This window comes from Bacillus sp. FJAT-49711 (assembly GCF_018343715.1).
In the GTDB taxonomy this organism is placed as follows: Bacteria; Bacillota; Bacilli; order Bacillales; family Bacillaceae_C; genus Lederbergia.
The window spans coordinates 730,721-846,063 of sequence record NZ_JAGYPL010000002.1; the positions used below are offsets into that span (position 1 = coordinate 730,721).

Annotated in this window: 97 protein-coding genes, 1 pseudogene and 1 riboswitch (2 of these 99 running past the window's edge); of the genes and pseudogenes, 80 read left to right on the forward strand and 18 right to left on the reverse strand. The window is 37.2% G+C overall.

What is annotated here, in order from left to right; all coding sequences use genetic code 11:
* From icmF to KHA96_RS11205, 4 genes are all read left to right on the forward strand, one after another.
* Window positions 1–227, forward strand: the final stretch of a protein-coding gene (icmF, locus tag KHA96_RS11190; protein WP_213129925.1) for a fused isobutyryl-CoA mutase/GTPase IcmF. The gene continues 3,019 nt to the left of window position 1, outside the view; the window shows 227 of its 3,246 coding nt (coding positions 3,020–3,246); its start codon lies beyond the left edge, outside the window; the stop codon is at window positions 225–227.
* Between the two features lie 127 nt (window positions 228–354).
* The gene (rpoE, locus tag KHA96_RS11195) at window positions 355–939 is read left to right on the forward strand and encodes a DNA-directed RNA polymerase subunit delta (RefSeq protein ID WP_349305759.1); all 585 of its coding nucleotides are present in this window, start codon (window positions 355–357) and stop codon (window positions 937–939) included.
* 397 nt (window positions 940–1,336) lie between these two features.
* Window positions 1,337–1,486 (forward strand): PH domain-containing protein, encoded by a 150-nt coding sequence (locus KHA96_RS23040; RefSeq protein ID WP_249315466.1) that lies wholly within the window; start codon window positions 1,337–1,339, stop codon window positions 1,484–1,486.
* 522 nt (window positions 1,487–2,008) lie between these two features.
* Window positions 2,009–3,517, forward strand: a complete 1,509-nt coding sequence (locus tag KHA96_RS11205; RefSeq protein WP_213129370.1) for a DUF1846 domain-containing protein — start codon at window positions 2,009–2,011, stop codon at window positions 3,515–3,517.
* A 93-nt stretch (window positions 3,518–3,610) separates the two neighbouring features.
* On the opposite strand, the gene tnpB is transcribed toward KHA96_RS11205, so the two are convergent.
* Window positions 3,611–3,817, reverse strand: a complete 207-nt coding sequence (gene tnpB / locus KHA96_RS23515) for an IS66 family insertion sequence element accessory protein TnpB (protein ID WP_481748229.1) — start codon at window positions 3,815–3,817, stop codon at window positions 3,611–3,613.
* On the opposite strand from tnpB, the gene KHA96_RS11215 reads away from it, so the two are divergent.
* Window positions 3,818–4,039: a hypothetical protein gene (locus KHA96_RS11215; RefSeq protein ID WP_213129372.1), complete on the forward strand. Its 222-nt coding sequence runs from the start codon at window positions 3,818–3,820 to the stop codon at window positions 4,037–4,039.
* A 47-nt stretch (window positions 4,040–4,086) separates the two neighbouring features.
* Window positions 4,087–5,685, forward strand: coding sequence for a CTP synthase (locus tag KHA96_RS11220; RefSeq protein ID WP_213129373.1), 1,599 nt, complete (start codon window positions 4,087–4,089; stop codon window positions 5,683–5,685).
* Window positions 5,686–5,771: 86 nt separating this feature from the next.
* Here the strand turns inward: KHA96_RS11220 and KHA96_RS11225 are convergent, their stop codons facing one another.
* Window positions 5,772–6,293 carry a DUF2529 domain-containing protein gene (locus KHA96_RS11225; RefSeq protein WP_213129374.1) on the reverse strand — a complete coding sequence of 174 codons (522 nt, stop codon included), beginning with the start codon at window positions 6,291–6,293 and terminating at the stop codon, window positions 5,772–5,774.
* Between the two features lie 246 nt (window positions 6,294–6,539).
* Between KHA96_RS11225 and KHA96_RS11230 the strand changes: the two genes are divergently transcribed.
* From KHA96_RS11230 to murA, 32 genes and pseudogenes are all read left to right on the forward strand, one after another.
* The gene (locus tag KHA96_RS11230; protein ID WP_213129375.1) at window positions 6,540–6,914 is read left to right on the forward strand and encodes a response regulator; all 375 of its coding nucleotides are present in this window, start codon (window positions 6,540–6,542) and stop codon (window positions 6,912–6,914) included.
* Between the two features lie 273 nt (window positions 6,915–7,187).
* Window positions 7,188–8,051 (forward strand): class II fructose-1,6-bisphosphate aldolase, encoded by an 864-nt coding sequence (fba, locus tag KHA96_RS11235; RefSeq protein WP_213129376.1) that lies wholly within the window; start codon window positions 7,188–7,190, stop codon window positions 8,049–8,051.
* Between the two features lie 254 nt (window positions 8,052–8,305).
* A complete protein-coding gene (locus KHA96_RS11240; protein ID WP_213129377.1) occupies window positions 8,306–9,592 on the forward strand; it encodes a UDP-N-acetylglucosamine 1-carboxyvinyltransferase in 1,287 nt (428 codons plus the stop codon).
* A gap of 961 nt (window positions 9,593–10,553) precedes the next feature.
* Window positions 10,554–11,840, forward strand: coding sequence for a transcription termination factor Rho (rho, locus tag KHA96_RS11245; protein WP_213129378.1), 1,287 nt, complete (start codon window positions 10,554–10,556; stop codon window positions 11,838–11,840).
* 147 nt (window positions 11,841–11,987) lie between these two features.
* A complete protein-coding gene (gene rpmE / locus KHA96_RS11250; RefSeq protein WP_213129379.1) occupies window positions 11,988–12,188 on the forward strand; it encodes a 50S ribosomal protein L31 in 201 nt (66 codons plus the stop codon).
* 315 nt (window positions 12,189–12,503) lie between these two features.
* On the forward strand, window positions 12,504–13,121 hold the full coding sequence (locus KHA96_RS11255; RefSeq protein ID WP_213129380.1) for a thymidine kinase: 618 nt from the start codon (window positions 12,504–12,506) through the stop codon (window positions 13,119–13,121).
* Between the two features lie 103 nt (window positions 13,122–13,224).
* Window positions 13,225–13,746: a sigma-70 family RNA polymerase sigma factor gene (locus tag KHA96_RS11260; protein ID WP_213129381.1), complete on the forward strand. Its 522-nt coding sequence runs from the start codon at window positions 13,225–13,227 to the stop codon at window positions 13,744–13,746.
* A complete protein-coding gene (locus KHA96_RS11265; protein WP_213129382.1) occupies window positions 13,739–15,058 on the forward strand; it encodes a DUF5643 domain-containing protein in 1,320 nt (439 codons plus the stop codon). The genes KHA96_RS11260 and KHA96_RS11265 overlap by 8 nt, the downstream gene beginning before the upstream one ends.
* Window positions 15,059–15,152: 94 nt before the next feature.
* A complete protein-coding gene (gene prfA / locus KHA96_RS11270; protein WP_213129383.1) occupies window positions 15,153–16,223 on the forward strand; it encodes a peptide chain release factor 1 in 1,071 nt (356 codons plus the stop codon).
* Window positions 16,224–16,225: 2 nt separating this feature from the next.
* A complete protein-coding gene (gene prmC / locus KHA96_RS11275; RefSeq protein WP_213129384.1) occupies window positions 16,226–17,092 on the forward strand; it encodes a peptide chain release factor N(5)-glutamine methyltransferase in 867 nt (288 codons plus the stop codon).
* A gap of 278 nt (window positions 17,093–17,370) precedes the next feature.
* Complete coding sequence (gene spoIIR / locus KHA96_RS11280) at window positions 17,371–18,219, forward strand: stage II sporulation protein R (protein ID WP_349305735.1); 849 nt, start codon at window positions 17,371–17,373, stop codon at window positions 18,217–18,219.
* A 153-nt stretch (window positions 18,220–18,372) separates the two neighbouring features.
* The gene (locus KHA96_RS11285) at window positions 18,373–19,428 is read left to right on the forward strand and encodes an L-threonylcarbamoyladenylate synthase (RefSeq protein WP_213129385.1); all 1,056 of its coding nucleotides are present in this window, start codon (window positions 18,373–18,375) and stop codon (window positions 19,426–19,428) included.
* A 106-nt stretch (window positions 19,429–19,534) separates the two neighbouring features.
* Window positions 19,535–20,056 carry a manganese efflux pump MntP gene (locus KHA96_RS11290; RefSeq protein ID WP_213129927.1) on the forward strand — a complete coding sequence of 174 codons (522 nt, stop codon included), beginning with the start codon at window positions 19,535–19,537 and terminating at the stop codon, window positions 20,054–20,056.
* Between the two features lie 427 nt (window positions 20,057–20,483).
* Window positions 20,484–20,918: a low molecular weight protein arginine phosphatase gene (locus KHA96_RS11295; RefSeq protein ID WP_213129386.1), complete on the forward strand. Its 435-nt coding sequence runs from the start codon at window positions 20,484–20,486 to the stop codon at window positions 20,916–20,918.
* A gap of 189 nt (window positions 20,919–21,107) precedes the next feature.
* Window positions 21,108–21,311: pseudogene (locus tag KHA96_RS23520) on the forward strand (HAMP domain-containing protein); the annotation flags it as partial.
* Window positions 21,312–21,326: 15 nt separating this feature from the next.
* The gene (locus tag KHA96_RS11300; protein ID WP_481748239.1) at window positions 21,327–22,253 is read left to right on the forward strand and encodes a methyl-accepting chemotaxis protein; all 927 of its coding nucleotides are present in this window, start codon (window positions 21,327–21,329) and stop codon (window positions 22,251–22,253) included.
* Window positions 22,254–22,286: 33 nt separating this feature from the next.
* Entirely contained in the window at window positions 22,287–22,727 is a 441-nt protein-coding gene (rpiB, locus tag KHA96_RS11305) for a ribose 5-phosphate isomerase B (RefSeq protein ID WP_213129388.1), read from the forward strand.
* A gap of 130 nt (window positions 22,728–22,857) precedes the next feature.
* Window positions 22,858–23,439 carry a TIGR01440 family protein gene (locus tag KHA96_RS11310; RefSeq protein WP_213129389.1) on the forward strand — a complete coding sequence of 194 codons (582 nt, stop codon included), beginning with the start codon at window positions 22,858–22,860 and terminating at the stop codon, window positions 23,437–23,439.
* 128 nt (window positions 23,440–23,567) lie between these two features.
* Complete coding sequence (gene glyA / locus KHA96_RS11315) at window positions 23,568–24,803, forward strand: serine hydroxymethyltransferase (RefSeq protein ID WP_213129390.1); 1,236 nt, start codon at window positions 23,568–23,570, stop codon at window positions 24,801–24,803.
* A 285-nt stretch (window positions 24,804–25,088) separates the two neighbouring features.
* Window positions 25,089–25,718, forward strand: a complete 630-nt coding sequence (upp, locus tag KHA96_RS11320) for a uracil phosphoribosyltransferase (protein WP_213129391.1) — start codon at window positions 25,089–25,091, stop codon at window positions 25,716–25,718.
* 446 nt (window positions 25,719–26,164) lie between these two features.
* Window positions 26,165–26,545: an ATP synthase subunit I gene (locus tag KHA96_RS11325; RefSeq protein ID WP_213129392.1), complete on the forward strand. Its 381-nt coding sequence runs from the start codon at window positions 26,165–26,167 to the stop codon at window positions 26,543–26,545.
* A gap of 11 nt (window positions 26,546–26,556) precedes the next feature.
* Window positions 26,557–27,267, forward strand: coding sequence for a F0F1 ATP synthase subunit A (gene atpB / locus KHA96_RS11330; RefSeq protein WP_213129393.1), 711 nt, complete (start codon window positions 26,557–26,559; stop codon window positions 27,265–27,267).
* Between the two features lie 65 nt (window positions 27,268–27,332).
* Entirely contained in the window at window positions 27,333–27,548 is a 216-nt protein-coding gene (gene atpE / locus KHA96_RS11335) for a F0F1 ATP synthase subunit C (RefSeq protein WP_213098439.1), read from the forward strand.
* Window positions 27,549–27,723: 175 nt separating this feature from the next.
* Entirely contained in the window at window positions 27,724–28,239 is a 516-nt protein-coding gene (atpF, locus tag KHA96_RS11340) for a F0F1 ATP synthase subunit B (protein WP_213129394.1), read from the forward strand.
* Window positions 28,240–28,241: 2 nt separating this feature from the next.
* Window positions 28,242–28,778 (forward strand): F0F1 ATP synthase subunit delta, encoded by a 537-nt coding sequence (locus KHA96_RS11345; RefSeq protein ID WP_213129395.1) that lies wholly within the window; start codon window positions 28,242–28,244, stop codon window positions 28,776–28,778.
* A 55-nt stretch (window positions 28,779–28,833) separates the two neighbouring features.
* Window positions 28,834–30,342 (forward strand): F0F1 ATP synthase subunit alpha, encoded by a 1,509-nt coding sequence (gene atpA, locus KHA96_RS11350; RefSeq protein WP_213129396.1) that lies wholly within the window; start codon window positions 28,834–28,836, stop codon window positions 30,340–30,342.
* A gap of 313 nt (window positions 30,343–30,655) precedes the next feature.
* The gene (locus tag KHA96_RS11355) at window positions 30,656–31,513 is read left to right on the forward strand and encodes a F0F1 ATP synthase subunit gamma (protein WP_213129397.1); all 858 of its coding nucleotides are present in this window, start codon (window positions 30,656–30,658) and stop codon (window positions 31,511–31,513) included.
* A gap of 217 nt (window positions 31,514–31,730) precedes the next feature.
* Window positions 31,731–33,152 (forward strand): F0F1 ATP synthase subunit beta, encoded by a 1,422-nt coding sequence (gene atpD / locus KHA96_RS11360; RefSeq protein ID WP_213129398.1) that lies wholly within the window; start codon window positions 31,731–31,733, stop codon window positions 33,150–33,152.
* Between the two features lie 22 nt (window positions 33,153–33,174).
* Window positions 33,175–33,576: a F0F1 ATP synthase subunit epsilon gene (locus tag KHA96_RS11365; RefSeq protein ID WP_213129399.1), complete on the forward strand. Its 402-nt coding sequence runs from the start codon at window positions 33,175–33,177 to the stop codon at window positions 33,574–33,576.
* A gap of 388 nt (window positions 33,577–33,964) precedes the next feature.
* A complete protein-coding gene (locus tag KHA96_RS11370) occupies window positions 33,965–34,198 on the forward strand; it encodes a DUF1146 family protein (protein ID WP_213129400.1) in 234 nt (77 codons plus the stop codon).
* 295 nt (window positions 34,199–34,493) lie between these two features.
* Window positions 34,494–35,228 carry a YwmB family TATA-box binding protein gene (locus KHA96_RS11375; RefSeq protein ID WP_213129401.1) on the forward strand — a complete coding sequence of 245 codons (735 nt, stop codon included), beginning with the start codon at window positions 34,494–34,496 and terminating at the stop codon, window positions 35,226–35,228.
* Window positions 35,229–35,260: 32 nt separating this feature from the next.
* Complete coding sequence (gene murA, locus KHA96_RS11380) at window positions 35,261–36,565, forward strand: UDP-N-acetylglucosamine 1-carboxyvinyltransferase (RefSeq protein ID WP_213129402.1); 1,305 nt, start codon at window positions 35,261–35,263, stop codon at window positions 36,563–36,565.
* Between the two features lie 224 nt (window positions 36,566–36,789).
* On the opposite strand, the gene KHA96_RS11385 is transcribed toward murA, so the two are convergent.
* Window positions 36,790–37,011, reverse strand: coding sequence for a hypothetical protein (locus KHA96_RS11385; protein ID WP_213129403.1), 222 nt, complete (start codon window positions 37,009–37,011; stop codon window positions 36,790–36,792).
* A gap of 197 nt (window positions 37,012–37,208) precedes the next feature.
* Here KHA96_RS11385 and spoIID point away from each other — a divergent pair, with 197 nt between their 5' ends.
* The 10 genes from spoIID (at window position 37,209) to fabZ (ending at window position 47,201) form a co-directional block, all read left to right on the forward strand.
* Window positions 37,209–38,228: a stage II sporulation protein D gene (gene spoIID, locus KHA96_RS11390; RefSeq protein WP_213129404.1), complete on the forward strand. Its 1,020-nt coding sequence runs from the start codon at window positions 37,209–37,211 to the stop codon at window positions 38,226–38,228.
* Between the two features lie 160 nt (window positions 38,229–38,388).
* Complete coding sequence (spoIIQ, locus tag KHA96_RS11395; RefSeq protein ID WP_213129405.1) at window positions 38,389–39,198, forward strand: stage II sporulation protein SpoIIQ; 810 nt, start codon at window positions 38,389–38,391, stop codon at window positions 39,196–39,198.
* A gap of 596 nt (window positions 39,199–39,794) precedes the next feature.
* Window positions 39,795–41,057: a group II intron reverse transcriptase/maturase gene (ltrA, locus tag KHA96_RS11400; protein WP_213127439.1), complete on the forward strand. Its 1,263-nt coding sequence runs from the start codon at window positions 39,795–39,797 to the stop codon at window positions 41,055–41,057.
* A gap of 593 nt (window positions 41,058–41,650) precedes the next feature.
* Complete coding sequence (locus KHA96_RS11405) at window positions 41,651–42,142, forward strand: hypothetical protein (RefSeq protein WP_213129406.1); 492 nt, start codon at window positions 41,651–41,653, stop codon at window positions 42,140–42,142.
* Between the two features lie 476 nt (window positions 42,143–42,618).
* On the forward strand, window positions 42,619–42,885 hold the full coding sequence (gene spoIIID / locus KHA96_RS11410; RefSeq protein WP_213129407.1) for a sporulation transcriptional regulator SpoIIID: 267 nt from the start codon (window positions 42,619–42,621) through the stop codon (window positions 42,883–42,885).
* 677 nt (window positions 42,886–43,562) lie between these two features.
* A complete protein-coding gene (gene mreB, locus KHA96_RS11415; protein WP_213129408.1) occupies window positions 43,563–44,564 on the forward strand; it encodes a rod shape-determining protein in 1,002 nt (333 codons plus the stop codon).
* Between the two features lie 37 nt (window positions 44,565–44,601).
* The gene (locus KHA96_RS11420) at window positions 44,602–45,375 is read left to right on the forward strand and encodes a flagellar hook-basal body protein (protein ID WP_213129409.1); all 774 of its coding nucleotides are present in this window, start codon (window positions 44,602–44,604) and stop codon (window positions 45,373–45,375) included.
* Between the two features lie 36 nt (window positions 45,376–45,411).
* The gene (locus KHA96_RS11425) at window positions 45,412–46,224 is read left to right on the forward strand and encodes a flagellar hook-basal body protein (RefSeq protein ID WP_213129410.1); all 813 of its coding nucleotides are present in this window, start codon (window positions 45,412–45,414) and stop codon (window positions 46,222–46,224) included.
* A 187-nt stretch (window positions 46,225–46,411) separates the two neighbouring features.
* Complete coding sequence (locus tag KHA96_RS11430; protein WP_213129411.1) at window positions 46,412–46,705, forward strand: DNA-directed RNA polymerase subunit beta; 294 nt, start codon at window positions 46,412–46,414, stop codon at window positions 46,703–46,705.
* A 73-nt stretch (window positions 46,706–46,778) separates the two neighbouring features.
* Window positions 46,779–47,201, forward strand: a complete 423-nt coding sequence (gene fabZ / locus KHA96_RS11435) for a 3-hydroxyacyl-ACP dehydratase FabZ (protein ID WP_213129412.1) — start codon at window positions 46,779–46,781, stop codon at window positions 47,199–47,201.
* A 508-nt stretch (window positions 47,202–47,709) separates the two neighbouring features.
* Here fabZ and KHA96_RS11440 read toward each other — a convergent pair.
* Window positions 47,710–48,972, reverse strand: coding sequence for a helix-turn-helix domain-containing protein (locus KHA96_RS11440; protein ID WP_349305736.1), 1,263 nt, complete (start codon window positions 48,970–48,972; stop codon window positions 47,710–47,712).
* Between the two features lie 110 nt (window positions 48,973–49,082).
* On the opposite strand from KHA96_RS11440, the gene KHA96_RS11445 reads away from it, so the two are divergent.
* Together KHA96_RS11445 and KHA96_RS11450 are read left to right on the forward strand one after the other, a co-directional pair.
* A complete protein-coding gene (locus tag KHA96_RS11445; protein WP_213129929.1) occupies window positions 49,083–50,387 on the forward strand; it encodes an MFS transporter in 1,305 nt (434 codons plus the stop codon).
* A gap of 219 nt (window positions 50,388–50,606) precedes the next feature.
* Window positions 50,607–50,909, forward strand: coding sequence for a hypothetical protein (locus KHA96_RS11450; RefSeq protein ID WP_213129413.1), 303 nt, complete (start codon window positions 50,607–50,609; stop codon window positions 50,907–50,909).
* A 21-nt stretch (window positions 50,910–50,930) separates the two neighbouring features.
* On the opposite strand, the gene KHA96_RS11455 is transcribed toward KHA96_RS11450, so the two are convergent.
* A complete protein-coding gene (locus KHA96_RS11455; RefSeq protein ID WP_213129414.1) occupies window positions 50,931–51,338 on the reverse strand; it encodes a YwpF family protein in 408 nt (135 codons plus the stop codon).
* 244 nt (window positions 51,339–51,582) lie between these two features.
* On the opposite strand from KHA96_RS11455, the gene KHA96_RS11460 reads away from it, so the two are divergent.
* Both KHA96_RS11460 and KHA96_RS11465 read left to right on the forward strand, forming a co-directional pair.
* On the forward strand, window positions 51,583–51,945 hold the full coding sequence (locus tag KHA96_RS11460) for a single-stranded DNA-binding protein (RefSeq protein ID WP_213129415.1): 363 nt from the start codon (window positions 51,583–51,585) through the stop codon (window positions 51,943–51,945).
* A 29-nt stretch (window positions 51,946–51,974) separates the two neighbouring features.
* Window positions 51,975–52,169 carry a hypothetical protein gene (locus KHA96_RS11465; protein ID WP_213129416.1) on the forward strand — a complete coding sequence of 65 codons (195 nt, stop codon included), beginning with the start codon at window positions 51,975–51,977 and terminating at the stop codon, window positions 52,167–52,169.
* An 89-nt stretch (window positions 52,170–52,258) separates the two neighbouring features.
* On the opposite strand, the gene KHA96_RS11470 is transcribed toward KHA96_RS11465, so the two are convergent.
* The 4 genes from KHA96_RS11470 to KHA96_RS11485 all read right to left on the reverse strand — a co-directional run bounded on the left by KHA96_RS11470 (window position 52,259) and on the right by KHA96_RS11485 (window position 58,409).
* Window positions 52,259–52,570 carry a hypothetical protein gene (locus KHA96_RS11470; protein ID WP_213129417.1) on the reverse strand — a complete coding sequence of 104 codons (312 nt, stop codon included), beginning with the start codon at window positions 52,568–52,570 and terminating at the stop codon, window positions 52,259–52,261.
* 59 nt (window positions 52,571–52,629) lie between these two features.
* Entirely contained in the window at window positions 52,630–55,449 is a 2,820-nt protein-coding gene (locus KHA96_RS11475) for a DEAD/DEAH box helicase (protein ID WP_213129418.1), read from the reverse strand.
* Window positions 55,450–55,452: 3 nt separating this feature from the next.
* Window positions 55,453–57,057, reverse strand: coding sequence for an SWIM zinc finger family protein (locus KHA96_RS11480; RefSeq protein WP_213129419.1), 1,605 nt, complete (start codon window positions 57,055–57,057; stop codon window positions 55,453–55,455).
* A 284-nt stretch (window positions 57,058–57,341) separates the two neighbouring features.
* Window positions 57,342–58,409 (reverse strand): C40 family peptidase, encoded by a 1,068-nt coding sequence (locus KHA96_RS11485; RefSeq protein ID WP_213129420.1) that lies wholly within the window; start codon window positions 58,407–58,409, stop codon window positions 57,342–57,344.
* Between the two features lie 352 nt (window positions 58,410–58,761).
* Here KHA96_RS11485 and KHA96_RS11490 point away from each other — a divergent pair, with 352 nt between their 5' ends.
* The 5 genes from KHA96_RS11490 to nagB all read left to right on the forward strand — a co-directional run bounded on the left by KHA96_RS11490 (window position 58,762) and on the right by nagB (window position 64,784).
* Window positions 58,762–59,229, forward strand: a complete 468-nt coding sequence (locus KHA96_RS11490) for a C40 family peptidase (protein ID WP_213129421.1) — start codon at window positions 58,762–58,764, stop codon at window positions 59,227–59,229.
* Window positions 59,230–59,836: 607 nt separating this feature from the next.
* Window positions 59,837–59,925, forward strand: a riboswitch (cyclic di-GMP riboswitch).
* Window positions 59,926–59,997: 72 nt separating this feature from the next.
* A complete protein-coding gene (locus tag KHA96_RS11495) occupies window positions 59,998–62,172 on the forward strand; it encodes an EAL domain-containing protein (RefSeq protein ID WP_213129422.1) in 2,175 nt (724 codons plus the stop codon).
* 246 nt (window positions 62,173–62,418) lie between these two features.
* Complete coding sequence (locus KHA96_RS11500) at window positions 62,419–62,790, forward strand: PilZ domain-containing protein (protein ID WP_213129423.1); 372 nt, start codon at window positions 62,419–62,421, stop codon at window positions 62,788–62,790.
* A 135-nt stretch (window positions 62,791–62,925) separates the two neighbouring features.
* Entirely contained in the window at window positions 62,926–64,074 is a 1,149-nt protein-coding gene (nagA, locus tag KHA96_RS11505; protein WP_213129930.1) for an N-acetylglucosamine-6-phosphate deacetylase, read from the forward strand.
* 2 nt (window positions 64,075–64,076) lie between these two features.
* Window positions 64,077–64,784 (forward strand): glucosamine-6-phosphate deaminase, encoded by a 708-nt coding sequence (gene nagB / locus KHA96_RS11510; RefSeq protein ID WP_213129424.1) that lies wholly within the window; start codon window positions 64,077–64,079, stop codon window positions 64,782–64,784.
* 166 nt (window positions 64,785–64,950) lie between these two features.
* On the opposite strand, the gene KHA96_RS11515 is transcribed toward nagB, so the two are convergent.
* Entirely contained in the window at window positions 64,951–65,082 is a 132-nt protein-coding gene (locus KHA96_RS11515; protein ID WP_213129425.1) for a YjcZ family sporulation protein, read from the reverse strand.
* A gap of 184 nt (window positions 65,083–65,266) precedes the next feature.
* Between KHA96_RS11515 and KHA96_RS11520 the strand changes: the two genes are divergently transcribed.
* Both KHA96_RS11520 and KHA96_RS11525 read left to right on the forward strand, forming a co-directional pair.
* Window positions 65,267–66,973, forward strand: coding sequence for a mechanosensitive ion channel (locus tag KHA96_RS11520; RefSeq protein WP_213129426.1), 1,707 nt, complete (start codon window positions 65,267–65,269; stop codon window positions 66,971–66,973).
* Between the two features lie 182 nt (window positions 66,974–67,155).
* Entirely contained in the window at window positions 67,156–68,184 is a 1,029-nt protein-coding gene (locus tag KHA96_RS11525) for a hypothetical protein (protein ID WP_213129427.1), read from the forward strand.
* 96 nt (window positions 68,185–68,280) lie between these two features.
* Here KHA96_RS11525 and KHA96_RS11530 read toward each other — a convergent pair whose 3' ends face one another.
* Both KHA96_RS11530 and KHA96_RS11535 read right to left on the reverse strand, forming a co-directional pair.
* Window positions 68,281–69,639, reverse strand: coding sequence for an efflux RND transporter periplasmic adaptor subunit (locus KHA96_RS11530; RefSeq protein ID WP_213129428.1), 1,359 nt, complete (start codon window positions 69,637–69,639; stop codon window positions 68,281–68,283).
* Between the two features lie 12 nt (window positions 69,640–69,651).
* Window positions 69,652–70,314 carry a hypothetical protein gene (locus KHA96_RS11535; protein ID WP_213129429.1) on the reverse strand — a complete coding sequence of 221 codons (663 nt, stop codon included), beginning with the start codon at window positions 70,312–70,314 and terminating at the stop codon, window positions 69,652–69,654.
* 315 nt (window positions 70,315–70,629) lie between these two features.
* Between KHA96_RS11535 and KHA96_RS11540 the strand changes: the two genes are divergently transcribed.
* The 4 genes from KHA96_RS11540 to KHA96_RS11555 all read left to right on the forward strand — a co-directional run bounded on the left by KHA96_RS11540 (window position 70,630) and on the right by KHA96_RS11555 (window position 77,954).
* Window positions 70,630–74,295 carry a S8 family serine peptidase gene (locus tag KHA96_RS11540; protein ID WP_213129430.1) on the forward strand — a complete coding sequence of 1,222 codons (3,666 nt, stop codon included), beginning with the start codon at window positions 70,630–70,632 and terminating at the stop codon, window positions 74,293–74,295.
* Window positions 74,296–74,564: 269 nt separating this feature from the next.
* The gene (locus KHA96_RS11545; protein ID WP_213129431.1) at window positions 74,565–75,296 is read left to right on the forward strand and encodes a WecB/TagA/CpsF family glycosyltransferase; all 732 of its coding nucleotides are present in this window, start codon (window positions 74,565–74,567) and stop codon (window positions 75,294–75,296) included.
* Between the two features lie 278 nt (window positions 75,297–75,574).
* Window positions 75,575–76,636: a glycosyltransferase family 4 protein gene (locus KHA96_RS11550; RefSeq protein ID WP_213129432.1), complete on the forward strand. Its 1,062-nt coding sequence runs from the start codon at window positions 75,575–75,577 to the stop codon at window positions 76,634–76,636.
* A 274-nt stretch (window positions 76,637–76,910) separates the two neighbouring features.
* On the forward strand, window positions 76,911–77,954 hold the full coding sequence (locus tag KHA96_RS11555; protein ID WP_213129433.1) for an N-acetylmuramoyl-L-alanine amidase family protein: 1,044 nt from the start codon (window positions 76,911–76,913) through the stop codon (window positions 77,952–77,954).
* Window positions 77,955–78,017: 63 nt separating this feature from the next.
* On the opposite strand, the gene KHA96_RS11560 is transcribed toward KHA96_RS11555, so the two are convergent.
* The 3 genes from KHA96_RS11560 to tagD form a co-directional block, all read right to left on the reverse strand.
* Window positions 78,018–79,052 carry an LCP family protein gene (locus KHA96_RS11560; protein WP_213129434.1) on the reverse strand — a complete coding sequence of 345 codons (1,035 nt, stop codon included), beginning with the start codon at window positions 79,050–79,052 and terminating at the stop codon, window positions 78,018–78,020.
* A gap of 160 nt (window positions 79,053–79,212) precedes the next feature.
* Entirely contained in the window at window positions 79,213–80,253 is a 1,041-nt protein-coding gene (locus KHA96_RS11565; protein WP_349305760.1) for a CDP-glycerol glycerophosphotransferase family protein, read from the reverse strand.
* 121 nt (window positions 80,254–80,374) lie between these two features.
* On the reverse strand, window positions 80,375–80,770 hold the full coding sequence (gene tagD, locus KHA96_RS11570) for a glycerol-3-phosphate cytidylyltransferase (protein ID WP_213129436.1): 396 nt from the start codon (window positions 80,768–80,770) through the stop codon (window positions 80,375–80,377).
* Between the two features lie 568 nt (window positions 80,771–81,338).
* Here tagD and KHA96_RS11575 point away from each other — a divergent pair.
* Genes KHA96_RS11575 through KHA96_RS11585 form a run of 3 tightly spaced genes read left to right on the forward strand, consistent with a single transcriptional unit; the run spans window position 81,339 to window position 84,260 of the window.
* On the forward strand, window positions 81,339–82,835 hold the full coding sequence (locus KHA96_RS11575) for a DUF6056 family protein (RefSeq protein ID WP_213129437.1): 1,497 nt from the start codon (window positions 81,339–81,341) through the stop codon (window positions 82,833–82,835).
* Window positions 82,836–82,887: 52 nt separating this feature from the next.
* Window positions 82,888–83,865 (forward strand): glycosyltransferase family 2 protein, encoded by a 978-nt coding sequence (locus KHA96_RS11580; RefSeq protein ID WP_213129438.1) that lies wholly within the window; start codon window positions 82,888–82,890, stop codon window positions 83,863–83,865.
* Window positions 83,862–84,260 (forward strand): GtrA family protein, encoded by a 399-nt coding sequence (locus KHA96_RS11585; protein WP_213129439.1) that lies wholly within the window; start codon window positions 83,862–83,864, stop codon window positions 84,258–84,260. Before KHA96_RS11580 ends, KHA96_RS11585 begins: the two co-directional genes overlap by 4 nt.
* A 153-nt stretch (window positions 84,261–84,413) precedes the next feature.
* Here KHA96_RS11585 and KHA96_RS11590 read toward each other — a convergent pair whose 3' ends face one another.
* Entirely contained in the window at window positions 84,414–86,543 is a 2,130-nt protein-coding gene (locus KHA96_RS11590) for an SH3 domain-containing protein (RefSeq protein ID WP_213129440.1), read from the reverse strand.
* 687 nt (window positions 86,544–87,230) lie between these two features.
* Here KHA96_RS11590 and KHA96_RS11595 point away from each other — a divergent pair.
* The 10 genes from KHA96_RS11595 (at window position 87,231) to KHA96_RS11640 (ending at window position 107,159) form a co-directional block, all read left to right on the forward strand.
* Window positions 87,231–90,545 (forward strand): CDP-glycerol glycerophosphotransferase family protein, encoded by a 3,315-nt coding sequence (locus KHA96_RS11595; protein WP_213129441.1) that lies wholly within the window; start codon window positions 87,231–87,233, stop codon window positions 90,543–90,545.
* Window positions 90,546–90,743: 198 nt separating this feature from the next.
* On the forward strand, window positions 90,744–92,795 hold the full coding sequence (locus KHA96_RS11600) for a tetratricopeptide repeat protein (protein ID WP_213129442.1): 2,052 nt from the start codon (window positions 90,744–90,746) through the stop codon (window positions 92,793–92,795).
* Window positions 92,796–92,929: 134 nt separating this feature from the next.
* Entirely contained in the window at window positions 92,930–94,135 is a 1,206-nt protein-coding gene (locus KHA96_RS11605; RefSeq protein WP_213129443.1) for a CDP-glycerol glycerophosphotransferase family protein, read from the forward strand.
* 130 nt (window positions 94,136–94,265) lie between these two features.
* Window positions 94,266–95,084 (forward strand): ABC transporter permease, encoded by an 819-nt coding sequence (locus KHA96_RS11610; protein ID WP_213129444.1) that lies wholly within the window; start codon window positions 94,266–94,268, stop codon window positions 95,082–95,084.
* A 15-nt stretch (window positions 95,085–95,099) separates the two neighbouring features.
* On the forward strand, window positions 95,100–95,903 hold the full coding sequence (gene tagH, locus KHA96_RS11615; protein WP_213129445.1) for a teichoic acids export ABC transporter ATP-binding subunit TagH: 804 nt from the start codon (window positions 95,100–95,102) through the stop codon (window positions 95,901–95,903).
* 253 nt (window positions 95,904–96,156) lie between these two features.
* On the forward strand, window positions 96,157–97,041 hold the full coding sequence (galU, locus tag KHA96_RS11620; protein ID WP_213129446.1) for a UTP--glucose-1-phosphate uridylyltransferase GalU: 885 nt from the start codon (window positions 96,157–96,159) through the stop codon (window positions 97,039–97,041).
* Between the two features lie 72 nt (window positions 97,042–97,113).
* Window positions 97,114–100,428, forward strand: a complete 3,315-nt coding sequence (locus KHA96_RS11625; RefSeq protein ID WP_213129447.1) for a CDP-glycerol glycerophosphotransferase family protein — start codon at window positions 97,114–97,116, stop codon at window positions 100,426–100,428.
* A 129-nt stretch (window positions 100,429–100,557) separates the two neighbouring features.
* Window positions 100,558–102,588, forward strand: coding sequence for an N-acetylmuramoyl-L-alanine amidase (locus KHA96_RS11630; protein WP_213129448.1), 2,031 nt, complete (start codon window positions 100,558–100,560; stop codon window positions 102,586–102,588).
* Between the two features lie 188 nt (window positions 102,589–102,776).
* Window positions 102,777–105,356: a M14 family metallocarboxypeptidase gene (locus KHA96_RS11635; protein WP_249315469.1), complete on the forward strand. Its 2,580-nt coding sequence runs from the start codon at window positions 102,777–102,779 to the stop codon at window positions 105,354–105,356.
* Between the two features lie 285 nt (window positions 105,357–105,641).
* The gene (locus KHA96_RS11640; RefSeq protein ID WP_213129449.1) at window positions 105,642–107,159 is read left to right on the forward strand and encodes a glycosyltransferase; all 1,518 of its coding nucleotides are present in this window, start codon (window positions 105,642–105,644) and stop codon (window positions 107,157–107,159) included.
* An 891-nt stretch (window positions 107,160–108,050) separates the two neighbouring features.
* On the opposite strand, the gene KHA96_RS11645 is transcribed toward KHA96_RS11640, so the two are convergent.
* Entirely contained in the window at window positions 108,051–111,164 is a 3,114-nt protein-coding gene (locus tag KHA96_RS11645; protein ID WP_213129450.1) for a S8 family serine peptidase, read from the reverse strand.
* Window positions 111,165–111,353: 189 nt separating this feature from the next.
* Here KHA96_RS11645 and KHA96_RS11650 point away from each other — a divergent pair, with 189 nt between their 5' ends.
* The 4 genes from KHA96_RS11650 to KHA96_RS11665 are packed head-to-tail and all read left to right on the forward strand — an operon-like array spanning window position 111,354 to window position 115,212.
* Window positions 111,354–112,040 (forward strand): IspD/TarI family cytidylyltransferase, encoded by a 687-nt coding sequence (locus tag KHA96_RS11650; protein ID WP_213129451.1) that lies wholly within the window; start codon window positions 111,354–111,356, stop codon window positions 112,038–112,040.
* A gap of 2 nt (window positions 112,041–112,042) precedes the next feature.
* Window positions 112,043–112,777, forward strand: coding sequence for an SDR family oxidoreductase (locus KHA96_RS11655; protein ID WP_213129452.1), 735 nt, complete (start codon window positions 112,043–112,045; stop codon window positions 112,775–112,777).
* A gap of 11 nt (window positions 112,778–112,788) precedes the next feature.
* The gene (locus KHA96_RS11660) at window positions 112,789–114,057 is read left to right on the forward strand and encodes a CDP-glycerol glycerophosphotransferase family protein (RefSeq protein ID WP_213129453.1); all 1,269 of its coding nucleotides are present in this window, start codon (window positions 112,789–112,791) and stop codon (window positions 114,055–114,057) included.
* Between the two features lie 21 nt (window positions 114,058–114,078).
* Window positions 114,079–115,212: a CDP-glycerol glycerophosphotransferase family protein gene (locus tag KHA96_RS11665; protein WP_213129454.1), complete on the forward strand. Its 1,134-nt coding sequence runs from the start codon at window positions 114,079–114,081 to the stop codon at window positions 115,210–115,212.
* An 82-nt stretch (window positions 115,213–115,294) separates the two neighbouring features.
* Here KHA96_RS11665 and KHA96_RS11670 read toward each other — a convergent pair whose 3' ends face one another.
* A protein-coding gene (locus tag KHA96_RS11670; RefSeq protein ID WP_213129455.1) for a hypothetical protein crosses the window boundary here: on the reverse strand, window positions 115,295–115,343 show its end. The gene runs 113 nt beyond the window's last position; 49 of the gene's 162 nt are visible here — the last part of the coding sequence; its start codon lies off the right edge, out of view — the gene reads right to left on this strand; its stop codon occupies window positions 115,295–115,297.

Consider the following 115,343-nt stretch of genomic DNA (forward strand, 5'->3'; position numbering starts at 1 on the left):
TCGCCCGTGCTTCAAAGGAAGAAAAAGAAACTCAAATTCAGAACTTAAAGTCCTTTCAGCTGGAAAATAAAAATAAGGTTGAAAATGCACTTGCAAGCTTAAAAGAGACAGCTATAAGTGGAGGAAATATTTTTTCAGAGCTAATAGAAACGACAAAAGTAGCAAGCCTTGGACAAATTACAAATGCCCTTTATGAGGTCGGTGGCAAGTACCGTAGAAATATGTAAAAAAGATTTTTGGAATAAAACATATAATTATTGGCGAAAACAGTGGCATAATAGAAAACAATTTGTTTATAATGGTGAGTATGGATTTTTGATTTATGGGTGAAGGGATGTGCGTTTTTTGAATTTAATGCAATTGTCCAAAGAAGAGCGTAAAGAAATGTCTTTTATTGAAATAGCACAACAAATTTTTGAGGAAAGAAAAGAAGCAATTTCTTTCAAAGATCTTGTAGATGAAATTGCAAACTACTTAGATTTGGCAGAGCAAGAGAAAACTTCGCGTATGCTGCAATTTTATACAGATTTGAATGTCGATGGCCGCTTTTTAACACTTGGTGAGAATCGTTGGGGTTTACGTGAGTGGTATCCAATTGATCAGATCGATGAAGAAGTAATTGCACCTGTAAAACCGAAGAAGAAGAAAAAAGCAAAAAAAGTTTTAGAAGATGAAGATTTAGAGCTTGAAGATGAAGATCTTGATCTTGACTTCGACGAAGAAGAAGAATTTGATGATGCAGATGAATTGGATGAAGATGAAGAAGAGGAAGAAAGTCTTGAAGCCCTTCGTGAAGAAGAGGAATTCGAAGAAGATGAATTAATTGAAGATGATTATGAAATTGAGGATGAAGAAGAGGACATCGATATAGAAGATGAAGATGTCGATCTTGAGGACGAAGATGAAGAGGAAGAAGAAGAGGAAGAGGAAGAAGAATAATCCTCTTGACTTCCCTTCAGTGAGTATGTAGAATTTTATTTGGGCTCCTTGAAAAAGGACTGAAAAATAATGATTTCACGCTCCCTTACTTTTGTAGTGGGGGCGTTTTTTATTTTTTGTTAGGAATCTACAAATTGAGGAATCATATGTGATGTCAAAATAACCCGTATAATAATTATACGGGGTGCGATTATCCAATGGTTTTTTGTTCAAAGGCAGATGCGTTTTTAGTTAATTTTATTTTGAGCGTAGTTCTCATTATTGCTTCTACGTTATTTTTTCCATTATTCTTCGAAATAGTTCGCAATGATTTAATAACTCGAAATAAATTCGTCGTTGTTGTTCTTATTGTGGTCGGTTTTCTTTTATGGACTAATTTTTCAATCAAGATTATTTATTGATAAAAGGTGGACCATATAGAAGACAAATTCCATACGAAAAAATAACTAAGATATCATCTGCAGCTGCAATTTTTACAGGACATAGAATAAATCATCAAAAGATGTGCTTGAAACTTTCAATAAAACAACATTTATGGGAAGTATAAAAATTTCACCAAGAGATATAAGATATTTTATTTTGGAACTAAAAAAACGATGCCTTAAAATTGAGGTACAAGTATAAAATTTTAAGCTGCCTTTTAACAAAGGGCATTTTTTATGGACTTCTTAACGTAATCAAATTAAGCCACGATTATACAACTATGTTTATGTGATCATAGTGGGGATAATTAGTCGTGTATCTTTGCTTTACCAACGCTGGCGTATTAATCGGCTAAAATGAATCCCGAGTATCGCCATCCTGGCTGGGTCATCGTTTTTTACATCTCATTACAACTGTTTTTTAAGAGCTTAAAAAAAAGTATATTAAAATGCAATCAAAATGATTTGACTATCTAAGGTGAAAATATGGCTTTGATAGCCAATATAGATGTAATGTAAGCAAAGAGGAAAATGAGTTTCCGATAAAGATACTAATAAAGAGTTCTTTCGTGCAAAGAGGGAACTATAGTGTATCATACATAAAATGAGGAATTTGTTATTCACATTCGAAAGCGAGCGGAAGAAAGATGAAAAAAGTTGGATTTGATTCGGAGAAATACTTGAAAGAACAATCTTCCTATATCCTTGAACGGGTACAACACTATGATAAGCTTTACTTGGAGTTCGGCGGCAAATTGATTGGCGACAAACATGCCAAGCGTGTTTTGCCGGGATTTGATGAAGATGCAAAGTTGAAATTGTTGGCAACACTGAAGGAAAAAGCGGAGATCATTATCTGTGTGTATGCAAGTGACATTGAACGGAACAAAATACGCGAAGATTATGGCATTACTTATGACCAAGATGTTTTGCGTTTGATCGATGAATATCGCGGATACGGCATATCTGTTAACAGTGTCTTGATTACACGTTACCAAGAGCAGCCGAATGCCAAAGTATTCATGGCGAAGCTGGAACGGAACGGTATCGATGTTTACACTCATCGCTCGATTGAAGGTTACCCGACGAATGTGGAAGCAATCCTCGGCGAGGAAGGATTTGCAAAGAACCCCTATATTGAAACGTCAAAGCCGATCATAGTGGTAACAGGGCCAGGTCCGGCAAGCGGAAAACTCGCGACTTGTTTAAACCAAATGTACCACGAACATGAACTAGGAAACAAAATAGGCTACGCAAAGTTTGAAACTTTTCCCGTTTGGAACCTACCATTGAAGCATCCGGTGAATATTGCTTATGAAGCAGCTACTGTGGATTTGAAAGACGTGAATATGATCGATAACTACCACTATGAAGCTTACGGAGAAGTGGCGGTCAATTACAATCGCGATATCGAAACGTTCCCAGTTATCAAACGGATTATTGAAAAAATCACGGGTAAAGAATCTGTTTATCAGTCGCCGACCGATATGGGTGTCAATCGCCTTAAGTCGGGTATTATAGATGATCAAGTCGTACGGGAAGCTGCGAAGCAAGAAATCATTCGGCGCAGTTTCGCTGTAGAAAACGACTATAAAAAAGGATTGGCAGATGAAGATACTCTTCGGCGTATGCAAGTAATTTTGGAAGAAATCAACTTGAAAAAAGAAGATCGGGTACCCGTATTGTCAGCACGCAATTATGCAAACACGGTGCAGGATAGGATCGGCAGCACGAATCTTCAGGCAGTGATTGCAATCGAACTGCCAAACGGCGAGATCATTACTGGTCGAACGACAAAACTAATGGATGCTTCGGCAGCGGCGATTCTGAATGGGTTGAAGTTATTGGCAAATGTAGCGGATGAAATTGATCTTTTAGCACCGATGATTTTGCAAACCATCCAGCGTTTAAAAACCGATGATCTAAACAGTAAGGTACCGACATTAAGTGCAAACGAATTGTTGATTGCATTAGCAATCAGTGCCGTCACCAATCCTACTGCACAGCTCGCTTATCAGCAACTGCCGAATTTAAAAACCGCGCAAGCTCATTCAACGGTCATTTTGAACACAGAAAACGAACAGACTCTGAAAAAACTTGGCATCGATATGACCAATGACCCAGTATACCCGACAGAGAATCTGTATTATAATTAATTAATAATTGAGAGAACAACAACTTGTCACTTCCTAATCGGATATCCCCAGAATTTAGGGAGTGGCAAGTTTTTGCTTATAACCCCTTTTAAATCAAGGAATGATTAACTTTTTACTATAGGGGTTTTGACAATACGTATAGAAATTAGGGGGGAAGGAAGAGTCGCTATATGGATCGAGCTCGAAAGAGTCTTGGATCAACGTAGCTAGACCATCAATTCCTTTGCGCATATCAGTTTTACCGCAAATGATATAGATTTTTTTGACATAATCCTGTGTCATGGGTGGATCAGCTCCCATATGATCGTTTGGATGATGAGCTCCTCAACGCCGTTTTGGAAGGTAATTTCGGCATTTGCTAATTTGATAGTACAAAGGCTGGAGGAATGGGCAGAAGCAATTGGAAGGCTGCCGTCTGGCTCAGGATGCAAGGCCACGGGGACAATCGTCATTGGGTTTTGTGGCATTAGAAAAGCATCGCCTTCTGTTGATACATTGATCATACTAAGAGGTGCGACGTAAAGATATGCATTGTTTCATTAGGGGCTTACTAAGGGAGGAAAATAGTGGTGTCTAAATATATTTTCGTAACCGGCGGAGTTGTATCATCATTAGGAAAAGGAATCACAGCTGCATCGCTCGGCAGGTTGCTAAAAAACCGCGGATTAACGGTTACTATTCAAAAATTCGATCCATATCTTAACGTCGATCCCGGTACGATGAGCCCTTATCAGCATGGGGAAGTCTTCGTAACGGATGATGGTGCAGAGACAGACCTAGATTTAGGCCATTATGAGCGCTTTATTGATATTAACTTAAATAAATATAGCAACGTAACGACTGGTAAAGTTTATTCAGAGGTTATCAAAAAAGAACGCCGCGGCGACTATCTTGGTGGAACAGTTCAGGTGATCCCTCATATTACGAATGAAATCAAAGAACGTATTTTTCGTGCTGCCGACAAAACGAAAGCGGATGTCGTTATTACAGAAATTGGCGGAACAGTAGGGGACATTGAATCTCTTCCATTTTTAGAAGCGATTCGTCAAATGAAAAATGATGTTGGCCGTAAAAATGTCATGTATATTCATTGTACTCTCGTACCTTATTTAAAAGCTGCTGGTGAAATGAAAACAAAACCGACACAACATAGTGTGAAAGAACTTCATAGTTTAGGCATCCAGCCTAATGTCATCGTGGTTCGTACAGAAATGCCGATTTCTCAAGAAATGAAAGATAAGATTGCTCTCTTCTGTGATATTGAAAAAAAAGCCGTTATTGAAGCGGGAGATGCTAGTACTCTATACTCCATTCCACTTTTATTACAAGAACAAAAATTAGACCAGCTTGTATGTGAGCATCTAAACCTTGAATGCCGTGAAGCGGATATGACAGAGTGGAAACAGCTTGTTGAAAAAGTACAGGGTCTTTCAAAAACAACGAAAATTGCACTTGTCGGAAAATATGTAGAGCTGCAAGACGCATATATTTCCGTTGTAGAAGCGCTGAAGCATGCAGGATATGCTTTTGATTCAGATATTGAAATCGAATGGTTAAATTCCGAACTCATTACCGAAGAAAATGCAGCAGCCGAGCTTGGCAATGTGGATGGCATACTCGTTCCAGGCGGCTTTGGAGATAGAGGAGTAGAAGGTAAAATAGCGGCGATTAAATATGCCCGTGAAAACAAAGTTCCTTTTCTTGGCATCTGCTTAGGAATGCAGCTTGCATCTGTTGAATATGCTCAAAATGTTCTTGGCTTAGAGACTGCAAATTCATCTGAAATCAATCCAGAAACTCCATATCCAATCATCGACCTTTTACCAAATCAAGAAGATGTCGAAGATCTTGGTGGTACATTGCGTTTAGGATTGTATCCTTGTCAGCTACAAGCAGGTACGAAGGCACATGCGGCATATAAGGAAGATTTGGTGGAAGAACGTCATCGCCACCGCTACGAATTTAATAATCAATATCGTGAACAGATGGAAGCAGAAGGATTTATTTTCTCAGGGACAAGCCCAGATGGCCGTTTAGTAGAAATCATCGAGCTCGCCGACCACCCTTGGTTCGTTGCCTGCCAATTCCATCCAGAATTCAAATCACGTCCAACACGCCCACAACCATTATTCTATGGGTTTGTGGAAGCATCATTGATTAAACAATAATTTATTGAAGGCCAGTTAATGTGAATGGCCAGTAAAATGTACAAAGGACGGATCCGCTCGGGATTCCGTCCTTTTTTTAAAAATACTTATTCATATTCTTCTAAAATATCCTCTATCGTAAACTTCAATGAAAAATAAATATACAGTGCCGCTAGTAAGGAGGGAAATCCGACTCGAGTTCCATCTTCTGTTGGAAGCAGTGGTTTGATCAAATATGTTTGAATGAAAACATCCGCCAAATCAGCTAAGCTTTTACCTTCTGCTTTATTATCACCAGCTATCACTACAAAGGGGATATTTTGCTCGACAAGATTTTCACCAAGCAACAGTGCTTCTTCATCATTGGCAAAGCGAGTAATCAGCAATACCCTATCTGCGTTCGTCAACATTTCAACGGATTCAAATCGGCAAGCACTTTTTAAAGGTTCTGCTCCTTCAAGTGCTTCTAATACGACACCTTCCATTTCCTTGAACCCTTTTATATAAATTCGACCTTCTCCAACTGGAGCCTGCGCCAAAGCCCTTGCACCATCTTCAATATTTAATTCTTCTTTTTCAAAAATTCTTTTGAATAAGCCCGTTAACTGGGTTGTAAACATTTTTTGCACTTTAAAACACTCCTCTAAAAAATTGAAAACACTCATTGTTAGTAAAAACATATTGCCATTTTCAACATATGTCAAATTAGGTCGCATTTTTTTAGCAGGACAAAAGAATAGTTGTGGAGAAAAAGTAAGTATGGTTTTTATATTTAATTCCAATAAGACAAAGGAGAATAATTATTACAAAATCCATCTTAATACCCTATTCATTTTGCAGATTGTTCGTTATAATGAAACAAAGAGGGGGATCAAATGAAGGAGAAAATTTTGATTGTCGATGACCAGTTTGGCATTCGCATATTATTGAATGAGATATTACAAAAAGAAGGCTATCAAGTTTTCCAAGCAGCAAATGGTTTACAAGCTCTTGCAATTGCAAAAAAGCACACCCTTGATCTTGTATTACTCGATATGAAAATACCTGGGATGGATGGATTAGAAATTCTTCAGCAATTAAAAAAAATAAGCCCTGACATACGTGTAATTATTATGACTGCATATGGAGAACTTGAAAAAATTGAAGCTGCAAAAAAATTAGGGGCATTGGCACATTTTTCAAAACCATTCGATATTGTCGAGCTCCGTCAAACAATTCGATCATACATACCGATAAAATTAGACACATAGATAAATCCATTTTAAATTCCTCTTATAAAAAACATTTTCATTATTGGTAAACATTTGTTGAATTTGATATGATGAAAATGAAAAATGTCCCTGTCCATAATTTAATTTTAAAGAATGTAAAAACTTTATTAGTTAATACATTGTTAAAACAAGATTAATGTCTAGCTGTAGCACCTATCACCAGTATGTCGATAGCAAGTGCTTCCGCTTTTCCTGCTGGACAGGATCAAACATGCACATCAGTGCGCAGTTTAACTCAGAGGAGGAAGAAGAATGCCTTTAGTTTCCATGACCGAAATGCTTAACAAAGCGAAAGAAGAAAAATATGCGGTCGGTCAATTTAACTTGAATAACCTTGAGTTTACTCAAGCCATTCTACAAGCGGCAGAGGAAGAAAAATCTCCTGTTATACTTGGTGTATCAGAAGGTGCAGCACGCTATATGGGCGGCTTCAAGTTTGTAGTAAAAATGGTCGAAACCTTAATGGAAGAATACGGTACAACTGTGCCTGTAGCTATCCATTTGGATCACGGATCCAGCTTTGAAGCTTGTGCAAAAGCAATTTATGCAGGCTTCACATCTGTTATGATTGACGGATCTCACTACCCGCTTGAAGAAAACATCGAATTGACGAAGAAAGTTGTCGAGCTTGCTCATATGTTTGGTGTTTCTGTAGAAGCGGAACTTGGTCGAATTGGCGGTCAAGAAGATGATCTATCTGTCGATGATGCAGATGCAGCTTACGCGATTCCAGAGGAATGTGATCGACTTGTTCGCGAAACTGGTGTAGATTGCTTTGCTCCAGCTCTAGGATCTGTTCATGGCCCTTATAAAGGAGAGCCAAATCTAGGATTCGATCGCATGGAAGAAGTTATGAACTTAACTGGAATACCACTTGTTCTTCATGGTGGGACAGGCATTCCTACAAAAGACATCCAACGTGCGATTTCACTTGGAACTGCAAAAATTAACGTGAACACTGAAAACCAAATTTCATCTGCTGCACGTGTACGTGAAGTATTGGCAGCTGATGCAGATATGTATGATCCACGTAAATATTTGGGACCTGCACGCGATGCCATTAAAGAAACAGTTAAAGGCAAAATGCGCGAATTTGGTTCATCTGAAAAAGCTTAACAAACATATAGAAACCGTCCAGTAAAATGGACGGTTTCTATACAATAAATATATATAGATGCGAACTAAATATCCGCCCCTCTATCATTTTCCGCACTTATAATAAAAATCCAATAAATTTCGATATTATTGTTAATATTTTACTTTATTTCTACATGTTTATGATAAATTCGTATATAATACATGTAATATAACGATTCGCCAAAATTTTCAATTGGTATATTTACCCAATAGAGCTGGAAAGGAAGACAAAAATGGAAAAGCTAAAAATAGCAGGTGGATATCCGTTAAAAGGGACAATTAAAGTTAGTGGTGCAAAAAATAGTGCCGTTGCTCTAATCCCTGCTACGATATTAGCTGAATCACCTGTGACGATTGAAGGCCTTCCCGACATTTCAGATGTTCATACACTACAAGGACTCCTTGAAGAAATAGGCGGTAATGTTACTTTTCAAAATGGAGAAATGACCGTTGATCCGAGTAAAATGATTTCCATGCCGCTTCCTAATGGAAAGGTGAAAAAACTAAGAGCCTCCTATTATTTAATGGGAGCGATGTTGGGACGTTTTAAAAAAGCGGTGATTGGTCTCCCGGGTGGATGCCATCTTGGCCCACGTCCGATAGACCAGCATATTAAGGGTTTTGAAGCTTTAGGAGCAAAAGTAACAAATGAACAAGGTGCCATCTATCTTCGTGCAGACGAGCTTCGGGGTTCAAGAATTTATTTGGACGTTGTAAGTGTTGGTGCGACAATTAATATAATGCTTGCCGCTGTTCGTGCAAAAGGGCGTACAATTATTGAAAATGCAGCAAAAGAACCAGAAATCATTGATGTTGCCACCCTTTTAACGAATATGGGAGCAAAAATAAAAGGGGCAGGAACCGATGTCATTCGTATTGACGGGGTTGATAGCTTAAACGGCTGCCGCCACACGATTATTCCTGATCGGATTGAAGCAGGTACATTCATGATTCTTGGCGCGGCGGTAGGAGAAGGAATCTTGATCGATAACGTCATTCCTCATCACCTAGAATCGCTCACTGCCAAACTTCGTGAAATGGGAGTTCCTGTAGAAACCGGGGACGATCAAATTTTTATAGGGAAAAATAAAGATTACAAACCAATAGATATTAAAACACTCGTTTATCCCGGATTTCCAACAGATTTGCAGCAGCCTTTTACAGTTCTATTAACAAAGGCTGGAGGCTCATCAATCGTAACAGACACGATCTATTCTGCGCGTTTTAAACATATAGATGAATTGCGAAGAATGAATGCCAATATTAAAGTGGAAGGCAGCTCGGCCATTGTAAATGGACCAGCAAATTTACAAGGGGCAAAAGTAAAAGCTTCTGATCTGCGAGCCGGCGCCGCATTAGTGATTGCCGGACTCTTGGCAGAAGGCATAACAGAAGTAGCAGGCCTTGAACATATTGATCGGGGATACAGTGATTTAGTCGAGAAACTAAATGGACTTGGAGCAACAATTTGGCGTGAAAAAATGACTGAGGAAGAAATGGAACAATTAAAGAGTTCTTAATAGAAAAGCGCAAGCGCCTGATCATCGACGTATGGATTTTGTAGTTCCTGACGAGATAAAGGAAACACGATGAACCTACAAGGCGAATCAGATGTTGACTTATCGTAGGAAGGGACATAGAAATCCACTAGTCGATAGGCGCTGAAGCTGGACAAAGAAAAGCGGAAGCGCCTGATCATCGACGTACAAACTTCAGGCCTTCGACTGAGATAAAGGAAACACGACGAGGTACGAGTCGATGTTGACTTATCGTAGGGAGAAGGACAGGAAGTTTGCTAGTCGATAGGCGCTGAAGCTGGACAAAGAAAAGCGCAAGCGCCTGTTCATCGACGTATGGATTTTGTAGTTCCTGACGAGATAAAGGAAACACGATGAGCCTACAAGGCGAATCGATGTTGACTTATCGTAGGAAGGGACATAGAAATCCACTAGTCGATAGGCGCTGGAGCTGGACAAAGAAAAGCGCAAGCGCCTGTTTATCGACGGACAAGCCACAGGATGGGTGCGTCGATGTTCCTTTCCGCCTTTGACAACTGAGATATAGGAAATACGATGAGTTTGATATAGGACGAATCTGGTTTCTTTATTTTAGGAAGAGGCAGGAAGTCTGCTAGTTATTAGGTGGCTTGCGCTAGATAAAAAAATCTAGACTCTCTTTGCAACTATTACCATTTCCATGTAAAATAGGCTTATGGATGAGGCCATCAATCCTCAACCTCTTCATACTCTTCGAATGTATTACTGTAAATATTGTTTTCCTCCTAATCAAAGTTTTTCAACGAGAGTTTTTTCTACCTGAGGCACATTAGATTCCTTTTTCCGGTGAATAACGATCTTGAACTTATTTTAATTATTATTTTATTTTCTTCATGTTATTATTTTAATATTTATTCTTAATTCAGGGTAGACGTGTGCCAGTTGTTCCTTTATTAAGATCAATCTAAAAAAGAGTGGTGTCGAAATGGCTGAGTTAACAATTTCATTATTGGAAGATATGAAACTTAAAGAACTATATGAACTGGCTCGTGAATATAAGGTTTCATATTACAGCAAACTAACAAAAAAAGAATTGATTTTTGCAATTCTTAAAGTCCGTGCAGAGCGGGAAGGGTATTTCTTCATGGAAGGCGTTCTAGAAATCATCCAATCCGAAGGTTTCGGTTTTTTAAGACCGATTAATTACACGGCAAGCTCTGAAGATATTTATATTTCCGCTTCCCAAATCCGTCGTTTTGATTTGCGCAATGGTGATAAAGTATCCGGAAAAGTAAGACCTCCGAAAGAAAATGAACGTTATTTTGGTTTACTGCACGTGGAGGCAGTCAATGGCGATGATCCAGAAACGGCAAAAGAGCGAGTACATTTTCCAGCATTAACGCCGCTATATCCAGATCGCCAAATCAAGCTGGAAACAACTCCAACGAATCTATCAACTAGAATTATGGATTTAATATCACCAGTTGGCTTTGGGCAACGTGGATTAATCGTCGCACCTCCTAAAGCAGGGAAGACGATGCTTTTAAAATCGATCGCAAATTCGATTACAACGAATAATCCAGAAGCTGAACTAATTGTTTTGCTGATTGACGAGCGTCCTGAAGAAGTAACAGATATCGAGCGGTCAGTCAATGCAGAGGTGGTTAGTTCTACGTTTGATGAAGTACCAGAAAATCATATAAAAGTAGCTGAGCTTGTGTTGGAACGTGCAATGCGTTTAGTAGAGCATAAGCGTGATGTCATCATCTTGATGGACAGTATTACAAGACTTGCCCGCGCATATAACTTAGTCATCCCTCCGAGCGGAAGAACATTGTCAGGCGGTATCGATCCTGCTGCTTTTCATCGTCCGAAGCGATTTTTCGGTGCAGCGAGAAATATTGAAGAAGGCGGCAGCTTGACGATTTTGGCGACGGCTCTTGTTGACACAGGTTCTCGTATGGATGATGTTATTTATGAAGAGTTTAAAGGAACAGGAAACCTTGAACTGCATCTAGATCGTTCACTTGCAGAAAGAAGAATTTTCCCAGCCATCGATATTCGCCGTTCCGGTACAAGAAAAGAAGAGTTGCTCATCCCGAAAGAGCAGCTTGAAAAACTGTGGAAGCTGCGTAAAGCCATGTCAGATTCTCCAGATTTTGCGGAGAAGTTTTTACGAAAACTGCGCCAATCAAAGACAAACGAAGATTTCTTCAATATGTTGGCTGCAGCGGAAGCAAAAGGAAACTCAAACGCAAGAACCGTTTTGTAAGCTTCATTTTTTTGTGCTGGAAATATTGCAATTTAAGCAAGCCCTTGTTATAATAAAAAATGTGTTTTTAAAGCAAAATATGCGAAAAGCATCACGATAGATAACTCTGTTTCAGCAAATGATTCAGGGCATAAGGAGATGAAAGTAATGAAAGCAGGAATTCATCCAGAATATAAAAAAGTAATGGTTAAATGTGCATGCGGAAATGAATTTGAAAGCGGCTCTGTAAAAGAAAACGTTCGCGTTGAAATTTGCTCAGAATGCCACCCATTCTACACAGGTCGTCAAAAATTCGCTACTGCCGATGGACGCGTTGACCGCTTCAATAAAAAATACGGTCTTAAGTAAGAATGACATTAAAAGCAAAAAAAACGGGCAAGAAATGCTTGCCTGTTTTTTTATTGCCTGAAATGGGGCAAAGCTATACGATAGGGTTATACTCTCGTGTAAAATACGCGCGATCTCTCGAGTAATGTTTTAAAATGTCGTATGAGGTGCGCCAACTCCTGTAGCATTACTTTGTTTAGCTTTTTTACTTTTGTAAATAGTTCATACTTCAGTAATAAATTACTCTCGCATAATCCGACCTTAATGTATACCAACTCTCGAATTAATACATATATCGTTCATATAAAAGAAAAACCTGAAAGGAGCCGTCATCTCATGGATATCATCAAACATACGGGATGGATTGAAGTCATTTGCGGAAGCATGTTCTCAGGAAAATCGGAAGAATTGATACGACGAGTCCGAAGAACTCAATTCGCAAAGCAGACCATCATGGTTTTTAAACCTCAACTAGATAACCGTTATAGCATAAGTGAGGTTGTTTCACATAATGGAACAGCTGTGAATGCACAACCAGTGCAAAATTCGGCTGATATATTAAAGGCTGTTCATGCTGATATTGATGTTGTTGCAATTGATGAAGCTCAATTTTTTGATGATGGGATTATCTTAGTTGCACAGCAGCTTGCCGATAGTGGACATCGAGTGATCATTGCAGGACTGGATCAAGATTTTCGTGGTGAACCATTTGGTCCTATGCCTCATTTAATGGCTGTTGCTGAACAAGTGACAAAACTGCACGCCGTTTGTGCCGTTTGCGGATCGCCTGCCAGTAGAACTCAACGCCTGATAAATGGAGAACCAGCATGTTATGAAGATCCGATTATTTTAGTCGGAGCTGCTGAAGCATACGAAGCAAGATGTAGACATCATCACGAAGTGCCCGCCGGAATGAATGCAAATTTGCGACAAGCTATTGAAAACGGAAAATAGAGCACACATAAAGTTAGTCCTTGAATTTTTTCAAGGGCTATTTTTATTTTCATAAAAACTTTTCTACCGCTACTATGTCTAATATATAGGAAGGGGGATATCGGTGATAGATGAAAAACTTGTGAAAAAGGCAATTAAAGGGAATGACGAAGCTTTTTTAGAGATCATGAATGAATTTAAAGTAGATTTGTATAAAACGGCGCTCGCTTTTTTAAAAAATGAAGGTGAGGCATTGGAAGCCATTCAGGAAGTGACGTTTCGTGCTTATAAAAATATACGCACATTACGGAATGCAAATTTTATAAAAACATGGTTGGTTCGAATTATGATCAATTATTGCAATGATCAGTTGAAAATGAAGAAACGTCACGTGGTTGATGATGAAGTAATCGAGACCTTGTCGGTATCAGAAAATTTCAGCGAGCTTGAAATGAAGGATGCCATGTTAAAACTGGATGAACGGTCTCGTGAATTATTAACGCTAAAATACTTTAATGATATGAAAATAAAAGAAATTGCCGAAGCGATGCAATGTCCAGAAGGAACAATCAAAACGTGGCTACACAAGGCTTTGAAGCAGCTGCGAGACATCTTGGCAGAGAAAGGAGCGGACTCAAGTGTTTGAACATGAAGAGAAAAAACTAGCTGATTTTAAAAATAAGTTTGAAGATGCTTCGATTCCTGTAGAAGCATTAGATGCCGCCATTATGTCGGGCTTTCAAAAAGCAAAGCGGAAGCGTAAAAAGCCTGTGAAAAAATGGATGTTTGCCTGTGCAGCAGCAATCATCTTTCTAAGTGGATTTTTTACATCCATTCGAATTTCCCCTGCATTTGCTTCCTATATCGCAGCCATTCCCGGAATGGATAGAATTGTTGAATTGATTGTTCACGATAAAGGAATGCTTGCGGCAATCTCGAATGAATATTACCAGGAAATCGGTGTTTCAGAGGAGAAAAATGGAGTAAAGCTGACCATTGATGGGGTGATTGCGGATGAAAATGGAATGGTTTTGTTTTATACGTTACAACCAGGAAAAAAATACGAATCGATGTGGATTGAAAAAGTAGATTTAAAAAGGGTAGATGGAAAGGAATTAAATCAATCGACTTCGTCTTTTGAGGCACCGCATACCTCTGAAAAAAGCTCGGACCATCAGGGAATGATTGAATATTTCTTTAAAGATCCTTATGAAGCAAGGGAATTTCAGTTAGAAATAAAAGTAGGGGCCAGTGGATATTATGAGACCTTCAATATGCCTTTTACACTAAAAGAAGTGAAGTCCGCAAAGAAACTTGCCATCAACAAGGATGTAACGATTCAAGGTCAAAAAATAAGCTTTGTTAATGCAGAAATCTATCCACTAAGAGTAGCACTTCGTGTAAAAATGGATCCTAAAAATACAAAAAAGCTTCTAAACTTTGATGATTTGCGTCTTGTTGATGAAAAGGGTGAAACATGGAGTAAAATCCAAAATGGAATTACGGGTTCACGTGTTTCTGATAATGAAGTCATTGTTTACCTACAAAGCAACTATTTCAACGAACCAAGGGAACTTTATCTAGCTCTTAATAAAATTCAAGCGGTGGATAAGGAAGAAGCTGATTTAGTGGTGGATATTGAAAAGGAAAAAATCATCAAACAGCCAAAAGGAAGACAGTTTGACCCACAGGTAACGGTTTCGGGAGAAGACTTAATTTTTAAGATGCAAACCGAAGAGGAATTTTCATACGTTATGTTCAATACGCCAAAGGATCATGAGGGAAAGGAATTGGTTTCTGAATCCAGTTTTTTTTCTATTATAGACGATGAAAAAACACCCGTTTATGAACATGGTATTAACATAAAAAACTTACATTCTGTCAAAGGCCCAATCTCGCTTGAAATTTCCTTCTATCCATCCTGGATTGTAGGCTCTGAAAAAATAAAAATTAAATAAGAACGTCTTTTTTACAAGAAATATTTGCTTTGGCTAAAGTGAACGTTATACTATAAAATAGTGCACTTATGCAAACGAGTATGAGGTGAAAAAAATGTTTGATAAATTACAATCTGTAGAGGAGCGCTACGAAAGGTTGAATGAACTTTTAAGCGACCCGGCTGTTGTCAGCGACTCTACGAAGTTAAGGGATTATTCAAAGGAACAATCAGCCATTGCGGAAACTGTTGAAGTTTATCGTGAATATAAAAATGCTCAAAATCAATATAAAGAAGCGAAAGAGATGCTAGAGGATAAGCTCGATGCTGATATGCGCGAAATGGTAAAAGAGGAAATCGGCGAACTTGAAGACCAGCTTAAAGATTTAGAAGCTCGACTAAAAATTCTGCTTGTCCCGAAAGATCCGAATGATGATAAAAACGTCATTATGGAAATTCGTGGTGCAGCGGGTGGCGATGAAGCTGCATTATTTGCCGGTGATTTATACCGAATGTACAGCCGATTTGCAGAAGCGCATAACTGGAAAACAGATGTAATCGAAGCCCATTCGACTGGACTTGGCGGCTATAAGGAAATTATTTTTATGATCAATGGAAATGGTGCATACTCCAAGTTGAAGTATGAAAATGGCGCTCACCGTGTTCAGCGTGTTCCTGAAACAGAATCCGGAGGCAGAATTCATACATCGACAGCGACAGTTGCCGTTCTTCCAGAGGCAGAGGAAGTAGAAGTGGATATTCATGATAAAGATATCCGAGTGGATACATTTGCTTCTAGCGGTCCTGGTGGACAAAGCGTTAATACGACAATGTCAGCCGTTCGCTTAACGCATATCCCAACTGGTGTTGTTGTGTCATGCCAAGATGAAAAATCTCAGATTAAAAATAAAGAAAAAGCAATGAAGGTTTTGCGTGCTCGTGTATACGATCTGTTTCAACAGGAAGCGCAAGCAGAATACGATGCGAACCGTAAATCTGCTGTTGGAACCGGTGATCGTTCCGAACGAATACGCACGTACAATTTCCCACAAAATCGTGTAACCGATCATCGAATTGGCTTAACAATTCAAAAGCTTGATCAAATTCTAGAAGGCAAGCTCGACGAAGTGATTGATACTTTAGTCATTGAGGATCAGTCCAAAAAACTTGAGAGCGTGGAAGAATAATGATGCACAAAAAAGTGTACGAAGCCCTCAATTGGGCTTCTTCTTTTTTAAAAGAGCATGACCGAGATGAAAATGCAGGCGAGCTTTTATTAATGTGGATAATGGGAGAAACTCGTGCTCGGTTATTGGCTGAACTAAGAATGGAAATGCCTGAACTTGAATACGCCCGATTCGTCGAGGCGGTTAAGGAACATGTTTCCGGTCGTCCAATCCAACATATCATTGGGTACGAGGAATTTTACGGAAGAAAGTTCATCGTGAACGAGAATGTACTAATTCCACGACCGGAAACAGAGGAATTAATTGTGGCCGTCCTAGAGAAGGTGGATTCCTATTTTAGTAATTCATCTAAGCTGAAATGCGTAGATATCGGGACAGGCAGTGGAGCGATTGCTGTTACGATGAAGCTTGAACGACCTGAGCTTGCGGTGTCCGCTTCGGATATTTCTGAAGCAGCTTTAAAAATTGCCCAGAAAAACGCTGAGGCTCTTGAGGCGGAAATAGATTTTCGGCATGGAGATTTACTTGAACCTTTTTTAAACGAAAAATGGGATGTCATTCTCTCAAATCCGCCTTATATTCCAAATGAGGAAAAAACCAATTTATCTGAAGTAGTTCGTGATCACGAACCACATAACGCCTTGTTTGGTGGTATTGATGGCCTCGATTTTTACAGGAGATTCGCCAGTGATCTGCCAAAAATGACTAGTGAAAAAGCACTCATCGCTTTTGAAATCGGTGCTGGCCAAGGTGAGGCGGTTGCTGACTTAATGAAAAAAGCTTTCCCGCACGGTAAGACCGAAATTATCCTCGATATAAATGGAAAAGACCGAATCGTACTGATAAGGACCTGTTGTATCGAGGAGTGAGCACCGCATTGTGACCCTAAATATGAAATACGTAGCTTAAAGGTCACGATGACCGTTTCATCAAAGTGCCCAAGTCCGTATTCAATTCGGTAGAAAGGTCACGATGAATTCTTCAATCGGACAGCAAAGCCTTCTATCCCAAGGTCAGGGGCACTTTAATCAGTTTAACCGGACAACAATCGCGCCTTTCACAAGATTCCAGGCGCATTGACTTGAACTATCCATGTTTAGAATTCTATTGTCTTGTCCATAATGCCTGTTAGAGGGGGCAGATGGATATGATGAATGAATATATGAAACATAGATTCTATCAAAAAAATATAGCTTGGGTATATATAGTGATTCTCGTTTTTGCAACAGTAGCAAGTTTGGCCATACCAAAACAGGAAATGGCCATGGCGTCAGACCCTTTTGTTATTCCGGGGGAGGCAATTCGCCTTAGAATATTGGCTAATAGTGATGGGGAAAAAGATCAGGAAGTAAAAAGAGCGATTCGCGATGAAGTGAATAAAGAAATTACAACTTGGGTGCAAGATTTAACGTCTATTGATGCGGCAAGATCTACTATTACTTCCCAACTAGAAGAAGTGGAACAAATCGCAAAAAAGGAATTGGCTGCACGTAATCTTGACTATTCTGTAAAAGTAGAATTCGACAATGTTCAGTTTCCTACAAAATTATATGGCCAATATCTTTATCCTGCGGGCACTTACGAAGCTATTTTAATCACACTGGGCGAAGGAAAGGGGGCCAATTGGTGGTGTGTTCTGTTTCCACCGCTTTGCTTTCTGGACTTTTCTAATAGTTTGGCAGTAAGCCCTGGTTTTGAGGAAGATGCAGAAACGGAAACTAAGACAGATACTAAGTCAGAAACTCATTCAAAAACTGACTCCGATACTAATTCTGATACTGATCCGAAAACCAATCCAGAAACCAACATACAAAATGTTAATAAAGATATCGAAACAAACAAAGTGGAAACCATAAATGTGGACAAAACTGTGGATAATGATCCTGAACAATCGGAGAAACAATCCCCAGAAGAGCCACCAACGTTTGTAAAAGACGAGGAAAATAAAGTAGAAGTGAAATTTTTTGTAGTAGAATTATTTAATAAATTATTTTAATCACACTATAAACGCAAGTTATACACATAAATCACAGGAGTTATCCACTGGATAATCTTAATTATCCACATTATGTGCATAACTTGTTCCTTGTTTTCTGCAAAACTCGTAAAAAAATAAATAATATCAACAAATAGGAAAGAGGCAATATAAATGAAAACAGAAAGATGGTCCGTGGATAAAGATGTGGATAAAAGTAAAAGTTATCCACAGATCGAGGAGGCAGCTGCTCTATTACTTAAAAACGAAGTAGTCGCTTTTCCGACAGAAACAGTGTATGGGCTGGGGGCTAATGCTAAATCGGATGAGGCAGTAGCGAAAATCTTTGCGGCAAAGGGAAGACCAGCAGACAACCCATTGATTGTCCACATTTCATCCACAAGTCAGCTGCAGAACATGGTTGCCTCTATTCCGGAAAAAGCGAAAAAATTAATGGATCATTTTTGGCCGGGACCATTAACGATCATTTTTCAAAAAAAACAAGGGGCTGTTTCTGAACTAGTGACGGCTGGGCTTGATACGGTAGCGGTTCGAATGCCGGACCATCCGGTTGCCCTAGCTCTTATTGAAGAATCAAATCTACCGATCGCGGCTCCAAGCGCAAATCGATCGGGAAAACCAAGTCCGACAGCTGCTGAACATGTAGCGAATGATTTGCTGGGAAAAGTTGCTGGTATTTTAGACGGAGGGTCAACAGGCGTTGGGGTTGAATCAACAGTCATTGATTGCACTGGAACGACTCCAATTATTTTAAGACCAGGCGGTGTTTCAAAGGAAGAGATTGAATCGATCATCAATCAAGTTGATGCGGATTCGAGCTTAAAAAATCAAAAATTAAAACCAAAATCACCAGGCATGAAATATAAGCATTACGCACCTGCAGCTCCTTTATTTTTAGCAGAAGGTGAACCGAAATGGCTTCAGACCTTAATAAATGAAAAGCGAAATCAAGGTTTAAAAGTAGGAGTTATGGCATCATCCGAAACAGCGTCTTATTATGATGCTGATATGATTCTTGATAGTGGCAGTAAAAATAACTTAAGTGAAATTGCTCACTCCCTTTACCATGCTCTCCGTGCTTTCGATGAAGCTGAACTGGATATCATTTTCTCGGAGACATTTCCGGAAACAGGTGTAGGTGCAGCCATTATGAACCGGCTAGATAAAGCGTCCGGCCACAATTGGATTCGTCAAACAGCTTCTCCTTAAAAAAATAGTCTAATCCCTTTTTTAATCGCATATGTTCCCTATAGGCAAGTCCAATGGGGAAAGGGGAAGATAGACAGTGCTTCCAGAAATCATCACATTATTAATCATGGCATTTGCAGTTGGGATGGACGCCTTCTCTGTCTCCCTCGGCATGGGAATATATAAGCTAAGATTAAAACAAATCTTTATAATTGGAATTTCTGTAGGCATCTTTCATGTCGTCATGCCATTGATTGGAGTTTTAGCCGGCCATTTATTAACAGATACCTTTGGGAAAATAACAGGTAATATTGGCGGAATTCTACTCGTTATTCTTGGTTTGCAAATGATCATATTTTGTTTCAGGAATGACCAGCAAACCTTTATATTGCCAGTAGGCGGGGGAATCCTTATTTTCTCGCTCCTTTTGAGTGTGGATAGTTTTTCTGCTGGAATTAGTTTAGGTATGTTTGGTGTAAGAGCGGCGATAACCGCTTTGTGTTTTGGACTCGTTGCCGTATTCCTAACGTGGAGCGGATTGTTATTAGGGCGTAAAGTGCAAAATTTACTCGGTATCTATGGAGAACTTCTTGGAGGAATAATTTTGATCGCATTTGGTCTTAAGCTGTTACTTCAATTTCCATATTGAATAAAGTCAAGAAAGGCGGCTTTTCTTTATAGAGGGCTGTCTTTTTTTTGTTTATATTAGTTCAAAGCCTCGACTGGCAAACTTCATTTCTACTCATTTTAGTAAATTGCTATAGATTTTTCATGTCAATCTACATTAGTCAGGAAAGCCAGCGACATAAACGGACGAAACGATAGCCCAACGTTGCGCTTTCCTTCAAGCAACATCCGCTTTTCCCGCCTCGTCGTGTTACCTTCATCACAGGTTCAATGTCAAAAAAATGAACGACAGCTAATACCGACAGTTCTGTGGCGAATGCGATGACCCACATCCTGTACTTCTATTCATTGATCACAAGGCACTTGCGCTTTTCTGAAAGTATGCCATAATTTTCTCTATATTCAAGTAGTCCTTTATACTTAAATGTGCGAAAAAGGTGGTAGTTAATGTGAACGTTCTTTTTATTTGTACGGGAAATACTTGCAGAAGCCCGATGGCAGAAGCAATTTTTAATCATAAGTGGATTGGAAAAGGTGAAGCTAAGTCGGTTGGTATGTTTGCTTCTGAAGGTGAACAGGCGGCTATGAATACGATTCATGTGTTAAAAGAAAACGACATACAGATTAACCATCAATCCAAACAGCTTACGGAAAATGATTTGCAATGGGCTTATTTAATATTGACAATGACAACATCTCATAAAAATATGCTGCTAAACAATTATCCAGGTTCTGCCGATAAAATATATACATTGAAAGAATACATATATGGTCCCGGACGTGATTTGGATGTAATGGATCCTTACGGCGGTGATATAAATGTGTATCGTTCAACTTTTAGCGAATTAGAGGATTTAATCAACCGTATTTTTGAAAATGAATAACATCGTAAAAATTTATACAATTAGAGAACTGGACAGGTGAAAATTATGGCAAAAGAACGCAAATACAAATTTGGCTTACAGAAAAAACTAGTCGTCTTTATTACGTCGGTAGCAACGATTACTTTTTCAACTAGTGCCTTCTTTCTTTATTTTATTTATCCTTTTGTAGATGAATACATGAGTGAAGTGATGTTCACACTTGGTACGTTGTTGCTAGGGATTATTTGGTCTGGAATTTTAACTTACTTCGGTGCATTTTTTATTACGAAACCACTTCAAAGACTAGAACAGGCAGCCGTTAAAGTTGGAGAAGGGGATATAAGTACGGATGTAAAAATCTATGGAAGAGATGACGAGATTAATTCGCTCGGAAAAGCATTTAATGGAATGCTTCATAATTTTAGAGAAATGGTTTTTCAAATCGAAGACAATTTTAATAAAACGAATGAAAATGTCATTTCAATTTCTAAAAAATCAGTAAAAGCCGCTGAAGAAGCAGAAAATGCGGCACATACAATATCGGAAATCTCCTCAGGTGCGGAAAGTTCAGCTGCTGCCATCCAGGCAACCGCAGAATCTGTAGATGATATTACGCAAATTGCGCATAAAGTCCAGTCGATGGCACGGGAATCAGAGAATATAACGAAAACAATGCTAGATGAGTTGCACAATAGCCACCAAGTCGTTGAATCCCTTGTTAGTGGAATTGAGAAACTGGCGATTGGGAATAATCAATCGTTGGAAGCAGCACATAGGTTAGAAGAAAATGCTACGAAGGTCGAGCAAATCATCCAACTAGTCGGAGATATCGCTAATCAAACAAACTTGCTAGCATTGAATGCGTCGATTGAAGCGGCAAGAGCCGGTGAACATGGAAAAGGCTTTGCGGTTGTTGCGGAAGAAGTTAGGAAACTAGCTGATGAAAGTGCAAAAGCAGTTCAAGGAATATCGGATCTTATTCAAAACATCCAAACAGAAGTTGGAAGTGTTGTGAAGCAAATTTCTGTACAAGTTGCATCCGTAAATGAAGAAGTGAAGAAAGGTACACAAACGAATGCAGCTATTACGGCAATGACAAAAACGATTCATGAAACGGCATCTAGTGTTACAAACATATCAGATCTCGTCGATCGTCAAATGGAAAGTGTCAGCGTCACATCTGCACAGGCTCAAGAAGTAGCCGCGATTGCGGAAGAGACATCAGCGGGTGCGGAAGAAGTAGCGAAACAATCAAAAAAACAAGCGGAAGATATGGAAGAAATCGACCAACTCGCAGAACAATTACGGGAGCAAGCCGGCAAATTAAAAGACACTATCTCCCGTTTCACATTATAATAGGGACATCATGAATAGGGAGGACTTTTTAACATGAAGGTTGCGTTGGCATCGGATCACGGTGGTATTCAAATTCGTGAAGAAATTAGACAATTGCTTGAAGAGCTAAAAATAGAGTATGAAGATTTTGGTTGTGACTGTGCGGATTCAGTAGATTATCCAGATTATGCAGTACCAGTAGCAGAAAAGGTCGCAAAAGGTGAATTTGATCGAGGAATATTGATTTGTGGCACTGGCATCGGCATGAGTATTTCTGCGAATAAAGTAAAAGGCATTCGCTGCGCACTTGTCCATGATGTTTTTAGCGCTAGAATGACACGCCTTCATAATGATAGCAATGTTTTAGCAATGGGAGAACGAGTCATAGGGGCAGGACTGGCGCGTGAGATCGCCGAGACTTGGCTGCAAACCGAGTTTGAAGGCGGACGTCACCAAACACGTATTGGAAAAATTGCAGAGTACGAGGGAAAATAAATTCAAAAGTTGGGGCGTCTGCTAGTCGCTGATCTAGACGGAAACTCTCTTTAATTTATAATCCGAACAAGTGCAAAATCCGGACCGTCATTCGAGTTCCGGATTTTATTCAATATCGATAGTAAAGGAGATGAGGATTTTGACATTACCTTTAGAAAAATGGCGTGAAGAAATGAAGGCGATCATTCAAGAAAGTCGTCATTCCTTACAACTTCATACTGGAAAAACTTTAGTCATAGGCTGCTCTACCTCAGAAGTGGCAGGGAAAAACATCGGTACGTCTGGAACGATGGAAGCAGCAGAAGTCATTTTTTCAGAGCTGAAAAAATATGCAGACGAATTAGGTTTCCATTTAGCATTTCAATGCTGCGAACATTTAAACCGCGCGCTTGTCGTTGAAACGCAAACAGCAATTGAAAAAGGTCTCGAACAGGTTTCAGTCATCCCTGCTCCAAACGCAGGAGGGTCAATGGCAACATACGCTTATAATCAGTTTAAAGAACCTGTCGTAGTTGAATTTATTAAAGCAGATGCTGGAATTGACATCGGCGACACTTTTATCGGTATGCATCTAAAACATGTTGCAGTCCCCATTCGTGTAAAACAGAAACAATTAGGGAACGCGCATATTACGATTGCCACGTCTCGTCCGAAATTAATAGGTGGAGCAAGAGCAATATACGAAGCGGAAAAACTGAACATTCAATGCTGATGTTCAGTTAAATGTTCAGGAAATGCCTATAAAATATGAAAAATCGTTTGGCATGACCACTTTTCCATGGTAAAATGGAAAAGAATTTATTAACGACCATTATTTTTAACATGATGAGGGGGAGCGAAATGAGCACAATTGCACAACAAGATCCGCAAGTGTACAAAGCGATTCAAAATGAATTAAAACGCCAGCGGACGAAAATTGAGTTGATCGCGTCTGAAAACTTTGTGAGCTCTGCAGTAATGGAAGCACAAGGATCTGTATTAACGAATAAATATGCAGAAGGTTATCCGGGACGTCGTTATTACGGCGGTTGTGAATATGTGGATGTTGCCGAAGACCTTGCACGTGATCGTGCGAAAGAAATATTCGGAGCAGAACATGCCAACGTACAGCCTCATTCCGGAGCCCAGGCAAATATGGCCGTATACTTCACTGTTCTTGAGCAAGGGGATACCGTTCTTGGAATGAATTTATCCCACGGTGGGCATTTGACACATGGGAGTCCTGTTAATTTTAGTGGAGTCCAATACAATTTCGTAGAATATGGAGTCGATGAAAAAGATCATCGCATTAATTACGAGGATGTCCGCCAAAAGGCGATCGAACATAAGCCGAAGCTTATCGTAGCGGGTGCGAGTGCTTATCCTCGAGTCATTGATTTTAAAAAGTTCCGTGAAATTGCGGATGAAGTTGGAGCTTATTTAATGGTGGATATGGCCCACATCGCCGGTCTTGTCGCTGTCGGCTTACATCCAAATCCAGTTCCTTATGCTGATTTCGTAACAACGACTACTCATAAAACATTGCGCGGTCCTCGCGGAGGAATGGTGCTTTGTAAAGAAGAATTCGCGAAGAAAATCGATAAATCCGTTTTCCCAGGTCTTCAAGGTGGCCCGTTAATGCACGTCATTGCTGCAAAAGCAGTTGCTTTCGGTGAAGCACAAAGCGAAGACTTTAAAACGTATATTCAAAACGTTATGGATAATGCTGAACGTCTAGGAGAGTCGTTGAAAAAAGAAGGACTTGACCTTGTTTCAGACGGAACAGACAATCATTTATTGCTGCTCGATCTTCGTTCAATCGGACTAACAGGAAAAGTCGCAGAAAAAGTATTGGATGACGTTGGCATCACAGTTAACAAAAACACAATTCCGTACGATCCAGAAGGTCCATTTACGACAAGTGGAATTCGTATCGGTACACCTGCCGTAACGTCAAGAGGATTTGGCTCAGAAGAAATGGATGAAATTGCATCCCTTATCGGATTCGTATTAAAAAATCATGACGATGAAGCTAAACTTGACGAAGCACGTGCTCGTGTCGAAGCTTTAACTGGAAAATTCCCATTATATGAATAACATGAAAATCGCCTTCTATTGATGGAGGCGATTTTTTTATTGTCAAATTCCCAATTCATATTATCATTTCGTACTGAAATAATAGAGAACGAAGAATTGAGTTCGAATCACCCCTTCAATCTATAAAGATTGTTCAAAATGTTACAACTTTCTCTATCTCACTAATATCATCTTTTTTATCCTTGCTGAACATCTTTTTATTCTGTAAAATAATGTAGATAAAGTTATTTTGCAGACAAAAAATCCGCCGGATATCGAAGCGGAATTAGGAAAAGGAGCGAAATCATGGCAAAAGTATATGTATTCGATCATCCTCTCATTCAACACAAAATTACATATATACGAGACAAAAACACGGGTACGAAGGAATTCCGTGAACTTGTAGATGAAGTTGCTACATTAATGATGTTTGAAATTACTAGAGATATGACACTTCAAGAGGTAGAAGTAGAAACACCTGTTGCTTCCGCAAAGTCTAAAGTGTTGGCTGGGAAAAAACTAGGAATCGTTCCTATTCTACGAGCTGGAATTGGGATGGTAGATGGTATACTAAATTTGCTTCCTGCTGCGAAGGTAGGTCATATCGGTTTATATCGTGATCCCGAAACATTAAAGCCAGTTGAATATTACGTAAAACTTCCAAGCGATGTTGAGGAACGAGATTTTATCCTAGTCGATCCGATGCTTGCGACGGGTGGATCTGCAGTTGCGGCGATTGATTCACTAAAAAAACGTGGTGCTAAAAATATTAAATTCATGTGTCTTATCGCAGCTCCTGAAGGAGTAGAGGTAATGCAGAAAGAGCATCCGGATGTCGATATATATATCGCAGGGCTAGACGAGAAACTCAACGAAAAAGGCTATATCGTTCCTGGTCTTGGTGATGCGGGAGACCGTTTATTTGGGACTAAATAAGCAAATTAGATGACAATTTGAGGAATCATTTATTGAGATTACCCTCATTCATGCTAGACAAAACTTTTTACAAGCTCCACACAAAAAAAGAGACGGGATCATGATAATTCCGTCTCTTTCAAATATGTTCATTTCAACATAAGATTGTCAAAAATAGTCGCAATTGGAGGAAATTTTTTAATTGAGGATTTTGTGAACTTACTTGACATTCTTTATACTAAATTAATTGAAAACTCGTTGACTAATGTTTGGGGCTATTGTATGCTAACAAAGGGTATGGCTATTATGGTTATTCCCACTAATAATAACGATTCCAAGCATGCGTGCACACATGCTAATGGATAAAGTTAGTATTAGTTTAGATCATCGAACTTCCACGATGCTAAGCCGCGAAATTTGGCGGATCCTCCAAGTTCGACATTTCTTTTCAAGGGGATAAAAAAAGAATGCCGGAACTCCAGCAATTATTCTACAGACATTGTAAATACATATTATATCTGTTGTCGATTTATGTATTGGGATGGGGTTTTACTGAATATAAGTCAATTTTTATGGGGTTAATTCTTGGCACATCAGTTAGTCTTTTCAATCACTGGTACTTAGCAAGGAAGACCAATCGGCTTGGTGAAGCAGTCACATCCGGAAAAAAGGTTTACTCTATCGGAACACTTGTTAGAATGGCTATTGTTATTTTAGCCGTCTATATAGCAGGCAGATATCCGCAGTATTTTCACCTTGTAAGCGTGATTATAGGTGTGATGACAGCTTATGCAGTCATTATAATAGATTTTTTTTACCAAAAAGTAATGAAACCTAGAAATAAGTGAGGTGAACACGATTGGGTCACGAAGCACCATTAGTAAAAATAGCCGGACTGTGGTTTAACAAGTCAAATATGTTAATGATTACTGTTGCATGCATCATCGTCATTATTATAGCGGTCCTTTCTACTAGAAACTTAAAAGTAAAACCAACAGGCATGCAAAACTTTATGGAATGGATCATGGACTTTGTAAAAGGGATCGTCAAAAGCAATATGGACTGGAAAACGGGTGGAAACTTCCATCTGCTTGGTATCACACTATTAATGTTCATATTTGTTTCCAATATGCTAGGCTTGCCGTTTTTCTTTCTAGTTGGAAACGATCTTTGGTGGAAATCACCGACAGCCGATCCAGTCATTACATTAACATTATCAGCAATGGTTATTGGCTTATCACATTATTACGGTGTCAAAATGAAGGGTGCAAAAGAATATGGCCGCGATTATTTTAGGCCAGTAGGATTTATGTTTCCTTTCAAAATCATTGAAGAATTTGCAAACACCATCAGTTTAGGTCTTCGTTTATACGGAAACATATACGCGGGTGAAGTTTTGATAAGTTTGCTGGCAGCTATGGCAGCAACAAGTGCAGTAGGATGGGTTGGTGGATTTATTCCACTAATGGTATGGCAAGGATTTAGTATTTTCGTAGGAGCATTACAAGCTTTTATTTTCACGATGTTAACAATGGTTTATATCTCACACAAAGTGAGTTCAGACCATTAATATAAACCTGTTCATAATAGGACAGACCAATATATATTTTTTTAAAAACAAGGAGGAATTTCTTAATGTATGCATTAGCAGCAGCAATCGCAATTGGTTTATCAGCTCTAGGAGCAGGTCTAGGTAACGGTATGATCGTTTCAAAAACAGTTGAAGGTATGGCTCGTCAACCGGAAGCTCGTGGTATGCTTCAAACAACAATGTTCATCGGTGTAGGTATCGTTGAGGCGATTCCTATCATGGGTGCGGTTATTGCGTTCATGCTTCAAGGAAGAGTTTAATTCGTTTTACTCTTTTATAAAAGTTAAAATGGCGAAGCTCTCTAGTTGGGAATCTTCGCCATTTGTTTAGTCTGGAAATGTAAAATGCTGTCAAAGCTAGAATCAGTATCTTCAAACATCTATTCGGCGCGATGATTCCAGTTGCGCCTTCATTTTTGAAGGGAGTGAAGCAAACGTGCTTACGAAAAGTCTTACACTTGGAGCTGCAGCCGGAACATTTAACGGTGGAGATATCCTATTTACCGTCGCAGCTTTCGCGGTGTTGATGTTTATTTTGAAAAAAGTAGCATGGGGCCCATTAATGGGAATCATGATTCAACGTGAAGAGCATATAGCAAGTGAAATCGAAGCAGCGGAAAATAGCCGCGTCGAATCAAATAAATTGCTCGAAGAACAAAAAGAACTATTAAAAGAAGCTCGCATAGAAGCGCAAGCAATGATTGAAAACTCTAAGAAACACGGAGAGATTCAACGTGAAGACATCATCAAGACGGCTCGTGAAGAAGCGGAACGTCTAAAAGAATCTGCACGTCTTGAAATCGAACAGCAAAAAGAGCAAGCAGTTACAGCTTTACGTGAACAAGTTGCAACTTTATCTGTTCTAATTGCGTCTAAGGTTATTGAGAAAGAACTTAAAGAAGAAGATCAACAAAAATTGATCAATGATTATATTCAAAGGGCAGGAGAATAGCGATGAGTCAAAACATTGTCGCAGAACGCTATGCTTTAGCTCTTTTCCAATTGGCTAAAGAACATAATCTTATTCAAAAAATAGAAGAGGAACTGCGTGTAGTGAGAAAATCTGTAAGTGAAAACCCAGGATTTATCACATTACTTACCTCTCCAAACTTATCTCTTCATGAGAAAAAGAATATTTTACAAAACACTTTTTCGAATGTTTCTCCATTCGTCGCGCATACCTTACAGCTGCTTATCGACCGTCATCGCCAAAGTGACATTGTAGATGTAGCTACGGCATTTATTGATCTTGCCAATGAAGAAAATGGAGTGGCAGAAGCGACTGTATATTCGACACGACCACTAACAGCAGAAGAAGCAGAAAGGATCTCCGCTTCATTTGCTCCTAGAGTTGGTAGACGTTCTTTAAACATCGAGAATATTGTGGATTCAAATATTCTTGGTGGTGTAAAAATTCGAATTGAAAACCGCATTTACGACGGAAGTCTTCGTGGGAAACTTGACCGTCTTGAGCGTACATTGATCAGTTAACAAAAAGTTAACATGATTTAAAAACGGAAAGACTTGATTATGAGGGGTGAATTTCATGAGCATCAAAGCTGAAGAAATCAGTGCGCTGATAAAAAAGCAAATTGAAAACTATCAGTCTGATATGGAAGTAAGTGATGTTGGTACAGTTATCCAAGTTGGGGACGGAATTGCCCGCGCTTATGGACTGGACAATGTCATGTCAGGAGAACTAGTTGAATTCTCCAATGGTGTTATGGGTATGGCACAAAACCTTGAAGAAAGCAACGTTGGTATCATTATCCTTGGACCATATACTGAAATTCGTGAAGGAGACCAAGTACGCCGTACAGGACGTATTATGGAAGTTCCTGTTGGTGAAGAATTAATTGGCCGCGTCGTGAATTCACTTGGACAGCCAATTGATGGTCTTGGTCCTATTAATACAACAAAAACACGTCCAATCGAAAGTCCTGCACCAGGGGTTATGGATCGTAAATCCGTTCATGAACCTTTACAAACAGGAATTAAAGCGATTGACGCACTAGTACCAATCGGCCGTGGTCAACGTGAATTAATCATCGGTGACCGTCAAACAGGTAAAACAACTGTTGCAATCGATACAATCTTAAACCAAGCCGACCAAAACATGATTTGTGTATACGTCGCGATTGGTCAAAAAGAATCTACTGTCCGTGCGGCAGTTGAAACGCTTCGTAGATATGGTGCTTTAGATTACACAATCGTAGTAAGTGCCTCTGCATCACAACCTGCACCATTATTATTCCTTGCACCATATACAGGAGTAACAATGGGTGAAGAATTTATGTACAACGGTAAACACGTGCTTGTTGTTTATGATGACTTAACAAAACAAGCTGCTGCATACCGTGAACTGTCCTTGCTATTGCGTCGTCCTCCGGGCCGTGAAGCATATCCAGGGGATGTTTTCTACTTGCACTCCCGCTTACTTGAGCGTGCTGCGAAACTTAGTGACGCAAAAGGCGGCGGTTCCTTAACAGCACTTCCATTCGTTGAAACACAAGCAGGAGACATTTCTGCATACATTCCAACGAACGTAATTTCAATTACAGATGGACAAATCTTCTTGCAATCTGATTTATTCTTCTCAGGTGTTCGTCCAGCGATCAACGCAGGATTATCTGTATCCCGTGTTGGTGGATCAGCACAAATTAAAGCGATGAGAAAAGTTGCAGGTACATTGCGTCTCGACCTTGCATCATTCCGTGAACTTGAATCATTTGCTCAATTTGGTTCTGACCTGGATAAAGCAACACAAGCGAAACTTGCTCGTGGTGCACGTACAGTTGAAGTATTGAAGCAAGATTTGAACAAACCAATTAAAGCAGAGAAGCAAGTCATGATTTTATATGCATTGACACAAGGCTTCCTTGACGATATCGAAATTCATGACATCCTTCGTTTCGAAGATGAACTTTATACTTGGCTCGACCATAACCGTGCAGAATTACTAGAAAAAATTCGTACAACAGGTGCTCTTCCAGCAGATGAAGAAATGGCCGATGCATTAAATACATTTAAAAGAACTTTTGCGAAAAGTGAATAAGTAAAGAAAAGCGTAAGCGCCTTGCTCATCGACGTACAGGCCCACAGGATGTGGGTCCGTCGACGCCGCCACAGGACGTGGCGGCATTTAGGCGACGTTCCTTCTTTGACCATCGACTGAGATAAAGGAAACACGACGAGGAACGAGTTGGTGAAATTGGCACTTCAAATTTCACCTGATGTTGACTTATCGTAGGGAGAGGGGCAAGAAGTTTGCTAGTCGATAGGCACTGGAGCTAGACAAGGAAATGCAAATAAACAGCAGGGCGGGTCACCGCTTCTGCTCTACTTTGAAAAAAGGGTGGTGAGAATTAGTGGCATCCTTAAGGGAAATCCAATCTCGCATCAACTCGACGAAGAAAACGAGACAAATTACAAAAGCTATGCAAATGGTGTCTGCAGCAAAACTGAGCCGTGCTGAAATGAATGCAAAAGCATTCGTTCCCTACATGGAAAAGATCCAGGAAGTTGCTGCAAGTATAGCAATGGGCAGCAAGGATGTAAGCCATCCAATGCTAGCTACTCGTCCGGTGAAACGTACTGGATATATCGTAATTACAGCAGACCGTGGTCTAAAAGGTGCATATAACAGCAGCGTATTGCGTGCGGTTTATACAAAAATTCGCGAACGCCATCAATCTGATGATGAGTACGCCATTATTGCAATAGGACGTATGGGACGCGACTTTTTCCTGAAAAGAAATATGAACGTTGTACTTGAAATCAACGGACTTCCAGATCAACCATCTTTTATAGATATCATGGAAATTACGAGTAAAGCGGTTGGAATGTTCTCAGACGAAACGTATGATGAACTGTACATGTACTACAACCACCACGTAAGTGCCATCACTCAGGAAGTGACCGAGAAGAAAGTATTGCCACTTACTGACATCGCACCAACAACAAAACTCATGTCCTATGAATATGAGCCTTCTGCTGAAGCAATTCTTGAAGTCTTGCTTCCTCAATATGCGGAAAGTTTAATTTATGGCGTGCTGCTTGACGCCAAAGCAGCTGAACATGCTGCAGGTATGACAGCGATGAAGAGTGCGACAGATAATGCAGGAGAACTTATTGACAGCTTAACACTCTCCTTTAACCGTGCACGACAAGCAATGATTACTCAAGAAATCACGGAAATTGTGGGTGGAGTTGCAGCTCTAGAATAATTATTTTTTTAGAAGACTAGGCTCTTTTCTCAAACATTGTTGTCTATTTTATACACATTGATATTCGAACTTTAAAGTTCGAAATTTTACGGAGAAAAGATCTGCCAGCTTCATTAGCAACACTATATTAGGTGTAAAAGCCTGCTTTTACAAAACAAAAAAATACGAAAACAGCCTTCAAAAAAGCAAGACCATAACCCAGCTAGGAGGGGAAATGATGAACAAAGGACAGGTTCTACAAGTAATGGGACCGGTAGTTGACGTGAAATTTGCCAACGGCCAGCTCCCTGAAATTTATAACGCGCTTAAAGTTTCATACGTAGCGCAAACAGCTTCAGAAGTTAACATCGATTTGACGTTGGAAGTTGCTCTTCACCTTGGTGATGATACTGTCCGTACAATTGCGATGGCTTCTACAGATGGTGTCCAACGTGGAATGGATGTACTTGATACAGGTGCTCCGATTTCCGTTCCTGTCGGTGATATTACACTAGGACGAGTATTCAACGTATTAGGTGAAAACATCGACCTTGATGAAAAATTAGCGGATGATGTACGCCGCGATTCCATTCACCGCCAAGCACCAAACTTTGAACAGCTTTCCACAGAAGTTGAAATTTTAGAAACGGGTATTAAAGTTGTTGACTTGCTTGCTCCTTACATCAAAGGTGGTAAAATCGGTCTCTTTGGTGGTGCGGGTGTAGGTAAAACCGTTTTAATCCAAGAATTGATCAACAACATCGCTCAAGAGCACGGCGGTATTTCCGTATTTGCCGGTGTTGGAGAGCGTACACGTGAAGGTAACGACCTTTACTATGAGATGAAAGATTCAGGCGTTATTAGTAAAACAGCAATGGTATTCGGACAAATGAACGAGCCTCCAGGTGCACGTATGCGTGTCGCTTTGACTGGTCTTACAATGGCTGAATACTTCCGTGATGAGCAAGGACAGGACGTTCTCTTCTTTATCGACAACATTTTCCGTTTTACACAAGCAGGTTCAGAAGTATCAGCCCTTTTAGGACGTATGCCTTCAGCGGTTGGTTATCAGCCGACACTTGCTACGGAAATGGGTATGCTGCAAGAGCGTATTACATCGACAAACGTTGGTTCTGTAACATCGATCCAAGCGATTTACGTTCCTGCGGATGACTATACAGACCCAGCGCCAGCGACAACATTCGCTCACTTGGATGCAACAACGAACCTTGAGCGTAAGCTTTCAGAAATGGGTATCTACCCTGCGGTGGACCCACTAGCTTCCACTTCAAGAGCACTTTCTCCAGAGATCGTTGGAGAAGAGCATTACGAAATTGCACGTTCTGTACAACAAACATTACAACGCTACAGAGAGTTGCAAGATATCATTGCGATTCTAGGTATGGATGAACTTTCCGATGAAGATAAACTAGTCGTTGCACGTGCTCGTCGCATCCAGTTCTTCTTATCGCAAAACTTCCACGTGGCAGAACAATTTACAGGCCAACCGGGATCCTATGTTCCAGTTGCTGATACTGTAAAAGGATTTAAGGATATTCTTGAAGGAAAATACGACCACCTTCCAGAAGACGCTTTCCGTCTTGTAGGTCCGATTGAAGATGTAGTGAAAAAAGCCCAAGACATGGGCGTAGAAGCATAAACAGAGACCAGGAGGGTATGAAATGAAGACATTGCATGTAAGTATTGTCACTCCCGACGGTCCAGTCTTTGACTCAGAAGTAGAAATGGTGAGCACGAAAGCAGAATCGGGAGAACTTGGAGTCCTTCCAGGCCATATCCCTATGGTGGCACCACTTCAAATTGGTGCAGTTCGCTTAAACACTGGCACAGAAACGGAATATGTTGCAGTTAGCGGTGGATTTCTAGAAGTCCGCCCTGAAAAAGTAACAATTCTAGCTCAAACCGCTGAAACGGCAGAACACATTGACATTGCCCGAGCGGAAGAAGCAAAGAAACGTGCCGAAAGCCGCTTGCAAGGAAGTCAAGATGACATCGATTTTAGACGAGCCGAACTGGCACTAAAAAGGGCCATGAATCGTATTGATGTATATAAACATCATTAAGTAAGAAAAGCGAAAGCGCCTGTTTAGCGACGTACAAACTTCAGGACCATCGACTGAGATAAAGAAAACACGACGAGCCGCAAGGCGAGTCGATGTTGACTTATCGTAGGGAGAGGGGCAAGAAGTTTGCAAGTCGCTAGGCGCAGCAGCTGGACAAAGAAAAGCGAAAGCGCCTGTTTAGCGACGTATGGAATTCGTATTCCATGACGAGATAAAGGAAACATGATGAAGTCTGTAGGGACGAATTGATGTTGACTTATCGTAGGAAGGGAAGTAGAAATCCACTAGTAGCTAGGCGCAGGAGCCGGACAAAAATCGAACACCTTCTGGTTATAAGATCAGAAGGTGTTCATATGTATGATTCAGTTAGGGACAGAGGTGATTAAAGATGCTAGAAGATCTAGGGCAGCAGGCTTTGATCAACATATTCTCACATTTATTTTTTATCGGAATAGCGTTTTTTGCATTACAAGCATTAAATTTTGAAAAACTTATTAGGGCAAATAGGGTATTTCAAGCACGCCTGCTATATATATTATTGACTGTTGTAATTGGCTCAATAGCAAGTAACTTTTTTTTAGACTATTTAAATTGGTCTAGACAGCTTCAACTTCTATTTTAATAACACAAAAGATAAAGCACTTTTTAGATAAAGGAATTCCCCCAATTTCTAAAAAATACTTCATAGTCGTACTCCAAATTTAATTTTTTTGAAAAAAACTAAGCAAAATGTAATAGACTTTTAATATAGAATGGGACCTTTTACCTGTTTTCATTATGTCGACTTTTGTATATTATTTGAAGTGGTGAGGCGAAATTTGTCGACGTAAAAAGTCTATTAAAGTCTGTTGTTGACGTTATTCTTCAAGTATTTCTTTCCCCGTAGTGGAAACAATGTTACTAAGGGGGGAAGGATCATGAATAATAAATTTTTTTCCATTTTATCTCAAGTTACAATTTTGTTTGGTTTTATATTTGCTTTAGTTGGGAATAACACCATAGCAGCACCGGAATCCACTGATCTTCAAAACTTGGCCCAAACGATAGAGAAACACCAAGGCAACATCATTGAATGGTCTTTATATGCAAGAGAATCCGTCTATCTTCCCACTGTGGAAGAAAGGTTGTCAAAAATAAATGAGCTAAAAGAACTGTTCCCAGATATGGAGTGGTCTGATCGATCGGACTCCTTAATTGGCAAGAGGGATCATGGAATATTTAGTGAAACGATACAAATTTTATCAACTGACAATAATAGACATTCGTCCTCGTACATAGTGTACGAAGCAAAGGGTGAAAATTGGGATTCAAAACATGTTAAGTTCATAAACGATAGAGCAGAAAAAACAGTTTTGAACCTTTTCGATGGAAATCCTATTTTATTCTCTTGTATAAAAGGCGAATTCAGTGAGGAACTGAATGAATTTGTTGATCATTCTTTGGATGGATTTTTACATTCACTTCATGCATCAGAAGTTGAATCCGTTAAAGAACAGGAATTTTACTCCATGTCAGCATTTTCCTCTCTTTTTGCCCAAACCTTATCTTTTACAAACAAACAAATGAATATGCAAATTGGCCTCAGGAAAAATGAAATGGGTCCCGGAACTACCTTTGTGGTCGGCACACCCATCTTAACGATTGAATATTAATATAAAGAATATGGACGCGGAGGGGAATACTCTTGGAAAAAATCATCGTCCGCGGCGGAAAAAGGCTGAGCGGCACTGTTAAAGTTGAAGGAGCAAAAAATGCCGTATTGCCTGTGATCGCTGCATCATTATTAGCGAGTGAAGGAAAGAGCATCATACGAGATGTACCAATTCTCTCCGATGTATATACAATAGGGGAAGTGCTGCGCCATTTAAATGCCAGCGTTAAATTTGTGGATAAAACCATTATTGTGGATGCATCAGAGAATCTTAATATAGAAGCACCTTTTGAGTATGTGCGTAAAATGAGGGCTTCCGTACTCGTAATGGGCTCTTTGCTAGCTAGACAGGGCAGAGCGCGTGTTGCTTTACCAGGTGGCTGTGCAATTGGATCTCGTCCCATCGACCTTCATTTAAAAGGTTTTGAAGCAATGGGAGCAAAAGTAAAAGTAGAGAATGGCTTCATTGAAGCAACGGCCGATAAACTTAGAGGAGCTAAAATTTATTTAGACTTCCCGAGTGTCGGTGCAACCCAAAATATTATGATGGCGGCAGTTTTAGCGGAAGGTTCTACAGTGATAGAAAACTGTGCAAAAGAGCCGGAAATCGTTGACCTTGCCAATTATTTAAACAGCATGGGTGCTTTTGTAAGAGGAGCTGGAACAGGAACAATTCGTATTGAGGGAGTAGAGAAATTGTATGGAGCTGACCATACAATCATTCCAGATCGAATTGAAGCAGGCACATTCATGGTTGCAGCTGCCATTACTGGCGGCAATGTACTAGTGCAGGGTGCAGTCCCTGAACATTTGTCGTCTGTTATTGCGAAGCTGGAAGAAATGAATGTAACTGTCATCGAGGAAGCAAATGGAGTTCGTGTCATCGGACCTGACAAATTAAAGGCTGTTGACATCAAAACAATGCCCCACCCTGGCTTTCCGACGGATATGCAATCACAAATGATGGCTCTCCTCGTTTGTGCAGAAGGAACGAGCATCATCACTGAAACTGTTTTTGAAAATCGCTATATGCATGCAGAGGAATTTCGCAGAATGAACTCTGATATTAAAATTGAAGGTCGCTCTGTTATTGTTAACGGACCGAGCCAACTCCAAGGTGCTGAAGTAGCCGCAACCGATTTACGCGCAGCTGCAGCATTGATTATTGCTGGCCTAAAAGCAGATGGCTATACCCGCGTTACAGAACTAAAACATCTTGACCGCGGATACTTAGACTTCCACCTTAAACTCCGTTCCCTCGGAGCAGACATTGAACGTGTGAAAGATCTGAGCGAGACACCATCCGTGGAAAAAACAATTGTAGAATCAAATTCATAATATCTTCCAAAAAATCCGCCAATGTATAGATGTGGCGGATTTTTTAATATGTTTTGGTAAGTTAAAGGGAAGAATACTACGATCCATAACGAATAAGTTTATCGTTTCGGACAGAAATTCACTTTTTCCCGATAAGGTACCGGATTCGAACTGAAATCCAGCTTTCACTTGATTTTTTGTCAAAAAAAGATAAGGCTTGCTGTGCTGGACAAATTTTTCGTTTCCTAGTTCAGTTTGTCCAACAAGGCTTCTATGCTGGACAAATCTGTCGTTCCTGTAGCAAGTTTGTCAAACAAGGCAGTTATGCTGGACAAATTCTTCGTTTCTGAAGCAAGTTTGTCCAACAAGGCAGCTGTGCTGGACAAATCTGTCGTTCCTGAGGCAAGTTTGTCAAACAAGGCTTCTATGATGGACAAATCTATCGTGCCTGCCGCGAGTTTGTCCATCAACATTGCTCTATTGGAAAAGTCTCTCTGCGAATTATTGTAATTTTTTCAAATACTCTAGGCACATTCGAAATCCCGTCCCAACAAGCTACAATCAAGAAGAATCTACAAACCGAGTCATAATTGCTTGTCCATTTCCATATATTTAGAATCAGGTGATGGGGTCATCGCCTTAATTTTGTATTGGGGGATTAGGCATGAAACAATTAAAACCAGCATTCGTCTTGGCAGCCATTTTACTAGCATTATCGTTCATTATTCCAGCTATCCTCGTTCTGCCTTCTACAAATGATAAATCGGACGGAGCTCTGGCTGAGCAAGAGGAGGTCCAGTCAAAGCAAATGAAGAATGAGTCTTCTACCGAAGTAGCTGTTTTCCGAACAAATACGAAAAAAATTGAAAAGCTCCCGCTAGAAGAGTACGTCATTGGAGTAGTGGCTTCGGAAATGCCAGCCGAATTTGAATTAGAGGCTTTAAAAGCTCAGGCGCTTGCAGCCCGGACTTATATTGTGAGCCATCTAATAAGCTCTTCGGATAATGAAGATATTCCGGAAGGAGCCAATATTAAAGACACGGTAGATCACCAAGTCTATAAAAATAAAGCCGAGTTAAAAAAACAATGGGGAAAAGACTATGATTGGAAATATAAAAAAGTGGCAGATGCTGTAAAGGCTACCGCGGGACAAATTTTAACATATAATGAAAAGCCCATTACAGCCTCGTTCTTCTCAACGAGCAATGGATACACAGAAAATGCGGAGGATTATTGGAAAAATCAAATCCCTTATTTAAAGAGTGTAGAAAGTCCTTGGGATAGCAAATCGCCAAAGTTTAATAGTCAGAAAGTATTAACGATCTCTGAATTTGAAAATAAGTTAGGTGTCAAAATAGGAAACGGAAAAGATATTGGAACAGTAACGGGCCGAACTCCTGGAAAAAAAGTCGCCACCGTTAATATTAATGGCAAAGATTTTACAGGAAGAGAAGTGCGAGAGAAACTTGATCTTAGATCTACAGATTTCAAGTGGATACGAAAAGGAGACTCGATTATCATCTCCACAAAAGGATTTGGCCATGGGGTAGGCATGAGTCAATACGGAGCAAATGGGATGGCCCAAGAGGGTAAAAAGTATAAAGATATTGTTACACACTACTATCAAGGTATTACAATATCTGATGTAGAGAAAATAGGTAATCAAAAATTAGCGCTAAAATAGCTTATAGCTGAATCCGTTTTATGGATTCAGCCATTTTTTTTATATTTTTCAATAAAAATGTATAATATTTCGCTTTTGTCGAAAAAATAAGTGGATAAAATCATTTTTCGAAGTATATTATTCTCGCTTTCTGTTCAGAATGGTGACAGAGGTGATGAAAATGAGAGAGGAAGAAAAGAATCGATCTTCTCAATGGAAAACTTTTTTCAAAAAGCGCTGGGTATTTCCTGCAGTATACCTTGTGGCTGCGGCCTTGCTCATTTCTACGATTGTTTGGTATCAGGCAGGTAATAATTCTGTAAAAGAGCCAAATGTCGCAGAAAACGGCAAAGACTTAACTGGAAAAAATAATGAAGAGCCAGTTGTCGAGGTAAACCAGTCTTTTGAAAATGTCGTTATGCCGGTAAAGAATGATGATGAGGTAGTCATTAAAACAGGATTTTTCGATGCAAATGCATCAGAGGAAGACCAGGAAGCAGCACTTATAGTAGATGGTAATAAATATCGTCCAAATACGGGCCTTGATATTGCCAACAAAGATGGAAAAGAGTTTGAAGTAGTAGCTGCTCTAAGCGGAAAAGTTGCTTCAGTTCGCCAAGATGCATTACTTGGAAACGTCATTGAAGTGGAACACGAAAAAGGAATCGTAACCATTTATCAGTCTGTCAAAGATATGAAAGTTAAATCAGGCGATTCAGTAAAACAAGGTGATGTACTCGCCACTTCAAGCACAAGCCAATTAAATATGGCTGCAAAGAACCATGTGCATTTTGAAATCAGAAAAGACGACCAAGCACTGAACCCACAAACTTATTTTGGACAATCACTCACTGTATTATCAGAAGTAGAAGTGGATGATTCCAAAATCTCTGGACAAATCGAATCCGGAGAGGGATCAGAAAATGTAAAGGACACGGAAGATACAGGGACTGAAGATACCGGGTCTGATACTGAATTAGAACTAGAATAAGTAAATTTATGGAGACGGACCACTTATATGGCCGTCTTTTTTGCTGTGCGCCCAGCATGGGCGTAGTCTATAGGGTGCAAGTCCCGAACTGCGAAGGCAGAAGTAGCAGTTAGCTTAACGCAAGGGTGTCCACGGTGACGTGGAATCTGAAGGAAGCGAGCGGCAAACCTCCGGTCTGAGGAACACGAACTTCATATTAGGCTATTTACGATTGGGTGAGTTTGCAGTACAGAACAAAGCCCTTTCTGCCGAAGGTTGTATGTAGTAAATGAAGCAGATAGGTGGAGGGAAAGACTACGTTCTTACCTGGGGAGGTCTGATTGGAACGCCAAGTTCACTTGGTAACCTATCCAGTGATGGATAGCTGAACAATCAGAAGTCAGCAGAGGCCATAGTACCATTCGAACTCGAGAAGAATGGGAAGGGCTGAACAATTAAGAGAGAGCAACATCTTGGCATTCAGTAACCTGCGATGAACACAGATAACCGATAAGGCATGCTTGAAGGAGGATATGGTGAATCCCATGGGGGACTTCAAGATGGTGGAGCAGAACTGGCATAAGTGGAATCGTTGTTCACGGAAAGAGGCGTAACCAATGTTAATGGAACGAATACTGTCACGGGAAAACCTCCTTTCCGCCCTGAAAAGGGTGGAACGAAATAAAGGAAGTCATGGTGTGGATGGGATGTCCGTACAAAACCTACGAGAGCATATCAAGAAACACTGGGAATCCATGAAAATGGAACTTCTTGAGGGTACCTATACACCGCAACCCGTCCGCAGGGTCGAAATCCCGAAACCTGACGGTGGGGTGCGATTATTAGGTATCCCTACCGTAACAGACCGTCTCATTCAACAAGCAATTGCCCAAGTTTTAACGACTATATATGACCCGATGTTCTCAGACCATAGTTATGGATTTCGACCAGGTCGAAGCGCCCATGATGCGGTTAGGAAAGCAAAAGGTTATATACAGGAAGGTTATCGTTGGGTGGTTGATATCGACTTGGAGAAGTTCTTCGACAGAGTAAACCATGACAAATTAATGGGGACACTAGCGAAACGAATCGAAGATAAACGCCTGCTTAAGTTAATCCGTAAATATCTAGAATCGGGAATCATGATAAATGGCATTGTGACAACCAGTGAGGAAGGAACTCCACAAGGAGGACCTCTCAGTCCTTTACTCTCTAACATTGTCCTTGACGAATTTGACAAGAAGTTAGAGGAAAGAGGTCACAAATTTGTACGATACGCCGATGATGCTAATATCTATGTGAAAACAATGAAAGCAGGAAACCGGGTGATGGATTCCATCACCTTGTTTATAGAAGGAAAGCTTAAGCTGAAAGTTAATTTGAAAAAGTCAGCTGTAGACCGTCCTTGGAAGAGGAAATTTCTTGGATTCAGTTTTACCTTTCATAAAGAACCCAAAGTTCGGATTGCCAAAGAAAGCGTGAAACGGATGAAGAATAAAATCCGAGAAATTACCTCAAGAAAGAAACCTTATCCCATGGAATATCGAATAGAGAAACTAAACCAATATCTAATGGGATGGTGCGGATACTTCGCCCTGGCAGATACGCCAAGTGTATTCAGGGAGTTTGATTCATGGATTAGAAGAAGACTTCGGATGTGTATGTGGAAGAATTGGAAGAAACCAAGCACGAAGGTGAGGAACCTCATTAGACTTGGCGTTCCGAAAGGAAAGGCTTATGAATGGGGAAACTCACGTAGAAGTTATTGGAGAATCTCCAAAAGTCCGATACTACACAGAACCCTTGGAAACTCCTACTGGAATTCCCAAGGGCTCAAAAGTCTATTATCTCGTTACGAAACTTTGCGTCACCAATCTTAGTTGAACCGCCGTATACCGAACGGTATGTACGGTGGTGTGAGAGGTCGGGGGTTAATCACTCCCTCCTACTCGATTGGAAAAATTACGACATTTCTCGGGAAATAATTACGTTGAAAAAGCGAAATATCTGCTTCGTCTTTAATCTTGTTAATTTACTAACGGTTTCAGAACGCCCGTTACTTTAATGGCGGGATGAATGGTACGCCTCTGACAAAACGAGTGAATACAACAGGAATGTTTCGTTGCAAAGCTACGCCATAAGGTCGTGTTGGCATCGACATTGGCACGTCAACCGTTGCGGTATCCTCCGAAACAGAGGTGTTTTTGAAGCCACTAGCAACGAAGGTTCTCAAGAAAAACGCCGTTTGCTACGAAAATTAGACAGTAAAAGATGTAGCATGAACCCTCAAAATTTCAAAGATGGCACAATAAAACGTGGCATCAAACTCACTTGGAAACGCAGTAACACCTACATGAAAACTCTCAATCAACTAAAAGAACTTCATAGAAAACGTTCTGTGTATGTCAAATAGCAACACTCCAAAATAGCCAACTACTTTTTAACATTAGGTGATACAGCCTATGTCGAAAATATGTCATTTAAGGGTTTAGCCAAACGTACTAAAGTAACCAAAAAGAACAAAAACGGCAAATTCCAGTCTAAGAAACGATTTGGCAAAAGCATAGGCTCTTATGCTCCTGCATTACTCATGACAATCATCAAACAAAAATTAATATATATCGAAAAAGAACTCCATGAAATCAACACCTATTCGTTTAAAGCGAGTCAATATAATCATGTAACCGACAGCTTCAAGAAGAAAAAGCATCATCAGCAATGGAGTTATGTTGGCGACCATAAAGTTCAACGGGATTTGGATAGTGCCTTTTTGATTATGAACAGCCAAAGTGATGGAAAGAGTACCAATCGGGAATATTGCATACGAACCTTTAAAAACTTTCTGATACTGCACAATAACCAAATGGAACAATTAAATCAACATGCAAGTTATTTACCAAGCAGTATGGGATTAGATCTTCCTTCGCAGGTGGAGATGCTCGCCTTCGTAAAAAGTGTTTGTTAATACAACGGAGGTTGTATAGAACATAAAGTCTCATGGGACAGAGAAACCATCGAGGATGTTGTACATAGACCATTGCTTAAGCAAAAAGGAACAGGCAGCGCCTATTACAAAGTAGTTGTAGCAAAACTGTGGAGAGCTTCGGGATGCTTCTATGAAGTACAAGAGAACCTCGTCTCTATAAAGATGGGAGCATTCAGGCATATATTTGCTCTCATCGCAATAAGTATATAATACAAACTGTACAAAACAGAGAGTGTTTGAGGTGAGGAATCGTTGTAAAGACCCCACATTCAGTTATAGATATGATTATATTCAGAAAAGAGAGATGGATTTCAAATAGAGATTTCACTAAACAGTCGCAAGCTTCGGAAGGCTGTATACATCACTAGCCAGCTTGAGCAGATGAAGTATTTTTAATATAAACTGACGAGTCTCATTTCACACTCCTCACATCCAATTCGAGGAGGGCGAGCGGTGTGCACGATTACATCAAAGAGCGAACGATCAAGATTGGAAGGTATATCGTGGAGACAAGAAAAACGGTTCGCGTAATTGCGAAGGAGTTTGGAGTATCCAAAAGTACTGTCCATAAAGATTTAACGGAACGTTTACCAGAAATCAATCCGGATTTAGCAAATGAAGTGAAAATAATTTTGGATTATCATAAATCTATTAGACATTTACGAGGTGGAGAAGCGACAAAACAAAAGTATAAAAAAGAAGAAATGAAGACGGGTTTATGAAACAATGAAAAACAATTTTTATGCACAGAATAGATATAAAAATGAGACAAGAGCTACAAGCTTAAATAAAATTTTTCGAAAACAGTGAATATTAAGAGAACATAATTTTTAAAAATAGGGAGCAAATTGCTTCCTTTTTATTATTTTATTTAATAATTTTAGACACTTTTTTAAAAGATGATTTCCGTCTAGCCGGAGTCGCAAGCCCCTTGAGGTCATCAACAAAGTCAAAATCCTGACTTTTCCCCTCAGAGCCATTTCTTGTAGTTAGTTCAGCAGGACGAAGTCTAGGAAGGCATTGGGACGTGTACTTGATAGGCAAAACGACAAAATGCCGCTGCCTAAACCAGCAACAGGACTTTGAACCAAAACCTCTTCTCGTTTCCCTTATCTTAAGTATTGGCCAAAATAGGAACTTTAACTAAAAACTGCCATTTCCCGTGGAGAGGTTGATGGCCAGCCTCCTCCGCTTTTGTTTTTAACTTTTATGTCGAAAAAACCATTATTTTTTTACCTATTTACAATTTGAATATGGTAAAATAAACAATTAGGGAAATAAAAAGAAATTGCTTTATTTCTAATCGCTTTTTGCTTTTTTTAGCAAAAAACCTATCATCTAATCAGATAATTAAATACATAAAAATGATAGATAAAAATGTCGAAAGTAGGGATATTGTATGTTTGCAAAAGATATTGGTATTGACTTGGGGACTGCAAATGTTTTAATTCATGTAAAAGGGCAAGGAATCGTTTTAAACGAGCCATCCGTAGTAGCGATTGACCGCAATACAAACAAGGTACTCGCAGTTGGTGAAGAGGCAAGAAGAATGGTCGGAAGAACACCAGGAAACATTGTTGCGATTCGTCCTTTGCGAGATGGAGTTATTGCTGACTTTGATGTGACGGAGGCAATGCTTAAACATTTCATCAATAAACTAAATGTAAAAGGCTTTTTATCAAAGCCACGCATTTTGATTTGCTGCCCTACTAACATTACAAGCGTAGAGCAAAAAGCCATTAGAGAAGCGGCAGAAAAAAGCGGCGGTAAGAAAATATATTTAGAAGAAGAACCGAAAGTAGCTGCAATAGGTGCAGGAATGGATATTTTCCAACCAAGCGGAAATATGGTTGTTGATATCGGTGGCGGTACAACAGATGTAGCAGTTTTATCAATGGGCGATATCGTGACTTCAGCTTCCATTAAAATGGCTGGAGATAATTTTGATAATGAAATTTTGAACTACGTAAAAAGAGAGTACAAGCTCTTAATTGGGGAAAGAACGTCTGAAAATATTAAAATTAATATCGGTACAGTTTTCCCAGATGGTCGTTATGAAGAAATGGAAATTCGCGGACGTGACATGGTTACAGGTCTTCCACGTACAATCACTGTGAATTCTAAAGAAATTGAAGGTGCACTTCGTGAATCTGTCGATGTCATCGTTCAGGCTGCAAAAAATGTACTTGAAAAAACGCCACCTGAATTATCTGCAGATATTATCGACCGCGGCGTGATTTTGACAGGTGGAGGGGCGCTCCTTCATGGTATTGACCAGCTGCTTGCAGAAGAGCTGAAAGTTCCAGTACTCATTGCGGAACAACCAATGGACGCAGTCGCAACTGGAACAGGCATCATGCTTGAAAATATGGACAAAATCTTGCGTCGTACTTTTGTATAAAAAATGAGTTCTCCAGATAATGGACTGAGGTGATTAGATGTTACGTGGATTTTATACAGCAGCATCCGGCATGTATGCACAGCAACGAAAAACAGATTTGTTGACGAATAATATGGCGAATATCAATACACCTGGTTTTAAAGAAGATACTTCTGCAATCCGCGCATTTCCGGAGATGCTTTTGCAACGGATTGAGGCGGGGAATTCAACACCTAAAACAGTTGGACCGATCAACACAGGTGTTTACATGCAAGAAACCTTGCCACGTTTTATTCAAGGTGATCTTCGGCAAACGAATCTAGGAACTGACCTGGCGCTTACAGATTTAGAAGACTCACCTGTCTTTTTCACAGTGGAGGAAAACGGGCAAACCAAATATACACGAAACGGTCGGTTGACTTTGGACGCGGAAGGCTTGCTTACAACAGCAGAAGGCTTTCCGGTTCTTGATGTAAATGGAAATCGAATCCGATTAAATAGTGATCAGTTTAAAGTAGCAAGCAATGGAATTATTGAAGAAAATGGTGTCCAGGTTGCACGTCTCGGGATTGCTGCTGCTGAAAACCCGGAAGCTCTAATCAAAGAAGGAAATGGCCTTTATCGAACTGAAAATAATGCCCAGCTTCCCAATGCTGACGGAACATTTTCGATTTCTCAAGGCTTTTTGGAAGCATCGACAGTCGACCCAACAAGGGCAATGGCTGAAATGCTTTCGGCTTATAGAGCGTTTGAAGCTAATCAAAAAGTCGTCCAAGCGTATGATAGAAGCATGGAAAAAGCTGTGAATGAGATTGGAAGAGTCAATGGGTAGAGTTGGATTTTCAGCCTTTAAAAAGGAGACTGAGTGATGAATAGATCGATGACGACAGCAACCAACACAATGAGCCAACTTCAAAAACAATTTGATATCATTAGCAATAATATCGCAAACTCGGGGACAAATGGATTTAAAAGAAAAGACGTATCCTTTGCTGATATGATTTTTCAAGAGGTGAATAATCAAACTTCCAGAGATAACGAAATCGGTCGGCTATCTCCACATGGAATTCGTCAAGGAGTTGGCGCCAAAATAGCGAAATCAGCTATGGTTTTGAGTCAAGGTGCAATTCAAAACACAGGCCGGTCCTTAGATTTTGCATTTACGGCTGAAAATCAGTTTTTAAAAGTGCGCGTTCAAGATGATAATGGGACTCATATGAGATTTACGCGTAATGGTGCTCTTTATGCAGCGCCGTCAGGAAATAATGAAATGATGCTCGTTACTCAGGATGGCCATGCTGTCCTTGATCAACAAAATAATCCTATTACTTTTTCCGACAAAGCGACTGATTTCACGATCACAAATCATGGGGAGTTCCGTGCAAATGGTGCAAGAGTAGCAGACCTTGGAGTGATTGCTTTAAATAAGCCTCAGTACATGGAACAAAAAGGCGATTCACTCATTGGAATGCCAGATAATGCCGCAGTAAATCCTGCGTTCGTTTATACAGATTTAGATTCCAATGCAATCGCCATGCAGCATCAAGCTCTTGAAGCATCCAATGTGGACTTAAGCAAAGAGATGACGGATATGATGAATGTACAGCGTGCATTGCAATTTCAGTCCAGAGCGATTACTGTATCGGACCAGATGATGGGTCTTGTAAACGGAATTCGATAAAAACGGCTACAGAATCGGTAAAATATGATATGATAAAGAAACATTTATTCATACTCTCAATGATGAAAAGCGGAAGAGCTGGAGTTTAGGTCTAGCTGCTGATGTTTATAACATAGATTGATGCTATTTTTCCATTTTCGATAAGGCGGAAAAGGCTGCGCCATTTGAGAGAAAAGGGGTTTATCATATGGCTAAAAATATCAGCCAAGATGAGGTTCAATCAAGAGAAGACATAAAGAAACAAAAACGTGATCAAAAAGCGGAGCGAAAAGCAGCGAAAAAGAACGAGATACCACGGCTTATTCGAATTCGTTTAATTCCCATATGGCTGCGTATTCTTCTAGTAATCGCCATGGTGGGAGGCAGCCTTATTGGCGGCTTAATGGTTGGCTACGGGGTTCTAGGTGATGGAAATCCGAAAGATGTTTTGAAAAAAGAAACATGGACTCACATCGTGGATCTTGTTGTAGAAAAAAAGTAAAATATAAGTATGTACATGCGGGTTCATCGGCAATGCTGGTGGCCCTTTATTATACATAAAAGGAGGACTTGCCATGCTAGACATCCAACAAATAAAAGAAATTATACCTCATCGCTACCCATTTTTATTAGTTGATAAAATCGTGGAAATAGAAGAGGGACAGAAAGTAGTCGGAATCAAAAATGTTTCAGCCAACGAGGAATTTTTCAACGGACACTTTCCTGATTATCCAGTCATGCCAGGAGTGCTGATTGTAGAAGCATTAGCCCAAGTCGGCGCCGTCGCCATGCTAAAAAAGGAAGAAAACCGTGGGAAAATCGGCTTCTTAGCAGGACTTGATAACTGCCGCTTCAAACGCCAAGTAAGACCCGGAGACCAACTTCGCCTCGAAGTCGAAATCATCCGCGTAAAAGGCCCAATCGGAAGAGGCAAAGGAATCGCAACCGTAGACGGCGAACTCGCCTGCGAAGCAGAAATTACATTTGCTTTAAAATAAATTTAGAAATATAAAATCCCGTTCCAAACTTTGGAACGGGATTTTAGTTAGCGGATCCTATTTTAACACCATAGTACTGGCGAGACTAAACTAGGCTTACTTTGAATGAAAACGAGGGTTATTCCGTATAAACGGGCACTGAGAGCGTTTCAATCGGCAAAAACGATACTTTTTTCAAATTGACAAGCACTATCTCTCCTAATCGTGCCCTTCTCATCGAAATTAGTACATCCGAGGTCACGAATAGGGTGTAATCGTGCCCTTCCCATCGAACTTAGTCCACCTAAGGTCACGAATAGGGTGTAATCGTGCCCTTCTCATCGAACTTAGTACATCCGAGGTCACGAATAAGGTGTAATCGTGACCTCCCCGTCGAATTTACCAAACCTAAGGTCACGAATAGAGCGTAGTCATGCCTTTCTCATCTGTTTTTCCACGCTCAAAGTCACGATGACCGTTCCAAATTAGTTACCCCATCCTACTAGCTCACATTGAGCAAAGCACTATCTCAAGACTCCCTCGTTCCCTTTTCCCTGAGCTCTGCCGCCTTAACCAACTCAAGGGCTTCAAAACTAAAATCCTTATACGGCGTATCTGGAAGAGGCGTTATAGTCTTAACCGCAAGATCGGCAAGGGTCTGCGCTTCGTAGAGATTTCCTAATTTCATATGACAAAGGGCTTTATATGCATCTTTTACATATAGGATTGATAAATCAAAAGGGTGATGCACATAGGATGGTATTTGGACTTTATTTAGCCAATAAAGTCCTTCTTCATGTTTTCCAAGTCCATATAAGGCTTTTCCTTTTTCAAGAAAAAAATAGGCTGAGTAAAATTCGGTCAATTTGGATTCCAAATTTTCATTAATGAGTTCCAAAGCACCTTTATAATCGCGATTTATAGAAATAAGGTATTCAATATTCATTAAATCACAAAAGATAATAGCATTTGGGTCATCAGCAAATTCTCCATATAGTTTTAGTTTTTCTAAGTAATAAACTCTTTTTTCTTCATGATGGAACATTAATGCATATCCAGCTGCAACTCTGTATAAATCGTCGATCCGATAAAAAATTCGATGTTGCTTAGAAAAATCAATCGCCTTTTCCATTATACGAGTAGCCGCATTGGAATCCCCAACTGCATAATGCAAGATCGCTTCATGAAAATCTAAATCAACTTGTGTCATCGGATCGATGTAAGGATATTTTGATTCTATTTCCGCTCGCTCATGAAGGAGAATCTTCAACGATGCTGCATAATTATGCTCAGTATACTTCACCATTGCACGAAACAATCCAATTTCAGCCCGCCTTGCTGTAAGGCTCATCTGTTCGTATAGCTGGGCAGCCTTATCTGAAGTATGCTGCCATCCATCCATTCCTTCATGATATAAACAACGACTAAAGATCTCTAATAACCGCGCTGCTTCATACCCTTGGTTGAGCTTATCAAGCAATGGCTCAACAATGGAAATGATCTTTTTATATTCATCCTTCTTTTGTTCAAATTCAATATTATATAATAATTCTACTTCTTCAAGCACTTCACTAAAATGGTAAGAGGGGATTGCTCCAAGTAAAACTGCTATATCAACATCGAGACGCTCCGCAATGTACGTTAAGCTTTCAATTGAAGGTCTTGCCTTATTATTTTCAATCAAACTAAGCATGCCCTTCGTAATCTCCGTACCAGCCAGCCCCTCCAACGTCATTTTTTTCTGTTTTCGTAAATCCTTTATTCGTTCACCTAACGTTTCGATTGAAAACACCTCTTTAACAATAATAGTTTAATTATATTAAACTTTTTCTTGCAATGGAAGTAAATAGGTGGTATATTTTGTTTAATAAAATTAAACTTTTTATGAACGGAGTGTTTTTCATGGAAGAGGCGTTAAAGCTAAAAAGGGCTACGTACCACCTTTGGACCTTTACGACAAGTAAGCTTATATCAACTTTTGGATCCAATGTATATGCCTTTGCGATTAGCTTTTATATTTTGCAGACGACGGGATCTGCAACAAGCTTTGCAACAAATCTCATATGTAATATTTTACCGAGGACGCTTGTTGGACCATTTGTTGGCTACCTTGCCGATAATTATTCACGAAAGGCCATTGTGATTTTGTCACAAATTGCTACTACTATAGCGATTTGCGGACTTCTATTCGTCACCTATACAGAGGGGCTCTCACTGATCGCAATTTATGTGACGACATGTGTGTTATCATTGACGTCGGCTTGTTCGGGGATCACATTCACTTCATCTATCACAGGCCTTGTAAATGAGGAAAGAATTCAAAGAGCGATGTCCTTGAACCAAATGTCAATTTCATTCGCTGCAATTGGAAGTCCAGCAGTCGGCGGATTATTATATGGTGCCGTTTCAATGCCTGTATTTTTAATCATTTTCATCATAGCTTCCATGATTGCGGTCCTTTTAGAATCAACTATGAACTTTAAATTGTTTGCGAAGCGAAAAGAGAAAGAAATTGGCGAGGAAAAAGAACCAATGTGGCAAAGCATGAAGGCAGGGTTTGCTTATTTAAAAACGAAACCCGTCATCATGGCAATCATCTGGATAGCATTAATGATTAATTTCTGTTTCGGAGCCTTCGAGGTTGGTTATTCTTACGTATTGATCGAAAAATTAAAGATGGCTTCTATGCATTTCGGCATTACCGAAGGCGCCTTCGCATTAGGAATGTTAATAATGTCCATTTATTTCTCTGTGCGAACAGAAGTAAAATATCCGCTGCTTGTATCAAAAAGAGGAATCCTGGCAATGGGATTTTTCATGGCGATGACAGGGTTCCCATTAATCGTCTCGATGCCGTACAATGTTAATATCGCTTATTACATCGTTCTTATGTTCGGATTTGGTTCAATGATCATTCTCGTAAATACACCGATTCAAGTAATGATGCAAAAACAAATTGACGATGATTATAAAGGTAGAATTTTTTCCATTCTCGAAACAATGGCGATGGCACTTATGCCACTTGGAATGGTTATATACGGCTTTCTTTATGACTTGTTTCCGGCTCAGTGGATACTGCTTGCATCCACAATCTTCCTTGTAGGAGTTGTAATTGTATTGGCTAGACCGTCCATTATCCGGAATGCACACCCAGAACTTTATGAAAAAAAAGAAATGAAAGTTGGAGCAAAAACAGTTTCGCATTAAATGTTTGTAATAAGTAAAACAGGATATACAAATGGTACTGGGACAGATTGCCCAGTACCATTTTTGTCTATTCTTCCATGCCGAGCGAATAGCAAACTTTTTAGAAAAATTTTTTCATGCACATTTTTGGAGAATTTGGGAAAGCTAATGTCAGACCATGCGCAGGGTCAATTTTATCGGCAAATATTGATGGCCAAAATCTGAAAGGAGCTTACCAAAATGAAAAAAGCAGTAAAGTTTATTGGAGGAGTCGCACTAGCTTCCATGTTACTTGTGGGGTGTGCAAACAATGACCAAGAACCGCCTCCGCCAAATACGAATAATGATGTCAACGACCAGAATGATCTAAACGATAACAATGGTGTGAATGACAATGGGGTTAATGATAACGGTGTTAATGATAATAACGATTTAAACAATAACAATGGCCTGGATAATGATAATGACTTAAATGACAACAATGGTGTGGATAATGATAATGATTTAAATAACGACAATAATGATATGGATAATAACAAATAAGCAGGGATTATACCCTGCTTTTTACTTTCTCTTCATCCTTTTTCTAAACTCTTCTAACAGTTGATCCCCGCTTAATCCTTCCTTAATTAAATCATCCAGCAATATTTCGGGGTATTCATTGCGCCTTTTGCTTAAACGGCCTTCGAATAAAACGCTGATATGATCGTCGAGTACTTGAATCGTATGTACTTTTACGGTTAAAGGGGCTGGATCATTTGCTGCATGAGTAATAATGACCCTAATTTCAAACTTTTCCTCATGATCAAATCGCTTTTGAAAATGCTCTATATACTGTTTTTCTATAAAAGCTTCGATAATCCAAACTCCGTCTTCATTTTCCTTATTAATAATTAAGCCGTCTTCGAGCGGGATATTAGTGGCCTTTTTATTTTCATAAATATGCAGAGCAACAATTTTAAACGTTTTCAACTTAGCTCGCCCCCACGTCGTTCTTTTATAAAAATTATACCATCTTTGCAATTTAATATAAAAAATGCAGAAACGATACAAAAAATAATAATGAATCTAGAATCATGTTGAAAAAAGTACTTTCCATATGAATAATGTCAAATTAAGTCATAACAGACAGAACAAAAAGATGCCACGATCATTTTACACAAAAAATAATGTGCTATAAGATGGGAATACCCTTCAAAAAAAGGAGTTGAAAAAAATGATAAACCAAGTGACATTAGTCGGCAGATTGACGAAAGAACCGGTCCTGCGGTATACGGTGGAGGGAACACCTGTGTTAAATATTACACTTGCTCTTAACCGACATTACCGAAATGCGAAAGGAGACTTTGATGCTGATTTTGTACTATGTACATTGTGGAACAAAGCAGCAGAAAACACTGCGAAGTACTGCTCCAAAGGTTCTTTAGTCGGGATTGTAGGTAGAATCCAAACGAGAAATTATGACGGAACAGATGGTAAAAAGGTATACGTCACAGAAGTCATCGCTGACACTGTCAAATTTATGGGAGGACGATCAGCTGAAGTAAAAGCAGATGAAAAAGAACTTCTGCCATTTTAGTAAGCGCATTCTTTTAAGGAGGTGAATCTTTGATAAAAGGACATAGTGATTCTATTGAAATCCTGATTGGAGACCTCATTTTTAAACTCGGCAAAGCCAACCAACAAATTCATCAATTATCACAAAGAGTTGCTCAACTTGAATTCCTTCTCCAAAATCAGCAAACAGAAGCAATCTCTCATTCACATCATTCAAGCTTCGTAAAAAAGATCATGGCACAATAGAATTTTTCCACGAGTGCCTTTCGTATTAACCAACCTCGCTTTATCTGCCTCTCTAAATGGAAGGGGGCTGACACCTAACCATACAGCCCCTATTTTTTAGATTGAATGAATGCTATAGCTTCAGCAATATCAATATGTTCGAGATAAGGCCATTCTAAAAAAGCAATCGCTTCTTTTAGTAATGAAGGAAGTAAATCTCCCGCCTCAATGAATGCTTCCCAGCGCAGCGTTTCAGGCAGCCATAATGTTGGAAAGAGGGAAGGGTCGTCGAGAAGACCGTCCACTTCCGCTTCACATATTCCCCTTAATAAAAAATCAGTCCGCATTTCATCCCGTTCTTGTTGAAACATTTCATCTCTCTTTTTTAGTGTAGAAAGTAATTTGGCTAGTTCACCACTCATAGGAATCCACACCTTCCGTAAGAATAATGTCAATGGTTCTGCGTCGATGAACATGAAGCTTAAGCTAGTGCCAGCAAATTATGCAAATCCTCATTTGAAAGCTCCGTTACCCATTGATCGCTGCGTATAATTTCCTCATTTAATGCTTGTTTCTTCTCCAGCATCAAATCAATTCTTTCTTCCAAAGTTCCAGTTGTAATAAACTTATGCACATGAACGAAACGATTCTGTCCAATTCGGTAGGCACGGTCGGTCGCTTGATTTTCCACCGCCGGATTCCACCAACGATCATAATGGATGACGTGATTAGCAGCTGTTAAATTCAGTCCGGTTCCACCTGCTTTTAAAGAAAGAAGGAAAAATGGGAAATCACCCTCCTGGAAACGCCCCACATAATGATCCCTTTGTGCTTTTGGCATACTGCCATTTAAGAAAGGCACCTTAATTTTGTATCGTTCTTCCAATATTTTGCGAATCATTTCGCCCATTCCAATGTATTGGGTGAAGATGATGCATGCTTCACCTGTTTCCATAATAGCATCTGCCAGTTCAACTAAAGTCGCAATTTTGTTCGAACGATTAATGATATTTTCAGGAAGCTCTTCTTTTAAATAAAGAGCGGGGTGGTTACAAAGCTGTTTTAGCTTGCTTAACATTTGTAAAATCAAGCCTTTTCTTTCGAAAACCGATAAGGTCTCAATTTTACTAAATGTATCTTGAACAAGGTCTTCATAAAGGGCAGCTTGCTCAGTCGTCAATGCACAATATTCTTTTTGCTCAAGCTTATCAGGTAAGTTCAATTCCACTTCAGGATCTTTTTTCGTACGTCTTAGTAAAAATGGTCTGATCAGCTTTTGCAGCTCATGAATTTTCTTTTCAGATCCGTCTCTCTCAATCGGCAATATATATTTCTTTTGAAATTGACCGAAAGTTCCTAAGTAGCCATGGTTAATAAAATCAAAGATTGACCATAACTCAGAAAGGCGGTTCTCCATTGGAGTACCTGTTAAAGCGATATGGTGCATCCCTTTAAACTTTCGAATTGCTCTCGACTGCTTCGTTTCTGCATTTTTAATATTTTGTGCTTCATCAAGCGCAATCGTGCTCCATTTTATAGATAAAAATTCTTCCGAATCTAGATGGGAAAGTCCATAGCTTGTGAGTACAATATCCGCTTGTTTTGTCATTTCAACAAACGATTCTTCCTTCTCCCTGTTGGAACCGTAATGTAAAACGACATTTAGACTCGGAGCGAATCGCTCTAATTCACGTTGCCAATTGCCAAGTACGGAAGTTGGGCAAATGATTAAGGCAGGCGTCTCGTTTGCTTCTTTATATTTAACATGTAATAAATAGCTGATGAGCTGAATCGTTTTTCCAAGACCCATATCATCTGCAAGGCATGCACCGAAACCAAATTGTCTGAGGAAAACAAGCCAGTTTAATCCTAGTTGCTGATATGGCCTCAGTTGCCCTAATAATGTGTCGGGAACATCGACAAAAGGTATTTCGGAAACAGTATTTAGTTGTCTGAGCATCTTTTTTAAAGATTGATTCAATTCAATTTTAATTTGAGCGAAAGCACGAGGGTCGAATTCATCGATATCCATATCCGCATTTTCATCTTCGTCGCCCAATGCAAAAATATCTTGAACGCGCAACCCTTCCTTTTTCGCCTGTTCCATTAACGTTTGGATGTGCGCAATCATTTTTGGATCAAGCTTCACCCAACGACCTCTGATTTTCACAAGCCTTCTTTGTTCTTGGACAAGTGATTGGAATTCATCTTCAGAAAGATCCGTGCCATTCATTGAAAGCCGCCAATCGAAATTTAACATTGAATCTAGTCCAACAAAGGAAGGACGGTAATTGGTTCCGGTTTGTTTTACCCTTGCTTTTACCGTCATATTCGCGGCACGCATTGCTTCCCACCATGAAGGGAGCAGGATTTCTACACCAAGGGCATGTAGTTTTTCACTTGCATCCGTAAGGAAATTCCAAGCTAATGGCTCGTCGAGTTCATGAATAATCCCATTTTCCCCTTGAAGCCACGGAAACAATTTTAACCAGCGGTCTTCTTCAGCGTAAACGGAATCCAAAAAGGAAAGCCACCGTTTAGGAAAGCGTTTATGCTCAGATAACGGATAGATTCGTTCTGGATTTTTTACGTCGCGAAGCACAGTCTCCAGAATCCATGGTTCTTCGTCTTCATCTGGTTCAGTTAAACGAAGTCCGAGAGCAAAAGGCATAGAAACCTCAGTTGTGCCAATCCATTCTTGCCAGCGATCTTCATCAAAATAAGCATCAAGCTCCTCGGCGGATAACGGGCTGAGCTTAAGAAGTTCTATCTTTTTCGCTAATGTATCGCCTTCATGCCCTTGCTCCAAATAAATCGATAGTGCATGATGAAAAAAGCGTGTGACGAACTGCTCCATCGTTTCTCCATGAAAAGGCTGCTCCCAAAAACCAGCAGAAAATTCCTCCCAAATCATTTCAGGTACTTTCCATTTAAAGACCGAATCATCATCATTCGTGAATTGTGGAAGCCATTTTCCAGAATAAATCGCCTCGAGAATGACAGATGAAACGGCAAAGAGTGCATCTCCTGGCTCATCCCAATACCAAGTAATGAGAGAACTAAACCGTTCATTTCCAAGAAGCGTCAATAATTCATAACTATTCAGCTCAACTCCAGCGTGATGATCTCGCTCCTTTGTTTCGATGAAAGAACCATAGAAGCTCTCCTCATGCCAAAGAAAAAGCTGCTGACTCCATCGAGAGGGAGGGACCATAGCTGACTCTTCGTTTAGTGCATATATGAAAAATGAACCCATATCCAGGGGGATTACATGAAGTTGGATTTTATCAAGATTCATCATGGATTAAGTCCTTTCATTTTGAGAGTCAATTACGAGCTTGCCTCTAATGCATTCTTCCTGGAAAGCACGCAAGCGTTTCGTATTATTTAGCAATGTTGATAAATAAAGCTCCCATTGCTTTAGTTTTTTTTCCTTTTTATAAAGCTTTTGCAGTCTCTTCAAATAGCGAACAGCCCGTTTATACGAGTCGCGGCCACGGTTGTTAATGAGGGAAGTGATCGTTTCGTGATATAGCGGCTTGAGCGCAGCTGGATCGTGCTTTGAAACAATATCAATCGTGTGACGATCAATAATATCTATACTATTTTTTGAATAAACTTGAAGCTCTGCCCATTTCTTATAATCTTGTTTGCCGAGTAAATACTCATTATATTGAAAGCGGCTGTAAGGCAATAATTTCATATAAACTCTTTCCAAAAGGGAAGAATCGAGATTCAAGACAGTATTGCTGTCTAAAATTTGAAACAGTGCTCTAGTAAATTGTGCTTGTTCATAGCTGTGGGCTAAAGAGGAAATAAATGTTGTAATCTGATCGATGAAAATAGGCAAATAATGATTGAGACGCCCTTTAGCACGATCACTTTGCAGCAATTTCATCCATCGTAAAGCATATGGAGCAATGGCAGAACCTAGCTCTTTCATATGGCGGATAGCTGCATCATCCTCTTCCAACATAATGGCAATATGAATAAAAGCAATGTCTATTCGATCATCGTGCTCCTTATCCATGTTCGCCTTAAGACGGTCCCATTCCTGAAGTAAGTCTCGTCTTTTTTTAAACAAAGCCGACCAAAGCTTCATGTAAATATCGGTATATTCAGTTGGAAAAACCGTTTCTTCTTCCAAAAAATGATGACTGTTCTCACGTAAAAAATGAAAATATTCGTCAAACGCAAATGGAGAGGCAGTCGTAGCAATTTTAGATAAAGCCTCATCTGCTTCCTCAAGCATCTGCTCAGCGAAAGTACTTAAATGAGCCTGCTTTTTTGGTTCGGAGGCGAGCGAGTTAATGACTTTCAACGATTCACATGCAGCAAATAGCTGAAATAAAGGCTTCCATTCCCGTTCAACTGGCGCAAATCCAAGCAACCGTTTATAACAAACCCTTGCCCATTCCTCAAGCTGATAAAAATTCTTAGCTGAGACATTAGCGTACGCACTTTGAATACGCTCTATCCATTGCTCCGGACCATTTTCCATTTGGGGAGGCATCTTTTTTAACAAATCAGAGCCACGCTGTAAAGTAGAAAGAACGTCGGCAATCTGATAATGACTTTTCCATTCCTGCAGCCATAAAAAGACACTTTGCGCTCTGCTCAAAACAGTGAAAAATAACGCGACTTGATGTCGGCAAATTCCTTGTTCTGGGCATGTGCACGTACTAAGTGATGGATGTTCGAAAACCAACTCCACATTTACAGGAGTGACATCCTGAACCTTAGCATCAACTTTTTCATTAGAGAATTTCACTCCGTAAACAAGCTGCTGACGAAAAAGTATCATCCCTTTTTGAATGAGCTTTTCATGCACCTCACTCCTAGGATCAAGCAGACCTTTAAGTTCTTGGCTATAAGATTTTATATTTGTAAGCAGTTGCTGATTATACATAATAATAAACCTCCAAAACCTTATTATACCGCTATTTCCACTCGTTTGTCACTATGACGAGTAGATCGGTTTTGAAACGCAAAAAAAACCGCCAAGTTTGACGGTTTTTGGTAGAAAATATGAATAAAACTATTTGTCTAGCTAAAGTGCCGATGACTAGTAAATTACTTGTCTTTTTCTGTACGATAAGTCAGCATCGACTCGTCGTCATGTCCAGCTCCAGTCCCTTTGAGTCAAATAACCTGAGGATTGTCAGGGCTGATTAGGCAACTTTCGCTTTTTTATTAATAAAACTTCTTAAATCCATTTAATTTACTTTGCCAATAGGAAGTGTTTAAGTTAGAGATTTCAACACCGTTGTCTCCAGCATGAATAAAATTATCATTTCCTAGGTAAATTCCCATATGAGAGATTCCAGAGCGATACGTATTTTCAAAGAATACAATATCACCAGGCTGAGGTTTATTGACATAATAGGAACGATCATAGTACCCATCAGTACTGTAACGAGCAATTTTCTTTCCAGCTTGATTGAAAACATAGTAAATCAATCCGCTGCAATCAAATCCTGATAGAGTTGTGCCGCCCCATACATACTTTGTGCCGATCACACTTTTTGCAACATTGATAATTGCGGAAACATCTTCTGTTACTTTAGGAGTTTCTACTTTCTGAGCTGGCTTTGACTCAGTCACAGCTTTTTTTTCAGCAACTTTTAAAACTTGTCCAACACGAATCAAATCGGAACTAAGTCCATTCAATGATTTGATTTCTTTAACAGTCGTGCCATATTGAACGGCAATTTTACTAAGAGTATCTCCAGAAACAACCTTATATGTACCAGTTGTTGTCGGTACAGAGTTATTATTTTTTACAGTTTCAGTTTTCGGAGCCGGGTTCGCTGCAACAACTTGCTTAGCAGTTGAAACCTTCAACACTTGTCCAGGATGGATCAAGTCGCTTTTAAGTTTATTCCATTCATATAACTGAGCTACTGTAACCTTATAATTAGCAGCAATTTTACTTAGAGTATCTCCAGATTTAATCGTATATGTTGCTGCCGCAGCAGGTTGCTCAGTTTTTGGTTTTGCAGGCTGTTTCGTTTGAACAGTCTGTTTTGGCTGTTCTTTTTTAACGTCCGCAGAAGAAACTAGTAAAACTTGTTTTGGGTATATTAGATCACTTTTCAACCGATTCAATTCTATTAAATGGTTGACAGTTGTATTGTAACTCGAGGCAATTTTCCAAAGAGAGTCTCCACTTTTCACTTCATGAGAAGCGGCAGAAGCATTTCCAGTGAAAGAGGCAGCCAAAAACACAGCAGTCGCTGTTGTTACTACTTTTTTACGCATTAATCTTAGTCCCCCTAGATCTCTTTTCTTTAGGCAATTTTAGCACGAAAATATGGATTCTTTGTCAAATATTACAAATTGTAACATGATTTTAATGTTAGTTCCATATATTTACATATTATGAGACTGAAAGTTCTACAAATATGAATGAAATCTAGTAAAAATGAATTAAGTGTAATATGTCAAAAGATGTACAAATTTACAATTGTGTGACGATATTGCAATCATATTGTTACGCAATTGTAAAATAAACTATTAATTTCTTGTGCTATGATTATCTTGTCAAAATTACCAAATTTAACTAATAGAGACATATAAAATATAGATATTTAGACAGGGGAAAACTAGTAAAATGTCAACTGTAAAAAAAGCATTGTTGTCGTTACTTGCCGTAGTGATGTTCACAGTAATCGCTGTTCAGCCTGAAGCTGCAAGTGCAGCCGCAAAAAAACCATCGGCGAGCGCAATTGTTAAACAAGGGAAGAAATACCTAGGAGTTAGATACGTTTACGGAGGATCAAGCCCAAAAGGTTTTGACTGCTCTGGATTTACATCATATACCTTTAAACAAAAAGGAATGAAATTACCGCGAACTGCTGCCGATCAATACAAAAAAGGGAAAGCAGTAAGCAAAAAGAACCTAAAAGCTGGAGACTTAGTTTTCTTTAAAACATCCTCCACTAAAAAAGTCTCACATGTAGGAATCTACATCGGAGGAAACAAATTCATCCATTCAGCCGGCAAAGGCGTTGCAATCACATCCATCAATGACCCATATTATTGGAAATCCCGCTACGTCGGAGCGAAAAGAGTCCTATAATTAGAATCCGTTAGGTATTGTACCTAGCGGGTTTTTTTGTGTTTGCGGGAGTTCTTGTATTTGCATTCTGTTTCGTATTCACTGGGAAAGTGTATGAGAAATCGTGATGGGTCGTTGAATGTGCCCTGCGTATCGAAAAAGTTAGTCAAGAGGTCACGATGAAATATTCAAAATGCCCTTCACCGTGTTAAAAGCAGTAAAACTGTCCAATTGAACTTCTCAAATTGCCCTTTATCTTCTGAAGAAGTCAAAGTTGTCCAATTAATCATCCTTAGTGACGGTTCCCGCAACAGTTTATATTTTCCTGTCCGATTGAACTTCTCAAATAACCTATCTCATGAAATTTCGATATTTTCCCATCCGATTAAACACGAAAAGTAAAATGCTCTCCATCTCAATTTTGGTTTGTTTATAGATTGTAAGTTTCAATCAAACCCAATTCAGGCCCTAAAGACTAGATAGCTTTCGTTATCAATCTATTTTTTTACATCTTTCACCAAAAAAATGGACTTTTTGGCATATAAATATAAACAAAAATGGTAAGGTGTGGTAGCATGGTAACGGTTACGGCGTATTCCCGATTATTCCAACTGCACAACTTAACTAAATACGAAAAAGGCAAAATCATTGAAAAATGATGACGCAAAGCTAAAGGGGCTAATGTGTAGACGTACACGATGCCAGCCAGTTACCGAAATTTAGACTAGTAAACTCTTTTTCGGTTATCGAAAAAGAGTTTTTTTAATTTTCAAAAAGGAGAGGATTATATTGAAGAACCAAGACATTATTGATTTTTTTGATTCTAATGAACAGTTAGAAACACTGCTTAACACAATTCCTGACCCGATTATCATTAAGGATGGGGAAAATCGGTGGATACGAGCAAACCAAAGTGCCATCTCACTCTTGGGATTAGACGGGAATTATTATATCGGGAAAACGTCTGCTGAAATTGCTGCTATAAAACCAATATTTAGCGAAATCTTCTTATCTGGATTTGAAGAAGGGGAAAATCCATGGCAAACAGGAGAACTAATGCGTGGGGAGGTAACTTTTTCAACTTATGATAAACAAAATGTAACCTTTGACATCATGACAAAACCATTATTTTATGAAGATGGTAGTAGGAAGGCTCTTATTGTTATAGGTAGAGATGTGACAGAGCGAAAACAGGCAGAAGAACATAAAACTCACTTGGCGTATTACGATCCGTTAACGAAACTTCCCAATAGATTCAACTATAAGGAGGAATTGGAGAACCAAGTCATTATTTCGCGGACCTTGCAACAAAAATTTGTTGTCATGTATTTGGGGTTGGATCGTTTTAATAATATAAACGATACGCTAGGTCCTGCAATTGGGGATCAGTTGCTTGTTCAAATATCTGATAGATTACAAAAATTCCTGCCTGAAGATTGGTTTTTGGCACGAATAGGTGGGGATGAATTTTCAATGATTATACCTAACGCTAGAATAGAGCATAAACATTGTCTAGCAAATACGATCATTGATTCATTAGATGCCCCTTTTTTTATTAATGAATATGAATTATTTATTACCGCTAGTATTGGGCTTTGCAGTTATCCTAACGATGGAGAAGATGCCCAATCACTAATGAAAAGTGCAGGTATTGCCTTGCACTTCGCTAAAAAGGAAGGTAAAAATCAATATAAAGCATATAGCTCAGTAAGGGATATCAAGACATTTAAATCCTTTTCCATTGAAAACAGCCTGCATAAAGCAATGGATATGAAGGATTTTGAATTATTTTACCAGCCAAAGATTGATGTACATACAAATCAAATCATTGGTGCTGAAGCACTTATTCGTTGGAATCATCCAGAATGGGACCTTGTATCACCGAGAGAATTTATATCTCTAGCTGAAGAGACTGGATTAATTATACCGATAGGAAAATGGGTGAAAGAAACTGCTTGCAAGCAGATAAAAGAATGGCAAGATGAAGGGATAAATATCGTACCCATCTCAATCAACATTTCCGCTAAAAGATTCATGCAAAAAGAATTTGTTAAAAGTATTGCAAGGATTTTGGATCAGTTGCAATTAGATCCACATCTTTTAGAAATAGAAATTACCGAAACCTCATTAATGGAAAATGAAGAACTGGCGATTGGGGTAATAAACCAATGTAGAGAGCTCGGTATAAAAGTATCATTAGATGATTTTGGGACTGGGTACTCAGCGCTATCTTATTTAAGACAATTCAAAGTCGATACAATTAAGATTGACCGAACATTTATTAAAGAAATTGGGGTCAGCAAACAAGATGAATTGATTGTAGAAGGAATTATTAATTTGATTCAAAGCCTTAACATTGATGTAATAGCAGAAGGGGTAGAAACGGAAGAACAATTAAAATTTCTCCGAGAACATAAATGTAAACAAGTGCAAGGGTACCTTTACAGCAGGCCTGTAAAAGCTGAAGAATTTAAAGCTTTACTTAAAAAAGGAAAAATTAAAATTAATGCAAAAGAGAATGAAGTAAAGCAGGAAGTTGAAAATAGAAGGAAATATTTCCGCTTGAATTTCGTTCATCCGCTCTCAGGTGACATGACCATCATTAAATTTATGAATCAGGATATCACATTGGGGAAAACGGAAGTTCTGATTCAAGATCTTAGTTTGGGTGGATTAAGCTTGGTCTCTGATATTAAAATGGCTGTGCGGCCTGATATGATTTTAAGCATTGAAACAGAAATATTAGGAGAATCGGTAGAATTAATTGGAAAAATTGTTTGGATGAAGGAATTATATGACGATCTGTATCATTATGGAATTGAATTTATGATTGAGGAAACTGAGCGTGACTTACTCGCAAAACTGATAAATACTCTCACAGTAAAAGTTCGCAAAAATCCGATTGTTCCTGAATGTCGATTTATTATCGCAGATATTTATACTTTCTTCAAAAAGCAACAGTAAACTAACATTATTATATAGACAAGTTTTTCAATAGCTGGCGAGGAAGTTGCGATGAAGCACTAGAAAAAGAGTAATAAACTCTATTAGAATATAAAAATACACATAAACGAATCGCAATTAGGATCAGTTTAGCAAAATATAATAGCGGGAATAGCGAAGTTGATTGAAAGAGCTGACTCTGCCTTATATTAAGCGAGTAGCTGTAATCAGGTTGTTGTAGTCTCATAATGTTTGGAGGTGAAAGGTATGCTAGGCAATCGTCACGAAGCGTTTCGTTACAATTTTTCACCGCCTCTTCCATGTCAATTTAATATTGCGATTGAAAATGAACCGGACAAAGTAAGTCAATTCGGCAATGCGGAAATTCATAATATCAGTCCACACGGGCTTATGTTCTCTACTGAACTAAATATACCGCAAAATCGGGATATGATAAGAGTGAGTGTGAAACTGACTCTGGAAGAGATGGACTTTCTTGTGTCTGGTCATTTCCGCTGGAAGGAAAAGCATATAGGTGAGTGCATGTATGGTGTACTTTTAGAAAATAATGAAGAAATGGAACAAAGGATTATTAATCAACTAAAAATATTATCAAAAAGAAAACACAACATGCTTTGAATTTGATAATACCATTAGTTATTCGTTTAATTCGTCCCAATAGGCCAAACCCCATCCCAATTGTCATTACCACTTTAGAGACTTATAATAGAGCTAGCGGATGAAAGCGAATGTCTTAAATGAGAGGTGAATATTTTGGAAACGCAAGTCATTATAAATGCGACAATATATCCCGGGGGTTCAGAAAAACCAATTAAAAACGGATATATTCGTTTTGCTCAACAAATCATTCAAATAGGCGAAATGGATTCGTATCAAGGACAATTAGGGGAAATCGTTACAGATGCAGCAGGAAAAATGATCATTCCAGGGATGATCGACATCCATATTCATGGAGGCTACGGCGTCGATACAATGGATGCCGATCCGGATAAGATGATGTTTTTAAGTGAAAAATTGCTATCTGAAGGGGTAACGTCATTTTTTGCGACGACAATCACGCAAGAACACGCGAACATTTCAGAAGCGTTAAAAGCGGTAAAAGTTGCGATGGATCGTGGGTCGTCGATTGAGGGCGTGCATTTGGAAGGTCCTTTTATAAATGTGAAGCGCGCTGGTGCGCAGCCGCCTGAATACATAATTGATCCAGATATTGAATTATTTTTAAAATGGCATGGAGAATCCGGAGAGCAAATCAAGCTTGTGACGTATGCACCTGAATTACAAGGTGGGGAAGAGTTCGAACAAGTTATGGTCGGGAGAGGAATCGTTCCATCTGTTGGACATTCCGACGCGGTCAGAGAGGAGCTTCGCAATAGTGCGGCATCTCATGCTACGCATTTATATAATGGTATGCGTGGGCTTCATCATCGGGAAGCGGGAGTCGCTGGCCATGCCTTGTTGAAGGATGACATCCAAGTTGAGATCATTGCTGATGGCATCCATATTACACCTGATATGATTGATTTGGCATACCGAATGAAAGGCGCGGGAAAAATATCCCTAATATCTGATGCAATGATGGCAAAAGGGATGCAGCCTGGGGAATATGAACTTGGGGGTCAGAAAGTCATTGTTCATGAAGGGGAGGCCCGCCTTGAAAATGGCTCGCTCGCTGGAAGTGTTCTGAAAATGGATGAAGCATTTCGAAATATCATTTCATTTACAGGATGTTCGATAACGGAAGCTGTACAAATGACATCCAGCAACCAAGCACGTGAATTCGGTCTTGAGGCAAAAGGATTTTTAGCACGGGAAAAAGACGCAGACTTTGTCATAATGAATGACGAATTACACGTAGAGAAAACATACCGACTGGGAGTCGGCTACAAAATAGGAGGGTAACCATGGAGATTATTGTTGTAAAAAATGATCAAGAAGGTTCAGAAAAAGCTTTTGATATAATTAAAGCTGGTCTTGAAAATGGGAAAATCAAAACACTCGGACTTGCGACTGGTGGAACGCCATTAAAATTGTACGCTAAAATGCGCGAGGCGAAATTGGATGTTTCAGATGTTTCGACTACAAATTTAGATGAATATGTTGGCCTGCCGGCAGACAGCCCGCAAAGCTACAATTATTATATGGAACAAGAACTTTTTAATAGCCTTCATTTTAAAGAAACATTTCTGCCAAATGGCATGGCAGAAGACTTAGACGCTGAGTGTGAACGCTACGAACAAATCTTGAACGATCATCCTGTTGATCTTCAAGTACTCGGAATTGGCACAAATGCCCATATTGGTTTCAATGAGCCAGGAACATCATTTGACGCAAAAACCCATGTGGTGGAATTAACACAAGAAACAAAAGCCGCGAATAAACGTTATTTTGAAAAAGAAGAAGATGTTCCAACGCATGCAGTATCAATGGGGATTGCTTCCATCATGGCAGTGAAACAAGTCGTCTTACTGGCATTTGGCGAATCTAAAGCTGATGCGATTCAACAAATGGTAGAAGGACCGGTCACGGAGGACTGCCCTGCATCCGTACTCCAAAACCATCCAAACGTTACAATCATCGCAGACGAAGCCGCGGCATCAAAATTAAAATAATAGTCTAGAGATCATTAAAACAGAAGATGAAGTCATTATGATTTCATCCTCTGTTTTTTATTGGAAAAATAAAAGGAAGAGCGCCTAAATGAGCGCTCTTCGGTGTTAGACAGAGAATGGACTCCTATAGGGAGTAAAAGGATACCGCATTGTTCAAGTTACGGACTTAGTTAAAGAACGCTGTACCGACAATAATCAATAAAATGAAAAGTACAACGATTAAAGCAAATGAGTTACCCATACCGTAACCGCCACCGCCGTAACCGCCATAGCCGCCACCGCAACATCCGAATCCCATAACACCACCACCTTTCGAATGGTTAATACATTTTATGTAGGTTGTGAAAAAACGAACTAGGGATTAGCGGACAATACATGAAATGGTTGAATTCACTAGATTGGGAAAATAGTTTCCGATTTTCTTTGGTTTAAATCCCTGCCGAACAGGTATAGAAAAGGGATAACTAAAGGAGGGTTAACTTATGCCATTTGATTCAGGTTACAACTGGGCCTCAATCTATATTTCAAAACTACCGAATTTATTATGGGCACTAATCGTTTTATTGATTGGTTGGATCATAGCAAAGGCAATTGGAAAAGCGGTAGAAAAGCTATTGAAAAAAACAAATTGGGATGAAAAACTATTTGGGAAAAATCATCCTGAAGGAAAGAAACGCGTCAATTCTAACGAACTTATTGGAAAAATTGTATACTACATCTTACTTGTACTCGTCTTCATCTTATTTTTCCAACTGTTGAATCTTGGAGCCATCACATCTCCATTCCTCGGAATGTTCGGGACGATGCTAGCCTTCGTTCCTGCTATATTAAAAGCGGGACTTATTCTTCTATTGGCCTACGTTATTGCGACACTTTTAAAAATGCTCATCATTAAAGGCGGAGAAAAAGCCAATGTAACGTCTTTCATGCAAAAAATGAATGTCGCCGAATCAAGTGCGGACAGTCATAAATTTCTGCATACCGCTGGAAAAATTGTATTTTATTTAGTGATGCTGCTCTTCATTCCTGGAGTGTTGGCCGCACTGAATATACATGGTGTGTCTGGGCCATTCGGAGGAATGCTCGAAAGTATACTAGGATTCATACCAAAATTACTCGCAGCCGCACTTATTCTTTTAGTAGGCTGGTTTGTGGCGAAAATTATTCGCGATCTTGTGACAGGCTTGCTAAAAACGGTCGGAACTGAAAAACTAGCTTCCCGTCTCGGTCTGCAAAAATTATTAGGGAATACATCCCTTTCATCCATAATTGGAACAATCGTGTTCGTATTAATTATGATTCCAATCGTCATTTCAGCACTCGATCAACTGGATATTCGCGCCATCACGGATCCAGCAGTTGCCATGTTGAACGATATCATAACGATGATTCCGAACTTGGTCATTGCCGTACTTCTTATTGCGTTGAGTATTTGGATAGGAAAATGGGTGCGCCATATCGTAGCTGAACTTTTACAAAGAGTCGGGTTTGACTCATTAACACGCAATCTTGCGGTAGGGAATTGGAAACCGGGGGCAAGCGGAATGCTCATGTCCGAACTTGTCGGCTATATCGCACAAATCCTTATCGTCTTCTTCATCACAATAGAAGCATTGAATCTAATAAAACTTGATTTCCTAGTACTCATGCTAACTGCCATTACGGCTTATATTCCGCAAGTACTAGCCGCTGTCATCATATTGGCTTTAGGACTCATCGTGGCCAATATTGTTGAAAAAGTGTTATCGAATATTTTAACAGGTCCAAGCTTCAAATTAATTACAGCAGTTGCAAAATATGCAATCATCGCACTTGCAGTATTCATGGCACTGGATCAGCTCGGAGTTGCTGCCACCATCGTCAACTCAGCATTCATCCTGATTCTAGGCGGAATGGCTCTAGCATTTGGCCTATCATTTGGACTGGGTGGCAAAGAATTTGCTAAAAATTATTTATCAAAACTGGATAAAACGATTGAACAAACGGAAGTAGATAAAACGAAAAAGCCAAGTAACGCGATTCAAATGGATCATACGAAAAAACCTAGCACAGGGAGCGGGAACCCAAACACAATGGGGCAGAATTTAAGCGACCCAAATGCTGAATACACGGAATCAATGGATCCAAATAAGAACAATGATATGGAAGACGATAGAGGTCCAAAAGATTCATGGCCTCCGAAGCAATAAAAAGAAAGCCTGCACTCTTGAAAGTTGGAGTGCAGGCTTGTTTTGAATGTGCCTGTTATTGCTATGCAAATTAAATCTGGAATGAGCCTGATTCGTGATGGAAATTGTGTATTCATCACCATTCATTCCCACATTGCCCAGATTCAGCATTGGAATCCGGTTTTTGTAATGACTGACGGGTATTGAAACGAATCCAACGCATACGCGCAGCAAATGTGAGAAATGGAATCGATCCGCTGTGTATCCGGAGTTTACGCGCAGCAATTGTGACAAATGAATCTGGTCCGATGCGTATCGGTAGTTTGCGCGCAGCAAATGTGACAAATGAATCCGGTCCGATGCGTATCGGAAGTTTGCGCGCAGCAAATGTGACAAACGAATCCGGTCCGATGCGTATCGGCAGTTTGCGCGCAACAATTGTGACAAATGAATCCGGTCCGATGTGTATCGGAAGTTTGCGCGCGGCAATTGTGTCAAATGAATCCGATCCGATGCGTATCGGCAGTTTGCGCGCAACAATTGTGGCAAACGAATCCGCAACGATGTGTATCGGAAGTTTGCGCGCAGCAAATGTGACAAATGAATCCGGTCCGATGCGTATCGGTAGTTTGCGCGCAACAATTGTGGTAAATGAATCCGCTCTGATGCGTATCGGTAGTTTGCGCGCAGCAATTGTGGCAAATGAATCCGATCCGATGCGTATCGGTAGTTTGCGCGCAACAATTGTGACAAATGAATCCGGTCCGATGTGTATCGGAAGTTTGCGCGCAGCAAATGTGACAAATGAATCCGATCCGATGCGTATCGGAAGTTTGCGCGCAGCAATTGTGGCAAATGAATCCGGTCCGATGCGTATCCGTAGTTTGCGCGCAGCAATTGTGGCAAATGAATCCGGTCCGATGTGTATCCGTAGTTTGCGCGCAACAATTGTGACAAATGAATCCGCTACGATGCGTATCGGTAGTTTGCGCGCAGCAAATGTGACAAATGAATCCGATCCGATGTGTATCGGACGTTTACGCGCAACAATTGTGACAAATGAATCCGCTACGATGCGTATCGGTAGTTTGCGCGCAGCAAATGTGGCAAACGAATCCGCTACGATGCGTATCCGAAGTTTGCGCGCAGCAAATGTGACAAATGAATCCGCAACAATGCGTATCCGAAATTTGCGCGCAGTAATTGTGACAAACAAACGAGTTCCAAGTTGAATCCGACGCTTATTTTTTGGGGTAATCGGTACCCGAATTATTCCACATCGGAGAGCCAACCGATTATCGTAAAAGAACTCTGTCTGTACTACTGGTTCACCTCTGCAAAATCCCGACTAACACATATTTTAATTTTCTTCTAAAGCTTTCCTTTTCCCATTGGTCAAAAATAGATTTGTTTCCTTTGAATGGGGTGATGAATGAGCCGGCGGAGTCCACTTCTTTTGCATGAGTGACGTATATTTCTCCAAGTTCGACGCCATCGATAATTTCGTTTCGCTCTCCGACTTGCAATCCGAGTCCTACTTCTCTTTTTTCAACCAATCCATCTCGACCGAGGACCCATAAATACGAATTTCCTCGCAAGCTCTTCTGTTGGACGACTGGAACGTCGAGAACTTCATCTACGACAATATCGGTTTGAACATGGTAGCCCGCGTATAAAACCTCTACTGATTCCACGTCAACTTCCTCATTTTCTTCTGCATCGACTTCCTCACCAGCTTCATCGTCAACTTCCGCCTCTACCTCCGCACCATCTCCATCCAACACGACAGTAAATGGATACTGACTTGCTCGTTCGAGATCTGCTTTCTCTTCCGGAAGCTCATCTACCGTTCCGATCTCCCCGGAAATCTTCCCTTTGAATAAATCGGAATGCACATCGACGCGCATGCCTTCTACGACTTCGGCCACTTCACTTTCAGTTAATCGCCCTTCTACAAACAGATCCTCTGACACGATCGTGATGACGGGATTATTCAATTCAAATGAAATATCTTCGATGATTCCGTCAACTGAGCTTAAAATAGTTAAGCCGCTGCGACCGCTTTCTACTGCATCTCTTTGGTCCTCGTACATTTGAATTTCCGATTCGACTTTTTCCAAATCGAGTTTCTTGTCAGCGATGGACTGATCCATTCTACGCATTTCAGCAGCTTCTTCTCGTGTTTGCCTTGCCGCATCCACATTCACGATTGTTTCAGAAACGGCATCTGCTTTATCATCTCCGCTATAAACCGGCCGCACATTTGACCTTCCGCGAGGTATTGCAGTTTTTGTTCTTTCCATATCACTTACCAGCGTTTCAATACTTTTCTTTTCCTTTTCCAAACGTTCTATATGAGCATCGAGCAATGTGATTTGTTCATCTAAACGATCAGTGGCGTACTCAAATAAAGGAGTGCCATTTTCGACCTTGTCGCCTTTTTCAACTAAAAATTCCTTAAAAGTTACATTCGGATCGATAAAAACAGGATGTCTTTCGGATGGCGCAATGACACCTTTAGTCCGGAGGTTTTTTACTATATCTTCGGTCTTAAGTTCCTTCCAGCTCGAAATGAAATTCAATCGCTCGACTTTGCTCCCTTTTTTCTCAAGCAAAACAAAATTTACCGTTAACAGTAAAATAACGGCTACCGCGATTAATAACCGACGCCAATTCGCCTTCAACAAACATCACCGCCCTCATAAATACGTATTGAAATTGATTAAAGCTAACACGGTGGTCAGTGACCAGAAAAGCAGATGAATACATATAACTAATAAAGCACTTTTCATCCGAGACAACTCAGTCAAAGTGCGAACTCCTCGGTATTGGACGACCGCAACCCAAATTTTAAATAAAGAAATAGAGGCACATAAATAAATTAGAAAATCTGACTTTGCTATGTATTGTGCGATCACACCTAAAGAAAGCGGAGAAGAGAACCAAGGCAAGTTAAAAAAGACAGCAAGAATGATATATGAAATTTGCTCAAGTAATAAAATCGGTAAAATAAACACTTGGACAACAACAAACTTTTTGTAAAATGTATCGGAAAATACCCAAAATACAGCAGCAGGTATAAAAATTACAGCGGTCGCATAGAGCAGCCCAAGAAAAAAGCGGCCAATTATGAAATAACTTTTTACCGTTTCATACTGTAAGTTAGTTGACCTCGCAAGCTCAGGAGAAAGCACATGGGACCCTATCCCATAATAACCGGATATACAAAAAATGACTGCACTCGAAAAAAACAGCCAAAACAATCGAATTTTCAGTCCATAAATGGCTTCAGCTTTATGTAATTGAAAAAGACTTCTATTAGCAAAAAATAAACCTTTATATATGGAAGTTTGATAGATCAAAAGAAAATCACCTGCTCATTATGTCTCTTTTTCTGCCCAGCTACAGCGCCTCACGACTAGCATACTTCTTGCCTTCTCTTTTGCGTAAGTCAAAGGCCCTTCCGCTTTTCTTAAGTTTAACCCATTTTTCACCAAAAAAGCTAAAAATAATTTAAGCTTAGAAATGCTGTCTAAAAACGGCTTTTTGCGATGACGATTTACCTATGACTTTTAGGACTGTTCCCCTATTCTTCATCCCATTACTATTAAAATATCAGAATATTTCGCTTCCGGAAATAGTTTGATAGAACTTTATCAACAGAATGGGGGAAAATTATGTTGAAACGTAGTGCCATTCTTCTGTTTATTTTTCTTTTGACGTTCGGAAACATATCATTCGCGAATGATGTAACCCTTCCGAAGAATGTGCAGAAGAAGATTCAGCCTAAAACAGAAGAGCTAAAGCAAACAGTAGACCCTGAGGCGGAGCAAAGAGTCATTGTTGAGTTGAAAGAGGAAGCTCCAATTGAAATTGCGACGAAAAAGGGCGTCAAATTTCAAAAACTCGACAAAACTCAAAAAAAGCAACTCGAAAAGAACGCAAAGCTTAAGCAAAAAGCAGTAAAAGATAAAATAAAAGAAAAGAAAGTACAAGCAAAATATTTAAAAGAATTTACAACTGTCGTCAATGGATTTAGTGCTGAAATTAAGCATAAAGACATTGAAATCATTAAAAATATTCCAGAAGTAAAAACGGTCCATATCGTCAATGAATACGAGCGGCCAATTGCGACACCAGAAATGAAATATAGTAAAGAACTGGTAGAAGCGCAAGAAGCATGGCGCGACTACGGCTTTAAAGGCGAAGGAATGGTCGTTGGAATCATTGATACAGGAATCGATCCAAGTCATCAAGATATGATTTTATCTGATACATCTGCAGCCAAGCTTACAGAAAAACTAGTAAGCGACACGATTTCAGAAAACGCATTGCCAGGAAGATTTTACACAGAAAAAGTTCCATATGGATACAACTATATGGATGAAAATAATGAAATCCGTGACATTCATTCAGAAGCTTCCATGCACGGAATGCATGTTGCGGGTACAGTGGGCGCAAATGGAGATGAAGACAATGGCGGCATCAAAGGGATTGCCCCAGAAACACAGCTCCTTGCGTTAAAAGTGTTCGGAAATGATCCGGAAATGCAGTCAACATACGGAGATATCTATATTAAAGCAATTGATGACGCAATTAAACTTGGCGTCGACGTACTAAATATGAGTCTTGGTTCTACAGCTGGATTCGTGGATTCGGAATCGCCAGAACAACAAGCGGTAAAACGTGCAGTTGATAATGGTGTGCTTATGTCTATCTCAGCCGGAAACTCCGCGTTGTTTGGTGATGGCTATTATTATCCACTCGCATCCAATCCAGACTATGGAGTGAGCGGAGCACCAGGAGTATCATATGACTCGCTGCAAGTCGCATCATTTGAAAATACGTATATGCAAGTGGATGAACTTCAATACACAATCGATGGCGCCCCTGGAGCTGCTGCTTTCTTATCGGCGGGTAAAATCCATCCGAATGATGTAGCGACTAAGTCATTCGACGTTGTGGAAGCAGGAATTGGTGCACCAGAGGATTTTGCTGGTAAAGATGTAAAAGGCAAATATGCACTCGTACAACGAGGAGTACTCGCTTTTGCCGATAAAGCATTGAATGCGCAAGCTGCTGGAGCAGCAGGTGTGATCATTTATAACAATACTGATGGGATCATCAACATGGCAACAGACGATGCAATTAACATTCCACAGTTATTCATGCTAAAAAGCGATGGCGACACATTAGCCGCAGCTTTAAACAATGGACAAGCTGTAGCGATCACGTTTGACGGAAAATCAGCTAAAATTGATAATCCATCTGCTGGCCTAATGAGTGAATTCTCATCTTGGGGACTAACGCCGGACCTTGATTTTAAACCGGAAATTACAGCACCAGGTGGACAAATCCTTTCAACTTTAAATGATAATAAATATGGCTTAATGAGCGGTACATCTATGGCTGCACCACATGTTTCCGGAGGCGGCGCCCTCGTACTACAACGTGTGGATGAGGAATTCGGACTTCAGAACGCGGACCGAATTTTAAGAACAAAAAACTTACTAATGAACACGGCAAAGCCGGTTGATTTCGATGGAGCAAAAGTATCTCCGCGTCGCCAAGGAGCAGGATTAATGCAGCTTCATGCGGCACTTTCTACACCAGTAATGGTGACAGAAACGAAAACGAAAGAAGCAAAAGTAGCGTTAAAGCAAGTGACAACGAACAAGGTTACATTTGAACTGACAGCTGAAAACTTCTCAGATCAAGAAGTAACGTATGATGTTAAAGCGAACGCACAAACGGATCAGTTTGTTCAAAACGGTCCAGACTTATTAGTGGCACCTAATCTTTTCGGAGCGTTAGACCTTGATGGACTTGCGACCGCAACAGTAAATGGAGAAGAAGTAAGCTCCGTTACGGTTCCTGCAAAAGGAACAGCGGATATTTCCGTTACAGTTGATGTAAGTGCCATCGATGCAGCGCTAGCATCAAGATTCATAAATGGATACTGGCTTGAAGGGTTCGTTACTTTAACTGACCCGACTGACACAAATCCTGAGTTAACCGTTCCATATGCAGGTTTCAAAGGGGAGTGGGATAAGGCGCCGATCTTTGATAAGCCGATGTGGGATGCCGAAACATATTACGGTATGACCGGAGTTGTTACATCTTTAGGAAAAGATGACTACGGATTCCTAGGAGAAGATTTAAACACAGGAGAGATTGACCCGAATAAAATTGCATTCTCACCAAATGGGGATGGTTCGCAAGATGATGCGCTTATGATTTTGTCCTTCCTGCGAAATGCAAAAGAAGTAAAGTTCAACGTGCTTGATTCCAAGAAAAAAGTGGTTCGAACGATTAGAACAGAGTCAGACGTTAAAAAGAATTACTATGATGGCGGACTGGCACCGATGTATTCTCTATCTTCTTCGCGTATATGGGATGGAAAAGTGAACGGTAAAACTGCGTCTGAAGGTCAATACTACTTGCAAGCTGAAGCTGTCATCGATTTTGAAGGTGCAAAATGGCAATCAATCGAATTACCAGTCTTGCTTGATACAACTGCACCTAGCCTAAAGGCAACGATCAATGAAGCTGCTCAAACAGTAAAGGTAGACGCCAAAGATAATGGCAGCGGAATTGCCTATTGGGACGTACTCATTGACGGAAAATCAGTTCTCGATAAGCCGTACACAGCAGGAGAAAAAGAACATAAGCTGACAGCGCAGCCAAGCCCTAAACAAAAACTGACAGTCGTCGCGGTTGATTATGCTGGAAATAAGGTGGAGAAAGAAGCAACAGTAGAAAAAGAAACGACGCCACCTGACTTGCATCTGTTAACTCCTGAATTCCTAAGCGTTTCATCGAAGAACGAAGTGGTCTTCTCGGGATACGTCAAAGATAAATCAGGTGTGAAGGAAGTAACTGTAGACGGTCAAAAAGTAAAACTCACATATAACAAGGCGAAAGACCAATACGAATTTTCACAAAAAGTAAAATACAAAAAAGACGGCTATTATACAGCTAAAATTAAAGCAGTAGACAATGTCGGCAACGTAACGGAGATCGCCCGTCGTTTCTTCGTAGATACAACGAAACCGAAACTCAAAGTGAAGGCGAAAAATAATGTGGATACTAAGACCATTAAGGTTTCAACCGAAATCAAAGACAATTTTGATGACATTCGCCTCTACGTCAATGGCAGTGAAGTTTTCAAAAACGAACTTTCCGAACCATACGGCATGAAAGAGTTCAAGAAGACAATTGACGGAATCGAACTGCAATTGAAGGAAGGGGACAACACCTTTACATTCGAAGTGGTTGACCTCGGTGGGAATGTGACGAAAGAGAAAGTGAAGATCAAAATGAAAAAGAGTAAGAAAAAGTAAAGACATATAAAAAGATGTAACGAAAGCTTGTCTTATTACGTCTAATGAATTGAGCCATATGAAACCGGCCTCCTTGTGTGAGTGCCGGTTTTTATAAAATAGGATATTTTCTTGAACAAGCAACACATAATAAGGAAGATAAGCTGACTTAATGCCACAAAAAGCAACAATGTTAGAGAAAAGAACTTATAAAAACATGCAATTCCCCTCATATGTATGCTAAAATGCTATCCAAGTACAAAATGGCTTGAAAGAGGTTGCTTACATACATGGGTACGAAATATTTAGGGAATATTAAAGTGGATGTCATGACATCGAACGAAGTTCTCACTGAAATAAAGAACAAGCTAACCAATCAGGAGAAGTTCAAATTATTTTTTTTAAATGCTCATTGTTACAATCTTTCACAGCAAAGTGAAGAATATGCTTCCAATTTAAATAATGCTCAATACGTTTTGAATGACGGAATTGGGGTAGAGATTGGAGCGAAGCTTTTAGGATTTACCTTTAAGGAAAATTTAAATGGGACGGATTTAACCCCGAAAATATTAGAACTTGCAGCAAAAAATAAATATAAGGTGTATTTACTTGGAGGCGCTCCGGGTGTTGCTGGAAAAGCCGCTGAGAACTTTATCAAAAAATATCCGGCACTGTCGATTGTTGGAGTTCAAGATGGATATTTTAAGGATACAGAAAAAATAATTGAGAATATCAATAATGCAAATCCAGATATCTTAGTCGTAGCATTAGGTGTGCCGTATCAAGAAAATTGGATATCGGACCATTTCTCAAAAATAAATGCCAATCTTTTTATGGGCGTCGGAGCCTTTTTAGACTTTTCTTCTAATCGAGTAAAACGAGCTCCTGAATTTTTACTAAAAGCCCGCCTAGAATGGGTATACAGACTTGTTAATGAACCTACAAGGCTGTGGAAAAGGACAATTATTGGGATTCCGCAATTTTTTTACTATATTTTAAAAAACAAACATGCATCTAAATGATTCATTGCCCGTCTTCTATCGACTGCATCTAATGGTTTTGCAGACAGACTTATATAGTTTCCGTTTTCTCATCAATGGCCTGAAGTTTTAGGTCGAGAAACAGGTTTTTTTCTGGAAGTTTTACAGACTGGTTGAAAACTAGCTTTAAGTCGTATACTATTAGATTGGAATAATATTAAATATTTATTTGCATATTTTTAACAAAAATGTAACAAAAAGATGCGAGTAAGCACTTATAATTTACGTTATATTAACAGTAAAGGAGGTAGACAAACAAAATGGAATTTCTATATTTAATCATTTGTTTTGTTGCCTCAATTTGTATTACGCCGCTTGTAAAAAAACTCGCGTTGAAATACAAAGTAACAGATAAACCGAATCATCGAAAAGTTCATAATACGATAATGCCGCGACTCGGCGGCTTAGCAATTTACTTAAGTTTTATCATCGGACTTATCATCTCTAGACAAGATAGTGAGTTCTTATGGCCAATCATTTTCGGAAGTGCCATAATTATCATAACGGGAATTCTGGATGACAAGTTTAATTTACCTCCTAGGTATAAAGTGATTGGGCAATTTTTAGCCGCGATCGTCGCTATAAGAGGAGGATTTGATTTAGAATTCATTAACCTTCCTTTCGGTGGTAAATTAGAATTTGGTTATTTTATCGTACCTATCACGATTTTATGGATCATCGGAATTACGAATGCCATTAATTTAATCGATGGGTTGGATGGACTTGCTGCAGGCGTTTCTTCAATCGCACTTATTACGCTGAGTATTATGGCGTTTATCCAACAAGATATGTTTGTTCTAACGATTTCCCTGATTTTATTAGGAAGTACACTCGGATTTTTACCTTACAATTTTTACCCAGCGAAAATTTTTATGGGTGACTCAGGTGCGTTATTTTTAGGGTATATGATAGCCGTACTTTCATTGCTTGGATTTAAAAATGTAACATTTTTCTCATTCGTTATTCCGATTATTATTCTCGGTGTACCGATATCTGATACTATTTTTGCGATTATCCGAAGAATTATTAATAAAAAGCCGATATCATCTCCTGACAGGTCACATTTACACCATCGTCTACTAGGGTCAGGATTTTCACATCGACAATCAGTGCTCGTTATTTACGGTATCGCCGTTATGTTCAGCCTAGCCGCTGTCTTGTTCTCGATGGCAACTGTTTGGGGATCTTTAATCATTATCGTAGTATTATTGTTCGTAATTGAATTATTCGTGGAAGTAGTGGGCTTAGTTGGAAAAGATTATAAACCATTATTGAAATTCATGAGACCAAAAACATCTAGTCGATATAATGATCGTCTATAAAAAGCAAGAGCGGATAATATCCAAACTCTTGCTTTTTTTTTTTTTTTGTAAAAAAAGACAATAAAATGAAATATATAAGGAGTTTGGTTACATATTTTACTAAAATCGTCTTAAACATTTCCAAAATAATGCAGATTTATAATAGGAAAGCTAGAAGAATAGTGGCCATATTTGTAAAACTGCAAAGAACCCATCGAAAAAATAGGCAAATCGTCTTCTAGAGTTTTTGGCGAAATAACAAGATAATAGAAAGAAAATGGTGAAGGAGGACAGTATGATCCAAATAAGAAGATTTGTTTTTATATTTGTTGTTTTTTTGCTTTTTTGTGGAACCGTAGAGGATGTAAAAGCTGAGAGTGATTACAAGGTTGGAACAAACTCCTTGAATGTGAGAGCTGAACCATCCTTAACATCTGCTGTTATTGGTACTTTGCCAAGTGGAACTGAAGTGAATGTACTTGATATTCAATTTGATTGGGCGAAAATAAATTATCACGGTAAGACGGGTTGGATAGCATCGCATTTTTTAGTTGGCGGGTCTACATACGATACAAAGAAGGCTTCTCTTGTTAGCGTTGCAGCAGATGGAGTGCGTTTAAGGAGCGGTCCGGGGACAAGCTATCCTATCGCCGGTTACACTACATATGGAGACACTTTTACATTGATTGAGACGAAGGGAGATTGGAAACGAGTTCGTTTAAGCAATGGAAATACTGCATGGATCGCTGGATGGTTTGTATCTTCTAACCAGGAATCTATGAAAATAGCAAAAAGTCCTGAAACCCTTCGTGGAAAAACAATCATTCTAGATGCAGGTCATGGAGGATATGACCCAGGTGCTATAGGCATCGGAGGATTTTTGGAAAAAGATTTTAACTTTAATACAGCTCAGCGAGTAAAAAACAAGCTTATACAAGCAGGCGCGCAGGTGATAATGACAAGGTCGGATGATCGCTATGTCGGATTGCAAGACCGGGTCATGATGAGTCAGGCATACCCATCAAGCGTCTTTATTAGTCTTCATCACAATGCCCATAAAAACTCCGGAGCAAGTGGAATCAATTCGTTTTATTATTATCCAGCAGATAAAAACCTGACTGTTGCCATCCAAGACCAGTTAAATAAACAAACTCCAATGAAAATCAATAGTGTCCAATTTGGAGATTACTATGTATTAAGGAATAATCATCCTCAATCGATTTTATTAGAGCTTGGATTTATAACGAATATGAACGACATGAGTGTCATTCAGAACAATCAATATCAAGAGCAAGTGGCTGAATCGATTGTCCAAGGTTTACAAAACTATTTTCAATAAAAAATAGATAGAAAGTATTCCAGCAAAAAAGCCTAATCCATAGAAGATTAGGCTTTTTCAAGATTATTCTGTGTCGCTACTAGGATTAGCAACATTATTTGTAGCGGTCGTTGAGGCAACATCTAAATGCTGTTTAAGTGCGGCTTTCGTCTGTGCTAGTGCATCTTCATCTAATTGCCAGTAATAGACGTTCTTACCACTGCTATTTGGAATATAGCTGTCGAAGCCTTCGAGAGTCATCGTGTCAATCGTTAGGTTGCTCGCTATACCATAATCAATCAATGCTTTAATTTCATCAAAAGACATATCAGTTTTCATATTAGAACCTATGGCATCAATAACTTGCCCATATTTTACAACGGAAGTACCGGAAGCTGCCTTTTTAACAATAGCTTTCATTACTTCTTGTTGCCTTTTTCCACGTTCAATATCATTATCTATTTTTCTTGTTCTAGCGAACGCAAGAGCTTCTTCACCGTCTAATGTTTGCATGCCTGGTTCCAGACTAATCGCACCTGCTTTATCCTTTGAGTTTTGCTCAGAAAAAGCAAATGGTACATCGATATCAATTCCACCAAGGGCATTAACAATTTCCATGAATGCTTCAAAATCCACACGTACATAATAATCAACAGGAATATCCAATAAATTTTCTACTGTTTCAATTGTCGCTTTTGGACCGCCATAGCTGTGAGCATGGTTGATCTTTGTAGAGTATCCAACTTCATCAATATACACATATGAATCACGTGGAATCGAAAGGAGCTTTACTGATTTTTCTTTTTCATTTAAAGTTGCCAGCAGCAGCGCATCCGAACGAGTATTATCTCCTTGACTGCGTTTTTCACTATCATCGATACCGATAAACAAAATAGAGACATTATCAATTTTAGGATTAACTTTTTTCTCGCGTAGATCAGACTTTCCATCGCGATCATCATGATATGAATTGGCCATCATATTTTCTGCTTTAATGTACAAATGTACTCCATAGCTAATTCCTAAAGAAGCAATCAGTAAAATTGGAAATACCAAAAACCAAAAGATCCTTTTTCGGCTTCTCTTCTTTTTATTGACTTTTAATTGCTGTCTTCCCATTGGGTAAACTCCTTTTATTATAAATTCAATGTAAATTTTTGGTTGAGAAAATGTAAATTGCTAACTTATATCATACTATGTTTTAGTGAATCCGTAAAATACAATTTTATGACAAACTTTAATAGTCTATAAAAATAAAAAAACCCGGGAGCTCCGAGTTTTAGGCATCATACAATTTACTTTTGTAAAAAGTCTGTATTAAATTTTTACTGGAATTTCCTTGAGAATATTGATTCCATTCATGGGAAAATTGCACAACTTTGTTAAGGTCGAATTGTGACGAATGAATGATATCAATCAAGCTGCCAGTATCTTTGACAATTGGGCCAGGAACAAGCTGATCATAACCCTCCCAAAATCCTCTTAATTTTTCGTATTCATGTAAATCATAAGCAAAAAAAATCATCGGCCTATGAAGGAGTGAATATTCAAAGGGAATGGAAGAGTAATCAGATATTAATAAATCTGTAACAACTAGTAAATGGTTGATATCCTTATAATTTGAAACATCGTACACAAACTCGGGATACTGATTGTTAAGTTCCACCTTGACAGCTGGATGAAGGCGTAGAAATAAAACATAGTCTTCTTTTAAAGCTTTGTACATGGCGGCAATGTCTAAGTGCAAACTAGATACATGCAACTCATGATCGCGAAACGTCGGAGCGTATAGAATAACCTTTTTCTTCTGGATTACTGGAAAATGCTGCGTCAATTCATATCTAGCTTGTTCTAAAGCAATCTCATCAAAAAAGAAATCTGTTCTAGGAATCCCACTTCGTAATATTTGTTTATCTGATAGACCAAAGCTTTGACGAAAAATATTCGCCATTTTTTCACTACCCACGACAACGTAGTCAAAGCGATCATATACTTTCTTAAAACGCTGTAGCGCCTGCTTTGTGCGATTTCGTATAGAAGGATCCTTAAGTCCAAATTGCTTAATAGCACCCGCTGCATGCCAAAGTTGAATACAAGAAACATTTTCCCGAAACTTTGTAACAGCCAAAAATCCAAAATAATTATCAACGTAAATATGGGTGGATGTCGCTAAATGGAAGATGGATCGAATCCAGTGAAAAAAATGTCGAGGTTCAAACATTAAGATAATCCGATTGGAACTTTCTTCAAAGTCAACTTTACATTGGGAGGTTTTCAAAATGATAACTTGTCCATTTGTTTGAGTTTCCAATTCCTTCACAGTAAACAAAACATTATCCCCAAATGAAACAACGAAGGTTGATTTCTTCTTTTGGGGATAAAGTTTGAAAATATGAAATAGAATGCCGAAAAAAAACAAATAAACACTAATGGCTATATCTCTAGCCATTTACTTTGTTTAAATCATTCTTAATTTTAGTAGTAGAAATCCCAACCGTTCTAGGTAAATAAATGACTTCACAATAATCCTTTAGAAAGTCAAATTTCCCTTCCCAATCGTCTCCCATAACAAATACATCAACATTATGTTTTTGTACATCCTCCACTTTTTGCTCCCAAGTGTGCTCAGGAATGACTTCGTCAACATAGCGTATTGCTTCAAGGATCGCTTTGCGTTGTTCGAAAGAATAATAAGCTTTCTTACCTTTTATTGCATTGAATTCGTCGGAAGAAATAGCCACGATTAAGTAGTCGCCATATTCTTTAGCACGACGTAAAATATTTATATGACCTGTATGGAGCAAGTCAAATGTTCCATATGTGATGACTTTTTTCAATTAAAAACCCTCCAAGTAGATTATTTCGTCAATATCCTACAAGCGGTACGATAAAATTATACATTTTATTATACTAGTTATAAGACAAAATAAAAACTAATATTTTGTAATTAGTTCTTCGAATAAAGAACTATGTGTTGATTTCGCATATAGCCATTTATCTAACTTTTTTTATTTTGATAAATTTTGATTCTTTTTGGACGGTCATAAACTACTTTATAATAATATGACTGATATCTACATTTGTTCTAAATAATTCGTCCTTTATCCAATCACTGCTAGAAATTTCCCCTCAAAAAGTATTATTCATAATTTAGATTATTTTCTTGTATAGTAATCCTTTTAGTGTCTCCGATTTAATCCTCGTTTTAATAGGGGGGATTCCGGGAATATTATTCAATAAGTTAATAACTATGCATCTGGTGTAATTTAAAAAATTTATTATTGTTATCTTGCAATTATAAAGACGATGACATACATTTGATTGCTGTGATATAATACCTAATATTTGGTAAAAGAAAACTTGACCTGAGGTGTTTTCGTGAATTTAAATCTGCATCAATCGAAAATGAAGTTTCCAATTATCTATCTTACAATGCTTTATATATTTTTCTTTTTATTATCGTATAATGTGCCGCTTACCGGTGATGATTGGGCATGGGGAACAAATATAGGAATAAAGCGCTTGAAAAGTGGATTTGCTGATTATAACGGTAGATATCTGAGTAATATTCTTGAAATTATATTAACACGCTACGATTTACTTCGATATATTACGATTGCATTATTTTCAACCTTACTTGTCTATATCGTAGGAAAGTTAACCGATCACCAGAATAAGAATACAACTTATTTGTTATCTTTTATTCTGTTTCTTTTAATACCAATAAGAATCTTTTCTCAAACATTTGGTTGGACTGCAGGATTTGTAAATTACGTACCTTCAGTGGTTTTACTATTATTATATATTTTCATAGTAAGAAATATTTTTGATGAAACAAAACCCACCTATCGTAAATGGCAAAGTTTTATTATTTTTCCTTTAGGGTTGGCAACACAATTAATTGTAGAGCATGTTACTTTGTTTGCTCTATTTACTTCTGCTTGTATAGTTGTTTTTACTTATTTAAGACATAAAAAAGTTTACGCTATTCATTTATCATATATGTTTTCTGTAATAGTAGGCAGTATTATTATGTTTACAAATAGTGCATATATAAATGTTTTGAAAGGTAATGACGATTACAGAACAGTTAATAATGATTTAGCTGCGCAAACGGGTCTATTTGACAGAATTTATGAAGCTTATTCGGGGAATATGTACAAGCTTCTCTTTTTGAATAACATGGTTGTAAATGTCCTTATAGGGATTTTAATAATAGTTTTATTAGTTCGATTTGTTTCGAGTTCCAAATGGGTGAATTTTGTATTGAAACCAATTCTTCTTTCTGTTATTAGCGGTTTTATTTTGTTTCTTCTTGTTTTTAAAAATGTTTTAGGACGTAACTTTTTGGGAGTATACACTAATGATTTCGAAGCGATTATTTCATTGCTATTTTTTATTAGTGTAATTGTTTCTATTGTACTATTTGTTAAAATACGTGAAACTAAATTTCGTTTATTATATTATTTGTCGGGAATAGTTTTGTTAACTGCTCCATTTATTTTTATAACACCGTTCGGTCCAAGATGTGTTTTTGCTTCTTACACGTTTATGGTACTTGTAGCCCTTGAGTTATTCTCTTATCTTACAAAAACGTTATCATGGGATAGCAAATATCTGAAAAAACCATTACTTTCTTTGTCCTGTGTAATAATTATAGTGTATGTATTTATATTATCCATGAATGGAACAACTAATCGTGATCGTCTTGCCCATCTTGAGAATGAAGTTAGTAATAACAAAAAAATAGTAGAGTTACGTGAACTTCCGTTTCCTCAATTTCATTGGATGTCTTCTCCAAAACCAAGAAAATACCATACAAAGGTATTCAAAAGATTTTATGGGGTTCCATCTGATACGAAAATTAAATTAATCCGTTATTATAAATGGAAGGAAAAATAATATACTCTCTTCATATATAATCGCTAGATATCATTATTTTTGGAGGAAACATATGAAGAAACTCTCCCTAGTTATTCCTTGTTACAATGAAAGCTCACCTTTAACAAATACGTATGAAGAATTGAAAAAGATATTAGATAACAAGGAAGTAATTGAATTATATGAATATGAACTGATCTTTGTGAACGATGGCAGTAGTGATGACACTCTAAATATTATAAAAAAACTCTCAGCTGACGATGATGATGTTAAATACATTTCTTTTACTCGAAACTTTGGGAAAGAGGCGGGAATGCTTGCAGGTCTAAAATATGCGAGCGGTGATATCGTTATTATTATTGATGCTGATTTACAACATCCACCACAGCTTATTCCTGAAATGATTCGCTACTATGAAGATGGTTACGATCAGGTTATTGCAAGAAGGTCTAGAAAAGGTGAAAAGTTCTCCCGCAAATGGATTACAAAGATTTATTATCGCATTATAAATAAATTAATTGATGTAGAATTAGGAGATGGGATTGGTGATTTTCGACTTTTAAGCCGCCGTGCCGTTGATTCTCTCCTGTCTATGCCAGAATATAATCGTTTTTCCAAAGGGTTATTTTCTTGGATTGGTTATGAAAGAAAAATTATAGAGTATGAAAACCAGGAACGTATTTCCGGTGAAAGTAAATGGGGATTTGGAAGTCTATTAAATTATGCGATTGATGGTTTAACTTCTTTTAACAGCAAACCCTTACGCTTATTAATTTATTTGGGAATAATTATAACTTGTCTAAATTTGATTTATATTGGGATATCCTTTATAAATATATTATTTTTTGGTATTGATACTCCTGGTTATTTTACTCTAATTTCCTCTATTTTACTATTGGGAGGAATTCAGTTAATATCTCTAGGCGTAATAGGAGAATACGTAGGACGGATATTTTATGAAGTAAAGAGGCGTCCTAATTTTGTTATTGATCAATCAAACATAACACCTGCAGCGAAAAGATTTAAAGTTCTTGAAGAGGAGAAAAGATGAAAGCGAAGTTTTATGAATTTATACAAAAATATCAATCATTTTTTCGCTTTGTAATTGTGGGTTTTATAAACACTTTTAATTATTATGTAATCTATCTATCCCTTGTTTATTTCAAAATGCCTTACATAGGCAGTCATTCTATTGCATTTGGGGTCAGTATGATAGGGTCATTTTATTTGAATTGTTATTTCACCTATCGAACAAAGCCAACGTTGGCAAAGTTTTTTCAATTTCCATTGACATATGTTGTTAACTATACCGTTACAACAGCGTCATTGTTTATATTTGTAGATTTATTACATCTTAATAAATTCTTTGCACCACTAATATCAATGGTACTTCCTATTCCATTCACCTATATGGTTTCAAAATGGATTCTTGTTAAAGAAAACTAAAGCTGCTTCATATGTAGTAGTAATGAATAAATCTTTATTAACCTAAAAGAAGTAATTCCTTATTTTTATTGGGGAGTTACTTCTTTTTATTATTGTATAAAGATAAAAATAAAAAAACACCATATGTGCAATTTGCACATATGGTGAAATATTTCACTTTTTTCTTACCTTTATAAATTCAGTTCCATTCTTACCACCACTTACCCAAGCTTCTTTACCTTTATAAATAACCTGGTACCATTCATCTTTAGTGATAATTTTATTGTTCTTATCTAATACACCCGCCAAAAATTCGTTACTTACCATTCCGTTACTGGTAGTTGAGCCGGGAGTAGGACGCACATTGAGATTTTTTGCTGTAACTTCCAATAAATTTAACAAATCCACGTACTCTCCGTGTACCCAACCAGTAATTTTACCAGATTTAATTTGGTACCATTTATTATTTGAATTTACAGTATCCCCAATGCCTTCTGCCAAAACCTCAATTTTAATTTTTTCCTCTAGTTTTCCAAGAGATTTTGTGCTAGTGCTTGGTTTTTCTCTTACATTCAAATTGGAGGCATTTGTAAGTCCATAAACTTTGTCTGGATATGTTATTACCGTGTTTCCAGGATTAGCAGTATCTCCAGGTTTTGGACTAGCAGGTTTTGTCGTTTCTTTTGGCTTATCAGAAAATTTAGGGACATCAAATACTAAAGTATAGTTATTGATTGTACTATAAATTGCCCCAATTCTAGCTGTTTGGATCGTCGCCCATGCTACATGGGTTGCATATTGATGACTACCAGGTTTAGCGGGATTCCAACGCATTTTATATAACGTATCCTGTCCTTGACTAATATAATTTTTAACAACCTCTTGGGCTCCGCCTATTATTGCTTTTTCAGGGGTGATCCACCCTTGGTCAAACGCATATTTTGCACCACAGTCAATTGGGCAGCTATCTTTTGCACCGTAGCCATACATGTTATAGACGGTAAATGCAGTATTGGCGTTTTTAACAATATTTCCTTTAGAATCCTTAGTCACTTTTCCATTTTCATCAACCGGTATACCTTTTGCCAAAGTTGAGGTCCCATTACCGGTTTCATGCAATGTATGTGCTATAAGATAAGCATCGTTAATATTGTACAGCTTACCTGCATCGATAAATGCTTTTGCTGTTCCCTCTAGACTTCCCTTGCCTTTGAGGATTTTTGTATTTATTTCTTTTTCATTTAGTCCTGCAGGCACTTTTAAATCTAAGAATTGGAAGAACTCTGTCGTACCCTGTTTAAAATTAGCGGGATTAGAGTAATACTCAATTTCAGCTCGTGTTGCTGCAATATTACCTGCGCCATCACTTTTTGCACCTGAGTTATTTTGAACGTCTACAAAAGATTTAAAGGTATAATTATAGTTTGTGTAGTTAATAATATCTTCTGTTGTAACATCTCCACTATAAATATAACCTGTTGTAGCTTTTCCATTAATGTAAACTGTGGCTTCATACCAATTTTTTGAAAGACTTTTAAATTTTAATGGGCTGCTTTTTTTATAGCTCTTTAAAACTTTAGAACTTTTGGATGCTAAAGAGTAAATTTTTGTTGTAGTAAGAGCTCGGCCACTTAGGGTTTCAGATTTATCTAAAAGCCCTTCAACATGATCGGTATGAATAAATCCTTTTGTAGCTTTCCCATTCACATACACTTTAGCTTCATACCAATTACTTGAAAAAGTTTTGTAAGATAAAATGGTTCCTGCTGCATAAGACTTTAATTTTTTAGAGCTAGTTGAAACTTGTGAATAGACAACAGTCGGGCTTTTTATGCCTATACCTTTTATACTCGTCTGTTTAGAAGTTATTTCTTCAACATGTGATTTATGGATATATCCTGTTTGAGCTTTTCCTTTAATATAAATGGTTGCTTCATACCAATTAGAGGAAAATGTTTTATATTTTAAAATACTTCCAATCGAGTATGACTTCCATATAGCGGAACTAGTCGAGGCATTTTTATAAACTTTAGTTGGACTTTGTAAGGCAACTCCAGAAATGGTTTCTTGTTTATCTAATGCACTCTCTACGTGTGATTTAGATATAAATCCTTTTTGAGCTTTTCCGCCAATAATAACGGTTGCTTCATACCAGTCTGTCGAATAAGTTTTATATTTTAATATAGTTCCAGCTGCATAGGACTTTAAAGCCTTTGAACTTGTAGAAGCTTTTGAGAATACCTTTGTTGACTTTTGTAACGCAATCCCTTTTAAAGTTTTCTGATCTAAAGTAGCCGTGTCCACATCATTTTGATGGATATAGCCATTTGTAGCTTTTCCATTAATTAAAACAACGGCACTATACCACTCTGAATTATACGATTTGTATTTTAAAATGGTCCCTTTTGAATAACTCTTAAGTACTTTATCTTTTTTAGTAGTACTATAGACGTTGGTAGGACTTTTCAAAGCGACCCCTGTATATGAGCTTGATGCATGAACTTTATTTAGATCAGTTGAAAGGGTCGACAATGTAATGATAGATAAAAAGAAGCAAATTGTGACAAGTGTTCTAAGCTGGATATTTTTCAATTACTTATTTTTCCCCCTCTACCTTAGTTTTTAGTATAGTTTGTTTTATATAGAACACCTCCAACATTCCAAGTCGTAAATAATAAAAAGTTACTTCTATATGAAAAGTAACTTTCTCCTATAATACTATATTTTGGTACAAAAATGGACAATTTTTCTAATATTTTTTGTGTTTAATAGAAAATTAAACACAAATTCTATTCGCGATATTTATATATGAGAGAAAAGTGTTGGAAAGCTGTATAAATTGCTGTAGAATATTGAGAGCTTTTTAATGATAAAAATGTATTATAATATGAAAAGGACAAAAAATACCTTATAAAAAGCAGGGTAGGAATATAAATGCAACTTGTCCGGAGTGATTAACAATTAGAATAACTTCCCGAAGAGGTGGCTTCAATGTTTTTAAAAAAGCTTAAAACTTGGATTAAAGGTAATAACAATTATTTGAAAAAAAGCTTAAATATCAATCAAAAAGAAAGCACTCTATTGATAGAAGGTGCGTTAAATAAACTTGATTATAAAGTTAAGGAGCTTTGGTTTGTTGCTAGAAATGGAGAAAGAACTCTAAAAATTCAATCCGATACTAATGCGTCTGATTTTAATTTTAATATTGATTTAAATATGAATGAAGAATTTTTCAGAGGAATAGAAGATATTTTTAATTTGTATATATTAGTCAGTATCTCTGAAGAATCATTAACACAAGAGCAAATAAATGATGTTTCCAAAAAGGCTGATATCGTTTCCGACAGCCGCGGTAGGCGTTACTATGAATACCCTATTCGCTTAGGAAGATTTAAAAATACAAAAGCCTATAGTTTGGATCCTATAGTGATTAATGGGAATGAATACAGACTATATAAGACAAATAAAGGGAATATTTCATTGTCTGTTAATTTCAAATTGAACCATGATACAAAAACTCAAATTAACTATATGACGCTAAACAAAAGCAAAATAAAATTAGGTGGAAAACTATTTACTAAGAGCTTTGAAATTAGAAATGCTCAATTAATTTTAAAGAGTCGAAGCAGTATTATTGAAGCTATAGTACCTATCCATTTTCAACTATTAAAAGACGAAACAGAAAAAAAGTTTGGTTTAAATCGCTATGAATATAAAGCGGAACTCTTCTTGAATGAAATTTTTGAAAATAATGATATGCATGAAGATATTTATGATGTATTTATGGAAGTTGAATACGATCATTTGCCTGAGAAAGTTAGGGTTCGACTAGGTCACCCAAGATTTTTTGCTAGGTTTAATGTTAAGTCAGCTTTTGCAAAACTAGGGAATGATATTTTCGCGGTAAGTCCTTATTTTACAATTAAATTTATGAATTTATCTTTTCAAGTGGATAAGTTTGAGGCAGAAACGTATAAATACATGAGTAATTTAACGAAATGGTATTGGCTGCTAAGACTTTTTTACAAAAGCAAAAACATCTGGATTGTTGGTGAACGTCCTTATAAAGCCCAAGATACGGGATATCATTTCTTTAAATACATGAGGGAAATGCACCCAGAGCAACAAGTTTATTATGTAATAGAAGAAGATTCACCTGAAATTAGAAATGTAAAAGATTATGGAAATATCCTGCATTATAAATCCAAAAAGCATGTATTATACACATTGATGGCAACGAGGATTATAGGCTCCCACCATCCGGATTATCTCTTCCCCTTGAGAACAAATGAATTTAAAAGGAAGGTTAAAGCACTAAAAGTATTTTTACAACATGGAGTAATGGGAACAAAAAATACAGTTCATTTTTATGGAAAGACATCCCCCAGTTTCGATACTGATCTATTTATGGTTAGTTCTGATTTAGAAAAAAGCATTATCGTTAATGATTTTGGTTATCTTCCTAAAGAGGTTAAGGTTACAGGACTTCCGAGATTTGACAGTTTATTAAAAGGTGACGTACCGACAAAGAGACAGCTGTTAATCATTCCCACTTGGAGGGAGTGGCTAGTAAATGAGGAAAGATTTTTGGAAAGTGAGTATTTTAGCCGATATCAAAGCTTAGTAAATAATTCATCATTACACAAACTAGCAAAGGATTTAAACTTTGAAATTGTTTTTTGCTTACATCCGAATATGCAAATGTTTACTCACTTTTTTAAGGATGCTCCCGTGAGAGTAGTGAGTCAAGGGGAAATTGATGTTCAATATTTACTTAAAGAAAGTGCAATGATGATTACAGATTATTCAAGTGTTGCATTTGATTTTAGTTTCTTAAGTAAACCAATTGTATATTATCAATTTGACAGAGATCGTTTTATTGGGAAAAAAGGTTCGCATTTAAATTTAGATGAAGATTTACCAGGAGATATTGTATTCGAGGAAGATCAGATCCTGGAATGTGTAGAAGAGTATGCAAAAAAAGACTTTGAGATGAGTCAGGAAAATAAAAAGAAAGCTTCTAGATTTTTAAAATATAAAGATTTAAATTCGTCCGAGAGAATCTATAATGTCGTTAAAAAGGCCAAGAAAAATTCACTTAACAAAACCATTTTTAAAAGTGAATTTTCACGAGTGATATATAGAAGGCTCAGAAAAAGCAAATATTATTTTCCTATTATGAAGGTTTTTTATAATTTTGCTAAAAGAGTGATCCCAATTGACCAAAAAATGATTCTTTTTGAAAGTGGTTTAGGAAAACAATATTCCGACAGTCCTAGGTATATTTATGAAGAAATTTTAAAAAGAAATTTAAATTATAAAAAGGTATGGATCAGTAACAAAAAAGTAAATTATAGTGATCCTAATACGATTCATGTCCAAAGATTAAGCCCGCAGTATTATTACTACTTGGCGAAATCAAAGTTTTGGGTTAATAATCAAAACTTCCCAACGTATATAAAGAAAAGGCCAGAAACTGTTTATGTTCAAACTTGGCACGGAACACCTCTGAAAAAAATGTTGTTCGATATCAGAAATATTATGGGAAGAAGCGATGATTATTTAGAGCGTGTGTATAGTGCTAGTAAAACATGGAGTTATTTAATATCTCCGAGCAGCTACGCAACGAAGGCATTTAAAAGTGCATTCAAATACGAAGGAGAAGTTCTAGAGATCGGTTATCCGAGAAATGATCTTTTTTACAAAAAGGACGCAAATCAACTGGCGAAAAAAATTAGACATGAGCTGAATATTCCAGAAGATAAAAAAGTTATACTTTACGCTCCTACATTTAGAGATAATCAAACTACAGCGAAGAATAAATTTATATTTGATATAAAAATGGACTTAGAAAAATTAAAAGAAACAATCGGTGATGATTATATTATATTACTACGTATGCATGTAGCTGTTACGAATAGATTGACCATAGATGAGAACATAAAGGACTTTGTATATGATGTATCGAAATATGATGACATTCAAGAATTATATCTTATTTCGGATATATTAATGACTGATTACTCATCGGTTATGTTCGATTTCGCCAATACGAAGCGACCTATATTATTTTTCACTTATGACTTGGAAGAATATCGTGATGATATAAGAGGATTCTACATGGACTTTATAAATGAAGCTCCAGGGCCATTTCTTAGAAATACAGAGGATATCATTGAATCGGTGACAAATATCAAGAATATTGAACTGGAATACAAAGAAAAATATAAAGCATTTTATGAAAAATATTGTAAACTCGAAGATGGAAATGCGAGTAGTCGGTTAGTTGATAAAATTTTTGATTAGAAGCTATTTGAAATGACAATTTCCCATGAAAATTGTCATTTTTTTTCAGCTATAATTGAGAAATATCTTATTTTAGACAGGAAAGGAAATTTATTTCATTATTTTTGGTATTACAAAATGATAGGGAATCATGTAAACTTGGTATGGATTGATCTTTTTTTGTATCTATTATCGAGTAAATATGGGAAGTGATATAAATTGATTAATTCAAATGAGTCGAACAAGAAAAGACTATATTATCTTCGGAAATTTAAGAGCATCTTAATCAATCGGAAAGAGCCGAGTTTTTATATAAATAAAAGTAGAAGCTTAGTAGAAGTAAAAAAAACTAATGAGGCTTTTAATGTCCTTGAAAAAGGGTTAAAGTATTATCCTAAAAGTATTAATATTCTTCGTGAGATCGCAGATTTGGCTATGGGAGAAGAAAAATGGGAGAAAGCTGCCTTTCATTTAGAAAACATCATAAAATTAAGTGATAAGAAATTGCCTCCCATTGTTTTTTTACAATGCTCCAATGCTTTAGTGGCTAGCAAGAGTTTCGAAAGAGCAATAAGCATTTTATCCCAAGGCTTAAAGGTCCATTTATTTAATGAGAAATTAGTTTCATCTATTGTGCATTTATTGGTCAATGAAAAAAGATGGAAAGATCTTAATTGGGATAAAATTCTACAACTATGTAAAAATGATTTGCCACCTACTTTTTATTTACAATTTGGCATGCTGTTAAAAAAAGAAAATGAGATGGAAAAGTCAAAAGATGTCCTATTCCTTGCCTTATTAAAGCTAACAAATAATGAAGATATAATATCTGCTTTAGCAGAAGTTTTAATGATCCAGAAAGATTGGGAAACACTTTCTGAGGTATTGAGTAATATATATAATTCAGATAGTGTTACTTTTTCTGTTCATTATTATTTTTATCTTGTTTTATCGTATATTAATCAGGAAAAGATAGAAAACACTAAAGAAATATTGGGAAAAGCATTGATAAATGATTCCAATATCCTTCTTAAAATCATTGATGTTGCTATTCAGATGAAAGAATGGAATGCGGCAATTCAAATTTTAGAAGTTATTCTTAGACTAGACCTGGCAAATGACCATTTTGAGCTATTAATAAAATTATCCATGTTCTATAAAATAGAGGGAAACAGTAATAAATCAAATGAACTGTTCGATCAAACTTTGGACAAGTATCAGGATCGTGTTCAACAGGATGAAAACGGATATAGAAAAATCATATTGTATGATAATGGGGAAAGTAGAATTGAATTCTACAAACAATTAAAAAGAACTAGCAAGATGATCGTTACATTCGATTCGATTAGAATGGTATGGAGGAATCCTGCGTTTGGCTTTAAATTACTTCTTAGTCAAGATATTGATATTATTGCAGTAAGAAAAAAGAGAAAAAATGCTTTTTATCAAGATTTGTCATTAGAGAACTTTAAACATTCGATTTCTAAACTTATAACATGTTATACAGATAAATTTGCATACGGTTTTAGTTTGGGGGCGTATGCTGCACTATATTATGGATCTGTTTTTGATTGTCGTATACTTGCATTGTCGCCAAGGTTATCTATACATCCGAAGTTGGGTAAGAAAGATGTTATACCAAATCATAAATTCAACCACTCTTTATTCCCTGTTTATAATGAAAGAATCTCTCCAGTAATTGTTTATGATCCTATCAATAACTTGGATAGAACATATGTACAAAGGAATACAGAGCAATCCTTTCCTAACGCTAAACTTGTAAAAATTCCATACGGTGGACATGGTATGGCTCCTCATTTATTAAGAATGGGTGTCCTAAAAAGTTTTATTCTTTCTTTTATTAATGAAAATAAAACTCCACAATACGATAGAAGGTTGAAATTAAGATCAAATATTTATTTTAGACTTCTTGCAGCAGCTTGTTTAAAACATAATAAAATTCGCTGGGCCAATGAACTAGTTGATCGATCATTGCAACTATTGTCTACTGATAAATATGCTATAAAAGTAAAATTGGATGTTTTAAAAAGACTCCATCAATTTGAAGAGGCAATAAAATTTGCAGAAGAGGCAATCAAACTTTATCCTAAAAACTTAGATTTCAGAATAATACTCATAGATTTATATATAGATATAGGAGATTTCAATGCGGCAGAAAATAAGCTTAGTACAACTGTAGAAAAGTTTGATATGAGTCCGCAATTAGCAAAAAGAAAAAAGGAATTGTCGAATCAACTTATACTAGCTTAATCTGAACCTTATTTTAAAAGCTCCCTTTATGGGAGTTTGTTTGTTAAAACATAGCTTTAGTTTGTGAATTGAGTTGAAGTTGAATAAAATAAAAAGTATAATTCCTAGAGTAGATTAGAAGGAGTCCGCTTAATATGAATGTTAACATAAAATTAAAAAAAGCAATTAAAGGACTTTTTATGAGTAGTGTTATTAGGTTTATCTATAAACCTCTTTTTTATGTTCTACAATTATTTCTTCCAAAAAGCAATGTTATAGTATTTGAAAGTTTTTTGGGCAAACAATATAGTGACAATCCTAGAGCTATATATGAGTATATGCTCGATTCTCACATGGAATATGAAATGTATTGGAGTATTGACCGAAGAAATATTAAAAATTTCGAAGGAACAAATATTAATTATGTGATACGTCTTTCTTTTAAGTGGTTACTTGTTATGTCAAAAGCGAAGTTTTGGGTTTCAAATAGTAGGCTTCCTCTCTGGATACCTAAATCCAAACGGACTATATATATACAAACATGGCATGGAACACCATTAAAGAAACTTGGAGTCGATATTAATGAAGTATTAATGCCGGGAACTGACACGGAAAGCTATAAGAAAAACTTTATTTATGAGGCCAGTAAATGGGACTATTTAATTTCCCCTAATGCTTATTCAACGAAAATATTCAGACGAGCATTTGATTTTAAGAATAAAATAATTGAATCAGGTTATCCAAGGAATGACTTTATTATAAAAAGCAATAATGTAGAGACGATTTTGGAATTGAAGAAAAAGTATAATCTGCCAACTGATAAAAAAGTCATTTTATATGCTCCTACTTGGAGGGATAATCAATACCAAGATATAGGTAAATATAAGTTTGATTTGCAAATTGATTTGGAAAAGTTATATGGCACTTTAGGTGAACAGTATATAATAATATTAAGATTGCATTATCTTGTTGCGGAAAACATAGATTTAACGGATTATGAGAACTTCATTTATGATTTTTCTAAAAAGCAGGATATTAGGGAACTTTATGTAATTTCAGATTTACTAATAACAGATTACTCATCAGTGTTTTTTGACTATGCTAATTTAAGAAGACCAATAATATTTTATGTATACGATATCGATGAGTACAGGGATAAAATAAGAGGGTTTTACTTTGACTTTGAAAAAAGGGCTCCTGGACCATTAGTAAAAACCACAGAAGAAATTATAGAGCAAATCAAAACTCTTGAGAAAAACAACTTTGAATTAACAAAAATACAGGAAGAATTTATAGAAACGTTTTGTTATTTAGAAGATGGGAATGCAAGTCGCCGTGTTGTGGAAGGATTGTTTAGTTGATGGAATTTTAATTGTTTTTTTCAAAAGATAAAGTTCCATTGAAAATTGTGTTTTTAGTTTGTTGTTTGTATAATACAATGACATATAAAACAAATTGTTGAATTTTTTAGATGTCCGAAAGGAATTTCTTATGAAATCTGCATTTTTAGTTATTAAAGAACAAGTAGAAAATTTTTATTTAGTTAGAAGGCTTTCCCTATATGAGTTAAAAAGCAAAAATAAAAGTAATTATTTAGGGATGGCGTGGGAAGTTATAAATCCAATCATTCAAATTTTAATATATTGGTTTGTTTTTGGAAGCATTCGCCATAGGGCAGATATAGAAGTCGCACCAGGAATGGATGTACCTTTTATATTTTGGCTGCTTGGCGGATTTACGTTGTGGACCTTCTTTTACCAATCTACCTTACAAGGATCCAAGTCAATTTATTCAAGACTACGTATGTTGTCAAAAATGAACTTCCCAATGAGCGTGATACCTAGTATTGTCCTGTTCTCCCAATTCTATATTCATTTAATCATGTTGGGTATCACAATTATAATATTTCAATTTGCAGGCTACTATATCACCCCTTATTTTATCCAAATTATTTATTTTATTTTTAGTGCCTTTTGTTTAATCTTTTCGATTGCCCTTATCACTTCAACTCTTTCGACAATGATAAGAGACGTCCACATGTTTTTAAATGCTACACTGCGGATGTTGTTATACTTATCACCTGTCCTTTGGCAAATAACAATTTTGGAAGAGCCACTTCCAACTATTATGAAAATCAATCCATTATATTATTTGATTGAAGGCTACAGGTCGGCTTTATTTGGATTAGAGTGGTATTTTATTGAACATTGGCAATATACCTTGTATTTTTGGGGAGTAGTGATTGTATTGTTTTTATTTGGCTCGACTTTACACATAAAATTCAGAAGACACTTTATAGACTACTTATAAATGGTTGTGAAAATCATGGAAAAGGCTATTGTAATTAATAAACTGTCAAAAAGATATAAACTATATACTAGTACGAAGGAACGAATCCTAGATTTAATCACTCCTAAAAGCTACGGAGAAGACTTTTATGCTTTAACCAATGTAAACTTTGAAGCACTAAAAGGTGATGTTATAGGCTTTATTGGGATTAATGGTTCAGGAAAATCAACTCTTTCAAATATAATTGCGGGAATCGTACCCGAGACATCGGGTACGATAGAAATAAATGGTCAGGTCGCTTTAATTGCGGTCTCATCAGGATTGAATAATGATTTAACAGGTAGAGATAATATTGAGCTGAAATTATTGATGTTAGGGTTTAATAAAGAACAAATTAAAGCATTAGAGCCAAACATTATAGATTTTTCCGAGCTCGGAAAGTTTATTGATCAGCCAGTAAAATCGTATTCAAGTGGAATGAAATCTCGGCTTGGGTTTGCTATTTCTGTTAATGTAGATCCTGATATTTTGGTGATTGATGAAGCATTATCGGTTGGTGATAAGGCATTTGCCGAAAAAAGCTTTGAGAAAATGAAAGAATTTAAAGAACAGGGTAAAACGATGATATTTGTTAGCCATTCTATAAGCCAGATGAAAAAATTCTGTGAGAAAATTCTTTGGCTAGAATTTGGAATGGTAAGAGATTTTGGACCAACTGAAGAAGTAATACCTAAATATGAAAATTTTCTGAAAAAGTATAAAAAAATGTCAAAGGAAGAAAAGGAAGAATATAAAGAAAATGCTCTGGGATTACAGCAAAGGACATTAAATGTCAAATAAATCCTTTTATTATAGGACTCTTTTTGGTAATATTGACATAATAGGAAAAAATACTTACTACTTTCTAATCGAGTCCGTATGTTATAATATGTTTTGTTCGTGATTACGAGCGAAATTCCTTTACTGTATAATAGGAATTTAATTGGGAAGAATGTAGGTCTAACAATTGACAGCTAAATTGTCTGCTTTTGTTAGATTTTTCTTTTTGTCAAAAGTTCTTAATAACAACTAATCCTAAAAGGAGTTTAATTAAATGAAAACAGTAAAAAAAGCAATTATTCCTGCTGCCGGTTTAGGCACTCGATTTTTGCCTGCAACAAAAGCAATGCCAAAAGAAATGTTACCAATCGTTGATAAGCCTACGATTCAATATATAGTTGAAGAGGCTGTTGCCTCAGGGATTGAAGATATTATAATTGTTACAGGAAAAGGAAAGAGAGCTATTGAAGATCATTTTGATAATGCTCCTGAACTCGAGAGAAATCTTGAAGAAAAGTCTAAATATGATTTGTTAGATAAAGTTCAATATTCATCAAATCTAGCGAATATACACTATATTCGGCAAAAGCAGCCAAAAGGATTGGGTCATGCTATCTGGTGTGCTCGAAATTTTATTGGAGATGAACCTTTTGCAGTCCTTCTAGGAGATGATATTGTCCAAAGTGGGATACCATGCATTCAACAGTTGATAAGTCAATATGAAGAGACACAATCATCCGTAATTGGAGTACAAAGAGTTCCAGTTAGTGAAACACATAGATATGGGATTGTGGATCCTTCTCTGCAAAGTAACCGAAGGTATAGTGTTAAGAACTTTGTCGAAAAGCCAAAGCAAGGAACTGCTCCATCTAACTTAGCGATTATTGGTAGATATGTATTAACTTCCAGTATCTTCGAATTATTAGAAAGACAGGAAGTTGGTGCTGGGGGAGAAATCCAATTAACAGATGCTATTCAAAAATTAAACAAATTAGAAAAAGTATTTGCCTACGAATTTGAAGGCAAAAGATTTGATGTTGGAGAAAAATTAGGATTTGTAAAGACTAATATTGAATTTGCCTTACAACATGAAGACCTAAAAGATGAGTTATTATTAATATTAGATGAATTATTGAATAATGAAAAAGTAAAATCGTAACTTTTGTAATGGGTACTAATGTATAGAAGGTTAGATAATATTAAGTATTTGTTGGAAGTGAATTGATATAAAATGGAAAAAGTCAATGTATTATCTTACACAATAAAGGGGCAATATCTTGAAATTGATATTTCGTGCAGCAATGAGAATGAAGATCAGTTTCAAGAGTTTCTATATAAATATAGAAGTTTAAAAAAAGAAATCATTTTTAAACCACAAAAAGAAAAAATAAGCGGTAATATTTTAAGGTTAAAAATAACTTTATCTGACATACCATTTAGTGATGAGCAAAATCAATTTTTGGACTTTTTTATTATTATTAATAATAAAAAACAAAGACTAATAATGCGGTCTAATAGGGATTATTCACCTCTTGAATTTTATAAAATTAACTCTTCTAAAATAGCTATCCCATATATAACACAAAAAGGTGGACTTTCTATATTATATGGAAATGCTTCACTTGTCCTAAATAGACTTTTTAAATCAGTAAATGAAAGTATAATATCGGGTATTACAACAAATATAAATAACACTCAAATAATTATTTCCTTTAGTGATTTTACAATCGAGGATAAACAATATTTTATATCTTTATACAATAGGTATACAAATTATAAAAACGCTATAAAATATGAAATTTTATCTCCAACAACTATTTCCATTGACATAAATAAATTTAAAGATTTTGAAAACGGAATGTATGATCTTTGCTTAGAGAGAATAGATGCAGATTATTTATCAGTGAGTCCGATTCATTTATTTTATAAAGATATTAGAATTAGACCAATTATTACACAAAATGAAAACGTTGAATTTGAGAATGTAAATAAAAGTGAAGAAAATAAAAAGATTCATGTTTCAGGCACAAGAATAGATAATAATAAATTACAGCTTTTCTTTGAAGAGGAACTATTTGATACTAATCAATGTCAACTTTTTATTATGAACAAGGCAAATTCTAAATTAACTGTTATTAAAGACATGGATTCCCATGAAAAACAGTTATCATTTGCTGTAGACAAGACGTTTGAAAATAACACTGAAATGCAGAAGTGGAAATTATTAATTAAAATATATAAAAATGAATTGGTTGAAATACATGAACTTATTACAGATATAGATAAGAAAAACATAAATAGTTGGAATGCAAAGCATGATAATAATGATTTCCATATTATTCAATATGTTTCGCATGAAAATGAAATTATATTTTTTCTAGGCGATTGGGACTCTTTTGAAAAAGTAAGATACATTACGTTAAAGAACAATATGTTAATAAGAGACGTTGATGTTAAAAACTCGCATCTTCATTTTGTTTTGGTGAATTTACCCATTTCACATTATGAACGATGTCAAGTATTCCTTAAAAAGAGAAAATCAAATCATATCTTTTTTCTTGAAGCTAATATGGCGGAAAAAAGTGGTGAGACCTTAGTCGATATTGATTTAAACAATTTTATTGAAGAGTATAGTCACGAGGTTTCGCGATGGGATTTTTATATTGAATTAGTTAAGGATAATGTTAAAGAGTTAAATAAAATTGGATTGTTTAATAAACCTTATTTACCAGCGCATAAAAGGTATTACAATGCTATTAAAACGGAAACAGTTAATGTTCTTGTACCTTACTATACAGTTAAAAACGAATTATCGATAACCATAAAAACTGAAACGTCTTTATACAATGAAATTCTAAAGGCAAATGTGGAAGTTATTGATTTTAATTTGAAGAAGGGTATTATGCAAGGGAAAGTAAATATATCTTTGTCCGAGTGTGATAACTTTTCTGTTACATCATTTATTGTAAAATATAGAAGTAAAACAGATTTCATCGAATATAAAGGATCAGTTACAGAGGCAAAAATAAACAATTATGAATCAAGTGTGAAATTTATATTAGACTTTAGTTCATTAAGCTTTGAGCAGTATTATTGGGATTTATATTTAGAAGTTTGGACCTCTGGGAAAAAGTATTTAGTTATCCTTAATAATCCAACAGAAGAAATAAAAAAAAGCATTTCGCAAAATACGAGAAAATATTTATCCAAGCACACTGATGATTATCTCATTTATCCATATATAACAGTTAAAAACACTTTGGCTTTAACTTATAGGAAAAGAGAAGAACATGAAACTGTTTTATTTACTATAAAAGATGCTTTTGCATACCTTATATTTATATTATTTAAAGGGTACTTTTCAAAAAATCAAATTTGGCTTGTCTATGAGAAGTTTTCGCAAACTGCTCAGGATAACGGCTATTACTTTTTTAAGTATTTGTATAATAATCATCCAAACATCAATGCTTATTACATTATTGATAGAAACTCGCCTGATTATAATAATTTAAAGGGTATGGAGAATAAGGTTCTTCATTATATGAGCTTTAAGCATTTATTATATTTATATGCTGGAAAACTATTGGTTTCTTCGGAAGCTAAAGGTCATTGTTATATTTTAAGACAACAAAATGGAAGATTGAGAAATATTATTAATAACAAGAAAGCAGTCTTTCTACAACATGGAGTAACTGCTTTGAAAAGGGTTGGTCCAACATATGGGAAGAAAAGTAAAAATGCTGTAGAGCTATTTGTTGTAACATCCGATTTTGAGAGTAGGATTATAAAAAAATATTTTGGATATGACGAAAAAGAAATAATTAAAACGGGATTTTGTAGATGGGACGCATTACAAGACAAATCCCAAGAAAGTCCAACGAAAGAAATTTTATTAATGCCAACATGGCGTTCTTGGTTGGATGATGTTTCGGATAAAAAGTTCGTTGAAAGTAATTATTATAAGAACTATATCGCTTTATTAAATTCGAAAAAGCTTGATAAAATATTAAATGAAAATAACGTAATAATGAACTTTTATATTCATCCAAAGTTCAAAGCATATATCGATAAATTTAGTTCGAATAATAAAAATATAAAGATATATCAATTTGGGGAAGAAAAAGTAAATGAATTATTAATGAAGAGTTCGTTATTGATCACAGATTATTCAAGCGTGTCGTGGGATCAGTATTATCAGAAGAAACCAATTATATTTTATCAATTTGATTATGACGATTATAATCAGCTGCAAGGCAGTTATTTAGATATGGAATCTGATCTTTTTGGAGATAGAGTGTTTGATTCGGACAGTTTAATCGATTCCGTAGAAAGTTATATAGAAAATAATTTTGCAGAGAAAGAAAAATATGCAGAATTAAGAAATAGCTATTTTGACTTTGTTGATCAAAAAAATAGCGAACGAACTTTTAATGCCATTATAAAAAATAGAAAAGCATTAGAGTTGGAAAATAAACCTGGTTTTCTAATCAGGGTTAAGAGGTATTTAAAGAAAAAGATAAAGGCTAAAGCACAATATAAGAAATAACTTTTTATGCATCCTAACATTTATTGTTTAGGGTGTTTTTTTATTGGAAAAGCATTAAACTTTATCGAAAACATTACGATAATATTGATAGCATCTTAGAAAAACATTATTGTAATGGAGGCCAATTTCATGAAAAGATTAAGTAGCATAGGCGTTTATATTTTGCTTATTGCCTTTTTGTTTCAAATGTTTCCAATGTATATTTCAGCGAATTTCGACCTGGACGAAGAAATGCAGTCTGAGGTTTTTCTTTTTGCCGAACAATCCGAACAATATATCGAATTATATGCCGAGGAAAATGAAGAGCAAGAACTATTAGCCAAAATACCAGATGGAACACAGGTTAAACTAATAGAAAAAAACGAGATATGGTCTTATATAAAATATGAAGAGAATGTTAAAGAGTCTTCAAGGATTTTAACTGGCTTTGTTAAATCTCGTTATGTAGTCGACTCGACAAAGAAATCTTTTTTTCTAGAAGAGCGTCTTAATAACGAATTAGCAACTGAAAACTCAGTAGAGGAAACAATACCTGAAGTAGCGATAAATCTTCAACCAGAACAAGAAGAAGTCGTAAACAACCCTAAACCAGAAACTCATGAAATCGTAAATAATGAACAAAAGTTAAAATCGAATACCCATGATATTCAGGAAAAAAAGGTAATAGTGGACGTTGGTGAGAAAAAAGTAGATACTGCGGGGGGAAAGGTAAAAACAGAACAACCTACTATAAAAGTAGCAAAAAACAATTTGTCCTCTGTAAACATTCAAAAGAAATCACCAATAAAAGGGATTGCTCTTAATGCTTCAACTAAAATATACACTGAGCCCTCGCTAAGTTCAATAGTGATAAAATCCTATAAACAAGGAAGTATTCTTACCTATTATTCGTTTAATGCTGATTGGTTTGTTGCAACCGTTTATATTAATGGAGACAAACATACGGGGTTTATCTACGCAAAAGATGTTGAGAATGTTACTGATTCCAAGATAGTTCAAAAAGGGATAGCGATTAAAAAGTCTGTACCAATATATTCAACTGCTTCCAATCAAGGAAAGGTACTAAAAAGCTATAAGGAAGGACAATTATTACAATTCCGCAGCTTTGCCACTAATTGGTACATTGCCACCATTTATAAAAAGGGAAGTAAAGTAACGGGATATATTCATATCAACGATATTGAAATAGCCAATACTTCTGAAGTGGTTCAAAAAGGTGCAGCGCTTAAAGGACCTACGCGTATATATTCAACAGCCTCAAACAGTGGGAAAGTCATTAAAAGCTACAAAAAAGGACATGTTTTAAAATATCGTACTTTTACATCTAATTGGTATATTGCGACGGTTTATGTAAAAGGCAAGAAAACGAATGGTTTTATTTATATAGAAGATGTAGATAACATATTAAAGAAACAATCTACAATGAAAGGGATAGCTACCTCTCCTACAACAAAAGTTTACGCAGGTGCTTCAACTCAATCAAAGGTATTGAAGAGTTATAAATTCGCTAGTAAATTAGTATATCGGACTTATTCGACAGACTGGTATCAGGCGACAGTATATGTAAATGGAAATAAGAAAGTTGGCTTTATTCACAAAAATGATGTGGCCAATATTTCGGGAAAAGCAATTGTACTGGATCCGGGTCACGGAGGTACAGATCCGGGGGCAAGTGGAATCGGAATAATAGAGAAAACATTAAACTTGGATATTGCGCTGCGTACTAAAAAATTATTAGAGACTGCAGGATTTAAAGTTATTATGACAAGAACAACTGACGTCTTCATTCCCTTGGAAGAAAGGGCGCGTATTGCAAATAACTCCAACGCTGATATTTTTATAAGTATTCATGCTAATACGTTTAATAGTTTAGCGAAGGGCGTAGAAACTTTTTGGTATGGAAAATATGAAAAGGAAAACAGTATTCGCCTTGCTACTGTATTGCAAAATAATGTAGTAAAGTCAATGAATAGCTTTAATCGTAGAGTAGCAGAAGGGAATTTCCATGTTATACGTGAGACAAGACTTCCAAGTGCACTTGTAGAAGTTGGCTTCATCGATAATCCACAAGATGCAGCCAAGTTAAGAAAAAGTACTTATAGACAAGAAGCTTCTATAGGAATATTTAATGGTGTGATTGATTATTTTTTAGGTAAATAAGTGATCAAAAGAGAAATCTGCAAACTAGATTTTGCAGGTTTTTTCATTTTTTAGTAATATTGCTATTTTAATATTGTATAATAAACGGGAGGGAAATTTGTAGAATTTAGGTGATTTATGGGAGAATGCTAATTTGTTGCCAGTAAAATTAGGATTTTGGATTAAATTGTTACTGATGGAGGAAGTAAATGAGAACACCTATGAAACTAAGTATATATGCTATGCTTTTTGCCTTATTTATTCAGTTATTTCCACAAAATATTGTCGCTGAAAGTCTAGAGGAAACAGATAATGAACAGCAGGAAGTTTTTTTGTTTGCTGAAACAGCTGATGAAACAATAGATTTATATGAAGATTTAGGTGAAAAAAATGTATTAGTTACCATTCCTGACGATACAAAAGTTGAATTGATTGAAACTTTGGAAGATGATTTTACTTTAGTAAAGTATATTGAAATTTCCAATGAGAAAGATTCGGAAACTCAAGAAATTATTTGGACAGGTTATGTTCTTTCGGATTATGTTATTAACAGTGAAGAGGCGGAAAAAATCCGGGAGGATCGCCACGAGGCTGAATTGAATAAGGACTATAGTGAGGAGACTCAATCCGCAGGAAATGAGACAGTAGAAGAAAAAACTTCAAAAGAAAAAGTAGTGGATTTGCAAAAGAACCAGCAATCTAATGTAGATGATCAACAGAATCAACAAGTACAAGAAGAAGTAGGTAAAGTTCCCGATGAAGAGCAGGAATCCAGTTCTTCCCCTCAATTGCCTAAGGAATCTCCTGTCATTAAAGGAGTTGCTATAAAACAACCTACGCCAATTTATGCTGATACAAATGTAAATTCTAGTGTTTTAAAGACTTATAAGCAAGGCCACATTCTTTCATTTCGTGCGCTCGACGCCAACTGGTACATAGCAAACGTTTATGTAAATGACGAGAAATTGACCGGTTATATCAATAAAGATGATGTGGATCTTCTAATCGATTCTAAACGAATTGAAGGATATGCTGTAAAACAAATAGTTTCAGTGTATGCAACCCCATCTCAAAGTGCAAAGTCCATAAAAAGTTATAAAATTGGGCAAGCCTTAGTTTATCGTTCATTTTCTTCTGAGTGGCATGAGGCGACTGTATATGTAAACGGGAAAAAACAACAAGGATATATTCATGCAAAGGATGTAAGTAAAACTGCTCCAAGCTTATCGGGTGTATCTATAAACTTAACAACGGTATATAGTAATGCTTCAACAAGTTCAAAAAAATTAAAGACTTATAAACAGGGGCGTATATTAAAATATAAGAGTTATACTTCCAGCTGGCACGTCGTAACAGTTATTATTAATGGTAAAAAACAAACAGGTTATATAAAAACATCAGATGTTGGGGATCTAAACGCCACCTTAAAAGGTTATGCGTTAATTGATCAGACTAACATCTATAGTAAGACATCAAAAAGTTCTTCTAAACTCAAAACTTATAAAAAGGGCCATCTTTTACAGTACAAATACTATAATTCCAATTGGTTTAAAGCGACAGTCTATATAAATGGCAAAGCCAAAACGGGATATATAAACGCCAAAGATGTTAGCATCAATCCTCCCTTATTAAAGGGCTACGCTATAGCGAATCCGACGATTGTGTACAGCAAAACATCGAAAAGTTCAGCGAAAGTCAAATCGTATAAACTTGGAAGTGCATTGCAATATCGCCCTTATGATAAAAATTGGTATATTGTTACTGTTTATGTCAATGGCAAGAAACAAACAGGTTACATTCACGTAAAAGATGTGGGAGATAAAAAGGCATCGAAGCCAACAGGAAATACGAATATTGTTAATCCATTAAAAGTATATTCCTATTCTAATATGATTAACGACATTAAAAAGCTGCAAAAGGCTTATCCTGACCTCATTACTTATAAAGTGATAGGAAAATCTGAATATGGTCGTAACATTTATGCTGTCTCTATTGGAAATGGGAAGCCTACCACTTTTATTAATGGAGCACATCATGCACGAGAATGGATCACAACGAACTTAAATATGTATATGCTTGAACAGTATGCGAAAGCATATTATAAAAAACAAAAAATACAAGGCTATAATGTGAAGAGTATATTAAATTCAACAACAATTTGGTTTGTCCCGATGGTAAACCCGGACGGCGTAACTCTTCAACAACAAGGGTTAAAGGCATTTCCAAAAAGTGACCATGCTTCCTTAATTAAAATGAATGAGGGAAGCAAAGACTTTAAACGTTGGAAAGCAAATGCCAAAGGAATAGACTTAAATCGACAATACGATGCAGGCTGGAAAACGATACATTCAAGTCCAAAAGCTCCAAGCTATAAGAATTTTAAAGGGTATAGTCCTGCCAGTGCTGCTGAGGTTAAAGCTATATTGAAGTTTGACAAAGAAATTGATCCCGAAATAGCAGTTGCTTACCACAGTAGTGGCAAACTGTTATATTGGAATTATAAACAAGATGCCGCAAGATATAAGCGTGACCATGTTTATGCCAATGTAATTGGAAAAATGACAGGTTATGCTCTGATGTATCCAGGACCAAACCCTTCAGGAGGCGGATATACAGATTGGTTTATTCAAGCTCGAAAAAGACCAGGTTTCACACCAGAAATAGCAACGTATGTTTATGAATCGAGCCCTCCACTTTCCGAATTTAATGGTGCTTGGAGAGAAAATCAAGCAGTTGGACTATACGTTGCACAAGAAAGTGTGAAGTTATACGCAGCTAGGAAGAAGTAAGAATGATAGATGATATATAAAAATTTTATATAATGATACTCACTATATAAAAAAGTGAACAGGTTATAATTACCTGTTCACTTTTTTGCAAGTGAATCATGTTTTTTAGAAAACAAAAAAGGAAAAATTCCAACAAAATATTTACGAGTTTGAAAGAAAAAGATATGATATGAGAGAATAAATGGAATTTACTTACACTATTTTGATGAGCTTATATATAGGATGATCACAGTTAGGGACTATTTATTAAATGAAAATAAAGCTTTTTTGAGAAGGGGATATTCTGTGAGCCAAAATACACCTATCATACTGATCAATTCACTGGATGTTGTTAGAGGGGGAGTTACAAAGGCAGTTTTAACTAGGGCTAATACATTAGCAAAGAAATTCGACAATGTTTTTATTTTCACCTTTCTGATTCAGCATAATCACGAAAATATCATTAAAAAGTTATATCAAAAAGGTTTATTGGATCCGAAAGTAAAAGTAATGAATTTGTTTGAAGGTATAAAACCCCAGGGGAAAAGAATTAAAATTAAAAAAAGTGAATTAAAAACGAAAGAAAGAGGTCTAGTCGAAATAAGGGATAAAAAACAGGCTCAACTTTCATATCGTTACTATAAAGACGGATTGTATGTTAAGTACAAGAGATTTACCAATGATGGGAGATTAGTGTTTATCGATTATATGGATGAATCTCGTCAGCGAATTAAACGTATAGAGCTTGATTCCAGAGGCCGTGTTACTTGTATAAAACATATGGATATTACATTAAATAAACCCCGACTTGAAAGGTACTTCGATAAAAAAGGGAAATGTTACTTATCTGTTTGGATAAATCCAAAAACTGGAGAAGAATCAAAAATAATAATATTCGATAAACAACCTAAGGAATTTAGATCGCTAGTAGAATTTCAACGTCAGTGGCTAGATGGCGAATTACTGAATATCGAAAATCCCGTAATAATGGTTGATAGAAGGCAATTAGATAGCTTGGCAATGAAAGTGAAAAATAAAGATGCAAAAAAAATTGCTGTTATTCACAATAATCATTTGAAAGCTCCTTATACTTTTGGTTCAGAAGTAAAAAAGCAGTATGATGAATTATTTAATAATCTTCAAAGTATTGATAAAGTGGTTCTCTTAACAGAAGAACAACAAAATGACATTGAAAGTTTATACAAAGTAAGTGAAAATAAATTTTCTGTTATTCCTCATCCAGCAAAACAAGTAAATCAAAGCGTTGAAAAAGATTTTAAAGAGCAATACAACTCAAATCTAGCAGTAACGCTTGCACGTTACGAATCTCAAAAAAGGCTTGATCTCGCCATTAGAGCCTTTAAACTTGTTGTTGATAAAATTCCAACCGCTGAGTACCATATTTATGGATTTGGTAAATTAGAAGGTGAATTGAAGCGTTTAATAAAGGAATTGAACTTGGAAAACAATATTAAGCTCAAAGGGTTTACATCAGAGGCCAATTTTATTTATAAAAGCGCGGCTTGCTCCATCTTAACTTCGGATTTCGAAGGGTTTGGTATGGTTCTCACCGAAAGTTTAGCGTCAGGGACCCCTGTCGTATCTTTTGATTTAAAATACGGTCCAAAGGATATTATTAGAGACGGTATCGACGGCTATCTCGTTGAAAAAGGAAATCTTAAAGACTTAGCTGAGAAAATAATTAAGATAATGGAAAATCCAAAATTAAGGCAAGAACTTGCAAAAAATGCTTTGGATATAAATAGACGCTTTAGCGTAGAAGGATATGCAAATAATTGGGTTGACTTATTGAATGGAATATAATTATGTATGATATGGATATCTCCTCTAGTGAATGAAAGCAAGAAGATAGAAGGCAATAATACCTCTTAAAATGAATTTATGATTAAGAGGCGATTTTAAGAGTAAGAGAAAAACAATACCAATTTTCTCTCACTCCCGAAAACCAGCTTGTAAAAAAAGAAGGTATTATAGAATGGGGCACATAATGAGGAAAAAAGCACTATTTATGGGATTAATGGCATAGCGTTATTTAGTCTAGGGAGAATGGCAGCTCCAAAAGTTTCAGTGTGGTTCAATGGAAAAACGAAAGCTACAAACGTAAAAGTTATAAATAATAAGACCTATGTACCGTTGAATGATGCTGTAAAGTAGTTCGGTGGAGCTGTTAAATATGATAAAAAGCAAAATAAATATACTATAACTTCAAAGGATTATAAACCACTTGCAAAAGCAAAATCCTATAATGTTAATGTATCCAAAAAATCAGGTCCAATGAAACTAACTAAACTATTAGTTTAAGATTGGCATTTGGGCAAATGAAAGTAAAACAGTTGTTATAGTTAGAACAGGAAACAACAAGGCGTGTGAATTTTCATTAGACATTTAAAATAAAAATCACAAAAACTCTAGCCACGTTTGCAGAAATTTTTTCTCATTTGGGGCTTTTTTATCTAGAATTAGTGCTCGATATTGGAGAGATAGCGCCAAGGCCGACTGCCTTTTACCGTTTCTCTTGGTAATGTCCCAGGTGACTACCGTTATCAAGAGAGGATCATGATAAATTTAAATAAAAGTTTAGTAATATACGAAAGCGTACAAAAAATAATAAAATAAAAGGTTATAACGCTAAAAGTATATAAAAAAATCCGAATTTCAGACAAGTTTAACCGTGTCTAAATTCGGATTTTGTGTTTACTTCAATTGTTTTTTTATGATTGGTTGATTTTCATCAACCGACTGTTTCTTATTGTTCATTGAATAACTACTATAATATTCATCAAGCCCATAATGATACTTGTTGCCTAGTTTATCCTTATATTGAAGAATATAGTATAAATCGTCAGTACTTACCTTTTTGTAGGTTATTTTATTTGTTCCTTTTGATAGCTTATAAGTTTTAGAATCTAGCAATGTTTCATTGTAATAACCATCGTAAACATAAAGGCTTAAATCTATGGCCTCTTTCAGTGTAATTTCAAGATTTAATGCTGTATTTTTCCAGTAATATTCATCCGAGGAAGTGAATGAAGGAATGTGGGATACAAGCCAAGTTGGATCTTCTTCATTTGTAATCTTTCCCTTCACAGTCGTTACAGTACCATCAGCATTCGTTGCTTTAATGACATATACATAAGAATCGTCATATGGATAATATCCATCATCATCAAAACCATCCCATTTAAAAGAATTAATGCCTGCTTTTCGGGCAGAATTCTTCACGATCGTTCTTACTTTATCATTGTAACTATCAAAGATTTCAATCGTTACGGTTGCAGCATGTGATAGTTTATAAAATACTTCACTAGCAAATTCTGCATAATAACGATCATCATATTCTACTATTGAAGGGTATTCAATTGAAACCTTTGTTAATGCTACTGTAAGATTCCCTGTATAAAATCCAGAATTCTTATATTTATCAACAACAGTAATTTTATATTGATATTTACCATCTGCCAATATTTTCCCAGCTTGGTCTTTCCCATTAAACACAAATTTTTGTGTTCCAGCCGCCTTAGAAACTCCAGACTGAATGGTCCTAACCACTTTTCCATCTCTTAATATTTGCACCGTTACTTTACCAGCTTTGCTAATTGTATAATCATAGGAGGTATTACCGGATGCCTTATAAACAATATCTTTTGTCGCCTGAATTGTTGGCTTGATCCAATTTTGCAAGTTGAATGTTTTTGACTTACTTGACAATTTGTTGCTGGCAGCATCTTTTACTTCAACAAGTAAATAATACTTTCCTTCCGCAACATAATTCCCTTTATCATTTTTACCATTCCAATTTAATGTAATGGTTCCTTTGTTGTAGGATTTATTATTAGTTATTCGTTTTACTTTGCTACCTTTTTCGGTCACGACGTAAGTCGTCATATTTACTTTTTCTTTTACAGTAACTTTTAAAACTGGTTTTGATTTGCCGTCTAGTTTGTAGGTCGATCCGGATAGAGAAATCTTGGCAGTAGGTTTGACTGTATCAACCTTTATAGACATAGTTGCATTTTTCGATTTGACTCTTGCAGAATCAGTCGCTGAAACGACTAACTTGTAAGTCCCATCTTTCACTAATTTACCTTTGCTGTTTTTCCCATCCCATGTTAGTTTCTTATCTCCAACACCTGTAGACTTATTATTTAATAGTGTCTTAACAAGTTTATTTTTATTGTCATAGATTTTCGCTGTTATTTTTCCAGGTTTATTTAAATTGTAGGAAATCGTCAACTTGCTATTCATCTTAGGTGAGAAGACAGTGGAGGTCTTCATATTTACGGCAATTTTGATTTTATTACTGATTTTGAATGCTTTTGTTTTACTGATTGTTTTCTTACCGTTTGTTAATTTGGCTACAACCTTATAGTTGCCTGATGGTGCGTAAATGCCATTACTTTGTTTTCCATCCCAAGATGCCGATACTTTAGATTGATTCCATACTTTAGAGCTTACTAACGTTTTTACCGTTTTGCCTTTAGAATCTTGGACATAAAGTGATAGCTTTGCTCCTTTCTGTACAGAGAAGGAAATGGAGTTTTTCTTTTTACCATCTACTGTAAAATTAGTATTTAAACTAATACTGGAAATCGGATTAGGAGTTTTTTGAAGAGCTTTATATGCATCGACACGCCCGTAACCGTAATAATAATCCCAGCCTTTAGAACCTAAATCTACTGAAGAGGTTTTTAAAATATCATAGACTTGATCTGCGCTTAGTAATGGATTTTTAGATAAAACTAATGCAGCTACCCCTGAAACAACAGGTGAAGCCATGGAAGTTCCATTCATATTTTGATAGGAGCTTCCTGTAACGGTTGAATAAATATCCTGTCCCGGAGCGGCCAGATCTATATAGTAACCGTAATTTGAGAAATCTGTAATTCCGTCACTTTTATTCGTTGCGCTGACTCCTAATACGGATGATAAGGCAGCAGGATAAGTGTACCTGGAAGTATTGCTGTTCCCAGCAGCAGCAATAAGAACAACTCCAGAACTCTTGGCATATTCAGCAGCGTAATCCAAAACATAACTATACGCTTCACCACCAAGACTCATGTTGACTATGTCAGCGCCTTTATCTGCAGCATATACAAGAGCTAACGCTACGTCATACATATCAGCTTGATCACCATAAAAGGCGTTAATTGGCATAATTTTAACATTGGGTGCAATTCCAGCAACCCCTGCTTTGTTCATGGAAGCGGCGATGATGCCGGCTACATGTGTTCCATGTGGATGAGGGGTAAAGGTTTTTCCGCCAGTGACCGCATTGTAAGGTGAGACAATTTTTCCTTTTAAATCGGGATGAGTTGTTTGAACGCCGGCATCAATGACTGCGACCGTAATCTGGGCCGACCCTTTTGTAATATCCCAAGCTTTTGGCATTTGAATTTTTTTCAAATACCACTGATTTTTATAGCCAGGGTCACTCGGAGTAAATCCCTTTTCTACTTTATAATTTGGTTCAACAAATTCAACGTCTTTGTATGTAAGTAAATCTTCTGCAATTTTGATTAGATCGCGTTTTTCTTGAAAAGTAACGAGAGAAAATGTTCCACCTGCAAGAATGGATGTCTCGGTTCCTTTAAAGGTTTGAAGAATTTTTTGCTTTTTTGATGGAGTAATGGAAGATTTAAATTTTATTACTAGTTCGTCTTTATTGAATTCCCTATTTTCGTCAAATAGACTTTCTGTACTAAACTTCGAAATCTTCGGTTCTACGTGAAGTTCTTCAGCAGATGCAACTGAAAAGAACATAAAAAAAATAAAGAAGACGAATGAAAATATCGAAACTCTTAGCCTCATAAACTACCTTCTCTCTTAATAATCAATACTTCTATTTTAATCCCTTTTCATAAGGAAATATATAGAAAAAAACACAAATATAGACAAGCCTCGAAAAAAGAGTCGCCTTCTGTCGTACGTTTGTCAATTTTCGCGTTATTTCTGGTGCTATAATGATTTTATTCTTGAGGACTGAACAGGAGGGGAGTTATGCCAAACTACAGTTTTATCTTGTTATCCGGTGGAATCGGCAAACGTATGGAAATAAATATCCCAAAACAATTTCTTCTGCTTGCGGGAAAGCCGATTTTTATTCATGTACTGGAAAAAGTAGATTTGATTGAAGAAATTAAAGAAATTATTATTCCTTGCCCGAAGGAGTTTGTATGTAAAACACAAGAAATTATTCATGATTATAGTTTTTCCACTCCAATCAGTTGTATTGAGGGTGGGAGTTCAAGACAGGAATCTGTTTATAAAGGTCTTTTGAGAGCAGCATACGAACATGTGATTATTCATGAGGCAGTTCGCCCTTTTGCATCTATTGAAGAATTCCGTAGACTGATTCTAGAGAATAATGAAAATGCCATTTATGGATTGGATATTCCTTTCACTGTTTTACAAGGAAAATCAGTTATAGAAGGGAATTTGGAGCGGGACGAGCTAGTGAATGTACAATTGCCACATAAATTTCAACGGAAAAAGCTTTTATATGCCCATGAGTGTGCACGTGAGGACAGGCTAGAATTTACGGAGGATGCAAGTTTACTTTTTCATTACTTTCAATCAGAGATCACAATATTAAAAGGCAGTGAGGTAAATATAAAAATCACAAAACCTATTGATCGGAAAATTGCAGAAGCGATATACAAAGAATCTATCTTAATGGAGGATTGATCATGCAAAAAACTTGTATTATCACAGGTGCAAGTCGTGGAATAGGAAGAGCTATTGCAATCTCCTTGAGTTTCCGAGAAGATATTGCGAATTTTATATTAATTTCTCGTACAGAATCAGGGTTAGAAGAAACAGCATTGTTAATGAACACATCAAAAAATATTGAAGCATTTGGGCTTGATCTTACACGGTACAAAGAGGTAGCTGGGGTCATCCAGGAAATGGGTAATAAATATGGAACAATTGATATGCTGATTAATGTTGCTGGTTATGCCAATCCAAAATCCCTGCTTGAAACATCAATAGAAGATTGGGAGAAAACATATCGTATTAACGTTCATTCGATTTTTAATATAACGAAAGAAGCTGTTAAGTTTATGAAAAAAACAGGAGGACAAATATTGAATGTAGCTTCTACTGCAGGAAGTTCAGCACGTCCTGGCTGGCTGTCTTATGCTTCGTCGAAGGCCGCCATCATCAATATGTCGCAAACATTATCAGAGGAGCTTTCCGATTATGGAATCTTAGTATATTGCATTTCCCCAGGACGATGTGCAACAGAACTGCGAAAAATATTAGCTCCTGATGAGGATCCAAGTACTATTATGCAGCCAGAGCATGTTGGGGAGGTTGTAAATCAATTATTATCGGCTGATGGAGTATGCCTGGACGGACAAAATATAGTTGTTAGGAAGCAAGTAAGGAAAGCTGTGAGACAAAGGAACCTAGCGTATTGAGGCGGTAATTTATGATAGAGACAGTACAACTCATCTTACTTTTTCTTATATTACTCTCGGTTAATCGACCTCTGTTAAAAAAATCCAGACTGATCTGCAAAAGAACGATCGTAGTGATGATCCATTTTTTATCAAAGTTTGTGCCCAAATCTCGTAAACTTGTAGTTTTCGGTGGAGAAAATGGACAAGGATTTAGGGGAAATACAAAATATTTATTTTTAGAAATGTCAAAAAACCCTGATATTAAGTGTGTTTGGATCTCGAAAAATAACAAAGTGACTTCATATTTATTAAGACAAGGTTTTCAAGCGTATATACATCATTCATTAAAAGGGATTTACTATCAGTTACGGGCGAAGTTGGTCATTCATTCACACTCGATAAATGACGACTTTAGTAAACCCTTTTTAGGAGGAGCGATTTCCTACAATACGTGGCACGGTGTTGGATTAAAAAAGGTATGGGGTGCTAATAAAAATACTTTTTCATATAAGGTGCTCCATGATCCAAATCCGGTTAATCGTTTCTTTGGTAAATTTGTCGTCAAAACCAATCTTGCTAAAACAAATTATATCGTTTCGACGAGTGAAACTGTTTCTTCATACTATCCTGAAACATTTTTAGTCCCGAAAGAAAATGTTTTGGAGCTGGGGCAGGTCCGAAATGATGTGTTTTTCAACAAGACGGAAGAAGATGAGGAAATTCCAGATTGGATAAAAAAAGAAAAAGTGATTTTATATATGCCGACGCATCGGAATTTTGGAAAGCTGGAAAAGGATATTAATCTAGTATTTGATTTTCAAAGATTGAATGGATTATGTGGGGAAAAAGGCTATACATTTCTCATCAAACGCCATATGTATAGCACCGGCCAAGTACCATCGATTTACGAGCGTATTGTTGATATTAGTGAAATGCCTTATGACCCGCAACTCCTGCTGAAGTATACCGATATTTTATTGACTGATTATTCAAGCTGCTACACCGATTTCTTATTATTAGACCGTCCCGTTTTATTTTATTGCTATGATTTAGAGCTTTATTTACAAAAGTCGAATGAGATGTATTTTAATTATTTTGATGTTACACCTGGGCCAAAAGTAAATCATTTTCAAAAACTGTTAGCGGAACTTGATAACTTGATGGAGGATTTGACTCTGTTTAAAGAAGAGAGAAAAAGAGTCCTAGATATATTTTATTCAAAGGAAAATCAACAGGAAGTACTTTGGAAGCAAATCGAATACATTTATATGAATATCTTAAAGTTGAGAGGTAGGTAATATATGCGATTATTCAGACTGATGCCTACTATAATCGTAAAATACATATTAAGAACTTTTTATGGATTATTTTGTATTTTATTCAAAGTGGATCAATATAAAGTGACATATGCTTCTTATCGATCAAATGTGTTAAAGGATAATCTAGCCTTTATTTATGAACGAATGATTGAAAAATATCCAGAGTATAAAGGAGATCTATTATTTAGAAAGTTTACTAATTCGATGTTCGGGAAATTTAAATATATTTTTCATATGATCAATGCATGCTATCATTTAGCTACGTCCCGTTATTTTATCGTTGATGATTATTACTTCCCGATTTATGCTATTAAACCTCGTAAAGGAATGGATATTATTCAGCTGTGGCATAGCGCAGGTGCTATGAAAAAGTTCGGTTTAAGCACAGTTGGAAAGCCCTTCGGACCGAGTGAAGAATATTTAAAGCATATAAAAATACATGGTAATTATTCCAAGGTGTATGTGAGCTCTACAGAAGTGATTCCGTACTATGCAGAAGCTTTTAATTTACCTGAAGAAAATATATATCCATTAGGAGTGCCGCGAACTGATTATTTTTATTCGATTGAAGCAATTGAAGATATAAAATCGAGGTTTTATATTGTGTACCCGAAATTATACGGAAAAAAGCTTATTTTATATGCACCAACCTTTCGCGGGAAAAGTCATGATCAAACTGGATTTATGCTGACATTTGATTTGAAGATGATGGCGGAACATTTGCAAGAAGAATATGTCCTACTAATCCATTTGCATCCTTACACGAAAACTGATCTACAACTTGATTCTACATTTGCTTTCCACATAAAAGATGCTTTTCGTATTGAAGAATTGTTGGCCATTACTGATATGTTAATAACCGATTATTCTACCGTTTTCTTTGACTTTAGCTTATTAAATCGCCCGATGATTTTTTATCCATATGACTTGGAGGATTACATTCGAAGTAGAGATTTTTATTATCAATATGAAGATGTGATACCAGGTCCGATGGCAAGAGATACGAATACGCTCATCCAATTAATAAAAGAAAGATCCTTTAGCAGTGATAAAATCTCTTCATTTAGAAAACGTTTTTTTGATTTTCAAGACGGGAATGCAACTGAAAGAATTGTGGACCATATATTCAAATAAAAAGATCAAAAGACATTATTTTTTTAAGAAAGAATAATGTCTTTTTATTGATTTTAGATATTGTGTTTCTAGATGAAACCATTTATTTTAACTTAGTTCTGCCCGTAAATCCGGGATCAATCACGTACTCA

Coding starts and splice junctions, on each gene's coding strand:
- rpoE (WP_349305759.1), top strand. CDS start 355: ATGCAATTGTCCAAAGAAGAGCGTAAAGAAATGTCTTTTATTGAAATA.
- KHA96_RS11205 (WP_213129370.1), top strand. CDS start 2,009: ATGAAAAAAGTTGGATTTGATTCGGAGAAATACTTGAAAGAACAATCT.
- tnpB (WP_481748229.1), bottom strand. CDS start 3,817: ATGGGAGCTGATCCACCCATGACACAGGATTATGTCAAAAAAATCTAT.
- KHA96_RS11215 (WP_213129372.1), top strand. CDS start 3,818: ATGATCGTTTGGATGATGAGCTCCTCAACGCCGTTTTGGAAGGTAATT.
- KHA96_RS11230 (WP_213129375.1), top strand. CDS start 6,540: ATGAAGGAGAAAATTTTGATTGTCGATGACCAGTTTGGCATTCGCATA.
- fba (WP_213129376.1), top strand. CDS start 7,188: ATGCCTTTAGTTTCCATGACCGAAATGCTTAACAAAGCGAAAGAAGAA.
- KHA96_RS11240 (WP_213129377.1), top strand. CDS start 8,306: ATGGAAAAGCTAAAAATAGCAGGTGGATATCCGTTAAAAGGGACAATT.
- rho (WP_213129378.1), top strand. CDS start 10,554: ATGGCTGAGTTAACAATTTCATTATTGGAAGATATGAAACTTAAAGAA.
- rpmE (WP_213129379.1), top strand. CDS start 11,988: ATGAAAGCAGGAATTCATCCAGAATATAAAAAAGTAATGGTTAAATGT.
- KHA96_RS11255 (WP_213129380.1), top strand. CDS start 12,504: ATGGATATCATCAAACATACGGGATGGATTGAAGTCATTTGCGGAAGC.
- prfA (WP_213129383.1), top strand. CDS start 15,153: ATGTTTGATAAATTACAATCTGTAGAGGAGCGCTACGAAAGGTTGAAT.
- prmC (WP_213129384.1), top strand. CDS start 16,226: ATGCACAAAAAAGTGTACGAAGCCCTCAATTGGGCTTCTTCTTTTTTA.
- spoIIR (WP_349305735.1), top strand. CDS start 17,371: ATGATGAATGAATATATGAAACATAGATTCTATCAAAAAAATATAGCT.
- KHA96_RS11285 (WP_213129385.1), top strand. CDS start 18,373: ATGAAAACAGAAAGATGGTCCGTGGATAAAGATGTGGATAAAAGTAAA.
- KHA96_RS11290 (WP_213129927.1), top strand. CDS start 19,535: ATGGCATTTGCAGTTGGGATGGACGCCTTCTCTGTCTCCCTCGGCATG.
- KHA96_RS11300 (WP_481748239.1), top strand. CDS start 21,327: ATGGTTTTTCAAATCGAAGACAATTTTAATAAAACGAATGAAAATGTC.
- rpiB (WP_213129388.1), top strand. CDS start 22,287: ATGAAGGTTGCGTTGGCATCGGATCACGGTGGTATTCAAATTCGTGAA.
- KHA96_RS11310 (WP_213129389.1), top strand. CDS start 22,858: ATGAGGATTTTGACATTACCTTTAGAAAAATGGCGTGAAGAAATGAAG.
- glyA (WP_213129390.1), top strand. CDS start 23,568: ATGAGCACAATTGCACAACAAGATCCGCAAGTGTACAAAGCGATTCAA.
- upp (WP_213129391.1), top strand. CDS start 25,089: ATGGCAAAAGTATATGTATTCGATCATCCTCTCATTCAACACAAAATT.
- KHA96_RS11325 (WP_213129392.1), top strand. CDS start 26,165: ATGCCGGAACTCCAGCAATTATTCTACAGACATTGTAAATACATATTA.
- atpE (WP_213098439.1), top strand. CDS start 27,333: ATGTATGCATTAGCAGCAGCAATCGCAATTGGTTTATCAGCTCTAGGA.
- KHA96_RS11345 (WP_213129395.1), top strand. CDS start 28,242: ATGAGTCAAAACATTGTCGCAGAACGCTATGCTTTAGCTCTTTTCCAA.
- atpA (WP_213129396.1), top strand. CDS start 28,834: ATGAGCATCAAAGCTGAAGAAATCAGTGCGCTGATAAAAAAGCAAATT.
- atpD (WP_213129398.1), top strand. CDS start 31,731: ATGAACAAAGGACAGGTTCTACAAGTAATGGGACCGGTAGTTGACGTG.
- KHA96_RS11365 (WP_213129399.1), top strand. CDS start 33,175: ATGAAGACATTGCATGTAAGTATTGTCACTCCCGACGGTCCAGTCTTT.
- KHA96_RS11370 (WP_213129400.1), top strand. CDS start 33,965: ATGCTAGAAGATCTAGGGCAGCAGGCTTTGATCAACATATTCTCACAT.
- KHA96_RS11375 (WP_213129401.1), top strand. CDS start 34,494: ATGAATAATAAATTTTTTTCCATTTTATCTCAAGTTACAATTTTGTTT.
- KHA96_RS11385 (WP_213129403.1), bottom strand. CDS start 37,011: ATGGACAAACTCGCGGCAGGCACGATAGATTTGTCCATCATAGAAGCC.
- spoIID (WP_213129404.1), top strand. CDS start 37,209: ATGAAACAATTAAAACCAGCATTCGTCTTGGCAGCCATTTTACTAGCA.
- spoIIQ (WP_213129405.1), top strand. CDS start 38,389: ATGAGAGAGGAAGAAAAGAATCGATCTTCTCAATGGAAAACTTTTTTC.
- ltrA (WP_213127439.1), top strand. CDS start 39,795: ATGTTAATGGAACGAATACTGTCACGGGAAAACCTCCTTTCCGCCCTG.
- KHA96_RS11405 (WP_213129406.1), top strand. CDS start 41,651: ATGTCATTTAAGGGTTTAGCCAAACGTACTAAAGTAACCAAAAAGAAC.
- mreB (WP_213129408.1), top strand. CDS start 43,563: ATGTTTGCAAAAGATATTGGTATTGACTTGGGGACTGCAAATGTTTTA.
- KHA96_RS11420 (WP_213129409.1), top strand. CDS start 44,602: ATGTTACGTGGATTTTATACAGCAGCATCCGGCATGTATGCACAGCAA.
- KHA96_RS11425 (WP_213129410.1), top strand. CDS start 45,412: ATGAATAGATCGATGACGACAGCAACCAACACAATGAGCCAACTTCAA.
- KHA96_RS11430 (WP_213129411.1), top strand. CDS start 46,412: ATGGCTAAAAATATCAGCCAAGATGAGGTTCAATCAAGAGAAGACATA.
- fabZ (WP_213129412.1), top strand. CDS start 46,779: ATGCTAGACATCCAACAAATAAAAGAAATTATACCTCATCGCTACCCA.
- KHA96_RS11445 (WP_213129929.1), top strand. CDS start 49,083: ATGGAAGAGGCGTTAAAGCTAAAAAGGGCTACGTACCACCTTTGGACC.
- KHA96_RS11450 (WP_213129413.1), top strand. CDS start 50,607: ATGAAAAAAGCAGTAAAGTTTATTGGAGGAGTCGCACTAGCTTCCATG.
- KHA96_RS11460 (WP_213129415.1), top strand. CDS start 51,583: ATGATAAACCAAGTGACATTAGTCGGCAGATTGACGAAAGAACCGGTC.
- KHA96_RS11470 (WP_213129417.1), bottom strand. CDS start 52,570: ATGAGTGGTGAACTAGCCAAATTACTTTCTACACTAAAAAAGAGAGAT.
- KHA96_RS11475 (WP_213129418.1), bottom strand. CDS start 55,449: ATGATGAATCTTGATAAAATCCAACTTCATGTAATCCCCCTGGATATG.
- KHA96_RS11480 (WP_213129419.1), bottom strand. CDS start 57,057: ATGTATAATCAGCAACTGCTTACAAATATAAAATCTTATAGCCAAGAA.
- KHA96_RS11485 (WP_213129420.1), bottom strand. CDS start 58,409: ATGCGTAAAAAAGTAGTAACAACAGCGACTGCTGTGTTTTTGGCTGCC.
- KHA96_RS11490 (WP_213129421.1), top strand. CDS start 58,762: ATGTCAACTGTAAAAAAAGCATTGTTGTCGTTACTTGCCGTAGTGATG.
- KHA96_RS11500 (WP_213129423.1), top strand. CDS start 62,419: ATGCTAGGCAATCGTCACGAAGCGTTTCGTTACAATTTTTCACCGCCT.
- nagB (WP_213129424.1), top strand. CDS start 64,077: ATGGAGATTATTGTTGTAAAAAATGATCAAGAAGGTTCAGAAAAAGCT.
- KHA96_RS11515 (WP_213129425.1), bottom strand. CDS start 65,082: ATGGGATTCGGATGTTGCGGTGGCGGCTATGGCGGTTACGGCGGTGGC.
- KHA96_RS11520 (WP_213129426.1), top strand. CDS start 65,267: ATGCCATTTGATTCAGGTTACAACTGGGCCTCAATCTATATTTCAAAA.
- KHA96_RS11540 (WP_213129430.1), top strand. CDS start 70,630: ATGTTGAAACGTAGTGCCATTCTTCTGTTTATTTTTCTTTTGACGTTC.
- KHA96_RS11545 (WP_213129431.1), top strand. CDS start 74,565: ATGGGTACGAAATATTTAGGGAATATTAAAGTGGATGTCATGACATCG.
- KHA96_RS11550 (WP_213129432.1), top strand. CDS start 75,575: ATGGAATTTCTATATTTAATCATTTGTTTTGTTGCCTCAATTTGTATT.
- KHA96_RS11555 (WP_213129433.1), top strand. CDS start 76,911: ATGATCCAAATAAGAAGATTTGTTTTTATATTTGTTGTTTTTTTGCTT.
- KHA96_RS11560 (WP_213129434.1), bottom strand. CDS start 79,052: ATGGGAAGACAGCAATTAAAAGTCAATAAAAAGAAGAGAAGCCGAAAA.
- KHA96_RS11575 (WP_213129437.1), top strand. CDS start 81,339: ATGAAGTTTCCAATTATCTATCTTACAATGCTTTATATATTTTTCTTT.
- KHA96_RS11580 (WP_213129438.1), top strand. CDS start 82,888: ATGAAGAAACTCTCCCTAGTTATTCCTTGTTACAATGAAAGCTCACCT.
- KHA96_RS11585 (WP_213129439.1), top strand. CDS start 83,862: ATGAAAGCGAAGTTTTATGAATTTATACAAAAATATCAATCATTTTTT.
- KHA96_RS11595 (WP_213129441.1), top strand. CDS start 87,231: ATGTTTTTAAAAAAGCTTAAAACTTGGATTAAAGGTAATAACAATTAT.
- KHA96_RS11605 (WP_213129443.1), top strand. CDS start 92,930: ATGAATGTTAACATAAAATTAAAAAAAGCAATTAAAGGACTTTTTATG.
- KHA96_RS11610 (WP_213129444.1), top strand. CDS start 94,266: ATGAAATCTGCATTTTTAGTTATTAAAGAACAAGTAGAAAATTTTTAT.
- tagH (WP_213129445.1), top strand. CDS start 95,100: ATGGAAAAGGCTATTGTAATTAATAAACTGTCAAAAAGATATAAACTA.
- galU (WP_213129446.1), top strand. CDS start 96,157: ATGAAAACAGTAAAAAAAGCAATTATTCCTGCTGCCGGTTTAGGCACT.
- KHA96_RS11625 (WP_213129447.1), top strand. CDS start 97,114: ATGGAAAAAGTCAATGTATTATCTTACACAATAAAGGGGCAATATCTT.
- KHA96_RS11630 (WP_213129448.1), top strand. CDS start 100,558: ATGAAAAGATTAAGTAGCATAGGCGTTTATATTTTGCTTATTGCCTTT.
- KHA96_RS11635 (WP_249315469.1), top strand. CDS start 102,777: ATGAGAACACCTATGAAACTAAGTATATATGCTATGCTTTTTGCCTTA.
- KHA96_RS11645 (WP_213129450.1), bottom strand. CDS start 111,164: ATGAGGCTAAGAGTTTCGATATTTTCATTCGTCTTCTTTATTTTTTTT.
- KHA96_RS11650 (WP_213129451.1), top strand. CDS start 111,354: ATGCCAAACTACAGTTTTATCTTGTTATCCGGTGGAATCGGCAAACGT.
- KHA96_RS11655 (WP_213129452.1), top strand. CDS start 112,043: ATGCAAAAAACTTGTATTATCACAGGTGCAAGTCGTGGAATAGGAAGA.
- KHA96_RS11660 (WP_213129453.1), top strand. CDS start 112,789: ATGATAGAGACAGTACAACTCATCTTACTTTTTCTTATATTACTCTCG.
- KHA96_RS11665 (WP_213129454.1), top strand. CDS start 114,079: ATGCCTACTATAATCGTAAAATACATATTAAGAACTTTTTATGGATTA.